Raw genomic sequence first — 111,973 nt, 5'->3', positions numbered from 1 at the left:
GGCCTCGATGCGGCCGTCGTCGAGGAGGATGGTGTCGCCGGACTCCGCGGCGGTGATGGAGTACGACAGCCCGACGGCCTCGGGGGTGGCGTCGTCGCCCTCGTAGAAGCGGACCTCGCTCCCGGTTTCGAGGTAGATGTCCTCGTCGATTTCGGCGGTTCGCACTTCGGGGCCCTGCAGGTCGAGCATGGCCGCGAGCGGTTCGTCGGTCGCGTCGTCGACGGCGCGGATGCTGTCGATGACGTCGGACCGGTGTTCGACGTTGCCGTGGCTCGCGTTCATCCGGGCGACGCTCATGCCGGCGTCGGCGAGCCCGCGAATCGTCTCCCGGTCGAAGGACGCGGGACCGAGGGTGCAGACGATTTTTGCGTTTCTCATGGCATCGCCTACGAGTGACTGATAAAAAAGCCCGATGATGAACTCGGTGCCGAGTAACGGGTTCGCATACGTACCCTCTATAGTTCGCCCGTCGAACTGACCGCTCGGTCGACCTCACGCAACTATAATGGTCGTTTGGTAAATTTTCCCGTCGTATCTGACGTAGCCGGGGTCGCGGAACTCGTTTCTGTCCGTTCCCGTCCGGAGCGTCACGGTCTCGCCCCCGAGCGCCTGCCGGAACGCCGACTGTTGGTCAGGCGCGAGGTTCTGATACGAGACGGCTCCCTCGCCCTGCGGGAGGTCGTCGACTCGGGTGACGCTCAGCCTCGCTGTCCCGCTTCCGCCGCCGAGACAGCCCGTCGAGAGGACGAGCGCCGCGGCGAGCAACACGCTGACTCGCATGGCCGGCGCTCCAGCGTCATCGTTCAAATCGGCTCCGGTCTCGGCGTGGGATTCGAGCGCCGAACGCCTGCTCAGGAGGAGACGGTCGTCCGGTAGATACCGCCGTCGTACCGGACGTAGCCGGGGTCGACGAACTCGTTTCGCGCCGCCTCGTTCGGTATCGCCACCGGCTCGTCGGTCGAGACCGCCTCCGCGAACGTCTCGCGCTGGTCGGGGTCGAGGTTGCCGAAGGCGACCGCACCCTGTCCCTGCGGGAGTTCGTCCACGCGTTCGACGGTCAGGGTGCCCGCGCCGCCGCCGGTGACCGCGGCGACGACGCCCGCGAACACCGCGAGCGCGACGACGATTCCGACCGCTTCCCGTCTTCCGATTCGCATGGGCGACGCTCGGGGGTCGGCGCAGTTAGGCGCTGTGGTCCGTCTCTGACACGGGGACGGCGTCGAGAAAAACAGCGCGTCGAAAAAATCGGGTTGTGGGTGGTCGCGTGTCGGTTCGGAGGCGGTCGCGTGTCGGTTCGGAGGCGGTCGCGTGTCGGTTCGGAGGCGGTCGCGTATCGGTCGGAGGCGGCCGTTTACTGGACTTTCGTGCCGGGGACGGCGTCGCCGTGGGTCGTCAGGATGTCGGCCTCGTCGCCCGCGGCCAACAGCATCCCGTTGGACTCGACGCCGAACAGCTCGGCCTTCTCGAGGTTGGCGACGATGATGACCTTCGTCCCGGAAAGCGCGTCGAGGTCGTGGAGCTGTTTGATGCCGGCGACGATTTGGCGCTCTTCGACGCCGATGTCGACGGTGAGCTTGGCGAGTTTGTCCGCGCCGTCGATGCCCTCGGCGGCGACGATTTCGCCCACGCGGATGTCGAGGTCCTGGAACTCCTCGAAGCTGATGCGGTCGTCGGCGATGGGTTCGAAGTCGATGTCGGCGTCGGTGTCAGCGTCCATATCCTCCTCCGCGTCCTCGTCGGACTCGTCGCTTTCGGATTCCGTCTCGGCCACGCGCGCTTCGAGCTTCTCGTTGAGCTCCTCGACGCGCTCGGCTTCGATTTTCTCGAACAGCGCCTCGGGCTCGCCGAAGGTCGCCGACGGGGCCTCGAAGGCGGCGTCGACGCGGGTGTCGGTCACCGAGCCGTCCTCGCCGAGCTGTTCCCAGAGCGCCTGCATCTTGCCCGGCGCGACGGGGAAGAACAGCACGGCGATGGCCTTCGCAATCTGGACGCAGTCGCGGATGACCCGCGCCGCGGCCTCGGGGTCCTCGTCGGTGAGCTTCCACGGCTCGTTGCGCTGGATGTACTCGTTGCCGAACTGCGCGAGGCGGACGGCGGCGTTGCCGGCCTGCCGGACCGAGTAGTCGTTGATGCCGGCTTCGAACTCGTCGATGGCCTCCTCGATGCGGGCTTCGACTTCTTCCGACACGTCGGCCTCGGGCGTCCCCTCGAAGTTGCGGTACGCGAAGAGCATCGACCGGTAGAGGAAGTTGCCGACCGTGCCGACGAGTTCGCTGTTCACGCGGTCTTTGAACTTCGACCACGAGAAGTCCACGTCCTGCTGGAAGCCGCCGTTGGTGGCGAGGTAGTACCGAAGCAGGTCGGGGTGGAAGCCCTCGTCGAGGTACTCGTCGGCCCAGACGGCGCGGTTGCGCGAGGTGGAAAAGCCCTTGCCGTTGAGCGTGATGAAGCCGGAGGCCATGACCGCGCGCGGCTCGACGTAGCCCGCGCCGCGGAGCATCGCCGGCCAGAACACGGTGTGGTGCTGGATGATGTCGCGGCCGATGATGTGAACGATGTCGCCCGCGTCCTTCCACGCCACCTCCCAGTCGAACGTGTCGGCGCCGACGCGCTCCGTGTACTGCTTGGTGGAGGAGACGTACTCGATGGGCGCGTCGACCCAGACGTACAGCACGAGGTCGTCGCCCTCCTCGCCGGGGTAGTCGATGCCCCAGTCCATGTCGCGGGTGATACACCAGTCCTGCAGTTCGCCTTCGATCCACTCGCGGGGCTGGTTCTGGGCGTTCGAGGTGCCTTCGAGGCGGTCGATGAACTCCTGAAGGTAGTCTTGGAGGTCGGAGACGGCGAAGAACTTGTGCTCGCGCTCGCGGTACTCCGCGGGATTGCCGGTGAGCGTCGAGGTCGGCTCTTCGATTTCGCCGGGTTCGAGGTGGCGGCCACAGCCCTCGTCACACTCGTCGCCGCGGGCGTGCGCGCCGCAGTACGGACAGGCGCCCTCGACGAAGCGGTCGGGGAGCCACTGGTCCGCCTCGGGGTCGTAGGCGACCGGAATCTCCTTTTCGTAGACGTAGCCCTCGTCCTCGAGCGTGCGGACGATTTCCTGGGTCAGTTCGGTGTTCGTCTCGTCGTGGGTGTGGCCGTAGTTGTCGAACTCGATGTTGAAGCGGGGGAACGTCGCCTCGTACTTCTCGTGGTGGCGGAGCGCGAACTCCTCGGGCGTGACGCCCTCCTTCTCGGCGTTGACGGCGACGGGCGTGCCGTGCATGTCCGACCCGCTGACGAAGGCCGTCTTTTGGCCGAGTGTTCGCAGCGAGCGACTGTAGATGTCGCCGCCGACGTACGTTCTGAGGTGGCCGATGTGGAGGTCGCCGTTCGCGTACGGCAGTCCACACGTCACCACCGCTGGGTTCTCCGTGGGGAAGTCCTCGTGACTCATCTGTGTCGTGTATCTCGGAAGCGGGCCTAAAGCCCGCCGCTTCGGACGCGTCTGTCTGGCGGTGCGGTATCGCCCCGAGGTTCGCCGGGTCCGACCGTCGTCTCACGTTACCGAGGCGACGGCCGAAGGCGGGTCCACCCGCGGCTAAAAGAAAGCGCGCATACGCATGTTGTCGGGGAGTCCCGTCGCGGTCACACCGGTACTGAAGCCGAGCGCGCGTATAAATTGTCGGGCGCTCGCGCCGCCCCTCGACCCGCTCAGAGGAACGCCAGCGCGGCCTCGATGCCGATGACCGTCACGACGAGCCGGCCGCAGGAGCCGACGAACGTCGCGGCGGCGAACCTGAGGTAGTCGTCTTCGAGGACCGAAAACGCGTAAATCGACAGCGTGTCCGGGAAGCCCGGCACGCAGAGCGCGGCCGCGAGGCCGGCGAAGCCCCAGTTCTGCGCGATTTCGACGGCCTTGCGTTCGGTCCAGCCCATCACGTCGACCGGGAGCCGTTCGAGCGCCCGCTCGACGTAGCCCGACTCCGTCGTCTGGCGGCCGATGTGGAACGCGAAGACGCTCCCGGCGGCCTTGCCCGCGCCGCTGACGAGGATGATGACCGCGAGTTTCGCGCCGTAGGGAAGCCCGAGGTCGAGCGGGGCGGCGAGAACGATTTCGCTCACGCCGGGGAGGGCGAAGGCGATGAGAAACGAGTAGGCGAAGATGATGACCAGCCCGACCCAGCCGGTGGCCGTCTCGACGAGCGACGAGAGCCACGAGAAGTCGGGGTACAGACTGACGGTCAGGTCTGCGAGCGATGCGAACGCGGTGAGAGACACACGAGAGGGTCGAAGCCGGTCGATTGTAAGCTTTCAGGTTCGGGCCGGCTCAGTTTCGCGCCGGCCCCGACCGGAGGTCGTCGAGGTCCGAGAGGAACGCCCGGAGCGACTCGCGGGAGACGTGCGGCATACAGACGATGCGGAGTTCGCCGCTCGCGGTCCGCGAGATGCGCCAGCCGAGGTCGCGGAGCGACTCGAACTGCCCGTCGGGGACGCTCGCGGCGACCAGCGGGAGTTCGGGCTCGACGGCGTCGTAGCCGCGGGCGCGGAGTTCGTCGTAGAGCCAGTCGGCGTTCGCCTGCTGGCGCTCGTAGACGTCGCGGTAGCCGTCGGGCCAGAGTTCGCGCATCGCGGCGGCCGCGGAGGCGACGCCCGCGCCGCTTCGCGTTCCGGTGAGGCTCGCCTGCGACGCGGATTCGAGGTACGGCGTGTCGACCGCCAGCGAGTCGACGACCGACTTGTCGCGGAACAGCAGGCCGCCGGCGGGGACGACCGCCTGCCCGTACTTGTGGGGGTCGATGGTCATCGAGTCGACCGGCGCGTGGGCGAACGACCACTCGTGGTCGGTAAAGGGGAGGATGAACCCGCCCCACGCGGCGTCGACGTGCATCAGCGCGCCGGCGTCGTGGGCGACCGCGGTCAGCTCGGGAATCGGGTCGACGCGGCCGAACTCGGTCGTGCCGGCGACGCCGGCGACGAGGACGGTGTGGTCGTCGACGGCCTCGCGGACCGCCGCGACGTTCGCGCGGTAGCCGTCGTCGACGGGGACGATTCGGAGCTCCACGTCGAGCACGTCGGCGGCCTTCTGGAAGCTGAAGTGGATGCTCTCGGGGGCGACGACGTTCGGGTCGCCGTCGCGGGCGTGGTTTCGCGCGGCCCGGATGGCCTGGATGTTGGCCTCGGTCCCGCCGCTCGTCACGTAGCCGTGGGGGGCCGAGAGGCCGGTAATCTCGCCGAGGTACGAGAGTGCGTCTTCTTCGAGTGCGGCGACGGCCTGATAGGTCGCCGGGTCGCCGGGGTTGGTTGCGAAGAACCGCTCTGCGGCCTTCCGGGCGGCCGGATGCGGTCGGGTGCACATCGAAGAGAGGACGCGGTCGAACTCCTGCGGTGCCGCGCGCTGCATGCATCCCACTATAACCACACCCAGTATATCGGTTCCGCTCCAGTACGACAGCGTATCTCAAGCGTGAATACCGCCGTGGTCTGCTGGTTTCTCACCCAAGAACGAACGACGAGAGGAATAGTGTCGCGTTGTACAGTCCGTGGACGGCGATGGGAACTGCGAGGTTCTCCGTTCGCTCGTAGATGTAGCCGAACACCGACCCGACGAGAAACAACGCCGTAAGTGGGACGAGAACGACGACGCCGCCGCCGACGAAGTTGAACGCGTGGAGCGACGCGAAGATGGCGCTGGCGAGAACGACCGCTCCGAGTGGGCCGAACGTCTTGCGCAAGCGGCCCTGAACGGCACCGCGGAACAGCAGCTCTTCGGCGGGTGCGATGACGAAGATAGAGAGAAGCGCGAGTGCGACGAGAACCTCTGGGTCGACGACGGCGGCCTCACCGACTACCGACTGGACCGGGGTGAGGTCGACGACGGTCGATGCGAGGACGAGCAGTGCGACGGCGGCGAAACTCCCGACGAGGCCGAGAGCCACCCATCTGAGGTCTGTTCGCGTCGGTAGACGAACCGGGACACCGTCGAGGACACCGATTGCGACGAGGATACCGACGGCCGCGAAGGCGAGTTGTGACGGTATCAGCGCGAGGATGAGGAACGTCGACCCCGCCGGATCGATGGCGACGTTCACCGCGAGCAGTGGGATGAACAACGCGAACGTGAGAACGACGCCGAGGACGATGGCGGCGGCGACGATGACGACGGCGACGACGACGGCGCGAAGGCGGTCGGTTACGTTCGGTTGATTGGTGGAGGGGGAATCGACAGCGGTGGACATGTCTTTCAGGGCCTCTCACCGTGAAGATACGTGAGCCGCAGAGAAAAAGACAGGTGGCAACGCGGCTACACGAGGCCGAACCCGTGAAAATCGGTGTGTCGTGTGATTCGACGTCGGCTGGCCTCAGCGGACCGAGTCGAGGAGGAGCCGCTGTTCGACGCGCTTGACCTCGTGTTGCACGTCGCGGACGGCGTCGATGTTGGCCGAGATGGAGCTGACGCCCTTGTCGACGAGGAACTGGACCATCTTGGGCTTCGAGCCGGCCTGCCCGCAGATGCTCGTCTTCACGCCGACCTCGCGGCACGTCTCGATGGTGTCGCCGATGAGCTTGAGCACCGCCGGGTGCAGTTCGTCGTAGATGTCGGCGACGTGCTCGTTGTTGCGGTCCACCGCGAGGGTGTACTGCGTCAGGTCGTTCGTGCCGAACGAGGCGAAGTCGATGCCGGCGTCGGCGAGTTCCTCGATGCAGAGCGCCGCCGCGGGCGTCTCTATCATGACGCCCCACTCGCGCTTTTCGGGGTCGATGCCGGCCTCGCGCATGTGCTCTTTCGCCCGGAGCACGTCCTCCGCGTCGTTGACGAGCGGGAACATGACTTCGAGGTTGTCGTAGCCCATGTCGAACAGGCGGCGGAACGCCTGCAGTTCGAGCCGGAAGACGCTCGGGTTGTCGAGCCCGCGGCGGATGCCGCGGTAGCCGAGCATCGGGTTGTGCTCGCGCGGCTCGTTCTCGCCGCCCTCCAGCTGTCGGAACTCGTCTGTCGGCGCGTCGAGGGTGCGGACGCGCACCGGCCGCGGGTAGAACTCCTCTGCGACCTCGCGGACGCCCGAGACGATTTCGTCCACGTAGGCGCGCTCGCCGTTCTGCTCGATGAACCGCTCTGGGGTCTTGCCGAGCGTCAGGACCATGTGCTCGATGCGGAGCAGGCCGACGCCGTCCGCGCCCGTGGCGGCGGCGCGCTCGCCCGCCTCGGGGATGGAGACGTTGACCTTGACCTCGGTCGCGGTCATCGGCTTGACGGGCGTCTTGGGGCGGGCCTCCTCGACGGGCTGGCGCTGTTTCTCCTCGGGTTCCTCGCCCTCGCGGATGGTGCCCTTGTCGCCGTCGATGGTGATGATCTCGCCGTCTTCGAGCGTCTTCGTCCCGTCGCCGGTGCCGACGACCGCGGGCACGCCGAGTTCGCGGGAGACGATGGCCGCGTGGGAGGTCATCCCGCCCTCGTCGGTGACGATGCCGGCGGCGCGCTTCATCGCGGGCACCATGTCCGGCATGGTCATCTCGGTGACGATGATGTCGCCCTCGGCGACCTGGTCGAGGTGGTCGAGCTTGGTGACGATGCGGGCGCGGCCGGAGGCGATGCCGGGGCTCGCGCCGAGACCGCGGATGAGCACGTCGTCGCCGGTCGCGGTCGCCCGCGAGCTCCCGCCGCTGTCGCTTTCGCCTTCCTCGCCGTCGCCCTCGGCGATGGTCGTAATCGGGCGCGACTGGAGCATGTACACTTCGCCCTCGTAGACGGCCCACTCCACGTCCTGCGGCGTCTCGTAGTGGTCTTCGACCAGTTCGCCGAGTTCGAGCAGGCGGGACACCTCGTCGTCGGTGAGCACGCGCTCGTGGCGGCGGTCGTTCGGCACGTCGCGCATGACGGTCTCGCCGCTTTCCTCGTCGCGGACGCACATCGTCTTCTTGTCCGCGATGGTCGCCGTTTCGACCTCGCCGGTCTCGCGGCTGACGACGTAGTTGTCGGGCGAGACGGTGCCGGAGACGACGGCCTCGCCGAGACCCCACGCCGCCTCGATGATAATCTCCTTTTTGCCGGTCGAGGGGTGGCGGGTGAACATCACGCCGGACTTCTCGGCGTCGACCATCTGCTGGACGACCACCGCGATGTCGACCTTGTCGTGGGGGAACCCCTTGCGGTTGCGGTAGTAGATGGCGCGCTCCGAGAACAGCGATGCCCAACACTCCTTGACGCGGTCGAGGAGGTCCTCCTCGGTGACGTTGAGGAACGTCTCCTGTTGGCCCGCGAAGGAGGCGTCGGGCAGGTCCTCGGCCGTCGCGGACGACCGGACCGCGACGAAGGCGTCGCCCTCGCCGACGCTCCGGTAGGCGTCGAGGATTTCCTCCCGCACGTCGTCCGGCATCGGCGTCTCCATGATGAGGTCGTGCGCCGCCTCGTGGGCCGCCTTCAGCGCCGCGGAGTCCTCGTGGTCGACCTCGACCGCGGCGAACAGCTCGTCGTCGATGCCCGCGTCCTCGATGAACGCGCGATACGTGCTCGCCGTGACGACGAATCCCGGCGGCACGGGGAGCCCCGCACCCGTGAGTTCACCCAGCGACGCGCCTTTCCCGCCGACCAGGTCGAGGTCGTCGGCCCGTACGTCGTCCAGCCAGACTACAGCCATGTGATGTTCGTATGGTCCCGTACCCCGATAAAGAAGTTTGCGAACGAAACAAGTATGAATGAAAACTCACTCGAAGCCGAGTATGAAATTGCGACCTCGGCGGGGAGACGGCCGCTCTCAGGATTCTCTGCGCTCCCGGCCGTGTTCCTCGCACAGGATTTCGCCGGCGTCGGGGTCGAGGTAGAACGGCGACCCGGCTTCGACCGGCCTCCCGCAGACCGCACAGCCGTCGTCGTGGCGGAGGAAGTACTTCCCCTCCGCGCGGCCCGTCTCCAGCCGTCCTGCGGCGACGGCCGGCCGCGTCAGTCCCTCGCCGATTTGGGTGCGCTCCGCGCTGTCGGCCTCCTCGAAGCGAATCGGTCGCATACCGTCACTTGGTTCGCCGGCGGCAAACCGTTACGGACAGCGAGGGGTTCATAATCGCTCGTCCCGTGACTTCTAGCGTGCTTCCGGAGTGGGTCTTTCTGCTCCCGCCGTGGCTCCTCGTCGGTCTCGTGGCGGGCGCGGTCGCCTCCGTCATCGTCGCCGGCGTCTTCGTCGTCGGCGGCCGTGTGTTCCCGGAGCGGCGGGTCTCCCGCGGCCCCCGCGTCGACGGGACGGGCCGCCGCCGCGTCGAAATCCGCGACTACCTCACATCCATCGGGGAGCGGTTCGTCGAGGACCGCCCGGTCCGCGGCGAGACGGTGGCGTTTTTCCTCCCCGACCGCGGCGTCGCCATCACGTTCGACGCGCAGGCGTTCTTCCGCCTCGAGCGCGCCGGCGTCTACGCCGTCCTCTGCGAACACGAGATGCCCGGCGGCCAACTCGGTCGCCGGCTCCCGTTCGACGTGCCGGACGTCGAGCCCGGACTGGCCGACCTCGACGACCCCGTGTCGGCCGCGTTCGACCGGCTCGACCTCCCCGCGAACGCGTCCACGGAGGCCGTTCAGGACGCCTATCGAGCGCGAGTGAAGGACGTGCATCCCGACCACGGCGGCGACCGAGAGCGGTTCCACGAGCTACGGGAGGCGTACACGATGGCGCGGGAACACGCCGAGGGCTGAGCGGCGAGTTCGACCTGAAAAATGAAACCGGCGCGGAGCTACGGCTCCGTCACTTCGAACAGCACGCCCGCGTCGCGGAGCGCGTCGGTCACGCGCCCGGCGGCGTCCGTGCTGGCGACGACCGCGGCGTCGAGGCCGCGGGCCGCGGCGTCGGCGGCGACCTCGCCCGGCGCGAACCACGTCCGCACGTCGACGCCCGCGTGGCGGCAGGCGACGACGGCCTCGACGCCCGCGGCGACGACGATGTCGGCCTCGTCGCACGCCGCCGCGAGCGCGTCCGAATCGACCGCCTCGGCCTCGCCGACCCGCGCGGGCGGTACCTGCAGGACGCGCACCGACCCGGGTTCCATCTCGATGACGCCCTCGAAGCCGGTGACGCTGGCCGCGTCGCCCGCCTCGGCGTCGGTGGTGGCGACGCCGATGGCCGGCCCGTCGTCGCCGGGCGTGGCGTGGAGCAGGCCGTCTCGGAGCGAGAGCGTCACCGTGTCGCCGGCCGCGACGTCGTCGGTGACGATTGCGGCGTCCTCGTTGACGCTCTCCAGCACGTCGTCGGTGACGTGTTCGGCGAACCGCTGGAGGGCGCGCGCCTCCTGAAACAGCCAGTCGACGCCCTCTTTCGTCACGCGGTAGCGCGACCGGCCCTGCTTTTCGACGAGCCCGTCTTCGACGAGGTCGCGGATGTACTCGGAGACCGCCTGACTCGTCACCCCGACCGCCTCGGCGATTTCGCCCTGACTCACCGCCGGCTGTCGGTCGGCTATCTCGGCGAGGATGCGAAAGCGGGTCGCGGTGCGCTTGTCCTCCAGTGCGCCGCTCATGTGCCGAACGTGGGACGCACCGATTAAAAAGGCCCCTGCTCCGACCCCGGCTTCGCCCCCGCTTCGCCGGCCTCTCGCGGGCGTTCGCCCCGGCGCGCGTCGCCGGTGGAGATTTGTCTTCGTCGCCCCTCGATTCGGTCGTGACACGCGTCTCCGTCCGCGAGCGCGCCGTCTTCCTCCCCGACGCCGACGCGCTCGTCATCGCGGACCTGCACGTCGGCCGAGCCGACGCGTCGGCGGTCGAGTTCCCGCTCGGCGAGGGGACCGACCTCGCGGCGCGCCTGCGAGCCTCCTGCGCCGAGTTCGCCCCCCACGAGGTCGTCTTCGCCGGCGACGTGCTCCACCGGTTCGACCGCGTCTCGGAGCGCCACGTCGCGGTCCTCGAAACCCTCGCGGAGACCTGCTCCGACGCCGGTGCCGACCCGGTGTTCGTCGCCGGCAACCACGACACGATGCTCGCCGAGGTCTGGCCCGACGAGGTGCACGACGAGTACCGACTCGCCGACGGGACGCTCGTCTGCCACGGCCACCGCGAGCCGGACGGCGACGCCGACCGCTACGTCGTCGGCCACGACCACCCGACGCTCTCCGTTGAGGGCCGGCGGCGGCCCTGCGTCCTCTACGGCCCCGACGCCTTCCGTGGCGGCGACGTGCTGATGCTCCCGGCGTTCACCCGCCTCGCCGCGGGCGTCGAAACCAACGGGATGCGGACGGCCGACTTCGACTCGCCGCTCGTCACCGACGCGGGCGTCTTCCGGCCGCTGGTGCGCGATGCGGAGGCGGACGAGACCCTCACGTTCCCGCCGCTGGGGAAGCTTCGACGGTTGCTCTGAGGAGTCGAGGCGGGCGGCGAGTCGACAACCGTCGGCGAAGCGCGCGACTACGACAGGTCGTCGCGGACGGCGTCGGCGGCCTCTTTCCCGCTTCGCATCGCGCCCTGAATCGACGACCACGCGGTGTAGTCGCCGGCGAGGTACGCCCGGCCGGGGGCGTCGCGGGCGTCAGGCAGGGACTCGTGGACGCCCGGCGGCTGGGCGAACTGCGCGAAGGAGATGTAGTCGGTGTGGAGCAGTTCGAGGTCGTCGAAGTAGCGTTCCGGGTACCACGCTTCGAGCGTCCGGCGGGTCTTCTCGAACAGTTCCTCCTCGGAGTCGTCCTGCGCGGCCGCGCCGAGGAACGTCGCGTTCAGGAGCTCCGCGCCCGGCGGGGCGTACTCCGGCGCGACGGTCGAAAGCGGGACGACCGTGTTGGGGTCGGGACTCGGCGCGTTGAGCATGATTCGCTTGCCCGCGTCGAGGTCGCTCCCGCTCGGGAGCGTGTAGTACTGGGTGACACAGCCGTGGGCCTCGGTCGGAATCGACCCGACGCCGGTCAGCCGGCGCGCCTCCTTGGGGTCGGTGGCGACGACGACCGCGTCGGCTTCGAGCGACTCGTCGCCCGTGGTGACGACCGCGCCGTCGCCGTCGGACTGGACCGACTCGACGCGCTCGCCGAGGCGGAGGGTCGCGCCCTCGTCGCGGGCGGCGTCGGCGAGTTGCTCGGGGACCGCCTGCATGCCCGACGCGGGGACCGCGGTGCTCCCCGTCGAGAGCATCTTGAACGTGTACTCGAACACCCGCTTCGACGACGAGAGCGAGCGGTCGAGCGTGATGCCGCCGTAGAAGGGCGCGACGAAGTGCTCGATGTAGTCCTCGGAGAAGCCCCAGTCGCGGAGGTACGACCGGATGCTCCGGTCCGCCGAGGCGAAGATGTCCGCCTCGTCGCGGGTGCTCACGTCCTGTCTGAGCGCCAGCGTCCGGAGCTTGTCGCTCGTCGTCACCTCGGGGTTGCGGACGGACTCGAACAGGCCGCCGATGTCGCGGAGGGGGTCCGACAGCACCGCGCGTCGGCTCGGTCGGCAGATGGTCGCGCCGGGCGTGAACCGCCGGAGGTCCAGCGCGTCGAGGTCGAGTTCCCGCCGGACTGCGGGGTAGTCGGTGAAGAGGACCTGAAACCCGCGGTCGAGTGTGAAGCCGTCTTTCGTCCGGGTGCGGACCCGCCCGCCGACGCCGTCGCGCCGCTCCACGACGGTCACGTCGGCCCCGTCGGCGGCGAGGTGTCGCGCGGCGACGAGGCCGGCGAGCCCCGCGCCGACGACCGCGATGTGGCTATCGTCCATACCCCGTCTCTCGGACGGGCGACACAAAGCCGCTACGGGTGGCGGCCATCGACCGACGGGAAGGGCTTAGTCCCTCCCCCCGTAAGCCCCGGCCATGCAGACGTCCGACAGCTTCTCCGGGCTGGTGTGTACCGAGACCGGCGACGAGTACGACGCGGACGCGACCGGCGCGAGCGACGCCGCCGCGCCGCTCGACCCCGCCTACGACCTCGACGCGGTCGAGTGGGACGCCGAGACGCTCGCCGAGCGCCCCTTCGACACGATGTGGCGCTACCGCGAACTGCTCCCCTTCGCCGAGCCGGTGACGGCCAACGAGGGCGCGACGCCGCTCGTCGCGGCCGACGCGCTCGGCGAGGAGGCCGGCGTCGGGTCGCTTCTCATCAAGGACGAGGGCCGCAACCCGACCGGGACGTTCCTCGACCGCGGCTTCTCGCTCGCCGTCACCGCGGCGCGCGAGGCCGACGCCGAGGTCGTCGCGCACGCCTCGCCCGGCAACGGCGCGCAGTCGGCGGCCTCCTACGCGGGCCTCGTGGACGCGCGCTCCTACGGCTTCGTCCCCTCGCGGACGCCGTTCCCGAACAAGGCCATGGTGAACGTCCACGGCGGCCAGATGAAAGTCGTCGGCGGGCGCTACCCCGACGCGCTCTCGGCGCTCCACGAACAGCTCAAAAGCGACTGGTACACGCTCCAGGAGTTCGACAACCCCTACCGCCACGACGGCGCGAAGACCATCGCCTACGAGGTCGCAGAGCGCCTCGACTGGTCGGTCCCCGACTGGGTCGTCGTCCCCGTCTCGACCGGCGAACTCGCCTACGGGGTCTACAAGGGCTTTACCGACCTCGTCGACCTCGGACTGGTCGAGTCGATTCCCAAGCTCGTCGCCGCGCAGTCGGTCGGTTGCTCCCCCGTCGCCACCGCGTGGGAGGCCGAAAGCGACACCCACGAGGCGTGGAACCACCCGGACACCATCGTCGGCGAACTGGAGATTCCGGACCCCGCGGGCGGGTCGCTCGCGCTCCGCGCCGTCCGCGAGTCCGGCGGCGCGGCCGTCGCCGTCAGCGACGACGACGCGCTCGAATCCGCCGTCACCGCCGCCCAGACCGCCGGCGTCGAGGTCGGTCCCGCGGGCGGCGTCGCGCTCGCCGGCGCGTGGGAGTTCGCGGACGAGTTCGCCGAGGACGACACGGTCGTCGTCGTCAACACCGAGTCCGGGACGAAGAACGCCGACATCCTCCGCAGTCACCTGATGGGTCAGGGCGTCTGAGAGGCCGCACGACCGGCTGGTTCCCCGCTCGAACCCTCCCGTTACCTCCATCAGACTTTTACTTTAGACGCGTCTAATCCGTGGTATGTTGAGCGACGTGATGGAGGACTATCTGAAGGCAATCTACACGCTCCAGATGGAGCAGGGACCACCGGTTTCGACCTCCGACATCGCCGAGTACCTCGGGAAGACGCCGCCGACCGTGACGAGCATGGTCGGCAAGCTCGAAGACCGCGGGCTGGTCGACCGCGAGAAGTACAAGGGCGTCGAACTGACCACGGAGGGCGAGACCGTCGCGCTCGAAGTGCTTCGACACCACCGCCTCCTCGAAGCGTACCTCACGGAACACCTCGACTACTCGTGGAGCGAGGTCCACGACGAGGCCGACGCGCTCGAACACCACATCAGCGAGGAGTTCGAAAAGCGGGTCGCCGCCGCCCTCGGCGAGCCGGAGGTCGACCCCCACGGCGACCCCATCCCGAGCGCCGACCTCACGCCGCCGGACTCCTCGGGGCTGTCGGTGCTGTCGGACTGCGAGGTCGGCGACCTGCTCGTCGTCGCCCGCGTCAGCGACCGCGACCCCGCGGAGTTGGAGTACCTCTCCGAGGCGGGCGTCACGCCCGGCACGACCATCGAGGTGACCGACATCGCCCCGTTCGGGATGGTGACGGTCCGCGTCGGCGACGGCGGGCGCGAGCAGAGCCTCCCGGAGTCGGTGGCCCGAACGATCCGCGTCCGACCGCCCGACGAGCCGAGTAGCGAGGAGGTGTCGCCTGCGTGACCGGCTGGTGGGAGATTCTCGTCATCGCCCTCGTCTCCCAACTTGCGGTCCTGCCGGGCGAGAAGGTCCAGTTCATCATCGCGGGCCTCTCGACCCGGTTCGACCCGAAGGTCGTCGTCGCGGCCGCGGGCTCGGCTTTCGCCATCTGGACGGCGCTCGAAATCATGCTCGGGCAGGCGCTCAAGAGCGCGCTCCCGCCGGTCGCGCTCGACGCCATCACCGCCGTCCTGTTCGCCACCTTCGCGGTGTTGCTCTACCGCTCCGCGCCCGACGCGTCCGCGGGAGGCGAGACCGCGACCACCGACGGCGGCGTCTCCGCGTTCGACGACGCGCCGACGGTGTTCGGCCGCGAGCTATCGACGCAGGGCTTCGGCGGTTTCCTGCCCATCTTCGCCATGATGGCCGCCGGCGAGTTCGGCGACAAGACCCAACTCGTCACCATCGGGCTGGCCGTGCAGTACGGCGCGACCTCGGCCATCTGGGCGGGCGAGATGCTCGCCATCATCCCGGTGAGCATCGCCAACGCGTACTTCTTTCACCGGTTTTCCCACCGGTTCGACACGCGCAAGGCGTACCTCGGCGCGGCCGCCCTGTTCGGCTTCTTCGCCGCCGACACCCTGCTCGCCATCGCCACCGGCTTCTCCGTCTGGGAGACGCTCGTCGGCACCGCCAGCGACGCCGTCCTCGCGCTGGTCTGAGGTCGCATCCGGTCGCGCCGTGACCGGTTCCAACCCCCAACGCCGTCGCTTCCGCGCCACTTTTCACGGAATCGCGCCCAAGAGAGAACCATGTCTACGCTCCTCCCGTCTCTGGGTGCCGGGCTGGTGTTCGGCCTGGCGCTCGCCGCGCCGCCCGGCCCGATGAACGCCGTCATCGCCGAGGAGAGCGTCGTCCGCGGGTGGACCGCGGGCGCTCGCGCTGGTCTCGGTGCGATGAGCGCCGACGCGCTGTTTTTCGTCCTCGCGGCGCTCGGCCTCGTCGCGTTCGTCGAGCAGTTCCCGACCGTGCGGGCCGTCATGGTCGGCGCCGGCGGCGTCCTCATGCTCTACTTCGCCTACGGCGCGGCACGGGAGATTGGAACCACGTTCCGCGAAGCCGCCGACACCGACGACGACAGCGCGGGCTTCACGAAGGCGTTCGTGCTCGCGCTGACGAACCCGTATCAGATTCTGTTCTGGCTCACCATCGGCGTCGGCCTCTTGGAGACCGGCACCGTGGACGTGCTCGCCCACACGCCGTATCTGGGCGCGTCGCTGTCGAACCTGCTCATCGTCGAGACGGGCAGTCCGGCGCTCATCCTCGGCTTCTTCGGCGGCATCGCGCTCTGGGTGACCGGCTTCCCCGCGGCGCTCGTCGCGGCCGAACAGCGCGTCGACTCCTTCGCGCCCGCCGTCGCCGCCGTCAGCGCCGTCGTCCTCGGCGGCTTCGGCGCCGTCTTCGTCTGGGACGCGGTGCGGGCGCTCGCGCTCTGACGCTCGGACGCGCGACTGCTCGAAACCGCGGCCGCTCTCTCGGCTCGGGGTCCCGCGATTCCCGTCGGGCGTTCGGCGCGCCCCCGTCTCCGAGACGAGAAACACTATGAACCGTGGTGGCCGATTTCCGCGTATGTTCGATAAATCGACGTGGATTAAGCTACCGAGGAACGTGCTCCAGGGCCACGGCGTGCTCGACGACCTCTCGGCCGCGGTCGACGAGCTGTACCTCTCTGGCGACCCGTTTCTCGTCACGAGCCCGTCGCCCGACCGCATCGCCGGCGACCGGGTCCGTGACCAGTTCGACGGCATCGCCTCTGTCTCCTTGGACCGCGCGAGCTTCGAGTCGGTCGAGCGCGTCGTCGACGCGGCGCGCGAGGCCGACGCGGGCTACCTCATCGCCCTCGGCGGGGGCAAGCCCATCGACGTGGCGAAGATGGCCTCCGACCGCCTCGACTGCGGGTTCATCTCCGTTCCGACGGCGGCGAGCCACGACGGCATCGTCTCGGGCCGGTCGTCGATTCCCGAGGGCGACACCCGCCACTCGGTCGCCGCCGACCCGCCGCTCGCGGTCGTCGCCGACACGGAACTGCTCGCGGAGGCCCCGTGGGAGCTCACGACCGCCGGCTGTGCCGACATCATCTCGAACTACACCGCGGTCAAAGACTGGGAGCTGGCCCACCGCCTGAAGAACGTCGAGTACTCCGAGTACGCGGGCGCGCTCTCGCAGATGACCGCCGAGATGCTCGTCGGGAGCGCCGACTCCATCAAGCCGGGCCTCGAAGAGTCCGCGTGGATAGTGACGAAGGCGCTCGTCTCCTCGGGCGTCGCCATGTCCATCGCCGGCTCCTCGCGGCCGGCGTCGGGCGCGGAACACCTCTTTTCGCACCAGCTCGACCGCATCGCGCCCGGCCGCGCCCTCCACGGCCACCAGGTCGGCGTCGGCTCCATCATGACCGAGTACTTCCACAGCGGCGCGCGCGGCGAGTGGACCGACATCCGCGACGCCCTCTCGACGATGGGCGCGCCGACGACCGCCGACGAACTCGGCATCGACGGCGAGACGATTATCGAGGCGCTCACGACCGCCCACGAGATACGCGACCGCTACACCATTCTCGGCAACGGCGTCAGCGAGGAGGCGGCCATCGAGGCCGCGACCATCACGGGCGTCATCTGACTCGGTCGGTCGCTCCGCGAGCGGGGGGGTCCGCCCCTCGAAGCCCGTCCGGAACCCGAAGACGGAATACGCCGTCTTCCCAACCCCCGGCCATGGCAACTGCGAGCGCAGACAACCCCCTGAAGGAACACCCCGCGGCCGCGACCGCCGTCCTCTCGGTCGTCGGGTACGCCCTCGTCATCGGGACCTTCCTCGGCGTCGTCCCCGGCAGGGTCTTCCCCGACCTGTCGCTCCCACAGGTGAACCTCCTCTCGGACGCCATCGCCGTCGTGAACACGGTGAACGTCCTCGTCATCGCGGCGGGCTGGCGCTGGATTCGCCGCAACGAGGTCCGCAAGCACGCGGCCGCGATGGTCACGTCGTTCGGCCTCATCCTCGTCTTTCTCGTGATGTACCTCGCGAAAATCGGCGGCGGCGGCACCAAGGAGTTCGTCGGCCCCGCGTTCGCGTACTACCCGTACCTGGCGATGCTGGCGATTCACATCATCCTCTCTATCGTCTCGGTGCCGGTCGTCCTCTACGCGCTCATCCTCGGGATAACCCACTCCGAGCGCGAACTGCGGACCGAGACGCCCCACCGGAAGGTCGGCCGCATCGCGGCGGGCGCGTGGCTCGTGTCCCTCGCGCTCGGCGTCGTAACGTACCTGCTTCTCAACCACGTCTATAGCTGGGAGTACACGGTCACCGCCGTCGAGTCCGTGGGCGCGCTCATCGCGCCCGTCGTCGGGCTCTGAGGCGCGTCGCCCCGGCGAACCCTTCCCGGGCGGCGCGTCGGCGTCCCCGCGTCGCGCCCTCGAAAACTGTGGATTTTTATTGCGCGGCGTAGTGGCGGCGAATATGCGAGTCGCGCTCGTCTCGATGTACACGACGCACCACGAGGAGACGGGAGCGACCAGACGGCTCCGGCGGACGGCCGAACTCCTCGCCGAGCGCGACCACGAGGTGACGGTGCTCTGTGCGAAGTGGTGGGACGGCGAGGTCGTCGAGTTCAAACAGGACGGGGTGACCTATCACCGCGTGACGGACTCGCCCGCCGTCGGCGGCTTCGCCTCCCGCGTCCCCTTCGCCCTCCGCGAGGTCTCCCCCGACGTGATTCAGGTCGCGAGCTACCCGCCGTCGCACGTCACGGCGGTCAAGACCGCGGCGCGGTTCCTTCGAACGCCGGTCGTCGCCGACTGGTGGACCCGCGACGAACGCGGCGGCTCGCGGGCTTACCGGCGTGCGGCGAAGGCCCCGAACGCCGTCTTGGTCCCCTCGGAGATGGTCCGCACGCAGGTCCGCGAACTCGGCGCGGCGGTCGACTCCACCCACCTCGTCCCCGAACCGATCAGCATGGACCTCGTCCGGAGCGCCGACGCCGAGGAGCGCGCGGACGTGGTGTACGCCCGCGACCTCGACGAGCACGCGAACGTCGAGAGCTTCCTCCTCGCGCTCGCGGAGCTCCGCGACAAGGACTGGTCCGCCGTCGTCATCGGCGACGGCCCCGAGCGCTCGACGGCCGAACAGACCGCCCGCGACCTCCGCATCGACGACCGCGTCGAGTTCCTCGGCGAACTCCCCGCGAACGAGGCGGTGCCCATCATGAAGGGCGCGCACGTCTTCGCGCAGACCGCGACGGTCGAACCCTTCGCCACGAATCTGCTGTGGGCGCTCGCCTGCGGCTGTGTCTCCATCGTCGAGTATCAGGCGCGGTCGTCGGCCCACGAACTCGTCGAGGGGCGCGAGCGCGGGTCGCTCGTCACGAGCCCCCAAGAGCTGGCGGACGAAATCGTCGCCGCCCGGCGGTTCGACCACGAGACGGTCGACGACGACTTCGCGGCCTACGACTTCCGGCGGGTCATCGAGCAGTACGAGTCGGTCTACGAGACCGAGCGCGACGACTACGGCTTCTTCTGAGTCGGCCGCCGCGCCCGCGGCTGTCGCGGCGGCGACCGAACCCGGGCGAGCGCGGCCGCTCGGAACTGGTGAAAATCGAGAGACGCGACGACCGCGTCAGTCCTGAACGTCGTAGTCGCCGCCGTACTTCATGAAGAAGTACGCGAGGCCGAGCGTCGCGACCATCGCGAACGTCGTCGCCACGCCGAGGGACTTCGCGCTGTCGGGGACCTGCGGGAGGTTCGACCCGCCGCCGCCCCCGGTGGTGACGGTCGGCACGTCGCCGCCGACGGCGACCGCGCCGAGCATGCCGAGCGCCTCGTGGGGCACGCAGTGGTACTTCGTGATGCCCGCGTCGCCCTCCTCGAAGGTGTACTCGTAAGTGCTCCCGGCCTCGGAGACGGCCGCGCCGGAGTCGAGCGACGCGCCCTCGCTGGCGACGACGTTGTGGCCGCCGCCCTCGCCGGTCCACTCCCACGTCACGGTCGTGCCGACGTCTATCCAGACGCCGGCGGGGGAGAACGCGAGGTTCCCGCCGTTACCTTCCGCGCCCACTTCGATGGTGACCTCGCTTTGGCCGCGGAGGTCTTCGTAGCCCCCGTCGATACCGTCGATGTGGCCGCCGAAATCTGGTTCTTCCGTCTGCGCCGCGGCCGTGCCGGAAGTGGCGGCGACCGCCGCGCCGCCAGCGGCCGCCCCGAGGAACGCCCGCCGAGACATATCCACGTTGCCGTCGGTCATGTCCGCCGCTTGGTGTGGGCCTGTAGTGAATACTTTGGTTCTCGTCCGCCGGTCGGGGGTGCCGCGCCTCGATATAGGGGGGTATTCCCCCGATGTCTCTCGCGCCGCCGTCGGCGTCGTTCGCGTCTGCGCCGGGAGGTCGCCGACAGGGACGGCCTACAGCGTGTAGTCGAACTCGCCCGTCTCGCTCTCCAAGAACGCCGTCAGGAGGTCGATGTAGGCGACGACGTCGTCCTCGTGGACGCTCTCGGTGACGGTGTGGAGATAGCGCGTCGGCATCGAAATCGCGCCGACGGGCTTCGCGCCGTAGGTGTTCTGGAAGCCGCCGGTGTCGGTGCCGCCCGCGGGGAGCAGTTCCATCTGGTAGGTGATGTCGTTGTCCTCGGCCACGGCGCGGAGCCGGCGGTGGACCTTCGGGTTGGCGATGGCGCTTGAGTCCTTGAGCTTGATGCCCGCGCCCTCGCCGAGTTTCGTGACGTGGTCGGCGGGGTCGAAGCCGGGCACGTCGTTGGCGACGGTGGTGTCGAGGCCGAGCGCGAGGTCGGGGTCGAGGTCGACGCCGAGCGCCTGCGCGCCGCGGAGGCCGACTTCCTCTTGGACCGTCGCGGCGAAGTGAATCGTCACCTCGGGGTTCTCGACCCGCCGGGCGGCCTCCAGCATGGCGAACAGGCAGACGCGGTCGTCGATGGCCTTGCCCGTCACGTGGTTGCCCATGCGGACGGTCGTCTGCTCCATCGTCACGAGGTCGCCGACGGAGACGGTCTCCTCGACGGTCTCGGCGGGCAGGCCGAGGTCGACGTACACGTCCTCGACTTTCGGCTCCTTCTGCTTCTGTTCTTCAGTCAGCGTGTGCGGAGGGACCGAGCCGATGACGCCGGTGAGGTCCTCGTCTTCGGCGTGGACGGTCACGCGCTGGGCCTTCAGGACGCGGGGATCCCAGCCGCCGAGAGCGTCGAGTTGCAGGAAGCCCTCGTCGTTGACGTGGCGGACCATGAAGCCGATTTCGTCCATGTGGGCGGCGACGGCGACCTCGTAGTCTCCCTCGCCCTCGATGGTGCCGACGACGTTGCCCATCGCGTCGACCCGGACGGAGTCGGTCGTCGCTTCGAGGTCCTCGCGGACGAGCGCGCGGATTCGGTCCTCGTAGCCGGGGACGCCGCTGGTCTCGGTGAGCTGTTTCAGGCGGTCGAAGTCGAAGTCCATGCGAGTGCATGAATTGCCGGTGTAGATAAGTCCATCAGTCCCGGGCGACCGTGCCGACACTCGACGGCCCGCCGCGCCGTCTCGTGAGAACTCTAAATATAGTCATTGTTTTTCCGGAACCCTTTTCCACTTCTCTCCGTAGGTACACCGTATGTCCGACACCGAATCTCAGCTCCGCGAGCAGTTCATGGACGCGTTCGAAAACGCGGACTTCCCCGTGAAGAACCAGATGTCGCTCGTCCCCGCGCTCCCGAACGGTCCGGGCACGAAGTTCAAGACGGACGAGGTGACGGTCACGGCGATGGAGCTGGCCGCGAAGCTCGGCAAGCATCAGGACTTCCCGTACGAGGACGCCGAGAGCCTCGTCGACGACATCATCGCCGGTCTCAAGGCCGAAGGCGTCATCTGAGTTCGGTCGCCGCGTGACCGAGACCAAACGCGCGCTCTGGGACCGCTTCGTCGACCGCTTCGTCGACACCGCGGACCCGATTTCACTTTTCGAGACGAGCGCCGACGGGACCGTCGACACCATCGCGTACGGTCGCTCCGGCCGGCGGACGCTCCGCCGCGGCGAACGCATGGAGCGCAAACTCCGCGAGGCCGGCGGCCGCGTCGTCGCCGACTACGACCGCCGCGAGGGCCGCTACGAGGGGCTCGTCTACATGATGTACACCCTCGACGGCGACGAGGTCGTCCCCCGGTACCTCGGCAAGTGCGGGAAGTTCGGCGCGTCCGGCACCGACCTCAACAGCAACCTGAAGAACGTCGACACCAACGACGGCAAGCTCGCGCGCTGGGGCTACGGGAACTACTACCACTTCGGCGACCTCTCGTCGGCCGCCTTCCGCGACGACGGGTCGGGGAAGTACGACCGCTGGGTAGAGGCGCTGTTCGCTTTGACCGACCCGCCGCGGCTCCGCGAGCCGGTGTACTTCTGGGTCGAGCCGTGGGCGGTCGGCACCGAGGGACCGTACCCCGACACGCGGCCGTACCTCGAAGAACTGGAGTACCAGCTCATCGGCATCGCCTTCGAACTGTACCCCGAGCGCCTGCTCAACACCGAGGGCGTGCCGACGAACCCGGCGGCCTACGCGGAGATGCGCGGGTGGACCGACCGCGAGGACGCGCGGCTTTCGGACTTCTGACACCCAAACCGATTTCTCGTCGCCGGGGCAATTCGAGGTATGCGAACATACGACATCGAGCGCTACCTGAACATCAGGAGCGCCTACGGCGCGTCCTTTTCGGCGGACGGCGAGCGCCTGTCGTTCCTCATGGACACGACGGGCGTCCCGCAGGTCTGGACGGTCGATTCGCCCGGCGCGTGGCCCGAACAGCGGACGTTCTACGAGGAGCGCGTCACCTTCGCCTCGTGGTCCCCCGAGCGTCCCGAAGTCGCCTTCGGCATGGACAACGGCGGCAACGAGCGCGCGCAGTTGTTCCGACTCGAACCCGACACCGGCGTCATCGAGAACCTGACCGAACACCCCGACGCCAAGCACCGCTGGGGCGGCTGGAGCCACGACGGCGAGCGGTTCGCGTTCACCTCGAACCGCCGCGACAACGCCGTTTTCGACGTCTACGTGCAGGCCCGAAACGGGACCGGCACCGACGCCGAACTCGTCCACGAGGGCGACGGCTGGCTCACCGTCGGCGGCTTCTCGCCCGACGACTCGAAGCTCATCGTCCAAGAGGCGTACTCGAACTTCGACCAGGACGTGTCGGTGCTCGACCTCGCCACCGGCGAGCTGACCCATCTCACGCCGCATCAGGGGACGGTTCGCTTCCAGAGCCCCGAGTGGGGCCCCGACGGCGAGAACGTCTACATGGTGACCGACCGCGGGAGCGACACGCTCGAACTCGTCCGCTACGAACTCGACTCCGGGGCGTTCACGACCGTCGAGGCCGGCGGCGACCACGAACTGGAGGGCATCAGCATCGACCACGACTCGCGCCGGCTCGTCTACTCGCGGAACGTCGAGGGCTACACGGAACTCACCTTCGGCGAACTCACCGCGCCCGACCGCATCGACGCGCTCCCCCAGCCCGACCTGCCGAACGGCGTCGCCGGTGGCGTCTCCTTTTCGCCGGACGGTGAGCGCGCCGCGGTCACCGTCACCGCCAGCGCCGACACCGCGAACGTCTACGTGGTCGAGTTGGCCACGGGCGACGCCGAGCGGTGGACGCTCGCGGCGACCGCGGGCATCCCACGGGACACGTTCGTCCCGCCCGAACTCGTCCGGTATCCGACGTTCGACGGCCGCGACATCCCGGCGTTCTTCACGCTCCCCGAGGAGTCGCCCGAGGGCGAGACGCCCGTCATCGTGGACATCCACGGCGGCCCCGAGTCCCAGCGCCGGCCGTCGTTCTCGGCGGTCAAGCAGTACTTCCTCTCGCGGGGCTACGCCTACTTCGAGCCGAACGTCCGCGGCTCCGCGGGCTACGGGAAGGCCTACGGCCACCTCGACGACGTCGAAAAGCGGATGGACTCCGTCGCCGACATCGAGGCCGCCGTCGAGTGGCTCCACGACCACCCGGCGGTCGACCCGGAGAAAATCGTCGCCATGGGCGGCTCGTACGGCGGGTTCATGGTGCTCGCGGCGCTGACCGAGTACCCCGACCTGTGGGCCGCCGGCGTCGACATCGTCGGCATCGCCAACTTCGTGACGTTCCTCGAAAACACCGGCGACTGGCGACGCGAACTCCGCGAGGCCGAGTACGGCTCGCTCGAAGACGACCGCGAGTTCCTCGAATCCATCTCGCCTATCAACAACGTCGAGAAGATTCGCGCGCCGCTTTTCGTCCTCCACGGCGAGAACGACCCGCGGGTGCCGGTCAGCGAGGCCCACCAGCTCGTCGAGGAGGCGAGGGAACACGCCCACGTCCGCGAACTCATCTTCGACGACGAGGGCCACGGCTTTTCCAAACTTGAGAACCGCATCGAGGCGTACTCCCAGATAGCCGACTTCCTCGACGAGTACGTCCGGAGCGCGCCCGCCGCCGCCGACTGAGCCGGACCTACCTTATTTTCCGTTAGAGTCAAAGCGCGGGACATCGAATCCCCGTCTATGAGCGCGGACTCCGAACAGCGAACGATCCGGTGTCTCATCGCCAAGGTGGGACTGGACGGCCACGACCGCGGTGCACACGTCATCTCTCGCGCCTTCCGCGACGCGGGATTCGAAGTCATCTACTCCGGACTGCATCGCGCCCCGGACGAGATTATCCAGGCGACGGTCCAAGAGGACGTGGACGTGCTGGGCATCTCCATCCTCTCCGGCGCGCACAACACGCTCGTCCCGAAGGTGATGGCGGGTCTCGAAGAGTACGGCGCGCTCGACGACACCCTCGTCATCGTCGGCGGCATCATCCCCGAAGAGGACCGACCCGCTCTCCTCGAACAGGGCGTCGACGCCATCTTCGGTCCCGGCACGCCGATGCAGGAGACCATCGACTTCGTGAAGGAACACGCGCCCGAGCGACCGTGACGATGAGTCGGGCGGTCGAATCCGACCTCGTCGAGCGCCTCCTCGACGGCGAGCACCGAGCGCTCGCACGCGCCATCACGAAAATCGAGTCGCAGTCGCCGGGCTATCGGGACATCGTCTCGGAGCTTCACGCGCACACGGGCGGGGCGTCCGTCGTCGGCATCACGGGCAGTCCGGGAGCCGGCAAGTCCACGCTCGTCGACAAGTTGGCGAAGCACTACCGCGACCAGGGCGAGACGGTCGGCGTCATCGCCGTGGACCCCTCCTCGCCGTACACCGGCGGGGCCGTCCTCGGCGACCGCATCCGCATGGCCTCGAACGTCGGCGACATGGACGTGTTCTTCCGGTCGATGAGCGCCCGCGGGCAACTCGGCGGCCTCTCGACCGCCACCGCGGACGCCGTGAAGGCGCTCGACGCCTTCGGGAAAGACCGCATCATCATCGAGACGGTCGGCGCGGGGCAAAACGAGGTGGACGTGGTGAAGACCGCCGACACGGTCGTCGTCCTCGTCCAGCCCGGGAGCGGCGACGACGTGCAGATGCTCAAGGCGGGCATCCTCGAAATCGGCGACGTGTTCGTCGTCAACAAGGCCGACATGGAGGGCGCGTCGCGCACCGTCGCGGAGCTACAGGAGATGATTCACCTCCGCGACGACCCGCGGGCGAACCTCGACACGGGCCACCACGGGGCCGCGGCGTTCGACGACGCCGGGCACGGACACGACGGCCATAGCGGGCACGCAGACACGGGCGATACCGCCGATGCCGAGACCGACGACGTCTCCGACGACCCGCCCGTCTGGACGCCGCAGGTCCTCGAAACCGTCGCCACGACCGGCGAGGGAATCGACGAGTTGGTCGAGACGCTGGACGACCACCGCGACTACCTCGACGCCTCCGGCGAGTTGGCCGAGAAGGCCCGCAAGCGCGCCGGCGAGGAGATACGACAGCTCCTCCGAAGCGACGTGAACCGGCTCCTCGAAGCCGAACTCGACCGACGCGGCGGGGTCGAGGAGTTCGCCGAGGCGGTCGTCGAAAAGGAGACGGACCCCTACGCGGTCGCCGAGGACGTGCTCGAACCGCTCCGGGAGTGTCTGGACGACCGGGACGACTGACGCCGAGACGACCCGGGTGCGGGCGGGACGCCCCTGCCCACCACCCCGCCACGGGCGGGCGAATTAAGGCCACCGCGCGCAATCTACGTGACATGAAACTCCGACGAGCCATCGGACTGGCCGCCGCCGGCGTCGGTCTCACCGCCGCGACCAACGCCGCCCTCTCGAAACGCGTTGGACCCCTCGAACCGCCGCTCTCCGGAAATCACGGGACGTACCGCTGGCGCGGCATGGACGTGTCGTACGCCGAGGCCGGAAACGAGGACGACCCGACGCTCGTGTTCCTCCACGGTATCAACGCCGCGGGGTCGTCCGGCGAGTTCCGCGAGGTGTTTTCGACCCTCGCCGAGGACTACCACGTCGTCGCGCCCGACCTCCCCGGGTTCGGCCTGTCGGACCGCCCGGCGTTGTACTACTCGCCCGCGCTCTACGAGGACTTCGTCGGCGACTTCCTCGCGGAGTACGACGACCCCGCGGTCCTCGCCTCGTCGCTCACCGCGGCCTACGCCGTCGCCGCCGCAGAGCGAGACGACGTGTCGGTCTCGCGGTTCGTCCTCGTCTGTCCCACGCCGCGCGGCGGCCCCGACCCCAAAGAGTGGCTCCGCGAGCTCGTCCGCGCGCCGGTCGTCGGCGAGGCGCTGTTCAACGTCGTCGCCTCCCGGCCGTCGATTCGCTACTTCAACGCCGACCACGGCTACTACGACCCCGAGAAGGCGGGCGAGGAGTGGCAGGAGTACGAGTGGCGCACGGCTCACCAGGAGGGCGCGCGCTTCGCGCCGGCGTCGTTCATCTCGGGCTACCTCAACACCGACATCGACCTCGCCGAGGCGCTGTCGGCCCTCGACGTGCCGACGACGCTCGTCTGGGGCCGCGAGAGCGACATCACGCCGCTGAAGCAGGGTCGGGACCTCGCGGACGCCGCGGACTGCCGGCTCGTCGTCTTCGATGACGCGATGTTGCTCCCGCACGTCGAGTTCCCGAACGCCTTCGTCGACACCGTCCGCAACGCCCTCGACTGACGCCGACGCGACCGCGGCTTCAATTCAATCCTTAGACCGATGCTCGACTCCCTGTCGCTGTTCTCGCTGTTCCTGTACGGAGCCATCGCGCTCCTCGCGGCCGGCTTCTGGGCGTGGCTCCTCGGCTCGTACGTCTTCGGCTGGCGCTCGCCGCTGGAGGCCATCGAGGCGAGCGACGAGTAATCGGCCGCGCGGCGCTACTCGCTCGCGGGCCGGAACACGAGCAGTTGCTCGTCGGTCGTCGCGTTCACGTCCACGTCGACCGAGACCGTCGCGCCGAGGTCGACCTCGTCGGCGGGCAGGTCGCGGACGACGCCCGTGAGTTTGACCGGGCCGAACGACGCGATAGCCGTCACGTAGGGCGCTTCGTCGGCGAAGTCCGGCGCGGGGACGTGCACCTCGGTGAAGGTGAGCACCTCGCCGGTCTCCGGGAGCGGTTCCGCGGTCAACTCGGCCGCGCCGCAGTGCGGACAGGAGCGCCGCGGCGGGAGCGAGCCGTGGCCGTCGGGACACGCGAGGTAGTAGCCCTCGCCGTCCGCGATTGCGGCCAGCCACTCGTCGTAGCCGGTGTCGGTCATCGGTCCACCTCCAGGACGTGGACGACCGCGCTGGCGACGGTCCCACCCGCGTTGTGGGTGACGCCGACGCGAGCGTCCGGGACGGCGTCGCTGTTACCGTGGTCGCCGCGCAGGAGCTTCGTCATCTCGACGACTTGGGCGGTCCCCGTCGCGCCGACGGGGTGGCCTTTCGCCTTGAGGCCGCCCGAGAGGTTCACCGGGAGGTCGCCGTCGCGGGTCGTCTCGCCGCGGGCGGCCGCGCCGACGCCCTCGCCGTGGTCGTAGAGGCCGAGCGATTCGAGCGCGAGCACCTCGGCGATGGTGAAGCAGTCGTGGACCTCGGCCACGTCCACGTCGTCGGGGCCGATGCCGGCGTCGGCGTAGGCGGAGTCGGCGGCTTTCGTCGCGGCGGGCGTCCGCGCGAGGTGTGGCCTGTCTTGGAGCGCGGCCTTGTCGCCGCCCTGTCCCGACCCGGTGACGGAGACGGGCGCGTCGAGGCCGTGGCGCTCGGCGTAGTCGTCGCTGACGAGGACGACCGCGCTCGCGCCGTCGGTGATGGGGCAGGCGTCGTAGAGGGAAAGCGGGTCGGCGACGACGGGGCTTTCGAGCGCGTCGTCGACCGTGATTTCGCGGTGGAACTGCGCGTAGTCGTTCTGCATCGCGTTGGCGTGGTTCTTCACCGCGATGTGCGCGAGGTCCTCGCTGTCGCCGCCGAAGGCGTCGAAGTACGCGCGGGCCATGAGCGCGTACGCGCCGGGGAACGTGACGCCCGCGCGGACCTCGAACAGCTCGTCCGCGGCGATGGCGAGCGACTGGGTCACCTCGGCGGTGCCGAGGTTGTTCATGCGCTCCATGCCGCCGGCGAGGACCACGTCGGCCGCGCCGCTCCGAATCGTCGCGACGGCCTGCCGGAAGGCGACGCCCGCGGAGGCGCAGGCCTGCTCGTAGCGGGTCGCGGGGCAGTCGAGGCCGGCGGCCTCGGCCATGACCGGCCCCTGATGGCCCTGTTTCTCGGCGAGTTCGCCCATGAAGTTGCCGTAGAAGAGTTCCTCGTAGTCGTCGCGGGAGACGCCGGCGTCCTCGCGGGCGGCGAGGGCGGCCTCCGCGAACAGGTCGCGGCCGGTTCGCTCGGGGTGACTGCCGAACTTCGTCAGTCCGACCCCGGCGATTCGCACGTCGGTCATGGATGAACGTACGTGATAGATGGTCCTTGAACCTGCCGCTCGCCCGCGGGCCGCGTCGCGGTTCGGCACTCGCTTCCCCGCGCTCGCGGCCGCGACGCGACGAGCCGCGGTTCCCGTCTAAGTCGGTCGGTTTTCGCCCTCGACCGACGCCCGGTTTCGACCCATCGCAACGGTTACCACGGCCCCGCGAGACGGTCCACTATGAGTGACTGGATAGGCGACACGTTCACCAGCGAGGTCGGCTGGAACCACTTGGAGCGACTCGTCGACATCGGCAACCGGATGACCGGCTCACCCGGCGAGCGCGAGGCGATGGAGGCGACCCGAGACGCCCTCGACCGCGTCGGCGCGCGGAACGTCCGCATCGACCCCTTCGAGATTCAGGGCTGGGAGCGCGGCGACAGCGCCGTCTACGCCGCCGACACCACCCAAGAATGCATCGCGCTCCCGCGAAGTCCCGCCGGCACCGCGAGCGGGGAACTGGTCGACCTCGGCTACGGCCTGCCCGAGGACTTCGACCGCGACCTCTCGGGGAAGGTCGTCGTCGTCTCCACGACGGTCCCCGACCACTACGACCGCTTCATCCACCGCCGCGAGAAGTACTACTACGCCGTCGAGGCCGGCGCGGCCGCGTTCGTCTTCGCCAACCACGTCCCCGGCCAACTCCCGCCCACGGGGAGCGTCGGCACCGCGGACGCGCCCATCGGTGACATCCCCGCGGTCGGCGTCAGCAAGGAAGTCGGCGCGCGCCTCCGCCGTCGGTTCGACGGCGACGAGGTGACCGTCGACGTGACCTGCGAGACGCCCGCGGCCGAAAGCGGGAACGTCCACGCCGAACTCGGCCCCGACACCGACGAGGAGGTGCTCGTCACGAGCCACCTCGACGCCCACGACATCGCCGAGGGCGCGATGGACAACGGCGCGGGCACCGCGATGGTGGTCGAGGTCGCCCGCGCGCTCGCCGCCCGCGAGGACGAACTCGACACGCGCGTCCGCTTCGTCTGCTTCGGCGCGGAGGAGGTCGGCCTCGTCGGCTCCGCGTACGAAGCCGATCGCCTCGGCGACGCCCGAAGCGACGTGAAAGCCGTCGTCAACAACGACGGCGTCGTCGCCGGGCGGACGCTCAAGCTCACGACCCACGGCTTCGACGAACTCGAAGCCGCCGCCGACGCCGTCGCCGAGCGGTTCGACCACGACGTCTCGACGCTCCCCGAACAGCTCCCCCACAGCGACCACTGGCCGTTCGTCGCCCGCGGCGTCCCGGCGTACATGGTCGGCAGTGAAAAGGAGGGCCGCGGCCGCGGCTGGGGCCACACCCACGCCGACACCATCGAGAAACTGGAGTCGCGGACGCTCCGCGAGCAGTCGATTCTCCTCACGGAACTGACCGTCGAACTCGCCGACGCCGACCGCGAGATTCCCCACGCCGACCCCGCGGACATCGCGGCGGCGCTCGAAGCCGAAGACCAAGCGGAAGGCATGAAGGTCACCGGCGACTGGCCGTTCTGAGGCGTCGGCGACGCGGACGGTCCGCGGAATCTCCTTTCCACCGCCGGACCGAACCACGAGGGCTTTTATTCGCGGCGGCGTAGCACGGGACGATGCTACGGGGGCTCGCCGCGGGTGGACGACGATGAGATTCGGTATCGTCGGTGACGACTCGGTCGCCACCGCCGTCAGAGCGGCCGATGCGTCGGTCGCATCGGAGCCGGCCGACGCGGACGCCGTCGTCGCGGTCGGCGAGTCGGCGCTCTCGGCGGTCGCGCTCGGCTCCGAGTGGTCGTGTCCGGTCGTTCCCGTCGACTGCGCCGCGCCGTGGTCGCCCCAGCGGGAAGAACTGGCGTCTCGACTGTCCGCGTTCGTCGCCGGCGGCGGCCGCGTCGTCGACCACCCGACGCTCTCGGTCGGCGAGGACTCGCCGGCGCGCGCGCTCTTCGACGCGATGCTCGTCACGAGCGAGCCGGCGCACATCTCCGAGTACGGCGTCGCCCACGCGGAGACGGCGGTCCCCTTCTCGGCGGACCCGACCGACGAGTCGCGCGCGGCGACGCGCTGGACGCCCGTCGACGAGTTCCGCGCCGACGGCGTCGTCGTCGCCACCCCGCTCGGGAGTTCCGGCTACGCGCGCGCCGCGGGCGGGGCGGTCGTCGGTCCGGCCGCCGGACTCGCCGTCGTCCCCGTCTCGCCCTACGCGACGCAGACGAACTCGTGGGTCCTCCAGCCCCCGATTAGACTGTCGGTCGAACGCGACGACGCCCGCGTCTCGCTCGTCGCCGACGACGAGGTCGTCCGGGAGATTCGTCCGTTCGAGTCGGTCGTCGTCGACCGCGACGGGAGCGTCCCGCTTCTCGTCGAGTGAGTGCGGGTCGATGAGACTTCGCCACCGAGCGGCGAGGCTCGACGCGCCGAAAATACGTGTTCCTCGCGAGCGATGCGAGCGCGACGACGCGGAGAAGAGCGCGTCGCGTGCTTAGACGATGAGGTTCCAGTAGTCCACGACGAGGAAAAACAGGCTCTGGAACGCGGCGTACAGGAGCACGAGCGTCGCGGCGACGAGCGACCCGTTCGGGCGTTCGAGCGGCTTGTCCGTCCGGGCTTCGACCTGGCGCGCTTCGAACTCGAAGAAGTCGGTGACGAACATCCCGACGACCAGCACGCTCAGCACCATGCCGCCGTGCGGCTCGACGAGCAGATAGAGGAACGAGGCCAGCACGAGCCCGCCCGACGTGAACGAGTGCGGGAGGTACCGGGAGATGGCCTCCGCACCACCCTCCTCGGCCTGCCGAACGTGCGACCGGTGCGCGAGAAAGCGCGTCACGAAGTTCGCAAGCACGAGCACGAGCGCCACGTGCGGGACGATGGGTTCGACCGCCGCCAACTGGTCGAGCGGGACGAGGAACTGTAGTGGGTGCATACAGGACCGTCGGGGCGATACTCATTAGAGTTTTTCCAATCCGACGCGGCGGGCCGCCCCGAGCGCGGCCGCTATGGTGGGGGGGTTTTTCCGCGACTCGAATCGAGATGAGAGGAGAACTGACCGCGCGCCCGGTCGGCTTACTGCGCGTTGCGGCGCTCTTCGAGCGCGGACATGATCTGGTGGCCCGCGGGGATGAGCACCCAGAAGGTGAGTGCGCCGAGGAGCGCGAACCAGAGGAACACGTCCATCAGGGTGACGCCGATGATGTTGAACAGCCCCTCGGTCGCGCCGGACGACAGCGGCTCGATGAGCTGTTTACTGCTCTCGAAACTGCTCGTCCGGTACCACGACGCGAGCACCAGCCACGCGAGTCCGGACCCGGTCAGGATACCCAGTCCCTTGATGAATTCGTCAGCCATTGTTCGAGTCTTCGCCGGAGTCCTCTTGAGACTTTCCCATTCCTTGGGCGCGGAATCGAGTTCCGAGCGTGTAGACGACCGCGCCGAAGGCGATGATGCTCAGTCCGACCACCGCCAGCGCCGTGCTGAGGAGTCCGTCTGCGACGCCGATGCCGAGCGCGCCGAGCGCGCCGGCGACGACCGCGCGGAGGGCGCTCACTTGGAGCGTCGCGGCGTCGAGGAAGACGAAGCCGAGGACCACGCTCACGACGGCGATGAGCGTCGAAAAGACGGTAATCGTCTTGTAGAGCCGCATGGGGACGACGATGTCGCGCCGGCCGCGACGTCCGCGTCGCGCCCCGTCGCTCTCGCCGGTTCGACCGGTTGCGTCGCTGTCTGTCATCAGTGGCGCTAAGAAGGGACGGGTGGTAGTGGTTCCGCTCTATCTCGGCGGGCGAAGCCGGTAGTAGCGGCGGTTGAGGTTGTACATGTACCCCTCGCGCATCGTCTTCAGCACCGCGTAGGTGATGGTCCCGAAGACGAACGGGAGCAGGAACGTCAGGTCGAACAGCAGGTCGACGTTCATGGGCATGAGGTTCTTGATGGCCAGAAGCGAGATGGTCAACGCGAACACCACGCCGAAGACGCCGACCGCGGACCAGAACGGCTGTTCGACGGGACGTCGGGCCGAGCCCTTGTTCAGGAAGGGCACGATGGCGATGAAGCCGACGACGACGCCGTTCGCCAGCACGCCGTACGTCCGGTCTGCCATCAGCATCTGATCGCCCAGAATGGCGATCTCCGGGTTGAGGGGGCCGAGTTTGAGCAGGCCGAACGACCAGTAGAGATACCAGTCGGGCAGGATGACCGCCGGCGTGGTCGACGGGTTCGCGGGGTTGCCGATGTGCGGCGGCATCGTCGCCGAGAGGAACAGAATCATCCCGACGAAGAACGACGCGATAGAGAGGTTGCGGACGGTCTCGTGGGGCCACGTGGGGAACGCGAGCACGTCGCGTTCGACGTAGTCGGACTCCGTGCGGAGGTCCTGGTCTTCGCGGCGCGCGCGCTCGAAGTACTCGTAAGTAAGCCGAGAGAGGCCGGTCTTGCGAGCCTTGCGCTCGCTCCACGTCGGCGTCTCGTCGTCCGGGGCCACGATGCCCGCGCCGTCGGATCGAATCTCCTCGTTTTCGGGTTCGTTGTCGCTCATAGTTGTCACCTCAGTGCGGCTCCGCGATGCCCTGCACCCACACGATGCCGATGTGGATCGCGATGAGCGTCGTCACGACGAACGGGAGCAGGAACACGTGAATGATGTACATGCGCTGTAGCGTCGACTGGCCCAGCGAGAAGCCGCCGAACAGGAGCTGTGCGACCCACTCGCCGGCGAGCGGGACCGACAGCGCCATCTCGACGCCGATCTGGCCGGCCCAGAACGCGAGCTGGTCCCACGGCAGGAGGTATCCGGTGTACCCGAACACCATCGTCAGGCTGATGAGGACGATGCCGAGGAGCCAGTTCAGCTCGCGGGGTTCCTTGTACGACCCCGTGAAGTAGACACGGAGCATGTGCAGGAACACGGCCGCGACCATGACCTGCGCCGCCCAGCGGTGGACGGAGCGGAGCATGAAGCCGAACTGCAGGTCGCGCATGATGAACTCGATACTGTTGTAGGCCGTGGTCGGGTCGCCGGTCGTCGCGGGCGAGTAGTAGAACCCGAGAAGGGCCCCGCTAATCGCCGCGACGACGTACGCGAGCGTCGAGAACAACCCGAGCGTGTACAGGGGGTACCAGTACCAGAACTTGTTGTCGAGGTTGTACTGCTCGGTGTGGCTCTTCGGCATCTGGAGGTTGACTCGGTAGTAGAGCGTCTCCAGAAGTTCCAGATAATCGACGATGCGGAGTCGCTTATCCAGCCAGATGAGCGTGGTGAGGAAGGTGGCCTCGACCGGGGTGAGGTCCTTCTTTTTCATCCAGGCCTTGTGGTCGTAGTCGTCTTTGCGTTCGAGACTCATGGTTTATCGCTTGTAGTAGGGGTACACCGCGCGCTTGACCTGTTCCCACGCGTCGTCGCTGCTGAACGTGACTCCGTCGACGTCCTCCTCGCGGACGTAGAGGTCTTCCCACTTGCGACGCCGCTTTTTGACGATCATCACGTCGGGGAGGAACTCCTTGCGGTACAGAGCGAGGATGAACGCGAGGTCAACGAAGATGACGGCGAGGACGCCGCCGAGGAACATGTTCCCCGTGTCGGTCAGTCCCCAGCCGGAGACGAAGCCGTAGGTAAAGAGGAACACGAACACGACCTCGATAATCGTCAGGAGGACGATTGCGATGGCCGCGGCGGTGCTCTCGCGCGCCGGTTCGTATCGGTGAATGTCGCCGTACGTGCTGCCGGTCGAGGACATTACTCGCCACCTCCGGTGTTACCCGTATTCGGGGACTCGCCGTACTTCAAGATGAAGAACGTGTAGATGACGGTGACGAGGATGCCGAGAATTGTCGCCGAACCGACCCAGTGTGCCTGAATCGGGACGCCGAGTTCGTGCAGTTCCTTCTCGCCGCCGCCGCCGGTGCTCACAGTCGCCACGTCGCCGCCGACGGCGACCGCGCCGAGCATGCCGAGCGCCTCGTGGGGCACGCAGTGGTACTTCGTGATACCACCGCTCTCGAAGGTGTACTCGTAGGTGCTTCCGGCCTCGGAGACGGCCGCGCCGGAGTCGAGCGACGCGCCCTCGCTCGAGACGACGTTGTGGCCGCCGCCCTCGCCGGTCCACTCCCACGTCACGGTCGTACCGGTGTCGATCCAGATGCCAGCCGGTGCGAACGCAAGGTTCCCGCCGTTGCCGGACGCGCCGACCTCGATGGTGACCTCGCTTTGGCCGCGGAGGTCTTCGTAGCCTCCGTCGACGCCGTCGAGGTGGCCACCGAAGTCGGGTTGAACCTGCGCTCCACCGCCGCCTTCCTGCGCAGCAGCGGTCCCGGCGGCAGCGGTCGCGGCGGCTGTCGCACCGCCAGCCGTTCGGAGAAACTCCCGCCTTTTCATACGGTCGTTCGTCAGGATGGGATGCGCTTAAACCCACCGACTATGCCGTCACGGAGGGTGTTTCCGAGGCGGGTTCGCGTCGGGCTCAGCCCTCAGAACTGGGGGCGTCTCGCTCGGGGGGCTCGATCAACGGCGCGGCGGTTTCGTCCCCGTCGAACTCGGGCACGAACTCGGGGCGCGACCCGCCTTCGAGGCCCATGACGCGGAGTCTGTCCCGGTACTCTTCGGCGCGGAAGCGGTCCGAGAGCCGGGCGTTGGCCACGACGACAAAGAGGAAAAAGCCGATGACGAGAAAACCCAGCCCGGCGAGCGGCGCGATAATCGAGTCGAGGTCGGGGAGAACGAGCCACGCCCCGATGAGCGCGACCCCGCCGAGCAGCTGGCCGAACGCGACGATTTGGAGCATCCGATTGCCGAAGTCGCCGGTCCCCTGTGCGACCTCCTCGGGTTCGGGGAGCCTGACGGTCTCGGGCGCGTCGTTCACCTCGAAGTCCTCCATCGAGCAGAGCGCGACGGTCGGTTTCACGTCGCGGACGACGGTTCCCTCGCCCTCGACGCTCCCGTCGGGGTAGACGACGGCGTAGCCCTCGTCGGAGTACGCGAGAATCCGGGGTTCGCCGTCTTCGGTCACGCGCTCGAGGACGGCGAACACCTCGCGAATCGCGACGCGGTAGCGGAGTTCCTGTTCGACGCGGTCGAGTAGCTCCTCGCCGACGATCCACGAGTCGGGGTCGAACGCGGCGTCCCACTCCTCGGGGGTCATCTTCGCCATGTCGGCCGGGCCGAAGTTCTCGAAGTCGTACTTGGCTTCGACCTCCTCGCGGAGGGCCGCGAGCTCCGCGTCGGACATCGCGGCGTCGGCGTCCGCGTCCGGCGACGAGCCGTCGTCGGCCGGGGCGGAAGACGAGTCTGACATCGGCCCGGAGTAGGGTCCACGCCGGTAAACGTGTTCCGACCCCGAACCACGCGCTCGTCGCGCGCGGCTCGTCATGGGATACTCCCGAAACGGGGTCCAGCTGGTCCGGCGCTCGAAAGTCGTGGTTCAAGCCTCGAATCCGGGGCGTCGCGGCCGGCGTTCGACCCCCGCTCCGTGGTCTAGCGCTCGAACGGGACGCCGCGCATCGGTCCCTTTAGGCCGGGCGGGTCCTAACGCCGTGCGATGGCAGACGAGACGACCCTCGCCACGCTCGCCGCGATTACCGTCACGGCCAGCTTTCCGTTTTACATCTACGGCGCGTGGATAATGATCGACGCCGAGACGGTGTCGTGGGACGTGCTCGTCTACCACCTCAAAATCATCTTCCCCGGCCTCGTGTTGAACACGGTCCCGGTCGTCACGTGGATGCTCCCGCGGCTCTTTCAGCAACTCAACGGCCTCAGCGCCCTCCACGCGATTCTCGGCCTGCAGGCGTACGCGATGCTCGTCTTCGCGCTCACGGGTATCGTCCGCATCTTCCAGGCCAAGTGGCGGGCGAACCTCTACCGCGACCCGGACCAGACCGTGTCGCTCGACGACCTCCACGAGAACATGGGCGCGTGGCGCGGCCGCCTCCGCGTCGGCGTCTTCGGCTACGTCGTCTTCTGGATTCTCGCGTGGTTGCTCGGTATCTACCGCTACCTGAGCGGCTACGTGTTGGGCTGAGCGCTCACCACGCCTCGCCGCTGGCGAGGTCGACGTCGTGGTCGCGCTTCGAGGAGGGACAGACGTCTTCGAGCACGCACGCGTCGCAGTCGGGGTTGCGCGCGTCGCAGACGGCCCGCCCGTGGCTGATGAACAGGTGGGTGAACTGTTGCCAGTCGCGCTCGGGGACGACCGGCATCAGGTCCTCCTCGATTCGCTCGGGGTACTCCTCTTCGGTCAGCCCGAGCCGGCGCGAGAGCCGCTGGACGTGGGTGTCGACGACGATGCCCTCCACGATGTCGTGGCCGTGCTGGAGGACGACGTTCGCGGTCTTCCGGCCGACGCCGGCGAGGTCGGTCAGCGCGGACATGGTGTCCGGGACCTCGCCGTCGTGCTTTTCGATGATGTCCGCGCACGCGGAGCGGATGTACTTCGCCTTGTTGTTGTAGTAGGTGATGGAGCTGATGTCGTCGGCCAGCTCCTCTTGGTCGGCGGCGGCGTACTCCGCGGCGTCGTCGTACTTCTCGAACAGCTCCGCGGTGACCTTGTTGACGCGCTCGTCGGTACACTGCGCGGAGAGCATGACGGCGATGAGCAGTTCGAGGCGGTTCGAGTAGGAAAGCGAGATGGTGGTGTCGGGGTACTCCTCGTACAGTCGGTCGAGGACCTCCTCGGCCTGCGCCTCGCGGCTTTCGAGTGGCGTGCCCATATCTGTGGGTGCGACCCGGTCGGTTTCAGTCGTTCGGGTTGGGGCGACGACTTCGGGTTCTCGACCCTCCGGATTCTCGCGGTTTAAGAGCCAGCGGTCGGTGTTATCGGCGTGTCAGACGTCTAGGCGAGCGGAGTGAGAACGATGACAGCAACCACCGACGCCCGACCGGACGGCAGTCCGTCGACCGAGACTCGGTCCGACCGAATCGCGGAGACGCCGAGCGCCCACAGTACCCACCGCGAGCGGTTCGTCGCCGGCGCGTTACTGTTCGCGTTCGGCCTGCTCGCGCTCATGGGAATTATCACCGCCGAGACGACCGACTCGACCGCCACCGTCCAATGATGTGTCCGACTCGACCGACTCCGCCCGGTGACGCGCCCGACTCGGTCGCGGAAATCCCGACGATTTATGATTCACGACAGCGACCGACCGAGTATGTCCGCGTTCGAACTCCCCGGCCGACGCGAATCGTGGCTGACCGCGGCCGCGACGCTCGGCGGGTACGGTCTCATCCTCGCCGCGATGTTCCTCGCGCTGTTCGTCCTGCCGTACTTCGCGTTCGCCGCGTAGCCACTCGGCGGTCGGCGTCGCGCGAAAAGCGAAGTAGAATCGAAACCGAAACGAAACGCGACTCGCGTCGGTTACGCGAACGCGCGGGAGACTTCCGTCTCGTCCGAGGCTTCCTGCTGAATCTTCTCCCAGGCGTCGAGGAAGTCCTGCATGTATATCTCCGTGCGGTCGTCGCGGATGGCGAACATCCCGGCTTCCGTACAGACGGCCTTGATGTCGGCACCGGAGGCGTTGTCGGCCATCTCGGCGAGTTCGACGAAGTCCACGTCGTCGGAGACGTTCATCTTCCGGGTGTGAATCTGGAAGATTATCTCGCGGCCGTCCTCGTTCGGCTTGGGCACCTCGATGAGGCGGTCGAACCGGCCGGGGCGGAGAATCGCGGGGTCGAGCATGTCGAAGCGGTTGGTCGCCGCGATGATGCGGATGTTGCCGCGCTCGTCGAAGCCGTCCATCTCGGCGAGGAGTTGCATCATCGTGCGCTGGACCTCGGCGTCGCCGGAGGTCTTCGAGTCCGTCCGCTTCGATGCGATGGCGTCGATCTCGTCGATGAAGATGACGGCGGGCTCGTTCTCGCGGGCGACCTCGAACAGGTCGCGGACGAGCTTCGCGCCCTCGCCGATGAACTTGTGCACCAGCTCGGAGCCGGCCATCTTGATGAACGAGGCGTTCGTCTGGTTGGCGACGGCCTTGGCGAGCATCGTCTTCCCGGTGCCCGGCGGGCCGTAGAGGAGCACGCCCGACGGCGGGTCGATGCCGACCTTCTCGAACATCTCGGGGCGGTCGAGCGGCATCTCGACCGTCTCGCGGACCTCCTGCATCTGCTCTTCGAGTCCGCCGATGTCCTCGTAGGTCACGTCGGGGCTGTGTTCGACCTGCATCACGCGCGCCCGGACGTCCGTCTCCTTGTCGAGTCGCTTGACGATGGAGAGAGAGTTGTTCACGGCGACGCGCGCGTCGGGTTCGAGCTCCTCGCGCATCTCGTCTGTCACTTCGGTGAGGGCCTCTTGGTTGTTACCGTGCTGCTTGATGATGACCCCCTCGTCGGTGATTTCCTGAACCGTCGCAACGAAGAGCGGCGACTGCTTGAGCTTCTTGTTCTCGTGGGTAAGGCGCTCGAGCTTCTGTTGATACTTGTTGTTCTCGGCGTTCGTGTCGAGGAGCTTGTCGCGCATCTCCTCGTTTTGCGTTTCGAGAACTTCGAGCCGCTCTTGAAGGGCGGTGATCTTCTCCTGCTGCGACGCCGAGTCCTTATCGTAGGGGAGATCGACGTCGTCCACAGTATCGGTCATCATCCGGCATAGGGTGCAGGTTCATAAGAGGCTTCGGGTGTGTGAGGGATTCGCCGCCTAGGGCGCGTCTGCCGCCCGGATGACGAGTCTGACGCGCGTCACATAAATTCCCTCTAGTAATATTCATGGATAGCAAATATTATCTAATAGCATCGCTTGGTGTCTCGTACGATGAGTACTACGGAAGCAGTCGAACGCGAGTCCGAACCCGACGCAGACGACCGCTGGGCGTCGGTTCGGGACATGCCCCCGAGCGCGAAGTTGGTCGCGAAGATTCTCGACTACGAGGACACGCTCACCCAGAGCCAGATCGCCGAGGAATCGCTTCTGCCCCCGCGCACAGTCCGCTACGCGCTCTCTCGGCTGGAAGACGAGGGCGCGGTCGACTCCCGGTTTTCGTTCTCCGACGCGCGCAAGCGGCTCTACACGCTCAACATTTAAATCCGAACGCGCGGCCACGACGGCACATGTCTTCGCCCACTCCCGACGACGTCGGCCGCGCGCTCTCCGCGCTCGCCGACGCCGACGCCGATATCGACGACCGACCCGAGTCGCGCCCGCCCGCCGAGGTCGTCGCCGACGCGCGTGACGCCTTCCAGTCGCTTTCTTCTGCCGCCCGCTTTCTCTCCGACGGCGGCGAACTGACGCTCCGCCGAGCGGTCGGTGAGGCCGCTCGACGCGGACACCACGACTGCGCGCGTCGTGGGCGGGCGCTCATCGCGGACCTCGACCGACTCCGCATCGCGCTCGCGGACGCCACCGACGAGTCGAACCGGACGTCTCGCGCCGCCGAGCGGCGACCGCGGGACGCCGACCACTTCCGCTCCGGTCGCACAACCGTTTTCAGCGGCGGTGGCGAACCGGGTGATAGATGACACGGGTGATACACACCGGCGACACCCACATCGGGTATCAGCAGTACCACTCGCCGGAGCGCCGACAGGACTTCCTCGACGCCTTCGAGCGGGTCGTCGCGGACGCGCTCGACGGCGACGTCGACGCGGTCGTCCACGCGGGCGACCTCTACCACGACCGCCGTCCCGAACTCCCCGACCTCCTCGGGACGCTCGCCGCGCTCCGCCGCCTCGACGACGCCGGGATTCCCTTCCTCGCCATCGTCGGCAACCACGAGTCGACCCGCGGGGGCCAGTGGCTCGACCTCTTCGAGCGCCTCGGACTGGCGACGAGGCTCGGACGCGACCCCCACGTCGTCGGCGACGTGGCCTTCTACGGGCTCGACCACGTCCCGCGCTCTCGCCGCGACGAACTCGACTACCAGTTCGACCCCGTCGACGCCGAGCGCGCGGTGCTCGTCGCTCACGGCCTCTTTACGCCCTTCGCGCACGCCGACTGGGAGACGGAAACCGTCCTCGCCGAGTCGAACGTCGACTTCGACGCGGTCCTCCTCGGCGACAACCACGTCCCCGACACCGCCGACCTCGACGGGACGTGGGTGACCTACTGCGGGTCGACCGAGCGCGCGAGCGCGAGCGAGCGCGACCCGCGCGGCTACAACCTCGTCGAGTTCGCGCCCGACGCGGTCGACATCCGCCGTCGCACCCTCGAAACGCGCCCGTTCGCCTTCGTCGAGGTCGACCTCGCCGGCGACGAGGGCATCGAGCGCGTCCGCCAGCGCGTCCGCGAGTTCGACGTCGAAGACGCGGTCGTCATCGTGGAACTGCGGGGCGAGGGCGACGCCGTCACGCCCGCGGCGGTCGAGTCGTTCGCCGTCGAGGAGGGCGCGCTCGTCGCCCGCGTCAACGACAAACGCGACATCGACGACGACGCCGACCTGGCGACCGACGTGACCTTCGCCGACCCCGACGACGCGGTGCGCGAGCGGGTCCGCGAGATGGGCCTGTCGAGCGCCGCCCTCGACGTGGACGAGACGGTCCGCGCGAGCAAGGTCGCCGACTCGAACGTCCGCGACGAGGTGCGCGAGCGCGTCGAATCGCTCCTCTCGGACGACCCCGACGCCTTCGTCGCCGCCGAGCGCGAGACCGAAGGTGAGGACGAAGGCGAGAATTCCGAAACCGTCGAAGACGTGGCAGTCGCTGAAGACGTTGAAGCCGCCGAAGACGCGACCGAGACCGACCCGGAGACGACCGCCGACACCGACTCGGAGGCCCCCGCGGACCCGGCGGCGAGTCGCGACAGTTTGCTGGGTGATTTCGCGTGAGGTTCACCCGCATCGCCATCCGGAACTTCAAGCCCTACGAGGACGCCGAACTCGACCTCAGAGACGGCGTCACGGTCATCCACGGCGTCAACGGCAGTGGCAAGTCGTCGCTCCTCGAAGCGTGTTTCTTCGCGCTCTACGGCTCGAAGGCGCTCGCGGGGACGCTCGAAGACGTGGTGACGACGGGCGCGGACGACGCCGAAATCGCGCTCGAATTCGTCCACGACGGCGGCGAGTACCGCATCGACCGCCGGATTCGCGTCTCCGGCGACCGCGCGACCACCGCGAAGTGCGTCCTCGAAGGTCCCGAGGGGACCGTCGAAGGCGCGCGCGACGTTCGCCGGCACGTCGCGTCGCTCCTGCGGATGGACGCCGAAGCGTTCGTGAACTGCGCGTACGTCCAGCAGGGCGAGGTCAACAAGCTCATCAACGCGACGCCGAGCCAGCGGCAGGACATGATAGACGACCTCCTCCAGCTCGGGAAGCTCGAAACGTACCGCGAGCGCGCCGGCAACGCCCGGCTCGGGGTCGAAGACGTGCTGACGAAAAAGCGGAGCGTCCTCGAAGACGTCGAGTCGCAAATCGAGGCCAAGGAGGACGCGGACCTCCACGCGACGCTCAACGCGCTCGAATCCGAACTCGACTCCCTCGACGAGGATATTTCGAACTACGAGGACCAGCGCGACAAGGCGAAGTCGGCGCTCGACGCCGCCGAGTCGACGCTCGACGAACACGCCGAAAAGCGGGATCGACTCGACGAAATCGAGGCGACAATCGAGGACCTGACCGCGAAGATCTCCGCGGACGAGACGAAGCGAGACGACCTCTCGGAGCGAATCCGCGAAATCGCCGCCGCCGCCGACGAACTCGAATCGGACATCGACGACGCCCTCGCTCGGGCCGACCTCGACGACGCGAGCGACGAGGCGATAGCCGACGCGCGCGAGGCGCTGTCGGAGCGCGAGGCGGAACTCCGCGACGACCTCTCGGAGGCGCGGACGCGGGCGCAGGCGTTCGAGACGCAGGCCGAGCGGCTCGCCGAGCGCGCCGACGACCTCGAATCGCGCGCCGCGGAGAAACGCGAGGCCGCCGACGCCGACGCGGAGACCGCCGCCGAGGCCGAGCGAGAGCTCGAATCGTTCCGCGAGACGCGCGCCGAGCTTCGGTCGTCGCTCGACGACGCCGAAGCGCGGTTCGAAGACGCACCCGTCGAACTCGGCGAGGCCGCCGACCTCCTCGAAGAACGACGGGAGGCGCGGTCCGACGCCCGCGAGTCGCTCGCGGAGACGGAGACCGAACTGAAGAACGCGCGCGAGCGGCTCGCCGAGGCCGAGCGCCTCCGCGACGCGGGCAAGTGCCCCGAGTGCGGACAGCCGGTCGAGGGGTCGCCCCACGTCGACGCCATCAGCGAGCGCGAGGCCGCGGTCGAGTCGCTGGAGGCCGACCGCGAATCGCTCGAATCGGCGGTCGAGTCGCGCTCGGCGGCCGTCGAGGCGGCCGAGGCGCTGGTCGAAGTCGAGAACCGCGCGAGTTCCCAGCGCGACAGACTCGACCTCGTGGACGAACGCATCGCCGACCGCGAGGAGACCGTCGAGAGCCGCCGCGAGGCCGCCGCCGAAAAGCGCGAGGCGGCCGCGGAACTCGAAGCCGAAGCCGAAGAGAAACGCGAGGCGGCGACGACGCAGGCCGAGCGGGCCGAGGAAGTCGCAGAGACGGTCGCATCGCTCGAATCCGACCTCGACGCCCTCGGCGACCGGCGCGACCGACTCGACCGCGTCGAGTCGCTGGTCGACGCGCGGGCCGAGAAAATCGACGCGCGGGACCGGCTCCGCGAGAAGCGCGAGACGCTCGCCGAGGTGAACCGCGAACGGCGCGAGCACCTCCGAGAGCGCCGCGAGCGCCGCGACGAACTCCGAGAGACGGTCGACGAGGAGGCGGTCGAGGGGGCGAGACAGCGCAAGCAGAAGGCCGCGGCGTACCTCGAACGGGTCGAAGACGAGGTGCTTCCCGAGTTGCGCGACGACCGCGACGAACTCCAGAGCCGCGTCGGCGGCGTCGAGGCCGAACTCGAACAGTTGGACGCCCTGCGGGAGCGCCGTGACCACCTCTCCGAGCGCGTGGACGCCCTCGAATCGGTCCACGAGGAGGTCTCGACGCTCGAATCGACCTACGGCGACCTCCGGGCGGAGCTTCGCCAGCGCAACGTCGAGGTGCTCGAACGGATGCTCAACGAGACGTTCGACCTCGTCTACGCCAACGACGCCTACTCGCGAATCCGGCTCGACGGCGAGTACGGGCTGACGGTGTTCCAGAAGGACGGCACCGCGCTCGAACCCGAACAGCTCTCGGGCGGCGAGCGCGCCCTGTTCAACCTCAGCCTCCGCTGTGCAATCTACCGGCTCCTCGCCGAGGGCATCGACGGCGCGGCTCCCCTGCCGCCGCTCATCCTCGACGAGCCGACGGTGTTCCTCGACGACGGCCACGTCTCGCGGTTGGTCGACCTCGTCGAGGATATGCAGAGCCGCGGCGTCAAGCAGATTCTCATCGTCAGCCACGACGACAAGCTGGTCGGCGCGGCCGACGACCTCGTCCGCGTGGAGAAGAACCCGACGACGAACCGTTCGACGGTCGAGCGGACCGACGCGCCGACCATCGAGGGCGCGCTCGCGGACGACTGAGGGCGGTCGCCCCTTCCTCGGCGCTTATTCGCTCGCCCGCAGGAGCTCGATTCCTTCTTTCGCGGCGTCGGTCGCCTCGTAGCCGCGCTCCCCGTAGACCGTGGCCTCGGCGACGAGGTCGGCGGCCCGGAACTCGGTCAAGAGGCCGTGGAGGTCGCTCTCGCAGAGGTCGTAGGCACCGAGGAGGTCGACCACGGGGAGCGGCCCGCGGTCGACGAGGTCGACGAGCAGGCCCAGACCGCGCTCGGTCGGGACCGCGACGAGGATTCGCCGGGCGGGTTCGGGGACGGCGCGCGCGGCGGTTTCGAGCGGGGACTCGCCGCTCACGGCTTCGAGGTCGTCGTTCGGTAGGTGTCGCTCCTCGCCGGTCTCCGGGTCGCGGACGCGGCTGGCGTCGCTCGACTGCTTGACGAGGAGGTACGTCCGGCCGTCCGGCCCGCGCACGGTTCGCATATGTGCCGGTGAAGGGCACAGTGACTGTTAGCGGTTGCGCTCGGGAGCGTCCGCGGCGGGGTCGTCCGCGTTGCCTGCGTCTTCGGTCGGTCCGCCGTCGTCCGCGTCATCTCCGTCGCTGTCGTCGCTGTCGTCGCCGTCCTCGTCCCGCCACTCGCCTCGCTTGAACTCCCGGTAGATGGAGTAGACGCGGACGAGCACGACCGCGCCGAACAGGAACAGGCCGCCGCCGAGGAGCGTGTCGCCGCGGAAGTAGACGAGCATCGGTCCCACCGTGAGTCCCGCGAGGCCGACGTTGGCGAGCACCACGCTCGCCCAGAACAGTCGGGCGACTTCGGGGTTCACGTCGGGGGAGAACTCCGGCGCATCGTCGCCCTCGCCGTTGGAGTCGTCGCCGTCGCCGGCGTCTTCGCCGGGGATGCGGACGCGGGGAATCGTCGGGAGGTCCTTTTCGGGGTTCCCCCAGCGGGTTTCCGGGTCCCAGCGGGCCTCGGGGTCGCCCCACCGTTTTTCCGGGTCGATTTTCGAGGCCATGTCCGCCGACGGACGCTCCGCGTCGTCGTCCACGTCGGCCGCGTCGGCGGCTGTTCCCTCGCGTCGCTCGTCGTCCGTCACGCTCGCGTCGAGACGCCGTGCCGAGAAAAAGTGTCCGTTTCGGCCGAGTCAGGCGCAGTCGTCGAGGCGCATCGAGCGCGAGGCCTCGACCCACGCGAGTGGGTTCTCCGCGTCGTAGAACACCACGCCACCGTCGATATCGTAGGATTCGACCGTCTCGGCTCCCGTCGGACCAGTCGGTCCGTCGCCGTCGATCGTGCCATCCCACCGCTCCGGAGTTGCGTGGTCGGTCATATCGTGTGACAAGGAATGTCATACATGGGTAAATGTCTTTCCGTGATTCGGGGTGCGGTTCGCGGAAACGCCGGGGTTTTTAGCCGCGCCGCCGAAGCGACTGCCATGACGCAGACGGGTCTGACCGACTTCGGGGGGAACGACGCCGACGGCGCGGGCGACGCGCGGCCTGACGAGGAGGCCGCCATCGTCGCCGGCGACGCCGGCCAGCACGTCTCCGACGTCATCGACACGGACGAGGTGCGGTTTCCCGACCCGGACGGGACGGTCGAACTGGCCGTCACGCAGGTCGACTACACCATCGAGGGCGCGGGCCGCGACGAGTACCCGGTGATTCACATCTTCGGTCGGACGGCGGACGACGAGACCGAGCACGTCCGCGTGCTCGGGTTCCGACCGTACTTCTACGCGCCCACTGACAGCCTCGACGACGACGCGCTCGACAAGGACGTAATCACCGGCACCGAGGACGGGTTCGAGAGTATTCGCGGCGAGGAACTGACGAAGATTTTCGGCCGCACCCCCCGCGACGTCGGCCAGATTCGCGACGAGTTCGACCACTACGAGGCGGACATCCTCTTTCCGAACCGCCTGCTTATCGACAAGGACATCAAAAGCGGCGTCCGCGTCCCCGCGCGCCGCCTCGACGACGGCGACGGGACGATTCAGATTCCCCACCAGGAGGTCGCGCCCGCGGAGGTCGACGCAAACCTCCGGGTGAACACCTTCGACATCGAGGTCAACGACCGGAACGGCTTCCCCGAGGAGGGCGAAGAGCCGATTATCTGTCTGACCAGCCACGACTCCCACCGCGACGAGTACGTCGTCTGGCACGCCGTCGCCGAAGACGGCCTCGGCAAGCGCCCCGACGCGTTGCCGAACTACGACTTTCTCGGCGAGGACGCGGACGTGGAGGTCCGGACGTTCGACGCGGAGGCCGAGATGCTCGACGCCTTCCTCGCGTACATCGAGGAGACCGACCCTGACATCCTCACCGGGTGGAACTTCGAGGATTTCGACGCGCCGTACTTCCTCGACCGGTTGGAGGAAGTCGACCCGACGACCGACCTGAACCTCGACTACAACCGCATGTCGCGGCTCGGCGAGGTCTGGCGCGGCGGCTGGGGCGGCCCGGACATCAAGGGACGCGTCGTCTTCGACCTGCTGTACGCCTACAAGCGCACTCAGTTCACCGAACTCGAATCCTACCGCCTCGACGCGGTCGGCGAACTCGAACTCGACGCGGGCAAGGAGCGCTACTCGGGCGACATCGGCGACCTCTGGGAGGAAGACCCCGAGCGCCTGCTCGAATACAACCTCCGCGACGTGGAGCTGTGCGTCGAAATCGACCGGAAACAGGACATCATCGCCTTCTGGGACGAGGTGCGGACGTTCGTCGGCTGTAAGCTCGAAGACGCGCCGACGCCCGGCGACACCGTCGACATCTACGTGCTCCACAAGGTCCACGGCGAGTTCGCGCTCCCCTCGAAGGGGAAACAGGAGTCGGAGGACTACGAGGGAGGGGCCGTGTTCGACCCCATCACCGGCGTCAAGGAGAACGTCACGGTGCTCGACCTGAAGTCGCTGTACCCGATGTGCATGGTGACCATCAACGCGTCGCCCGAGACGAAAGTCGACCCCGAACACTACGACGGGGAGATGTTCCGCGCGCCCAACGGGACGCACTTCCAACAGGAGCCTGACGGCATGATTCGGGAGATGGTCGACGAACTCCTCACCGAGCGGGAGGAGAAGAAGTCGCTACGGAACTCCCACGACCCCGGCTCGTCGGAGTACGAGCAGTTCGACCGCCAGCAGGCCGCGGTGAAGGTCATCATGAACTCGCTGTACGGCGTGCTGGGCTGGGACCGCTTCCGCCTCTATGACAAGGAGATGGGCGCGGCGGTGACGGCGACCGGCCGGAAGGTCATCGAGTTCACGGAGCAGGCGGCGAACCAAATCGGCTACGACGTGGCCTACGGCGACAGTGTGACGGGAGATCGCCCGGTCGTCGCCAGAGATCCCGGTGGGACTGTTCGAATCCTTCCTATCGAGGACTTGTTTGCTCGCGGAACGACTGAATCTGAGGTACTCATCGCTGCCGACGGGGACGTCGTCGCAAGTGCCACTCCCGGGAAGACTCGCCGAGCGCTCGACGGGTGGGACGCCCTCTCTGTGAACGAAGATGGAGAGGCGGAGTGGCAACCGATTGCGCAGGCGATTCGCCATAAAACGGACAAACCGGTGGTGAACCTCCAACACAAGTTCGGTGAGTCGACGACGACGAGAGACCACTCGTACGTCGTCCCCGGTGAAGACGGCCTCACAACTGTCTCTCCGGACGACGTGGCGGAGCCGTATCGCGTCTCCGGGGTGCCCGACGTCGAGCCTGTCGAGCAGGTCGACGTCTACGAGGTCCTTCGTGGGTACGAACGCGAGTACGAGGACGGACGGAGCGTCGGGAGCGATAATTCGATAACGAAGCGGAAACAAATCCACGCGGACGACGAGTATGTCTGGTTCGGCCACGAGCACCACCGAGACGTCGACTCGACCGTCAAAGTCAAACGATTCGTCGATATCGACAGCGAAGATGGTGCAGCACTCATTCGGCTCCTCGGTGCGTACGTCCCTGAAGGAAGCGCATCCACTGGCGAGACGGCGACGTCGAAATTCGGGGCAAGTATCGCTGAATCCGACCGTGAGTGGCTAGCGCAACTCCAGCGAGATTACTCTCGACTGTTCGAGAACACGACCGCCGGTATCATTACGAGCGACCGACAAGCGGAGCGAACCGTCGAGTATCAAACGGACACAGGCGGTGCGTCGGTCACGTACAATGACGAGACGCTGAAACTGCAGATGATGAACGAACTCGCGGCTGTGTTCTTCCGCGAGTTCGCAGGACAGACGTCGCGTGGTAAACGGATTCCTTCATTCGTCTTCCACCTTCCTGAGGAGAAGCAAGACCTGTTTCTGACGTTGCTCGTCGAAGGCGACGGGTCCCGCGAATTCCCACGATACACCGAAGCGTACGCACAGCGGAACTTCGACTTCGAGACGACGAGCCGAGAACTTGCTGCCGGTCTCTCGATGTTGCTCACGCAACGGGGGCAAAAACACTCGATCAAGTATCGCAACAGCAAAGACTCGTACACTATTCGGACGTGTGGCACCTACCGGAAAGGCCGAGACCCCGTGCTGACCGAAGTCGACCACGACGGCTACGTGTACGACCTGAGCGTCGAAGAAAACGAAAACTTCGTCGACGGTGTTGGAGGTATTGTCCTTCACAACACCGACAGCGTCATGCTCGAACTCGGTCCCGGCGTGTCGAAACAGGAGGCCATCGAGCAGTCGTTCGACATCGAGGAGCACATCAACGCCGCCTACGACGACTTCGCGCGCGACGAGTTGGGCGCGGACGAACACCGCTTCCAAATCGAGTTCGAGAAGCTCTACCGGCGGTTCTTCCAGGCGGGGAAGAAAAAGCGCTACGCGGGCCACATCGTCTGGAAGGAGGGCAAGGACGTCGACGACATCGATATCACGGGCTTCGAGTACAAACGGTCGGACATCGCGCAGATAACCAAAGAGGTCCAGAAGGACGTCATCGACATGATCGTCCACGGCGAGGACACCGAGGTCATCAAAGACTACCTCCACGACATCATCACCGACTTCGAGGCGGGGAACCTGCCGCTCGAACAGGCCGGCATCCCCGGCGGCATCGGCAAGCGCCTCTCGGCGTACGAGACGCCGACCGCACACGTCCGCGGGGCGCAGTACGCCAACGCGTTCCTCGGCACGAACTTCGGTCGGGGGTCGAAGCCGAAGCGGGTCTACCTCAAGAAGGTCCACCCGTCGTGGTTCCGCGAGATGGAGGCCGGCGAGTTCGACCCGCAGGTCGACGACCTCTACCGGGAGTTCAAGCGCGACCCCGACGTCATCTGCTTCGAGTACGCCGACCAGATTCCCGAGGAGTTCGAAGTCGACTGGGAGACGATGCTCACAAAGACGCTCGAAGGGCCCATCTCCCGCGTCATCGAGGCGCTCGGGATGTCGTGGGACGAGGTGAAAAGCGGGCAGGAACAGACCGGCCTCGGCAGTTTCATGTGAGCGTTCGCAACGGGGACTCACGAAACCACATTTGGTTACATAGTCGGCGGGACCGTAACGGTGTTCGGCTGTCCGAAACCCGGACGCGTGTCGCGAATCGCTCCGATTCTTTGCGGATTTGAAAACAAATTTTCTTTCTGCAAAAGGTGGCGGGGGTGAATGCGCAAGCATTATGGGCGATACTCCCCACCCTTCGAGTACGAGGCAACGAACCAACGATGGCAACTCTCGAGATCAAGAACCTCCACGCACGAGTCGCGGAGGAAGACGGTGAGCAGATTCTGCGAGGTGTCGACCTGGAAGTCAAATCCGGTGAGATCCACGCGCTGATGGGTCCCAACGGCTCCGGCAAGTCTACGACTTCTAAAATCATCGCCGGACACCCCGCCTACGAAGTAACCGACGGAGAAATCCTCCTTCACCTGGAGGACGACGACTTCGGCGACGTCGAAATCCCGGACGACGCCCGCACGTGGAACCTTCTGGAACTGGAGCCGAACGAGCGCGCCGCGCTCGGTATCTTCCTCGGCTTCCAGTACCCCGCGGAAATCGAGGGCGTCACCATGACGAACTTCCTCCGCACCGCGCTCAACGCGAAAATCGACGAGCGCGAGGAGCTCCTCTTCGGCGAGGACGACGAGGAAGAAGAAGCGGAAGCCGGCTACGACACCTCCCCGATGGAGGGTAACGTCGACGACGGCGAAGTCGGCGTCGCCGAGTTCCAGAAGCTCCTCAAGGAGAAGATGGACCTCCTCGACATGGACGAGAAGTTCATGCAACGCTACCTCAACGCCGGCTTCTCCGGCGGCGAGAAGAAACAAAACGAGGTCCTTCAGGCCGCGATTCTCGAGCCCTCGATTGCGGTGCTCGACGAGATCGACTCCGGTCTCGACATCGACCGCCTGCAGGACGTCTCGAAGGGTATCAACGCACTGCGCGACGAGCAGGGCACGGGTATCCTCCAGATCACTCACTACCAGCGTATCCTCGAATACGTCGAGCCGGACCACGTCCACATCATGCTGGACGGCAAGGTCGTCAAGAGCGGCGACGCCTCGCTCGCGTCCGAACTCGAAGACAAGGGCTACGACTGGGTCCGTGAGGAAGTGTACGAAGCCGCGTAATCCCCCAACATCATGAGTTCCGACCAAGACCACCTCAAAGAGACAGACACGGAAGCTCGCTTCGAGTTCAAGAAGGAGCAGAAGGCCGCGTTCGTGGCCGAGAAGGGTCTCACCGAAGAGACCATCCGCGTCATCTCGGAGGACAAAGACGAGCCCGAATGGATGCTCGAGCGCCGCCTTCGCGCGCTCAAGCAGTACCAGAAAATGCCGATGCCGACCGACTGGCCCGGCCAGCCGGACCTCTCCGAGGTCAACGTGGACGAAATCGTCCCGTACATCCGACCCGACGTGGAAGTCCGCGGCGGCGTCGACGACTGGCGCGACCTGCCGGACGACATCAAGGACACCTTCGACAAGCTGGGCATCCCGGAAGCCGAGAAGAACGCCCTCTCGGGCGTCGGCGCCCAGTACGAGTCCGAAGTCGTCTACCAGAACATGCAGGAGCGCTGGGAGGAGAAAGGCGTCGTCTTCATGAACATGGACCAGGCGGTCCAGGAGCACGAAGACATCGTCAAGGAGTACTTCATGACGAAGTGCGTCCCCCCGAGCGACAACAAGTTCGCGGCGCTTCACGGCGCTATCTGGTCCGGCGGCTCGTTCGTCTACGTCCCCGAGGACGTGACGGTCGAGATGCCGGTGCAGGCGTACTTCCGCATGAACTCCGAGGGCATGGGCCAGTTCGAGCACACGCTCATCGTCGCGGAGAAGGGCTCCGAAGTCCACTACATCGAGGGCTGTTCGGCTCCCAAGTACTCCGCGTTCAACCTCCACTCCGGCGGCGTCGAAGTGTTCGTCGGCGAGGACGCCCACGTCCAGTATTCGACCGTGCAGAACTGGTCGAAGAACACCTACAACCTCAACACCAAGCGCGCCATCGTCGAGAAGGGCGGCCGCATGGAGTGGATTTCGGGCTCGATGGGCTCGAAGGCCACCATGCTGTACCCGGCGTCGATTCTGAAGGGCCGCGGCGCCTCCGACAACCACATCACCATCGCCTTCGCGGGCGAGGGCCAGAACATCGACACCGGCGCGAAGGTGTACCACAACGCCCCCGAGACGAAGTCGACCATCGAGTCGAAGTCCATCTCGAAGGACGGCGGCCGCACGAACTACCGCGGTCTCGTCCACATCGCCAACGGCGCGAAGAACTCCTCGACCGCGGTCGAGTGTGACGCGCTCATGTTCGACAACGAGTCCACCTCGGACACGATGCCGTACATGGAGATCAACGAGTCGCAGGTCGACGTCGCCCACGAGGCGACCGTCGGCAAGATCGGCGACGAGGACATCTTCTACCTCCAGTCGCGCGGCCTCGACGACGACGACGCGAAGCAGATGATCGTCTCCGGGTTCATCGAACCCATCACGGAGGAACTGCCCATCGAGTACGCGGTCGAACTCAACCGACTCGTCGAACTCGAGATGGAGGGTAGCCTCGGATAACCAATGAGTGCGCAACTTCCCGCGAACCTGTCCGCAGAGACGGTACGAGAGATTTCGGACGCACGGGACGAGCCGGAGTGGCTCCTCGAGGCCCGCCTCGAAGCCCTCGAAGCACTCGACGAGCTCGAACTGCCGGACGTCATCCAGACGCCCGGTCGCCGCTGGACGAACCTCGAAGCGCTCGACTTCGAGTCGCTCGTCGACCCGCTGAACCAGGCCGACGAGACGACCCGCGAGTCGCCCGAGGGCGTCGTGGTCCTCCCCTTCACGGAGGCGCTCGACGAGTACGGCGACCTCATCGAGGAGCGCTTCGGCTCGGTCGTCAACCCCGAGACGAACTACCTCACGGCTCTCTCGGCGGCGCTTTTCACCACGGGCACGTTCATCTACGTCCCCGAGGGCGTCGACGCCGAGGACGTGAAGATTCGCGCCGAGATGAACTCTCGGTCGCTGTTCAGCCACACGCTCGTCGTCACCGAGAAATCCTCGTCGGTCACCATCCTCGAAGCCATCGAGTCCGGCGACAGCGTCGACGACGCGCGGTACTTCTCGAACCTCGTCGAAATCGACGCGGGCGAGAACTCGTACGTCCAGTACGGCTCCCTGCAGAACCTCGACGAGGAGACGTACACGTACTCGCTCAAGCGCGCCGACGCCGACACCTACTCGACGGTCAACTGGATCGAGGGGAACCTCGGCTCGCGGCTCACCCGGAGCGACGTCGAGACCGAACTCAACGGCGAGGCGTCGGAGACGAAAATCGTCGGCGCGTTCTTCGGTCACGACGACCAGCACCTCGACGTGAACGCCCGCGTCTGGCACAAAGCCGAGAACACGACGGCCGACCTCGTGACCCGCGGCGTCCTCGACGACGAGGCGCGCTCGGTGTACGAGGGCGTCCAGGACGTCGGCCGCGACGCGTGGAGCACGAACTCCTACCAGCGCGAGAACACGCTGATGCTCTCGGACCAGTCCGAGGCCGACGCGTCGCCGAAGCTCATCATCAACAACCACGACACCGAGGCGTCGCACGCCGCCTCCGTCGGGCAGGTCGACGCCGAGGACCTCTTCTACATGGTCTCTCGGTCCATCCCCGAAGAACAGGCCCGTAACATGCTCGTGGAGGGCTTTTTCGTCCCCGTCCTCGAAGAGATTGCCGTCGACGAGTTCCGCGACGATCTCGAGGAACTCATCGCGGCCCGCCTGCGGTAGTCCGACCGCTCCGCGGCGCGGCTTCGCCGACCGTTTTTTCGCCGTTTCGCCGACCGATTCTTCCCGCCTCGCCGACCCGCGAGGGAACCGCTTAAGTCGGTTACTCTCGGAGAGGTGTGTATGTACGTCGCGGGACCGTGTCTTCGAACGGTGAGGGGGACGAGTCCGTGAGCGTCGGGTATCAGGTCAGCTCGGACCACCAGCTCGCACGACTCCTCCAGATCGGTATCGTCCTCGAAGAGGTCGTGGAGGCGCGCGCCTACCACCACCACGAGGAACTCGACGAAGACGCGCTCGACGAGGAGATTCGGGCCCTGCTTTCGCACGCCGCCGAGGAGTCCGCGGACCACCGCGAACGCCTCGAAGCCGTCGTCGACCGGCTGGAGGTCGACAGCGTCCCCTTCGAGGAGATTGAGGCGCTGGTCGAGGCCCAGTACGGCCAGACGAAGCCCGAGGACTTCGACGGCGTTCTGTACGACCAGCTCTGTAACGAGGAGACCGCCTACAAGTTCTACGACGACGTCATCGAGGCCATCGAGGCGAGCGAGGCACAGTTCTCTATCGACCGCGAGGAACTCGTCGCGACGCTGTCGGCGATTCGCGACGAGGAGGCCGAGGGCGTAGAAGAAGTGACGCGAATCATGGAAGACCGCGAGTGAAACGATGAACACGGCAGACCAATACGTCAAGGCGATTTACCTGCTGCAGGAGATGGACAACGGCCCGGCGGCCACCGGCGCGCTCGCGGACATGATGGAGGTGAGTCCGGCGAGTGCGAACGAGATGATCGGCAAGCTCGAATCCCGTGGCCTCGCCGAACACGAGAAGTACAAGGGCGTCACGCTCACGGACGACGGCATCGTCCGCGCCCGCGACGCGCTCCAGACCTACTGCATCATCGAGCGCTTCCTCTCGAACGTCCTCGACGTCGAGGAGTTCCGCGCGGAGGCCCGCGAGCTCGAACCCGTCATCGACGGGATGATCGCGGAGCGACTCGACACCATCATCGACCGCAACTCCGACTGTCCCGACTGTTTCGACCCCGAGACCGACGCCTGCGAGTATCTCGACGTGTGCGGCGCGGAACCCGAGACGGAGACGGAAGCCGCCGATTAGTCGCCGACGCGACCGACCGGAACCGAAGCGTTTTCATTTACCAGCGGACAACCGACGAGTGGACGACATCACCGAAGTCCCGTGGTGTAGTGGCCAATCATAGCGGCCTTTGGATTGGTACGGTTCAATGCGTGCCGAGAAGACAGCCGCTGACGGCGGTTCGAATCCGCCCGGGACTACTAATTCTGTGGCGAACCGAACGGTGAGCCACGAATTTGTCACGGAAGGCGATTCGACACCCAGAAGACGAGAGGATTCGAGTCTTCGTGGTTCGAATCCGCCCGGGACTACTAATTCTGTGGCGAACCGAACGGTGAGCCACGAATTTGTCACGGAAGGCGATTCGACACCCAGAAGACGAGAGGATTCGAGTCTTCGTGGTTCGAATCCGCCCGGGACTACTCGACACTTCTCCGACGACCTACCGCGAAGAGCGTGGCGCTTCGCCGCCGAGCGATTTTTATCGGCACACAATGACAATACACTAACGTGTCTCTCCTGCACCCGGTGTCGGCCGCTCGCCACCTCGCGTACTCCCTCCACTACGCGCTCGTCCGGGCGAACTACGAGCGACGGCTCGTCGCCACGAAGAAACACGTCGGGCGGACGAGTTTCAGGAGCTACGAACTGTACAACCGCCACGGCAACGACGTGCTCTTACAGGCGCTGTTGCTCGGTCTCGACGACGGCGACGTGGTCGTCGACGTGGGCGCGAACACGGGAACCTACACCCTCGCGGTCGCGGCCAGCGAGCCCTCGGCGCGGGTGGTCGCCGTCGAGCCGCATCCCGAGGTCGTCGACCAGTTGTGGGCGAACGTCGAGGTCAACGACTTCGACGACCGGGTGGACCTGCTCGACTGCGGCCTCGGTGAAGCCGACGAATCGCGGGCGTTCCACCTGTCGAGCTACGACGAACTGGGGTCGTTCTCGCGGGACCACGCGAGCGCGTGGGCGGCGCGGGTCGTCGACACGGCGTCGGTGTCGATGCGGCGGCTCGACTCGCTCGTCGATTCTGGGACGGTCCCGCCGCCGGACCACCTGAAAGTCGACGTCGAAGGGTTCGGGCTGAACGTGCTCCGAGGGGCGGAAGCGGTCCTCGGTGAGCACCGGCCGACGGTGTATTTCGAACTGCACGACGCCCGCGGGAGCCACGACGAGGCGGCGGCGAAAGCGTTGCTCCGGGAGGCGGGCTACGAGCTGGTCCCGGTCCGCGAGGGCTGGGTGTGCGAGCCGCGGGCGCGGGCAGAAGCGTCCCGGTCCGCGTAGTCGCGGTCGAGGAGTCGATTCGACCGGCGACCGGCTATTCGAGGGCGAAGTTCACGCGCTCGTGCGCCGAGCCTTGGGTCGTCCGTCCGGTGACGGAGACCGCGCCGATGTCGCCCGTCGATGCGACGTGCGTCCCCGCGCAGGCGGTCCGGTCGAAGGGGTCCTCGGCGTCGCCGATTTCGACGATTCGGACCTCGCGAATCGAGTCCGGAAGCAGGTGCAGGCGGGTCCGCTCGGGGTCGAGCGTCGCCTCGGCCTCCTCGCGGTCGAGGCTGTACCACCGGACGGGGAGGTCGGACGCGACGAGGTCGTTCAGTCGCGTCTCGATAGTCCGGAGGTCGTCGTCGTCGAAGCGGTCGTAGGCGCAGTCGAGGCGCGCGCGGTCGGCGTACAGTTGGTTGCCCGTCGTCTCGGCGTCGAACTCGTCGAGGAGGACCACAGAGAGGAGGTGCTGAGCCGTGTGGTAGCGACTGTGCGCGCGCCGCCGCGCCGCGTCGACCCGCCCGGTGACGGTCGTTCCCGGTTCGGGCGCGTCGCCCGCGACGACGTGTTCGATTCGGTCGCGTTTCCGGACGTCGGTCACGTCCCAGCGCTCGCCGCCGGTCGAGAGCGTCCCCGTGTCGTGTGGTTGGCCGCCGCCGGTCGGATAGAAGTAGGTTCGGTCGAGGACGACGCGGTCGCTCCCGCGGACCGTCTCGACGGTCGCCTCGAACTCGTCTGTCGCCGCGTCGTCGAGGTATCGTGCGTCGGTCACGGCGGATACGATGCGGCTGGGCGAGTTAACTCTCTCCGATGTGGCACGGGTTCACACCACCGGCCACGAGACCCGGTCTGTTCGCCCGAGAGCACGGTTCCCGCGACTCAGGGTGTCGTAACGCCTAAGAGTGGAACGACCCTCATTCTGTGTAATGAGAATACGCACGTGCCAACACCGACGGAGGTTCTGCCGTGGGCGTTGAAATCAAAGAGTCGGCCGTCTCCGACGCGGAGTTCGAAGACATGAAGCGCTTCGTCTCGGATTATCTCTCTGCGAGCGTCGAAAACGAAGACGACGGCGGGCGGATGCGCTGGTACCCGTGGCACTCCGCGGAGTACCGGTTCAACCACATCCTCAACGTCGTCGACCTCGCGACGCGCATCGCCGACCGCGAGGGCGCGGACGTGAACGTCGTTCGCGTGGCCGCCCTCTTTCACGATATCTCGAAACTCGAAGCCGACCAGGACGTCCACGCCGAGGAGGGCGCTCGCGTCGCCCGCGAGTTCCTCAGTAGCCACGGCGACTACCCCGAGTCGTTCGTCGACCAGGTGTGTCAGGTCGTCTCCGACCACTCGTATCAGGGGTCGCTGACGGACGTGTCGCTGGAGACGCGCTGTCTCATCGAGGCCGACATCCTCGACAAAATCGGCGCGAACGGTACCGCGCTGATGCTCCTGCGGATGGGCTACGAGGCCCGGACCCACATGGACGCCGCCGAGATGGTCGAGCGCGTCTTCGAACGCGGCCGCGACGCCTCCGCGCGACTCGAAACCGACACGGCCCAGAGCTTCGCCCACCAGCGGCTCAAACGCGTCAAGTGGTTCCGCGAGTGGCTCGAAGACGAGGTCCCCGAGATGGACCACGACGGCCAGTTCGGCGGCTGAGTTCGTCTGGTTCGCCGCCTCGCCGCCTCGGTTCTTCGAGCGAATCACCTCGCCTCAGAGCGTATCGAGAATCGAGAGCACGCGCTGTTCGGCGTCGCGGCCGGGGTCGTGTTCGGAGCCGTCGCGGTCGCTCTCGCGGTGGTCGGCGACCGACCGGCGCATCGCCTCCTCGACGGGAGTGGACCCCCAGCCGAGGCTGGCGAGTTTGTCCGTCGAGAGGACGTGCGGGTAGTCGCGGTAGAGGATGAAGTCGTCCATCGAGAGGTCGGCCGCGGCGAGTTCGCGCTCGCCCGCGTGGACGACCTCGACGTCGGTGCCCGCGGCGTCGGCGATGACTTCGACCATCTCTTCGAGCGTGACGAGCCGTCTGTCGCCGACGTTGTAGGCCTCGCCGGCCTCGCCCTCCTCGGCGACGACGCGCATCGCGCTCGCCACGTCCTCGACGTAGGCGCGGTGCCAGACGTTCGTCCCGTCGCCGGGGACGACGACGCGGTCGTAGTTCAGCACGCGGTCGATCCAGTAGTCGAGGCGCTCGGTGTAGTCTTCGGGGCCGTAGACGATACACGGGCGGACGGACATCGCGTTGATGTCCCGCGAGGCCGCCTCGAAGACGACCCGGTCGCCCTCGGCCTTTCGCGGGCCGTAGCTCGCGCCCGAGTCGTCCGCCGCCTGCTCGTCGGTGCAGTCGCAGAGCGCGGTCTCGTTTTCGCGCTTCGGGATGACCTCGCTTCCGTAGGCCGCGCCGCTGGAGATGTAGACGTAGGCGTCCACGTCGGCGAAGATATCGACCGCCGAAGCGACCTCGGCGGGCTTGTACGCCACGCAGTCGAACACCGCGTCGGGTTCGACGGTTAGCTTCGCGGTTCGGAGCGCCTCGTCGTCCGTTCGGTCGCCCTGCACGTGCTGGACGCGCGGGTCGTCCTCGAAGGGGTTGTCGTGGTTCCCGCGGTTGAAGATGGTCACCGCGTAGCCGTTATCGAGGAGTTCCGAGACGAGGTGGCGACCGATGAACCGGGTGCCGCCGATGACGAGTGCGTTGTCCATGTCTCGGTCGAAGGCGCGCGCGGTGAAAAACGTGAGAGAATCGGTTGCGGGTGCCGGGACCCGCTCGCCGGTCGCGGTTCGAGACGGACGGTCTCCGTTTCAGTCGTCGCTGGTCGTCGCCGCGCCGACCCTGTCGGCTCCGGCGTCGACGATTGCGCCCGCCTTGGCGGGGAGTTCGTTCCGAACGTCCTCGCGGCCGTCTTCGGCGATGACCTCGGCGTACGCGTCGGGCATCACCTTCACGAAGTCGCCGAGGACCGACTGCCAGTCGTCGAGCAGTTCGGCCGCGCGGTCGGAGTCGGTGTACGTGAGGTGGTTCTCGACGAGTCGGGTGAGCATCGCCTCGTCCTTGTCGTCGAGGTGGTCTTCGAGCGTCACCATCTCGGTGTTCGCCTTCGCGGCGAACTCGTCGTCGGGGTCGTAGACGTAGGCCACGCCGCCGGACATGCCCGCGGCGAAGTTGCGGCCCGTCTCGCCGAGGACGGCGACGACGCCGCCGGTCATGTACTCACAGCCGTGGTCGCCGACGCCTTCGACGACCGCCTTCACGCCGGAGTTGCGGACGCCGAAGCGCTCGCCGGCGAGGCCGTTGACGTAGCACTCGCCCTGCGTCGCGCCGTAGAGGGCGACGTTGCCGATGAGGATGTTTTCGGCGGCCTCGTAGTTGGCCTCGGCGGGCGTGTCGACGATGACGCGGCCGCCCGAAAGGCCCTTGCCGACGTAGTCGTTCGCGGCCCCGGTGAGACGCATCGTGACGCCGCGAGCGAGGAAGCCGCCGAACGTCTGGCCGGCGATGCCGTCGAACTCACAGCGGATGGTGTCGTCCGGCAGGCCCTCGCCGCCGTGGGCGTTGGAGATGCGGTTCGAGAGCATCGCGCCGACCGCGCGGTCGACGTTCGAGAGGTCGCGGCGAATGACGACCGGCTCGCGGTTCTCGATGGCCTCGGCGGCCTCGTCGATGAGCTTGTGGTCGACGTGGGTTTCGATGTCCGCGTGGACCTGGTCTTCGGTCTTGCGGCGCGCGCCCGTCTTGGGTTCGGCCAGTACCGACGAGAGGTCGAGGTGCTTCGCCTTCTCGTGGTTCGTCTCGACCTGCCGGAGGAGCGACGGACGGCCGATCATCTCGTCGAGCGAGGTGAAGCCGAGGTCGGCCATGATCTCGCGGAGCTCCTGTGCGATGAACGTCATGTAGTTGATGACGTGGTCGGGCTCGCCGGGGAAGCGGCGACGCAGGTTCTCGTCCTGCGTGGCGACGCCGACCGGGCAGGTGTTCTCGTGACACTGACGGGCCATGACACAGCCGGAGGTGACGAGCGACGCGGTCCCGAAGACGTACTCCTCGCCGCCGAGGAGGGCGGCGACGGCCACGTCGCGGCCGGTCTTCATGCCGCCGTCGACGGAGACGCGGATGCGGGAGCGAAGCCCCGTCGCGCGGAGCATCTGGTTGGCCTCGGCGAGGCCGAGTTCCCACGGGAGCCCCGCGTTCTTGATGGAAGTCTTCGGCGACGCGCCGGTGCCGCCGTCGTAGCCCGAAATGTGGACCACGTCGGCTTTCGCCTTCGAGACGCCGGCGGCGATAGTGCCGATGCCGGCCTCGGAGACGAGCTTGACGTTGATGTCGGCGTCGGGGTTGGCCGACTTCAGGTCGAAGATGAGCTGTTTGAGGTCCTCGATGGAGTAGATGTCGTGGAGCGGCGGCGGCGAGATGAGGCCGACGCCCGGCGTCGCATAGCGGACGTGGGCGATCATCTCGTTTACCTTCTTGCCGGGGAGGTGGCCGCCCTCGCCGGGCTTCGACCCCTGGGCCATCTTAATCTGAATCTCGTCGGCCGACGAGAGGTACTGCGAGGTGACACCGAATCGGCCGGAGGCGACCTGCTTGACGTTACACTCCTTTTCGGTGCCGAAGCGCTCCGGCGGCTCGCCGCCCTCGCCGGAGTTGGACTTGCCGCCGATGCGGTTCATCGCGATGGAGTTGTTCTCGTGGGCCTCCGGCGAGAGACTGCCCAGCGACATCGCGGCCGTCGAGAAGCGCTTGACGATGTCCTCGACGGATTCGACCTCGTCGATGTCCACGGGCTCGCGGTCGGAGTCGAATTCGAGCAGGCCGCGGAGCGCCTTCAGCTGTTTCGACTGGTCGTTGACCAGTTCGGCGAACTCCTGGTACTTCTCGTAGTCGCCGGTGCGGACGGACTGCTGGAGCGTGCCGACGGTCTGGGGGTTCCAGCCGTGGTGGATGCCGGCCGAGCGGTTCTCGTACTCGCCCTGCCGTTCGAGCTTCGGATCCGCGCCGAAGGCGGCGGCGTGGCGGGTCAACAGGTCCTCCTCGATGACGTCGAGGCCGATACCCTCGGTGCGGATTTCGGTGCCCTCGAAGTACTCGGCGACGAAGTCGGAGTCGAGGCCGACGGCTTCGAAAATCTGCGCGCCGCGGTAGCTCTCGACCGTCGAGATGCCCATCTTCGCCATCGTCTTGAGCAGGCCGTCTTCGAGCGCGTGGACGTACGCGTCGATGGCCTCGCCCTCGTCGGCCCCGTCGGGGCCGGCGACGATGTCCTCGATGGTCTGGTAGGCGAGGTAGGGGTTCACCGCGCCCGCGCCGTAGCCGACGAGCGTGGCGAGGTGGTGGACCTCGCGGGGGTCGCCGGACTCGACGACGAGGCCGGCGTGGTTCCGCAGGCCGTTGCGGACGAGGCTGTGGTGGACCGCGCCCGTCGCGAGCAGGCTCGGGATGGCGACGCGGTCGGGGCCGACCGCGCGGTCGGAGAGGACGACGATGTCCGCGCCGTCTTCGATGACCTCCTTGGCCTCCTCGCGGACGGCCTCGATGGCCTCCCGGATGTCGCCGCCTTTCTCGTAGGTGGTGTCGACGACGGCGCTCCGCATGTCGTCGTCGAGGTCCTTGATGGCCGCCGTCTCGGCGTCCGTGAGGACCGGCGAGTCGAGGACGAGCTGGCGCGCGTGGTCGGCCGACTCGTCGAGCAGATTCCGCTGGAAGCCGAGACGCGACTCCAGACTCGTCACGAGCTTCTCGCGGATGTAGTCGATAGGCGGGTTCGACACCTGCGCGAACAGCTGTTTGAAGTAGGTGAAAAGCGGGCGGTTGAGGTCAGACAGCACCGAAAGCGGCGTGTCGTCGCCCATCGAGCCGACGGGGTCCTTGCCGTCGCGGGCCATCGGCTCTATCATGTGGTTGAGCTGGTCGTGCGTGTAGCCGAACGCGGCCTGCGTCGCGCGGAGCGACTCGACCTGTCCGCGCGAGGTGGAGTCCACCTCGCCGGCGATGTCGTCGAGGTGGCGCTGTTGTTCGTCGACCCACTCGCCGTACTTCTCGTCGGTGAGGGAGTCGAACACCTCGGCGTCGGGGATGACGCGACCCTCCTTGGGGTCGGCCATGAAAATCTCGCCGGGCTGGAGCCGACCGCGGGATTCGAGCTCCGCGGGGTCGGTGTCGAGCGCGCCGACCTCGCTGGCGACGATGAGGCGGCCGTCGGTCGTCACCTCGTAGCGGCACGGACGAAGGCCGTTGCGGTCGAGGACGGCGGCGATGCGGTCGCCGTCGGTCGCGGCGACGAGCGCGGGGCCGTCCCACGGCTCGACCAGCGAGGCGTGGAAGTCGTACCAGTCGCGGCGCGCTTTGTCCATCGCGTCGTCGTTGCGGTACGCCTCGGGGATGAGCATCCGCAGGACGTGCGGGAGTTCGCGGTCGCTCTTGAGGAGCAGTTCGACCACGTTGTCCACGCTCGCGGTGTCGGACTGGTCGGCCTTCGTGATGGGCATGAGCGTCTCGATGTCGTCGCCGAAGGCCTCGTGCTGGAGGTCCGTCTCGCGGGCGCGCATCCAGTTGACGTTGCCGCGGATGGTGTTTATCTCGCCGTTGTGGATGACCTGACGGTACGGATGGGCGAGGTGCCACGCGCCGAGCGTGTTAGTGGAGAACCGCGCGTGAACGAGCGCGAGTTCGGTCGTCATCCGCTCGTCGCCGAGGTCGGGGTAGTAGTTCGGGAGCTGTTCGGCCGTGAGCAGTCCCTTGTAGACGATGGTCTTCCGGTCGAGCGAGCAGACGTAGAATCGTCCCGCGCCCTCGATGGCGAGGTCGTCGACCGCCTTCTCGGCGGCTCGACGCCCGAGGTACAGCGCGCGGTCGAACTCGTCTTCGGTCATCTCGTCGGCCGGCTCGACGAACAGTTGCCAGACGTCGGGCTCCGATTCGAGCGCGGTCGCGCCGAGCTCTGCGTTGTCGGTCGGCACGTCGCGCCAGTCGAACACGGACAGTCCGCGGTCGGCCAGCGACTCCTCGACAACCGCCGAAACGCGCTCGCGGACTTCGTCGTCGGTCGGCATGAACACCGAACCGGCCGCGTAGAGGTCCGGAAGCTCGGATTCGAGAACGGAGTCGAAGAACTCGTCGGGTCGTTGGAACAGGATACCCGCCCCGTCCCCGGTGTTTTCCTCAGCGCCCGTGGTGCCGCGGTGCTCGAGGTTCTCCAGGAGTTCGAGGCTGTCTGCAACGACTCGGTGCGAGGCGCCGTTTTCGAGGTCTACGACGGCCCCAACGCCGCAGTTCGACCGCTCGTCGGTCGGGTCGGCTAACCCGCCCTGAGCGGAGGGTGCGTCTATGTGTGGCTTGGTCATACGCCAATGATGCGGCTACCACCATAAGCAACTTTTCCTGAAACCATAAGGGTGTTACAATGTCATATAAGGATGTATGCAGACATAGTATGTCGACTAATGGTGATTCGACGGACGACGAAAAATATGAACAACCGTGTGGAACTCGGCGGGAGTCGTTTCAGTAGGACTTCGCGAAGTACGCGGTCTCCTCGGCGTCGTCGCCGCAGACCGCGCAGTCCTCGCCGTCGTGAATCTCCGCGTCCTCGTCGTTCAGGGGAACCATGACGATTTCGGCGGCGATCTGGTCTTTAATCTCGTCCTCGCAGTCCTCGTCGCCGCACCACGGCGCTTTCACGTAGCCGCCGTGCTGGCCGATGGTGCCGAGAATCTCGTTGCGGGCGGACGCCTCGCGGACGTTCTCTTCGAGGTTCTCCTCGGCGGCGGCGTAGAGCTTCGCGTACACCTCGTCGAACTGCTCTTGGACGGCCTCGGCGATGTTCTCGCGGTCGAGTTCGACCGACTCGCCGTCGGGTCGGTGGACGGCGGTGACGACGTCGTCGTCGACCTCGTTCGGGCCGATTTCGAAGCGGACGGGGACGCCCTTGAGCTCCCACTCGTTGAACTTGAACCCGGGGTTGCGCTCGTCGCGGGCGTCGAGTTCGACGCGGACGCCGGCGTCTTCGAGCTCGTCGGCGATGTCCTCGGCGTACTCGAGGACCTTCTCCTGCGTGTCGGCCTGCCAGATGGGGACGATGACGACCTGCTCGGGCGCGATGGTCGGAGGCAGGACGAGTCCCTGGTCGTCCGAGTGCGTCATGATGAGCGCACCGAGCGAACGCCACGAGAGTCCCCACGAGGTCGTGTGGGCGGGCTCTTCGTCCTCGTCTTCGGTCGTGTAGGTGAGGTCGAACGCCTCGGCGAAGGAGGTTCCGAGGTAGTGGGAGGTGCCGGCCTGCACGGACTTGCCGTCGGGCATGAGCGCCTCGACGGTCGTCGTCGTGTCCGCGCCGGGGAACTTGTCGTGTTCCGGCTTCGCGCCGCGGAGCACGGGGATTGCGAGCACGTCCTCGTAGAGCGACTGGTACTGCGAGAGGCGAGTCATCGTCTCGTCCCACGCGCCGTCGCGGGTCTCGTGGGCCGTGTGACCCTCCTGCCAGAGGAACTCCTTGGTGCGGAAGAACGGCTTCGTCTCGGTGGCCTCCCAGCGCACGACGGAGGCCCACTGGTTCACGCGAAGCGGGAGGTCGCGGTGACTGCGGACCCACCGGGCCATGTAGGGCGCGATGATAGACTCAGAGGTCGGGCGGACGGCGAGGCGCTCTTCGAGTTCCTCGTGGCCGCCGTGGGTGACCCACGCGACTTCCGGGTCGAACCCCTCGACGATGTCCTTCTCGCGTTCGAGGTAGCTCTCGGGGATAAACAGCGGGAAGTACGCGTTCTGGACGCCCGTCTTCTTGAACTCGCCGTCGAGGTAGTTCTGGATGGACTCCCACAGCGCGTAGCCGCGCGGGCGAGTCACGATGAAGCCGCTCATGCCCTCCGGGCCGTAGTTCGCGAGGCCCGCCTTCTGGACGACCTCGGCGTACCACTCGCCGGTGTTGTACTGCTTCGACTCGGTGATACCGAGTTCCTGCTCGTCGCTCATTGCCCATCGGTAGCCGTAGCGAACCCTTAAACGCCCCGAAGGTGCCGGCGCGTCGCCCCGCCCCGCGGACCGTCTCTCGCCGGCGACGGTCGGCGGTTCCGGCGGACGCATAGATACATATCGCCGGCTGTCCTACCAGAACGTGGTGGTTGGCGTGCTAACAATGGACACAATTGTGGGTAGAACGCGGCCGACTCCCCGTGAGGAGGAGGTCCGAATCGAACTGTGGGTTCCGAGCGGGCGGCGCGCGGAGTTCACACCGGTCATCGAGCGACTGGACGAAACCGTCGAGCGCGGCCTCGTCTCGGAGTACACGGTCGAGACGTGGGACCGGTTCGTAGACTTCAGCGGGGAGTTGAGCCCGCGCGAGCGTCGCGCCCGCGACCGGCTCGCGTCGTACGCGCGGTGGGCGGCGACGCGCGGCGAACGGCTGACGGGGTTAGGCGACCTGGGCGTGCGCGGCGTCGGTCGGATGGGCCCGGAGCGACTGACGCGGCGGGTCCCGCGAGCGGTCATGGCCGAGTACGAAGACGGCGTGCTCGCGCACGTGACCGCGTGCGAGGAGTGCGTCGGCGCGTTCCGCGAACGGCTCCGCGACCTCGATTCGGCAACCGAACGCGAGCGGTCGTCGGAACCCGTTCGAATCGAGTGGTAAGCGGTCCGAACCTCGTTTTTCCGTGATACTGTTTCACCGTCAGCGCCGGCTGTCGAACGGTGAGTCTCCCTCGCGCCACGACCAGCCCGGCAGGCGCGTCTGAAAGCCGGCGGCGAGCGCGGCGTCGAGGTCGTCGCGCCCGGCGGGACCGTCGGTGTGGACGGCCACGTCCGCGAAGTGGAACGTGGCCTGCGCGAGGAGTCGGAGCGGCTCGCCGCCGGCGATGGTCGCCGCGAGTTCGCGGCCGAGCACCTCGTCGACGACGAACCCCGGATAGTCGTCCTGCACGTCTAACTGCTTGAGGATGCGGACGTAGGCCGCGACGTTGACGCCGACCTCGCCGTCGGCGAACACCGCGTCGACCGCCTCGCGGTAGGCCGCGTCGTCGACTTCGCCGACGCGGGTGTCGAACTGCTCGCCCAGTCGCCGCCGCGTCTCGTTGATGAGCGGGACGACCACGTCGGCGCGCTCTCGAACCCAGTCGTGTTCCGCCGAGACGGCCGCCGGTGTGAGGTCCATAGTCGTCGAACGACCCCGAGACGCTTCGGCTTTGCGAAGGGTTTTATACTGGCGACATGGTACTGTCGGGTAAGCGGGTTTTCCCTGCCTCTTCCCGCAGTCGAGATACAACCGTATTCAGTTCACTATGCTCTCTCCGCAGTCGGCCGAGACTGGCACTCGTACACGTGGACCGGCTCGCGTCGACGCTCCTGAGGTAGGGGTTCCCGAGACCTGCCGGCGCAGGACCGGACGGGTCGCTCGTAACTATGAGCTCCGTAGATAAACAACTCGAGAATCTGAAGGCAGAGATTACGAACGAACTCCCCCGCGACATCTCGGTTTCCGACGTCAAGTACGAGGGTCCCGAACTCGTCGTCTACACGCGCGACCCGAAGAAGTTCGCTCAGAACGGCGACCTCATCCGAAAACTCGCGAGTAAGCTCCGAAAGCGAATCACGGTTCGGCCGGACCCGGACGTGCTGTCCGACCCCCGAGAGGCCGAGCCAAAGATTCTGAGCGTCATCCCCGAGGACGCCGGCGTCACCGACCTCGACTTCCACATCGACACCGGCGAAGTCGTCATCGAGGCCGAGAAACCGGGCATGGTCATCGGCCGTCACGGCTCGACGCTCCGCGAAATCACGCAGAAAGTCGGCTGGACGCCCGAAGTCGTCCGCACCCCGCCCATCGAGTCCTCGACGGTCTCGAACGTCCGCAACTTCCTCAAGCAGGAACGCGAGGACCGCCGTCGCATCCTCGAACGCACCGGCCGACAGATTCACCGCGAACAGCTCTCGGACGACGAGTGGGTCCGCATCACGACCCTCGGTTGTTGCCGCGAGGTCGGCCGCGCCTCCTTTATCGTCTCGACGCCCGAGACCCGCATCCTCGTCGACTGCGGCGACAAGCCCGGCTCCGACGACGTGCCGTATCTGCAGGTCCCCGAGGCGCTCGGGTCGGGCGCGAACTCGCTCGACGCGGTCGTCCTCACCCACGCTCACCTCGACCACTCGGCGCTCATCCCGCTTCTGTTCAAGTACGGCTACGACGGCCCCATCTACACGACCGAGCCGACCCGCGACCTCATGGGCCTGCTCACGCTCGACTACCTCGACGTCGCCTCGAAGGAGGGTCGCACCCCGCCGTACGAGTCCGAGATGGTCCGCGAGGCCATCAAGCACACCATCCCGCTGGAGTACGGCGACGTGACCGACATCGCGCCCGACGTGAAGCTCACCTTCCACAACGCGGGTCACATCCTCGGCTCCGCCGTCTCGCACTTCCACATCGGCGACGGCCTCTACAACGTCGCGTTCTCCGGCGACATCCACTACGAGGACACCCGCCTGTTCAACGGCGCGGTCAACGACTTCCCGCGCGTGGAGACGCTCGTCCTCGAATCGACCTACGGTGGCCGAAACGACTACCAGACCGACCAGCAGGACTCCGAAAAGCGGCTCATCGAGGTCATAAACGAGACGTACGACCGCGGCGGCAAGGTCGTCATCCCAGCGTTCGCCGTCGGTCGCTCGCAGGAGATTATGCTCGTCCTCGAAGAGGCGATGCGCTCGGGCAAGATTCCGGAGATGCCCGTCCACCTCGACGGGATGATTTGGGAGGCGACGGCCATCCACACGACCTACCCCGAGTACCTCCGCGACGACCTCCGCGACCGCATCTTCCACGAGGACGAAAACCCGTTCCTCGCCGAGGAGTTCAACCACATCGACGGCGGCGAAGAGGAGCGACAGGACGTCGCCGACGGCGAGCAGGCCATCATCCTCTCGACCTCCGGGATGGTCACCGGCGGCCCCATCATGTCGTGGCTCCGCCACGTCGGCCCCGATCCGAAGTCCCGGCTGGTCTTCGTCGGCTACCAGGCACAGGGGACGCTCGGCCGCCGCATCCAGAACGGCTGGGACGAGATTCCGGTCAACGGCCGCGACGGCATGGGCCGGTCGGACACGCTGAAGCTCAAGATGGACGTCGAGACGGTCGACGGCTTCTCCGGTCACGCCGACCGGCAGGGCCTCGAAAACTTCGTCAAGACGATGAACCCGCGCCCGGAGAAGGTGCTGTGCGTCCACGGTGACGAGCGCTCCGTGCAGGACCTCTCGTCGGCGCTCTACCACGACTACAACATGCGGACGTTCGCGCCGAAGAACCTCGAAACGTTCCGCTTCAAGTAACGGACTGCGGTTCCCGTTCGGCACCCACCCTGTCAGTCTAGTATGAGTTCTAGCGAGTCGATAGAACCTCGATGACCAGTTTCAATCGCAAACCCGAGGAGAAAGGCGTCCCCGTTATCATCGCTATCGTCCTCGTCGGAGTTATCTTCGTCATCGTCGGAGCGGTGGTACTCGCGGGGATGTTGGGAACCTTCGTACTCAGCACGGGCGAACAGGTGAGTCCCACCCCGTCTGTGTCATTTCAGTTCGGCGTCAGCGACGGAACGGCGACGATAGCACACGCCGGCGGCGACTCGTTTTCGGCAGGTGAGATGCTTGTGGTCGCCGGTGACACCGAACAGTCGTGGGCGTCGCTGTCGGGAGCAGACGGACCCGTCGAACGGGGCGATTCGATTTCGTTCGACGTCGCGAGCGGCGACCCCGTCGAACTCGTCTACGTGGGTGGCGACGGACGCGAACTCGTCGGTCGGTTTAGCGCGTAGTCAGCCCCACGAGCGAACTTCGATTGGCGAACATTAATCAGGACTCTCGAACGAGTGGTTGCCATGCGTCTCGCACTTATTGCGCACGACGAGAAGAAGCCGGACCTCATCTCCTTCGCCGAGGAGCGGCAGGCCGACCTCGAACGCTTCGAACTCATGGCGACGGGTACGACCGGCCAGCGACTCATCGACGCCACGGGCCTCGACATCGAGCGCAAGCAGTCCGGGCCGCTCGGCGGCGACATGCAAATCGGCGCGGAGATCGCCAGCGAGACCTGCGACGGCGTCATCTTCCTCCGCGACCCGCTGACCGCCCAGCCGCACGAGCCGGACATCAGCGCCCTGCTCCGCATCTGCGACGTCCACCAGACGCCGCTGGCGACCAACCTCGCCAGCGCGGACGCCGTCCTCGACGAACTCATCAGACAGCTCGACGGCGAGGAGTAACACCGGGACCGGGCCGCGACGCGCGCGTCCATCGCTTCGCTTCGAGATACGGTATCACGCCTGAGAATCGCGGCGTATCCTTAATTATCAGCGCGCCGGAGGCGACGGTATGCACGCCGCGACTCGCGCGTCCCTGACGCTCGCCGTGATTCTCACTGTCGCGACCGCCCCGGTCGTCGCCGCGACCGCCGCGACTTCGCCGTGTTTCCCCGGCGAAGGCCACCAGTTCGACATCGGCGGCGAGGGCGCGGGTATCGACCTCGTGGTCTTCCTCTCCGTGTTCGAGAATCTCGGCGGCGAGGGCGGGTTCGGGATGGAAGCCAGCGGCTCCATCGGTAACGACTCCATCGTCCAACTCCGGGCGGGCGTCGCGTTCGACGGCGTCGGCCCCGCCGCGGCGTTCCTCTCGAACCCCTTCTCGCGGTTCAGCGTCGTCTACGACTACTCGATGAATCTCCCGATGTTCGCGGACTCGGGCGTCGAATCGAGCTACGAGGACGACGGCTCGCCGGTGAGCGGGCTCGAAACGAAGTCCTGTTAGTCAGTCACCCATCTGCGGTGAGACACGATCGGAAAACACCCCGAACAGACGACGTGCGGGGGTTTTCAAGGCTTCACGGGTTCTGCGTAAACCGATAAATAATCGGCACGAACACCAGTGCGGTATAGATCGCGAACCAGACGTTCGCACTGATGTTGGAGATCACCGCTAGCTCGCCGACGTTTCCGAGGAGGATGACGATAGCTGTGACACCGATGAAGAGATAGTATATCGGCTCTGAGAGTGGCTCCAGATTCGTATTCAACCATCGTCTCCTCGGCGACCTCCGCCCTGCACTCGCTCTGAGATAGTCTTCAAATTGGTCTCCCCGGCTAACTTTCCCACGGTGCTTGTCGAAATCGATTACATCCGCGTCGTCTAACTTCGGTAGGTGAGCCTGATACAGTGCCGTGTAGACCCTCTTTCGCTCCGACGAGGTCAACTGTCCAATCGCTTTATTGGTCTCGTTGGATGCGATTCGTTCCGCGAGGTCGCCGATGGAGACCGGAGATTCAACGTCTTCGAGGGTCTCGATGACCATTCTACGCCGTCCGTTCTGTAGAATGTGGAACCGGTTGTCCAGTTCCCGCTGTCCGACGTCGCTTTCCGGGACGTATTCGCGAAGCGAGTGGAGATACGCGTCAAATCGTTCCCCGCGGCGCACGACCCCGTTCTCTTCGTCAAACTCTATTACTCCCCTCTCGGACAACTTCTTCAGATGCGACTGATAGAGAGCGATATACACCCTTTGGCGCTCATCAGACGTCAGTCGAGACGGAGCTTTATCGTTCTCTTGAGCGGCGATTCGCTCGGCGATCTCTTTGATGGTCAGTGGTGGATCCGACTGAGACACCATCCGTATGGTCGAGCGTCGTCTCGAACTTCTCAGGATGTCAAATAGCTCATCAGTTGAGACTTCACTGGACGTTCGGTGATGGATATCGGGTTCCCGCTGGTACGCCTGCCGCCTGATCGCCTGATACTCGATTTCGTTTCCGAGCAGTGCGCCGAGTAACCCACCGATCACCGTTGCATCGAGAGAATATAACAACCCAAGCGGGATTCCGACGACTATCCCGACTAACATCCCTCGCCCCGTGGTCGTTAGCCGGCTCAATGATTCCGTCTCTGACCGGGGTTCCTCTTCGTCATCAGCCGTGTTTTGCTGACTGGCTTCCGGATCGCTGTTCGGCTTTTCGACGTGAGTGTCGAGCGGCTGGGACCCGCCGTCTGTGGCTATCTCTTCGGGTTGCTCTTCCGCGTCGTCGTCGTCTCCGTCTTGGAGCGTCTCTAAGAACTCCTCGTTGATCGAATCCAAATTTGAGATGTAATAGTTCACGCTCTGGTCGATGTTGTCTTCGATCTCCTTTTGAACTTCGTTCAGATGGGAGATAATATACAAAATAGAGAATACAATGACGACTAAGAGTCCAAACTGGAGTGATATCAGATACCCTATATAGGTCGGAGAGTTCAGAAGTTCCGCAATTCTGCTCGGTGCCCACTGAACATATCCAATTATGAACGCCCCGACTGCAACAGATTTAGTTCCAAGACCGATCAGTCGGTCTGTCGATTCCATGCCGGATGATACTATCCGTTTCACATATTGTTTTCTCTGTAATACCACACGTCGAGACTGTCTGACCTACGAGGATATTCTTGAGATAGTCCAGACCGCGTCTCTTACTCCGAGTTGTCGGTTACGCCGACCATCTCGCACACGTCGGCCATCGGGCACGCCCCGGGCCCGTCGAGACACGCGGGCGTCCGTGCCTTGCAGAACTCGCGGCCGAACTGAATCATCGCGGTGTGACCGAAGCCGCATTTCTCGTCGGGGATATCGCGTTCGAGCGCCGCCCGAACGCCCTCGTGGTCGGCGTCGGCGGGCGCGAGTCCGATTCGCCGAGCGATGCGGTGGACGTGCGTATCGACGGGGAAGACGCCGCCGCGGCCGCCCGCGAAGAGGAGGACGCAGTCGGCGGTCTTGGGGCCGACGCCCTTCATCTCCAAGAGGCGGTCGCGGACCGTCGCGGGGTCTTCCTCGCGGACGTAGCGGTCGAAGTCGGCCTCGCTCCCGAAGTCGGCCAGCACCTCCTCCGCGACGCCTTGGATGAGATTCGACTTCTGGTTGTAGAGCCCGCCGGAGCGGATGGCGTCGACGATGCCCTCGCGGTCGGCCGCCGCCAGCGACTCGGCGAGGTCGCCGCCGCCGTACTGCGCCATGAGTTCGTCGTGGGCCGGCTGGCTCGCCTTGTCGCTCGTGTTCTGGCTCAGGATGGTTCGGACGAGACACTCGAAGCCGCCCTGCCCGCCGTAGGCCTTCCGCCAGTAGCGTTCGCCGAGTCGGTCGACGACGACCTCGGCGCGCGTCGCGGTCTCGGGGTCGGCGGGGTCGAACGCCGTCTCTCGGCCGCCGCCGCTCGCGCCGCCGCTGATGTTCTCTGCGGGTTCGTCGGGCATGTCCGGAGGTTACGACCGCGCGGTGAAAAGCCCACGTCGTCAATCGGCTCGCGTCGGTCCGTCGCCGCGGGACTATTCGACGTCGATGGTGACGGTCAGTTCCGCGCCGTCGGCGAGCGCCGAGACGAGGTCGCGGTCGAAACCGGCCGCGGCGTGGGCCGCGTCGACCGCGCCGGTTCGGTCGTCCACGTAGTCGCTCGTGCGGAAGACGATACTGCGGTCGCCCTCGAACGTGAGGTCCGGGTGCCCGCGTGCGCGGACGGTCTGTTCATGGGCGTCGTCGCCCGCGTCCACGCGGACGTGCACGTCGATAGTCGCGTCGCCGGACTGGCAGGCCTCGACGAACGCCGGGTCGAAGTCGTCGGGCGTGCGGTCGGCTTCGACGCCGATGATGCAGTCGCCCGCGGGGGTGAGCCAGTCGTCCGTCGTCACCTCGAAGGTGCTCGCGTGTTCGGCGCGCACGTGTTCGTGGCCGCGTGCGCGAATGACTTCTCTCATGGCGTGGCATCCGACCCGACTCGGTTTAGCCCCCACGATTCACATCCCATTTATATACGACTGTGACACCATCTAACATGGTGAATACGGTCGATACGAGCGGTGTGGTAACTGTTTTCACCCGAATTTTCACCGAAGTATTTATTAACTGGTCGCCTGTATGTGTATGTACCTGAGCGCCTCCGGCGTTCCGGCGGCATCGCACGCAGAATGATCGGGAATTCTTATCCACGGTCGGTCGCACTCCCACGAGCAGCCGCCACGCACGGAGTGGTGATGGTATCGAGGATTGATTACGCATGGTAACGAAGCAGGAAGTACTTAGCGAGTTCGACGTGCAGGAACTCGACGAGGCACGAAACATCGATCTCCCAGACGAAAAGCTCGAGAGCGGCTCGAAAGGCGAACTCATCAAACTCGCCGGTCAACTCCGTGACCGCCGCAATGAACTAAACCAGATGGCTTCTGAGCGCGCGTCCAAGCGCGACGACCTCAACGCGAAGACTCGCGAGAAGGTCGACGAAGCCCAGAAGCACCGCGAGAAGCGCGACGAGATGAACTCGCAGGTGCAGGAACACAAGCAGAGCCGCAACGAGCTCAACGCGAAGGCCAACGAGCTCTTCGACGAGGTCGACGAGATGAAAAGCGACCTCGAGCTCGACGACGGCAAGGACATCGACGAGCTCAAAGAGGAGATCGAGCAACTCGAGTTCCGCCAGCAGACCGAAGTCCTCTCGACAGAAGACGAGCGCGAGCTCATCGAGAAAATCGAGAACAAGCGCGAAGAGCTTCGCCAAAAGAAGGACAAGGTCGAAGAGAGCGGTGACCTCGAAGAGCTCATCGAAGAGGCAGAAGAGGTCCGCTCCGAGGCGTCCCAGCACCACCAGAAGGTGACCGAGCTGGCCGACGACGCCCAGGAGCACCACAACCAGATGATCGAGGCCTACCGCGAGGCCGACGACATCCGCGACAAGGCCGACGAGATGCACGAGCTCTTCGTCGAAGCCCAGGAAGCGGCCGACCGTCACCACGAGGACTTCGTCCGCGTCCAGAAGCGCCTCCGCGAGCTGGACAAGAAGGAAGAGCGCCAGCGCAAGGACTCCCGCGCCGAGGAGCGCGAGGCCGCCAAGGCCGAGGCCGAGGAGATCTACCAGAAGTTCAAGGAAGGCGAGACCCTCGAGACCGAGGACCTGATGAAGCTCCAGAAGTCCGGTCTGCTCTAAACTCCGGTCACTTTCTCTCTCTTCGTCGCGCTTGCGACGTGTCATTTTTATCCCGTTCGAAGCCCCAGCGACAGCCATGAGTGATTCACCGTGACCGACAGCTTCACGCGCGTCTACCGGCTGGCTATCGTGGTCGTCCTCGCCGTCGTCGGGGCGGCGGTCGGCTGGATTCTGTTCTACCGCGTCCCCGACACGCTCGCCGACCTCGCGGGGCTCCTCTTGGTCATCGGCACCGTCGTCGCCGCGCTCCGCGTCGGCGGCAGGCTCGCCGCCTCGGCGTTCCCCGACTACGACGTGGCCGAGGTCGCCGTCGAAGGGCCGATTTCCCGCGACGGCGGGGGCGGTCCGGTTCCGGGCCGCGGCGGCGGCACGCCCGCCGACGACATCGTCGAGCAGATAGACGCCGCGGCCGACGACGAGAACGTCGACGCGCTCCTCGTCAGACTGAACACGCCCGGCGGGGAGGTACTGCCGAGCGACGACATCCGTCGGGCCGTCGCCGACTTCGACGGGCCGACGGTCGCCTACGCCACCGACACCTGCGCCTCGGGCGGCTACTGGATTGCCAGCGGCTGTGACGAGCTGTGGTCCCACGACGTGAGCGTCGTCGGCTCCATCGGCGTCATCGGCTCGTCGGTCAACGCCTCGGAGTTGGCCGACAAACTCGGCCTCTCCTACGAGCGGTTCGCCGCGGGCAAGTACAAGGACGCGGGGATGGCACTCAAGGAGCCGACCGACGACGAACGCGAGTACCTGCAGGGTCTCATCGACGACTACTACGACGACTTCGTCGAGCGCGTGGCCGAGGGTCGCGACATGGACCCGGAGGTCGTCCGCGACACGGAAGCCCGCGTCTACCTCGGCGAGGAGGCCCGCGAACTCGGGCTGGTCGACTCGCTGGGCACCCGCGACGACGTGGAGGACCGACTCGCCGAACTCCTCGGCCGCGACGAAGTCTCGGTCCGGGAGTTCACCCCCGAAGTCGGACTCACCGACAGGCTCCGCGGCGGCGTCGAGGGGGCGGCGTACGCCTTCGGCGCGGGCCTCGCCTCGTCGGTCGAAGCGGACGACGGCTTCTCGCTTCGGTTCTGACGACTGGGAGGCTTTTTAGCCCGCGCCCGCGTTCGTCCGCCACGTGACAACGCTCGTCCTCTGTGTCGACCGGGCGAACGACATCGGCCGAAAGACCGGGCTCTCGACGCCCGTCGTCGGCTGGGAAGCGGTCAGGTCGCTCGTTACGGACGTGGGGCTCGCGGACCCCGAGGATTCGAGCGTCAACTGCCTTCTCGCGGCGTTGCGGACGACGCGCGAACTCAGAGACGAGCGCGAGGACGCCGAAATCGCGGTCGTCTCGGGGACGAGCGACAGCGCCGTCGGGGCCGACCGCGCCGTCGCGCGACAGCTCGACGACCTCGTCGAGCGGTACGACGTCGAGTCCGCGGTCGTCGTCATCGACAGCGCGGAAGACGAGCGGCTCGTCCCCGTCGTCGAGAGCAGGCTCCGGGTCGACGCGGTCGACCGCGTGGTCGTCCGACAGGCCCACGACATCGAGTCGACGTACTACCTGCTCAAGCAGTTCCTCGGCGACGAGGAGCTTCGCTCGACGATACTCGTCCCGCTCGGCGTCGGGCTACTGCTCGTCCCGTTGCTTCTCGTCCAGTTCACCCCCGCGGTCGCGCTGGCCGGCCTCGCCGCCCTGATGGGTGCGGTGCTCCTCTACAAGGGGCTGGCCATCGACGAGTTCCTCTCGGACGCTCCGGACCAGGTTCGTGACGCCCTCTACTCGGGGCAGGTGTCGGTCGTCACCTACGCGGTCGCCGCGGGACTGGCCATCGTCGGGCTGTTCCTCGGCGCGCTCGCCATTCGGTCGCCCGGCGTCGGCGGCGGGAGCGAGGAGGTGCTCGTCCCGTCGCTCCTGTTCGTCTACCACAGCGTCCCGTGGCTGGCGCTCGCCGCGTTGACCGCGAGCGCGGGTCGCCTCTTGGACGAACTCATCGGGAGCGAGCGCGTCTCCACGTCGTACATGAACCTCCCGTTCGGCGTCGTCGCCATCGGCCTCGTCGTCCGCGGCTTCGCCGGCTTCCTCCTCGAACGACAGGGCGAGCTAGCGAACCTCGAACTGCTCGGGCGACTCGCGCTCACGCCGGTCCAGCGGCTGGTGATTTTCATCGTCGCCGGCGTCGTCGTGAGCGTCGTGGGCGTCCGCATCTCGGCGAGCGTCTCCGACGAGACGCTGGACGACGTGGTCGACGCGCCGCGAGAAAACGAGAGCTGAGCGGCGTCCGTTCCGCGTTTTCGCTTCGTTCCGCGTCGTTAGTTCGACGCCCGGTACTCGCCGTGTTTGACGCCGATGGCGAGACAGACGGCCCCGAAGACGAGCATCGCGGGGGTCACCATCATCAGGACCGTACTGGTGGCCATCGCGCCCATGCCGATGAGGGCCGCGGTTCCGACGACGACGAGCGCGACGAGCAACGCGACTGTCTTGGGGAGGTCGAACTCCATGAAATTCTGTCGGGACTCGTTCGACAAATCCGTTGCGGCTCCGAACTGCGAATCGAGCGTCGAACCGGAAACCGTGGGATCGGCCGCTTACCAGGGCGCGAAGCCGGGGTCGACGCGGCGGTCTTCGACGTCGATGGCGTCGATGGCGGCCACGTCCTCGTCGTCGAGTTCGAGCGCGAGCGACTCCCAGTTGTCGCGGATGTGGCCCTCGCTCGTCGCCTTCGGAATCGCGGTGACGCCCTTCTCGCGGAGCCACGCCAAGGACACCTGCGCCTCGCTCGCGTCGTGCTTCTCGGCGATATCGGATAGCACGTCCACGTCGAACACCGCTCCGCGGGCCAGCGGGGAGTACGCGACGATTTCGATGTCCTCTTCGGCGCAGACCTCGCGGAGTTCCTCCTGTTGGAGAAGCGGGTGCATCTCGATTTGGTTGGCGAAGATTCCAGATTCGGACAGTTCGACGGCCTCACGGACCTGTTCGGGTTCGAAGTTGGAGATGCCGACGCGCTCGGTCAGCCCCCGGTCGACGAGTTCGTCGAAGGCCGCGAGCGTCTCTTCGGCATCGTACTCGCGGGACGGCCAGTGGACGTACAGGAGGTCGACGTAGTCGACGCCGAGCTTTTCGAGGCTCACTTCGGTGCTCTCGATGACGTCGTCGTAGGACAGCTCGTCGATCCACACCTTCGTCGCGAGGAACACGTCGTCGCGGTCGACGTCGGCGGCGGCGATGCCCGCGCCGACCTCGGACTCGTTCCCGTACGCTTGGGCGGTGTCGATGTGGCGGTAGCCCATCTCCAGCGCCGTCTGCACCGCGTTGCGACACTCGTCGGCGTCCGTGTTCTGCCACGTTCCGAGGCCGAGCATCGGCATCCCGTTCGCTCGCGGTGTGTCGTCTACTGAGGCGGGGTTCTCCGTCATGGGTGAGCAGTGGGCCGCGAGTTGAAAAGGCGTTCCGAAAGGGCGGACGAATTTCCGGCTTTCACGGCCTGAGTGTATGTCACACGGAGGCTCGGACGTTCGTCATTCGACGCCAACCGACGCTCGGCGGCGGATAGTTTATGTGTCACGTGGTAGCATATCTGTACGGTGGTCAGGAATGTCGTCCGCATCAGAGCCGTTGACAGAAGAGAACACGAACGCGTTCGCACACCGCATCGCGGGTGACTCGCTCGTCTACGAGTGTCCGAACTGCGAGTTCGGCGAGGTGTTGGTGACGGAGCTCATCGAGTCCGACGACGCGCGGTGTCTCGACTGCGGGACGCGCTACCAGCTCCGCATCGAGACGGTGGAGTAACGAGCGAGTCGCCGGGAGACCCGCCGGGAGACTCGACGGCGGTTCGGTCACCTCGGTCGCCCGGCTCCGCTTGGTCCCACTCGGACCGACTCGGCCGGTCGCTCGGCTCTTTTTCGCGGCGGCGAGACTGTCATGCTCTCTGCGCGCCTCTAGGTCGCATGCCTCAACTACGCACAGCCCTCGCGCTCGCGCTCGTCGTCGCCCTCGCCGGTTGCCTCGGTGGGCTCGGCGATTCGACCACGTTCGCGGCCCAGCCCGCGACGATTCCCGCGTCGGCCTACGAGGCGCACGGCTACGTCCACGGCAACAGCACGGTCGTCCCGCTTTCGTACGACGTGGGCGTCGGGCCCGCCTCTCGCTCCGTCGGCGCGGAGGTCTGGGTGTCCGGCTACTCGAAGACGACCGACGACGACGATATCACGGCCCTCGCGGTCGTCTCGTCGCCGAACGCCGAGGTCGCCGGGCAGTCGGTCAACCCGCTTTCGAACCTCGGCAACCGCGAACTCGTCGCGGCCGGTCTCGACGTGCTGGCCGACGCGCAGGCGCTCGGAAACGTCCCCGAGGTCAACGGCGTCCGCGAGGTCGGCGCGCGGAACGTCACGATGCTCGGGTCGGAGACGGAACTCGTCACCTACGCGGGGACGGTCGAGGTCGAGGCCGGCGAGACCGCCGTCGACGGCGAGATGGTCGCCTACGAGGGCGGGTCGGCCGAGGTGCGACTCCACCTCGCGACGGTCGAACACGACGGGGACGTGGTGGTCGTCCTCGCGGTCCACGGGGCCGACGTGGACGAGACCGACGCGGTCGCGGCGCTCGCGGGCGCTGTCGAGCATCCGGGAACGGTCGAAAGAACGGTCGAAGTTCGGTGAGCGGTCGGCGCGGCGTCGTCGGCGAGTTCGGCGTTAGTAGAACTCGCGGACGAGATCCATCGCGTCGTCGGGCGCGCCCGACGGGATGTCCGACATGTCCTTGTCGACGCCGAACTTCTCCTCGTAGGAGACGGAGCTTTCGTCCTTGTAGATGATACCCTCGTACTCCTTCGACGAGTCGAGAATCTTCTCTTTGGCCGCGTCGTAGTCGGTCGGGTCGTGGTCGGTGTCCGCGAGGTCCACGAGGTTGTCGCGGAAGTAGTCGTAGGTGTCAACGTCGTTGAACGTGACACACGGACTGAACACGTTCACGAAGCCGAAGCCGTCGTGTTCGATGGCCTCCTGGACGATTTCCGCGTGACGCTTGTGGTCCGTCGCGAACGACTGCGCGATGAACGTGCCGCCGGCCGCGAGCGACAGCGCGAGCGGGTTGACCGGGGGCTGTTGGGGCCCTTCGGGCGTCGTTGAGGTCTCGAAGTCCTCGCGCGAGGTCGGCGAGGCCTGTCCCTTGGTGAGGCCGTAGATGCGGTTGTCCATGACGGTGTAGGCCATGTCCACGTTGCGGCGGACGGCGTGGATGAAGTGGCCCGCGCCGATGGAGTAGCCGTCACCGTCGCCGCCGGCGGCGACGACGGTCAGGTCGGGGTTCGCCAGCTTGACGCCGGCGGCGACCGGGAGCGAGCGCCCGTGGACGCCGTGGATGGCGTACGAGTGCATGTACGTCCCGATTTTCCCGGAACAGCCGATACCGGCGACCATGAACGTGTTGTCGGGGTCGGTGCCGGAGTTGGCGAGGGCTTTCATGATGCCGTTCATCGTCCCGAAGTCCCCACAGCCGGGACACCAGGTCGGTTGTTTGTCTGACTTGAAGTCGGTGAAGCGGACGTTTGAGCTCATGCTGAGACCTCCTCTGCGTCGAGGGTGGCTTTGATTTCGTCTGCGAGTTCGTCCGCCTTGAAGCGGACGCCGTCGTACTTGTTGATGCGCTTGACACGGGTCAATGTGTCGTGCTCGACGACGTTGGCGAACTGCCCCGTCGCGTTACACTCGACGACGATGACCTCGTCCGCCGCCTCGATTTCCTCGGTGAGGTCCGGCCGCGGGAACATGTACGGAACCGACAGGAACCGCACGTCGATGCCGTCCTCTTCGAGGAAGTCGAGCGCCTCGACGAGCGCGCCCTCGTTGGAGCCCCACGAGAGGATGAGCGTGTCCGAGTCGGCGTCGCCGAACTCGCGCGGCGAGAAGTCCTCGGTCTGCTTTGCGGTCTCGACCTTCCGGTCGCGCTTGTCGACCTGCTCGACGCGCATCGACCGGTCTTCGGTCCGTCGACCGAGTTCGTCGTGTTCGAGACCCGTCGACATGTGCGCGCCCTGTTCCGTGCCGGGGAACGCGCGCGGGCTGACGCCGTCGTCGGTGAGCGCGTGCGGCTGGAAGCGACCTTCCTCGTCGAGCCACTCGTCGATGGAGTCGTCGTCGACGACCTTGCCGCGGTCGATTTCGACTTCGTCCATGTCGAACGTCTCGGGGGAGAACGTCTGTTCCGTGACCGCCATTGCGAGGTCGGCCGCGACGTACACCGGAACCTGGTACTTTTCGGCGAAGTTGAACGCCTCGACGGTCTTCCAGAAGCACTCGTCGATGCTCGTCGGCGCGACGACGAAGCGCGGAATCTCGCCGTGGCCGCCGTACAGCATCATGTTGAGGTCGCCCTGTTCCTGCTTGGTCGGCATCCCCGTCGAGGGACCCGAGCGCATCACGTCGACGATGACGAGCGGCGTCTCGGAGGTGGCGACGAGACCGAACGTCTCGGTCATCAGGTCGATACCCGGCCCGGACGTGGCGGTCATCGACCGCGCGCCGGCGCGCGCCGCACCGAGCGCGAGGTTGATGGCCGCGAGCTCGTCTTCCGCCTGCACGACGTGGCCGCCGTAGCGTTCGATGCGGCCGGTGAGGTACTCCATCACGTCGGTCGCGGGCGTGATGGGGTAGCCGGCGTAGAAGCGACAGCCGGCGGCGATGGCGCCCATGCCGATGGCCTGGTCGCCGTTGATGAGCACGTAGTCCTCGTCGGTCGTTTCGAGGTCGTAGTCGAACTCGTGGTCGTACTCGTCGTGGACGTATTCGAGGCCCGCGCGAGCCGCCTTCTTGTTGTTCTCGACGATGGCCTCGCCCTTCCCGCCGAAGCGCTTCTGGAGCGCGCTGTCGAGGTTCTCGATGGGGAAGTCCGCGACGGCGCACGCCGCGCCGAGCGCGACGACGTTGCGCATGATTGCGCCGCCCGCCTCCTCGGCGAGCGCCTTGAGGGGGATGTCCAGCCCGACCATTCCCTCGGGGATTTCGACGTCCGCCATGGTGGAGCGGTCGCCGTCGTAGATGATGACGGAGCCCTCGTGTAGTTCGTCGAGGTTCTCGTCGATTGTTCGTTGTGTGAGCGCGATGAGCACGTCGAGTCTGTCGACGACGCTCTGCACGGGGTCGATGGCAGTCCGAACCTTGTACGCGGTGTATCCGCCCCGGATTCGCGAAGCGAAGTCCTTAGAGGTGAACACGTGGCGTCCAGCCCGGGAGAGTGCCTGAGCGAAAATCTTCCCCGTGGAGTCGATGCCATCGCCAGCCTCGCCGCCGATGGCCCAGTTGAAGTCCGCAGGCATGCTGGGTGAAATCTACCCATAGCCGGGTCAAAAGCCTTCTGAAAATTGGTGTTAAACGTCGGTACTGATAATCGATAGAAATCGCACGAACAAATTCATATATCGCTATTGAATTGAAGTTGTCTATCCAAACGGTGTGTAGACGGCATTTTACTGAACGTACGTCCAATCATGGTGTGTTTCGACCTCTCGTGACAATTATTTCCGGTTTACACCGTGCGGGAGACTCGCACGATTCGCGTCCGGTCTCCGGCGCGCGCGTCCGGGAAGGCAAGGCCCTTGTGAGCCTGCGACCAACCCGGTCGCATGGACGCAATCGTCACCGTCGCCGCGGCCCGCGACGTCGGCCCCGGCACGGTCGCCATCGAGTTCGAGACGCCCGACGGCTTCGAGGCCGAACCGGGCCAGTTCGTCAAGCTCTCCGCCGAGGTCGACGGCGAGTCGTACGCGCGGTTCTACACGCTCTCGTCGCCCGGCGTCGGCGACACGTTCGAGGTGACCGTCGGCATCGATCCCGAGGAGGCCGGCCCGTTCAGCCAGCACCTCGACTCGCTCGCCGCCGGCGACGACGTCGAGGTCTCCGGGCCGTTCGGTCGGAGCTACTACGACGGCGAGTCGCGCGTGGTCGTCCTCGCGGGCGGTCCCGGCGTCGGCCCCGCGGTCGGCATCGCCGAGGCCGCGGTCGCCGACGGCAACGAGGCCGCCGTGGTCTATCTCGACGACGCACCCGCGCACGAAGACCGGCTCTCCGCGCTCCGCGACGACGGCGCGAGCGTCGTCGTCACCGGTGAGGACGCCGACCTCGCAGACGCCGTCGCCGACGCGCTTACCGGCGACGACGGCGAACAGGTGTTCGTCTACGGCTTCGCCGACTTCGTCTCGCGCGCGACCGACGCCGTCGAGGCCGCCGGCGGCGACGCCGACGCGGCGAAAGTCGAGAACTTCGGGTAACCGCTTCGCGCGCGCGCCGCCTGCGCCGCCCGGAACACTATTCTACCGGTCGCCACGCCGTCAGCACCGCGACCGCGAGCGCGACGACCACCCAGCCGACGAGCCCCGCGAGCGCCGCGGTCGGCGACCCCGCCCCGCCGGTCTCGACGGCGACGCCGAGGACGAGCGACCGGAACGCCCCGTTCGGACTCGCCGCGAGCGCGAGCGGCACCGCGTCGATACCGAGGGTTCCCGAGGCCAGCCCGGCGATGGCGGCGGCGTCGATGCCGACGACGAAGGCGACGACCAGGCCGACGGCGAGCGCAATCGCCTGCCGGGCGGTCCGCGCGGCGGCCGAGACGGCGAGCGCGACGGCCGCGACCGCGAGGGCGAAAAGCACCGCGAGGACGGCAAAGCGGAGGAACGCGACCGGCGAGTCGGCGGCCTCGTTCAGCGCGAGGAACGTCGGGTCCGGCGGCGAGAGCACCGGGACGGTCGCCCCTGCGGCGAGGAGCGACCCGAAGACGACGAACACGACCGCGAGTCCGCGGCCGAGGTAGACGCCGCCGACGTAGGCCGACCGGGACACGTCGAAGGTGCGGAGCACGTCGAGTTCGCCCGACTCGCGGTCCGAGAGCACCGCGCGGTAACAGAGCGCGACGGCGAGAAGCGGGACGAGCGCCTCCACGAACGGGAGCAAGTCGAGCACCAGTGGGACGTAGCCGCCGCGCGCGCCGGACCCCGCGGCCGCGACCGCGACGACGGTCAGCCCGAAGACGACCGAGAGCGCGACGACCGCCGGCGTTCTGACGACCGTCCGAAGCTCGCGCGCCGCGATGGCGAACAGGTCACCGACGCCGTCGAGGTCGCCGCCGCTCATCTGCCCGTCACCCCCTCGGTCGCCACGAGGTCGCCGAAGGCGGTCTGGAGGTCCGCCGCGCCGACGGATTCGACCACCGCCCGCGGGTCGTCGTCGGCGACGAACCGCCCGCCGTCGAGGACGACCACGCGGTCTGCGGTCCGCTCGACGGGACCGAGGTTGTGCGACGAGAGGACGACCGCGACGCCCGCGTCGGCGAGGGCGGAGACGATGTCGAACAGCCGCTCGACCATGCCGGGGTCGAGGCCGCTTGCCGGCTCGTCGAGGACGACCACGGCCGGGTCGCCGACGAGCGCCCGCCCGAGACCGAGCAGGCGCGTCATCCCGCCGGAGAGCGCGCCCACCCGGCGGTCCGCGGCGTCCGCGAGGCCGACGCGCTCCAACACCTCGGCCACGTTCACGTCTTCGTCGACGAACTGCGCGTAGAATTCGAGCGCGTCGGCCGCGGAGAAGCCGGCGCGGAAGCCGGGCTGTTGCGGGAGATAGCCCACGCGGGCGCGTCCGCCGGCATCTGTCGAGGCCACCGTGACGGTTCCCTCGTCGGGCGCGCGAACGCGCGCGAGAAACCGCAGAAGGGTGGACTTCCCCGACCCGTTGGGGCCGACGAGCGCGACGATTTCGCCGGACGCGACCGACAGTGAGACGCCGTCGAGGACGTCCACGTCGCCGAAGGCGTGGCTGAGGTCGGCCGCGGCGATGGCCGGCCGGTCGCCCTCGACGTTCGGGTCTGGTTCAGGGTGAGGGTCCGCACTGGCGTCGGCATCGGTGTTCTCGCCCGTCGATTCGTCGGAAGCCGTCTCGGCGGTCGTCGCGGGTTCGCGGTTCGGCATCGTGATGGATTCGTCAGTCGCTGGCTCCGTCGGTTCGTGGTCAGTCATCGGTCTCCTCCGTCGCGTTCAGGCTGGCGAGCGTCTCCGGTCGGACCGGCTCGGTCCGGGGCGCGGCGTCGACCACGCCGGACCCGCGGAGGCCGGACACCGCGTCGCGGGCGCGGCGGAGCGCGCGCATCGCGGGCGACTCCGAGAGCGCGAGCGCGCCGGGTTCGCGGCCGAGTTCGGCGTCGACCGCCCCGGAGGGCTGGTACGCCCGGTCGTAGACCCCGTCGGCGTCGGCGTCTTCGAGCGGGAGGTCGCCCCAGTAGTTGCCCTCGCCGCCGGCGGTCCACGTCCGCATCGGGCCGAGCGACGACTCGACGCGCACGCCGTTGTCGACGATGTCGTTCCGGACGACGACGTTCGTCGGGAACGTCGAACTCCCGCGGACGCCGACCCCGTTTCCGGCGACGACGTTTCGGACGTACACCTGTCGGTCGCCGCTCACGTCCATGCCGTAGTCGTTGTCGGCGAACACGTTGTCCGCGACGTAGGTGTCGCTCCCGGCGGGCATGAAGCCGAAGTCCGACTCGCGCACGTCGTTTCCGACCACGAGGTTGCCGACGGGCCGGGTCATGAGGACGACGCCGATGCGGTCCCCGCGGACGACGTTGTCGGCGACGAGCGCGTCGGAGGTGTACATCAGGTGGACGCCGTAGCGGCCGTCTTCCATGCGGTTGTCGCGGACGACGCTCCCGTCGGCGCGGTGGGTGTAGACGCCGTCGCGGCCGTCGATGAACGTCGAGTCCTGCACGACCGACCGCGAGCCGATGAGGACGACGCCCATGAAGCCGTCGGCGGGCTCGTCGCCCCCGCGGACGGTCACGCCGTCGACGACGCTGTCGGCGCTCTCGCGGGCGATGACGCCGCTCGCGGGCGTGTCGATTTCCACGCCGCGGACCGCCGACCCGTTCGCGCCGTCGAGGACGACGCCGGCGTCGCCGCGGCCGTAGGCGAGTTCGACGCGGGTGTCCCAGTCGACGGACTCGTTTTCGGCGCGGACCCGTCGCGTCCCCACCTCGCCGACGCCGGAGACCGAGAGGTCACCGACCGCGCTCCGGTCGGCGCGGAGGTGGACGACGCTCCCGTTTCCGTCGCCGACGAGTCGCGTGTCGCTCCCGGCACCGCGGAGCGTCACCGAGCGGTTCAGCTCGACCGCGTCGACCGAGTAAGTGCCTGCGGGGACGTAGACCGTCGTGTTCGCGGGGGCCGATTCGACGGCGGCTCCGACGGTCGGCGCGTCCTCGCCGACGACGGTCGAGACGGGCCTGTCGAACAGCGCGTCGCTCGCGGCGGCGGTCCGGTTCGCCCACTCGTGGTGGGCCGCGACCGACGACTCGAAGGCGGCGAGCCGGGACGAAAGCGGGTCGCCGGCGCGGTCGCGGAGCGTCGCCCAGTCGACGACGTCGCCGCCGTGGGCGTCCGCGAACGAGCGGGCCGCGTCGGCGTCGGAAAACGGGACGGCGATGGGGCCGGACGGGACTCGCGCGCCGGAGTCGACGACGAACGACGCCTCGGACGCCCTCGCCCAGCCGGGGGTGCGGTTGTGTTCGGTCCGGAGGTAGCCGTCGCCGTCGAGGTCGGGCGAGACGGTCGCGTAGTCGGTGACGAAGACCGCGAGCGGGTCGCCGAACTGGCGGGCGCTCTCGGGCGTGGACACGTCGGCGGCGGCCGTGCGAACGTCGTAGTAGCCGATGATGTAGCGGTACCGCGAGAAGTGGACCTGTGCGAGCGGCACCTCGAACCCCTCGACCTCGGCCGTGCGAACGTCGACCGACGTGCCGCCGGTCTTGACCGTGTCGTCGAAGGGGACCGGCGAGACGGACCCGGACGCGGGGACGACGAAGGAGACGCTGGCGAGGACGAACACGAGCGCCGTCGCGGCGGCGACCCAGCGGGTCGTCTCGGGCGTGAGAAGCGCCATCGGTCAGCGCTCGGCTCCGACGGGTTCGGGGCCTGCGGCGGGCTGAGCCGCCGCGTCGAGGCGCGCCGTGGCTGTCGCGCGGTCGTACATAGCGAGAGCTAGGTGAGCCGGGGATGATATGCGCGATGGTCTGCCCGTCGAAGTCTCGTGGCCGGTGGCGAACCGACCGCGGGCCCACCGTCCTCGTCGACCCGAATCCTTAATCATCATCCATACGGATTGAGGGACATGTACGACGAGGACGATTTGGCGTCTATCCGCGAGGCGCGCGACGAGTGGGAGTCGGAGACCCGCGACCCGTTCGTGGAGAAGGGCGGCGAGCGCAAAGACCGGTTCGCCACCGTCTCCAACCACGAGGTAGGCGACCTCTACACCCCCGCCGACGTGGCCGACCTCGACTACGAGTCGGACCTCGGCTTCCCCGGCGAGTCCCCGTACACGCGCGGGGTGTATCCCACGATGTTCCGCGGGCGGACGTGGACCATGCGGCAGTTCGCCGGCTTCGGCACGGCCACGGAGACCAACGAGCGCTTCCACTACCTCATCGAGAACGGCCAGACCGGCCTCTCGACGGCGTTCGATATGCCCTCGCTCATGGGCAAGGACTCCGACGACCCGCTTTCGGACGGCGAGGTCGGAAAGGAGGGCGTCGCGGTCGACACCCTCCGCGACATGGAGGTGCTGTTCGACGGCATCGACATCGGCGAGGTGACGACCTCCTTTACCATCAACCCCTCCGCGCCGGTCGTCTTCGCCATGTACGTCGCGCTCGCGGACAACCGCGGCGTCCCCCGCGACCGAATCGGCGGCACCTTCCAGAACGACATGCTCAAGGAGTTCATCGCGCAGAAGGAGTGGGTCATCCCGCCGGAGCCGTCGCTCAAACTCGTCACCGACACCGTCGAGTTCGCCGCCGAGGAGACCCCGCGCATCCGGCCCATCTCGGTGTCGGGCTACCACATCCGCGAGGCCGGGTCGACGGCAGTACAGGAGCTCGCCTTCACCCTCGCCGACGGCTTCGCCTACGTCGAAGACGCGGTGGACCGCGGCCTCGACGTGGACGAATTCGCCCCGCAACTGTCGTTTTTCTTCAACTCCCACAACTCCATCTTCGAGGAGGTGGCGAAGTTCCGCGCCGCCCGCCGCATCTACCACGACGTGATGTCGGAGTGGTACGACGCCGGGGACGAGCGCTCGACGCAGTTGAAGTTCCACACCCAGACCGCGGGGCAGTCGCTGACGGCCCAACAGCCGCTCAACAACATCGTCCGCGTGACGATTCAGGCGCTCGCGGGCGTCCTCGGCGGCACGCAGTCGCTTCACACCAACAGCTTCGACGAGGCGCTGGCGCTCCCCTCGGAGGAGGCCGTCACCGTCGCGCTCCGCACCCAGCAGATAATCGCCGAGGAGTCGGGCGCGGCCGACGTCATCGACCCCCTCGGCGGGAGCTTCTTCGTGGAGACGCTGACCGACGAAATCGAGGCCGAGGCGATGGCCTACATCGAGGAGATTCGAGAGATGGGCGACGGCTCGGTCCGCGACGGCGTCCTCGCCGGCATCGACGAGGGCTACTACCACCGCGAGATTGGCGAGGCGTCCTACGAGTACCAGTCGCGGGTCGAAGACGGCGAGGAGGTCGTCGTCGGCGTCAACAAGTACGACACCGAGGGGGACACCCGCCCCGACCTGCTCCACGTCGAAGACGAGGTGCAGGACCGACAGCTCGCGCGGCTCGAATCGGTCAAGGACGACCGCGACGACGCGGCGGTCGAAGCCGCGCTTTCCGACCTCCGCGAGACGGTCCGCGACGGCGACAACGTCATGCCGGTGCTCGTCGACGCCGTCAAGGAGTACGTCACGATGGGCGAAATCATGGACGTGTTCGCCGAGGAGTACGGTACCTACCGCGAGAGCATCGGCGTGATGTGAGGGGTCGTCGCCGCGACGAGCCCCCCGAAGCACTGGGGATGACATGACTTTTCGCTGATGAATACGCGCGTCGATGGGGGTTCGTAACCGACCGACAGCCCGGCGACCGCCCGGGGCGGTCTCGTCCGTCCGGACTGTGTGACTACATAGATTTATCATGGAGGATTGGTGTAGGTAACACGTACTATGGCAGACGGAGACACCGAACTGGAGGCACGGCTGGTCGAGCAAGAGGAGTTCGAACCCTCCGAGGAGTTCGTCGCGCAAGCGAACGTCTCCGACCCGGCCGTTTACGACGAGTTCGAGGAGAACTGGCCCGACTGCTGGGAGCGGGCCGCCGAGATGCTCGACTGGGACGAAGAGTACGACGAGGTGCTGGACGACTCGAACCCGCCGTTCTACAAGTGGTTCACGGGCGGCAAGCTCAACGTCTCGTACAACTGCGTGGACCGCCACGTCGAAAACGGGGACAAGAACCGCGTCGCCATCAAGTGGGAGGGTGAACACGGCGAGACGCGGACCTACACCTATCAGGACCTCTACCGCGAGGTCAACGAGTTCGCGGCGGCCCTGCGCGACCTCGGCGTCGAGGAAGACGACGTGGTGACGCTCTACATGCCGATGATTCCGGAGCTCCCCATCGCCATGCTGGCCTGCGCCCGCATCGGCGCGCCGCACTCGGTCGTCTTCGGCGGCTTCTCCGCCGACGCGCTGGCGACCCGGATGAACTCCGCTGACTCCCGATTCCTCGTCACTTGCGACGGCTACTACCGCCGCGGCGACCCGCTCGACCACCTCGACAAGGCCAACGAAGGCCTCGACGGCGTCGACCACGGCGTCGACGCGACGGTCGTCGTCGACCGCCTCGGCGACGACGGCTTCGGTCACGACCTCAAGGGTAACCAGCACGACTGGGACGACCTCCTCGACGAGCACGCCGGCGAGCGCATCGACCCGGTCGAGCGCGACGCCGAGGACATGCTGTTCCTCATGTACACCTCGGGGACGACGGGCCAGCCGAAAGGCGTCAAACACACCACCGGCGGCTACCTCGCGTACGCCGCGTGGACCTCTCACGCCGTCCTCGACATCGAGAAGGAAGACACCTACTGGTGTTCGGCCGACATCGGCTGGATTACGGGTCACTCGTACATCGTCTACGGCCCGATGGCGCTCGGGACGACGACGGTGATGTACGAGGGGACGCCCGACTTCCCCAACCGCGACCGCCTGTGGGACATCATCGAGAAGTACGCGGTCGACATCTTCTACACCGCGCCGACGGCGATTCGCGCGTTCATGAAGTGGGGAAGCCGATTCCCCGAACAGCACGACCTGTCGAGCCTCCGTCTACTCGGGACGGTCGGCGAGCCCATCAACCCGCGCGCGTGGAAGTGGTACTACAAGCACATCGGTAACGAGGACTGTCCGGTCGTGGACACGTGGTGGCAGACCGAGACCGGCGGGATGATGATAACGACCCTGCCGGGCGTCAAGAAGATGAAACCCGGCTCCGCCGGGCCGCCGCTCCCGGGCATCGACGCCCAAATCGTCGACACGAGCGGGAAGCAGGTCGACGCCGGTCGGGCGGGCTATCTCACCGTGAACAGGCCGTGGCCGGGGATGCTCCGGACGCTCTACAAGAACGACGAGCGCTTCATCCAGGAGTACTGGCAGGAGTACTCCGACGTGGACAGCGACGACCCCGACGACTGGGTCTACTTCCCCGAAGACGGCGCGAAGATCGACGGCGACGACTACATCACCATCCTCGGGCGCGTCGACGACGTCATCAACGTCTCGGGCCACCGCCTCGGGACGATGGAGATAGAGTCGGCCATCGTCGGCGTCGAGGGCGTCGCCGAGGCCGCCGTCGTCGGCGGCAACCACGAGGTGAAAGGCGAGGCCGTCTACGCCTACGTCATCACCGAGGAGGGACAGGACGAAGACGACGAGATGCGGGCGCGCATCATCGAGGGCGTCGAGGACGCCATCGGTCCCATCGCTCGCCCCGAGATGGTCGTGTTCACGCCCGAACTGCCGAAGACGCGGTCTGGCAAGATTATGCGTCGGCTCCTCGAAGAGATAGCGAACGGCGAGGAGCTCGGCGACACGACGACGCTTCGGAACCCCGAAGTCGTCGAGTCGATTCAGCGGCAGGTCGAAGGCGAGTAACCACCGCTTCCGCCGCCGTCGGCCCGCTCCTATCGCGGATTCTCTTTCATCCACGCCGACAGCGACTGCTCGTCGCGGAAGTAGCGCCGCTCGCGGACGCCGTCGCGTTCGACCACGGCGAGGAGATGCTTCTCGGAGAGCCGAATCTGCTCGCCGCTGTAGGTACACGGTTCGATTCGCTCGTCGCCCGGCCGCCACAGCCGATGGGGAACGACGCGGACGATGGTCTCGTCCCGGCCCGTCGGCGAGCGTCCGGTGTAGTCTGAAAGCGCCATACGCGCGCTACGAACCCCACGACCAAGGTATTTTCCTGCATAGTTTGTGTAGTAATATAGTATCTCGCGGCGCGAGTCGTGGGCTATTGTGCCCCCGTGTGGCAATTATTCTCAATCTCGGCTCGACCGAGACCGGCCCGCACATTTATTTTGAACGTTAGTGAAGGATACCGCGTATGAAGAAACCACTCCTGGTGACGGAGTTCCTCGACCGCGCGCGGCGGTACTACGGGGACGAGGAGGCGGTCGTGGCCACGACCGGCGAGCGCTTTACGTACGACGAACTCGGGGAGCGCGCCGACGGCTTCTCGGCGGCGCTCCAGTCCCGCGGCGTCGAGAAGGGCGACCGGGTCGCGGTGCTCGACCCCAACACGCACTACCACCTCGAAGCCGCCTACGGGTCGATGCAGTTGGGGGCCGTCCACATGCCGCTGAACTACCGGCTCGTCCCGGCCGACTTCGAGTACATGCTGAACGACGCGGACGTGACGGCCGTCTACGCCGACTACGCCTTCGCCGAGAAGATAGACGAGGTCCGCGACGAGATTCCGACCGAGATTTTCATCACGAACGACCCGGAGAAGGCCGCAGAATCGACCGACGGCGAGTGGCTCGACTTCGACGAGTTGGTCGCGGAGTCGACCGACTACGAGCGCCCCGAGATGGACGAAGACGACATCGTTACCATCAACTACACCTCGGGGACGACCGGCGACCCGAAGGGCGTCTGCCGTACCCACCGCGCCGAGACGATTCACGCCTATCTCATCTCGATGCACCAGGACATCGCCGACGACGACGTGTATCTCTGGACGCTCCCGATGTTCCACGTCAACGGCTGGGGCCACATCTACGCCGTCACCGGCCACGGCGCGAAGCACGTCTGCACCCGCGGGGTGGAGGCGAAGGCCGTGTTGGACGCCATCCGCGACGAGGACGTGTCGTATCTCTGCGCCGCGCCGACGGTGCTGAACATCCTGATGAAACACTACCGCGAGGAGGGGGGCATCGAGACGACGGGCGCGAGTCCCGTCCGGGCGGCGACCGCGGGCGCGGCCCCGCCGGAGGCGACGATTCGGACCGTCGAAGACGAGTTCGGCTGGCGGCTCATGCACGTCTACGGGGCCACCGAGACCGGCCCGCTCATCACGACCTCGGAGGCCGGGCGCTACCTGACGGACGGCGACGACCGCTTCGGCGTGAAGAAGAAACAGGGCATCGGCTACCTCGGCACCGACGTCCGCGTCGTCGACGAGGACGGCGACGACGTGCCGAGAGACGACCAGTCCGTCGGCGAAATCGTCGTCGCGGGCAATCAGGTGATGGAGAAGTACTGGAACAAACCCGAGGAGACGGAAGAGGCCTTCTCGGCGCGGCTGGAGGGCTACTACCACATGGGCGACCTCGCGGTCGTCGACGAGAACGGCTTCATCAGCATCCAGGACCGCAAGAAGGACATCATCATCTCCGGTGGCGAGAACATCTCCAGCATCGAACTGGAGGACACGCTGTTCGACCACGACGCGGTCGCCGACGTGGCGGTCATCCCCGTACCCTCCGACGAGTGGGGCGAGTCGCCGAAGGCGTTCGTCGTGCCGACGAGCGGCGACCCCGACGCGCCGGGCGTCACCGCCGAGGCGCTCATCGCGTTCTGTCGGGAGCGCATCGCGACGTACAAGGTGCCGAAGGAAGTCGAGTTCGTCGCCGAACTCCCGAAGACCGCGACCGGGAAGATTCAGAAGTACGAACTGCGCGAGCGCGAGTGGGAAGACGAAGGGCGGATGGTCGGGGAAGGATAGGAACGACCGCGTTAAGCTCGCGTTTCGGCGGATAGCGGGCGCTTAACCGCGGCCGCGGCCTCTCGTTTCGAGGAGGACGCGGTTCAGCGGTCGTTGCAGGGGCAGTCGAGGCCGAGCGACCCGGGGTTGTTGTTGAACGCGTCGAGGGCGTCTTTGAGCGGTTCGCCGTCGACCATGTCGCCGCCGACGCTGACGTACCAACTCGTCTGCTTTCCGCCGTTCGACCACGCGGAGTTACCGAGCCACGCGCCGGCCATGTCTTTGACTTCCTCGATGGTGTAGCCCGCGTAGTCGCCGTACTGAATGGTCGCGCCGTCGCTCGTACAGCCCGGGTCGTCCCCCGGTCTGTTCCGGAGGTTGAGGACGATGGCGAGGTAGTGTTTCCCCATGATGTTCGCCTTGTCGCCCTTCGTGGGCGCGACGAGGAACTCGCGCCACTCGTCGTGGGTCATGGTGACGCCCCGGAGGGTGTAGTTTGTGTCGCCATCCGGGCCGAGGACCGCCCAGTTGTCGGTGGGACTGCTGTAGTCCGGGTTGTTCGCCCAGTAGCCGGGCGTCTTGGGACACATGGTCGCGGCTACGGAGCCGGAAACCGCGGGGATGCCGATACCGATGCCGAGCGCCGACATCGCGCCGAGTCGGAGCACGGAGCGTCTCGTCGGTCTGAATCCGTCGTTCGTGTCGTTTGTCATAGTGGTGCCACGGGCGTGGCTGACGCGTTATTTGCGCTTTGCCGGGTTAGTTATAAATCCGACATTCACGACGGCACGAGATTAACTGGTCAGCCGACGCGCTGAAAGCGCGTTGAAACGGCGGTATCCGGGGATATATATCTAGTATTCTGATAGTTGTCCGCCGGCCGTTCGGCCCGCTCGCGCGGTCGCTGACGCGGTGAGACTGGTGCGACGTGTTTCGAGACGAGACGGACTGCACGGTGGACTCGTCGCTCTCGACGGTCGTACCGCTCGGACGACTGCGGCGAGCTAGTCCGACACCGGCCCGTATTTTGCGACGGTGGCACGTCCCGCGACGCGGAGGGGCCACTGCGGGTGTCGGTCGGCGGTCGCCGTTCGATGTACCCCTTATATTGTACCGTATACGACACTATTTTATAATGATTGATTATACGGATATTAGGGAATCAATACATAACTATTATTAACGATGTATCCGCCGATGTGTTTATGGCACGGGATAGCAAGCCGCTCAATCGACGAGACGTGTTGAAGGCGACTGGTGCTGTTGGAACCGCTGGCTTGGCAGGGCTGGCGGGGTGTACTGGTGGTGGTGACGGCGACGATGGCGGCGGTGACGACGGCGGCGACGGTGGCGATGGCGGCGGCGGCGACGGCGGTGGCGGCGACGGCGGTGACGAGTATCCGGCGCTGGGCAACTTCCCAATCGAGGGCGACACGGCCACGTTCGGATTCAACGTCCCGCAGTCGGGACCGTACGCCTCGGAGGGCGAAGACGAGCTTCGAGCCTATCAGCTCGCGGTGAAGCACCTCAACGAGGGCGGCGGCTGGGTCGACTCGCAGTTCGACGACCTCTCCGGCGACGGCGTCCTCGGCTACACCATCGACCACGTGGACGGCGACACGGCCACGGACGCGGACCAGGCGCGGCAGTCCGCCTCGGGGATGATTCAGCGCGACGACGCCATCATGATTTCGGGCGGGTCGTCCTCCGCGGTCGCCATCGCGGTCCAGGGGCTGTGTCAAAACGAGAAGGTCATGTTCATGTGCTGTCTGACGCACTCGAACGACACCACCGGGTCGGACTGCGTCCGCTACTCCTTCCGGGAGATGTTCAACGCCTACATGACGGGACAGGCGCTCGCGCCGGTCGTCCGCGACGCCTACGGCGAGGACCTGAAGTTCTACCAGCTCTACGCCGACTACAGCTGGGGTCAGACCCAGCAGGCGTCGATGGAGCAGTTCATGACGGACGTCGCCGGCTGGGAGCAGGTGGACTCCGTTGCGACCCCGCTGGGCACGTCCGACTACTCGACGTACCTCTCGGGCGCACAGAACTCGGACGCGGACGTCCTCATCTTGAACCACTACGGGCTCGACGGCGCGAACTCCATGCAACAGGCCATCGACGCCGGTATCGACGAGGAGATGGAGATCATCGTCCCGCTGTACAACCGCCCGATGGCGGAGGCGGCGGGCGGCGCGATAGAGGGCATCTACGGCACCGTCGCGTGGGACTCTCAGATAGACAACACGCCGTCGCAGGAGTTCACGCAGGCGTTCAGCGACGAGTACGACCGGACGCCCTCGGGTCCCGCCCAGTTGGCGTACGCCCAGACGCTCCAGTACGCCGCCGCCGTCGAGCGCGCGGGGACGTTCTACCCGCCGGAGGTCATCAGACAGCTCGAAGACTACGAGTACGACAACATCGGCATGGGCGCGGAGACGATGCGCGGCTGTGACCACCAAGCACAGCGCGACGTGCCGGTCGTCCAGGGCCTTTCCGCCTCCGAGCAGAGCGAGGGGACGTACTTCAACATCGTCAACGTCACCAGCCGCGACGACCTCGGCTACGCGTGCGACGCCGGCCCGGCCGCCGAGTGCGAACTCGGGTCCTACGAGTAGCCACTCTCCCACCGTTATCTTAATGAAAGTTAATCGCAGACAACTACGCACACGTAAATGAGTAAGATTAGCATACCCATGGTAGTTCACTCCTCGAATAGCCGGTGGAGGGGTGGTGGTCGATGAGCCTCCTGTCGGACGTGCTCGTCATCCTGCTCAACGGACTACAGCAGGGGGCCATCTACGTCCTCTTGGCGGTCGGTCTCTCAATCATCCTCGGCACGCTCAAGTTCGTCAACTTCGCGCACGGCGCGCTGTATCTCGTCGGCACCTACGCGGGGCTGTTCGTCGCGCTGAACGTGCCGCTTTCGAACGGGAAGCTGGCGGAGTGGGGCTTTTCGAGCTTCGGGCTCGACATCGGCTTTTTCGCCGCCCTGCTTTTCGTGCCGCTTTTCGTCTTCGGCGTCGGCCTGCTGATGGAGCGGTACCTCGCGCGGGCGTTCTACGACCGCCCCGACACCGACCAGATTCTCGTCACGTTCGGCCTCGCAATCGTCGTCCAGGAGCTGTTCCGCGTCCTGTTCGGGAGCAACAGCCTGCCGTTCGAACAGCCCGAGCGAATCCTCTCTGTCGGCTCGTTCGCCGGCATTCCAGTCTCGGGGCCGATTGCACTGCCCATCGTCGGTAACTTCCCGCAGTGGCGGCTCTGGGTCATCGGCATCACGGCCGTCCTCGTGGCGCTCGTGTACCTGCTCGTCGAGTACACCGACTTCGGTCTCGTCGTCCGCGCCGGCACCCGCGACGCCGAGATGGTCCGACTCCTCGGCATCAAAATCACGCGGCCGTACATCGTCGTCTTCGGTATCGGCGCGGCGCTCGCCGGGGTGGCGGGCGTCGTCGGCGGCCCGCTGAACGTCGTCAACCCGACCATCGGGACGAACATCCTCGTCCCGGCGTTCCTGACCGTCGTCATCGGCGGGGTCGGAAGCATCGCCGGCGCGGTCGTCGGCGGCATCGTCTTCGGCCTCACGACCGCCGCGCTCGTCGCCTTCGCGCCCGCGTGGTCGCAGGTCGGCCTGTACGCCATCGCGGCCATCGTCCTCCTGGCGCGGCCGCAGGGTCTGCTCGGGGACGAGGAGGTTGTGCCATGAGCGAAAAAGACGCCAACCCGAGCGCGAAGGACGCGCTCGTCGGCGGCTCGCTCTTCGGCCGCTGGGAGAAGCTCCGTGGCCGCGAGGGGACGGTCGTCGGTATCACGGCCGTCCTCGTCGCGGTGTTCCCGTACCTCTTCGCCCGCGCGCCCGTCGTCTCGGGGATTCTACAGGGCTACCAGAGCCTCGCGACGCTCATCCTCATCTGGGGCATCTTCGCCATCGGCTTCGACCTGCTTCTCGGCTACACCGGACTGCTCTCGTTCGGCCACGCCGCCTTCTGGGGCGGCGCGGCGTACGCCGCGGGTATCGTCGCCAAGAACGTCAGCGGCGACCCAATCGTGATGGTCGTCTCGGGGACGCTTTTCGCCGTGTTACTCGCGTGGGTGCTCGGCTTCCTGTCGCTTCGCCGCGGCGGCATCTACTTCTCCATCCTGACGCTGGCGTTCGCCCAGATGTTCTACTACATGGCCGCGTCGCCGCTGGCGTTCCTGACCAACGGCGAAAACGGCCTGACCGGCGTCGATGTCGGCAGTTTCCTCGGCGTCATCCACCTCGAAGCGGACGTGCCCTCTGTCGGCGGGATGCTCCTCGGGACGTGGCTGTACGCCTTCGTCGGCGTCTTCTTCGTCGGCGCGGTCGCGGTCGCCTACCGCATCCTCAACTCGCCGTACGGGATGGTGTTCCGCGCCATCCGCGAGAACGAACAGCGCGCCGAGTTCGTCGGCCTCAACGTCTGGCGCTACAAGCTCATGGCGTTCATCATCTCGGGGGCGTTCGCGGGCGTCGCCGGGAGCCTCTTTACCATCCACGGGGCGTACGTCCCGCTCCAGTCGCTGTTCTGGACGGAGTCCGGCGACATCGTCGTCATGACGGTGCTCGGCGGCGCGGGCTCGATGTTCGGGCCGGTTCTCGGCGTGGGGCTGTACCTCTACATCGAGAACATCGTCAGCACTATCCAGGCCCTGACGATTCCCTTCACGGATATCGTGCTCATCAGGGACTTCGGGTTCTACTGGCACCTCCTCTTGGGCCTCGTCTTCGTCGTGGTCGTCTGGGTCGTCCCCGACGGCCTGTGGGGCATCCTGACCCGCCTCCGCGAACTCGCGGTCGACCTCGGTTCGGAGGCGGCGAAGCGACTCCGCTCGCGCTCCGGAAACGGGGGTGACGGTCGATGACGCTCCTCGAAACCGAGAACCTCGTCAAGGAGTTCGGCGGCCTCGTCGCCACCGACGACGTGAATCTCACCGTCGAGGAGGACGAACGCGTCTCCATCATCGGGCCGAACGGCGCGGGGAAGTCCACGCTCATCAACCTCATCACGCGACGGCTCGACCCGACCAGCGGCGACATCAGGTTCAAAGGCGAGTCAATCGTCGGCCTCGAACCGCACGAGGTGGTCCAACGCGGCGTCTCGAAGTCGTTCCAGACCGCCTCCATCTTCCCCGACCTGACCGTCCGGGAGAACGCGGAAATCGCGGCGCTCGCATCCGAACGCGGCGCGTTCGGCTTCGAGTTCCTGAAACACCGCGACAGCCTCACCGACGTCCACGACGTCGCCCGCGACACGCTGGACTCGGTCGGCCTGTTGGACCGCGCGAATACCGTCGCCACCGACCTCCCGTACGGCGACAAGCGCCGCCTCGAAATCGGCATCGCGCTCGCGAGCGACCCCGACCTGCTTCTCATGGACGAACCGACCGCCGGCATGTCTCCCGAGGAGACGAAGTCGACGGTCGAACTCATCGAGCAGGTCAAACGCGACCTCGGGCTCACGTTCGTCCTCGTCGAACACGACATGGAAATCGTCTTCAGCATCTCTGACCGCATCGTCGTCCTCAGCCGCGGCGGCATCATCGCCGAGGGCACCCCCGACGAGATTCGGGGCAACGAAGCCGTCCAAGAGGCGTACCTCGGAGGTGTCGAGCTGTGAGCCTCCTCGAAATCGACGCCATCGACGCCTACTACGGCGAGAGCCACATCATTCGGAACCTCTCGATGAGCGTCGAGGAGGGCGAGATATGCGCGCTCCTCGGCCGCAACGGCGCGGGCAAGACCACCACGCTCCGGTGTATCGCCGGCGCGACGCCGCCCGACGTGCGGAAGGGCAACATCCGGTTCAAGGACGACGACATCACCGGCGTCCCCGCCGAAGACGTGTCGGTCCGGGGCATCTCGCTGGTGCCCGAGGAGCGGCGCATCTTCCCGAACCTCTCTGTCGCCGAGAACCTCCACCTCGCGGAGGTCGTCAACAACAAGTCGAACACGTGGGGTCGGTCGCTGTCGTTCGGCCACAAGGGGATGTCGACCGAGGAGGTCTACAACCAGTTCCCCCGTCTCGACGAGCGGCGAGACCAGCGCGCGGGGACGCTCTCCGGCGGCGAACAGCAGATGCTCGCCATCGCGCGCGCCCTGAAGCAGAACACGGACCTGCTCCTCCTCGACGAGCCCTACGAGGGGCTCGCGCCGAAGATTATCGAGGACGTGGAGGACGCGGTCGAACGCATCAGCGAGGCGGGCACGACCATCCTCCTCGTCGAGCAGAACGCCGCGGCGGCCATCAAGCTCGCCGACCGCGCGTACGTCATCGACCAGGGGGGCATCGTCTTCGACGGGAGCGCCGAGGAGCTCCGCGAGGACGACGAGACGCGCGAGCGGTATCTGGGGGTCTGACGATGGCCGCAACCGACATCGACGCCGACCCCGAGACGGCGCTCGAAACGCTCATCGAAGCCGGCGCGGTCGACGAAGCGCCCGACGGGACGCTCTCGACCACGGAGGACTTCGAGAAGACGCTCGCCGTCTACCACGACATCTACGGCGCGGTCTCGACCGAAGAGTTCCACCAGACCGTCTCGGACCTCTTCGGCGTCGCGCCCGAGAACGTCGAGGCGCGACTCGACGAGTTCGACGTCACCAGAGCCGACGTGGTCGCCTATCTCGCGGCGAAGTCGTTCCTCGACGTGCCGGTCGAGCGTGACCTGCTTTTCGTCATGGCGGGTCTGCTCGTCGAGATGACCTCGTCGTCGCCGGTGCCGAGCGCGCTCGACGAACTCGACGACGACTCCTTCGAGTCGTACCTCGCCGCGAACCCGGACGCCGTCGTCCTCGTGTGGCGGCGCTTCTGTGACCCTTGCGACGCGATGAAAGCGGACCTTGACGCCATCCTCGACCGCGTTCCCGACGGAGTCGCGACCGCGGGCGTCGACGGCGAAGCGGCCGACGAGTTCTGTCGGCGATTCGAGGTCGACGCGGCGCCGACGCTCCTGTGTGTCCGTGACGGCGAACTGCGAGAACGAGCGTCCGGCCGTCAGACCCCCGACGAGGTCGCGGCCGTCGTCGACCGGGTGTACTAACGTTTCCGCTTCGTCGAGCCCGTCACCATGACGGGCCGGTCAGAGTTCAGAATCACCGTCTGCGTGACGCTTCCGAACAGCGCCTTGCCCGCGGGCGAGCGCTTCCGCCCGGCGGTGACGATGAGGTCCGCGTCCTCCTCTTCGGCGAATTCGAGGATGACCTCCGCGGGGTCGCCCGACGACTCGTTGACGTCGTACTCGACACCGCGGTCTTCGAGGAACTCGGACGCCTCCCGCACCGACTGAATCTGCGTCGCCGACGCCCCGGTCGGGTTGTCGGTGAAGCTGTGAATGAGCGTCACCTCCTTTTCGCCGGGTTCGCCGGGGAGTTTCGCGACCTCTTCGACGCACGCGAGCGCGTGCTCCGTGTCGTCATCGATACCGATTACCACGTGGTACATACTACCACGTCCCGGTCACCGGTCTTAGTATTTGTGCTGAACGATGATGCTGAATCAGGCGTCGTCGTCGAGTCCCGCCGAGACGTAGACGACGAGCCCGAGCGGGACGCCGAGGACGAGCGCGATAGTCAGCGCGCCGTAGGCCGCAAAGCCGAGGGGCGTCGGCGGGAACGGCACCAAAAAGAGGAACCGGGGTGCGCTGAGCTCTGAGACGAAGGTACCCGTGAGGTAGCCCGCGGCCCCACCGACGGCGACGAGGGCGGCGTACAGTCCGAGGACGAAGCGGTGACCGCCGACGTTCGAACTCACGGTTTGCGGTCGGATGCGGACGCTGTTAGGAGTTTCCGTTCGCCTCGTAGCTCGGGGAGTCGGCGTCCGCGTACCGATGCACCTTTGACCGCACGCACCAAGCTTCGAGTATGTCGGATACCGATATCCTCGGACTCGTGCTCGGGGCCATCGCGATACTGATGTTCGCGACGGGCATCCTCCTCGTCGTCTGAGCGCTCCCGTTTTTCGGCGTCGCCACCACTGACAGCGTCCGCTTCGATTCGCCGTGACCTCCGTTACTCGTGAGCGGCGGCGCTGACGAGCGGACACCACGACACGCGCCACGCGACGCCGGCGGCGCGGACGGACAGTCACCGGCGTCGGGCGCGTTCGCTCTCGAAGACCAGCGTCCGAAAAATGAATCGCGACCGCACCGCGAGCGAGCGGCGTCGGTTACGCGTCGTCAGCGGAGTCCGCGTCCGCGTCCGCGTCGTCGACCGCCTGCCCGCCGTCGGTGGCGAGTTCGGTCTCGTCTTCGCCGCCGTCGGTGACGGCCGTCTCCAGTTTGCGCTCGAACCAGGTCCACTCGGCGGTGGTGAGATCGTCGTCGGCGAGGTCCCACGGGTCGCCGTCTTCGACCTCGCGGCCTTCGAGCCACGACTGGGCGAAGTTCCAGACGAAGATTATCTGGCCGACGAGCAGGATGAGCGCACCGACCGTGGCGACCTGGTGGAGCGTCGCGAACTGCGGCAGGTAGGTCGCGTAGCGACGCGGCATGCCGCCGTAGCCGAGCAGAATCATCGCGAAGAACGTCAGGTTCGTCCCGACCATCGAGAGCCAGAAGTGCCACTTACCGAGCGTGACCTGGTACATCCGGCCGGTGTAGATGGGGAACCAGTAGTAGAGCCCGGCGAAGCCGGCGAAGGCGATGGCACCCATAACGATGTAGTGGAAGTGCCCGACGACGTAGTAGGTGTCGTGGAGCACGAGGTCCACCGGAATCGACGCGAGGAAGACGCCCGTCACGCCGCCGATGATGAAGTTCGAGACGAAGCCGATACAGAACAGCATCGGCGTCGTGAGGCGAATCTTCCCGTTCCACATCGTCGTGATCCAGTTGAACGTCTTGACCGCGCTCGGTATCGCGATGGCCAGCGAGACGGCCATGAACGAGGCGCGGAGCCGTGGGTCGATACCCGTCGCGAACATGTGGTGCGCCCAGACGCCGAACGAGAGGACGCCGATGGCGAGCGTGGAGTAGACGACGAACTTGAACCCGAAGAGCCGCCGGCCCGCGAAGCGCGGGAGCACGAGGCTCACGATACCCATCGGGGGCAACACGAGGATGTACACTTCGGGGTGGCCGAAGAACCAAAACAGGTGTTGCCACAGAATCGCGCCGCCGTCGACCGAGAAGAACATCGTGCCGAAGTTCCGGTCGAGAAGCAGCATCGCGATGGCGCTCCCGAGAAGCGGGAATGCGAAGAGGATGAGTCCGGACTGGGTCAGAATCGTCCACGAGAAGATGTCGAGGTTCGCCCACGACACCTTCTCGTCACGCTCCGTGAAGATGGTCGCGATGAAGTTGATCGCGCCCATCGTGGCCGAGACACCCGAGAGGTGCAGGCCGAGGAGCATCAGGTCGACGCCGGCGTTCACCTGGTTGCCGGACCCGACACCGGCCGAAAGCGGCGTGTACATCGTCCAAGCCGTCTGCGCCGGGATGACGTCCGGGATGGGGAAGAACCCGGCCCAGATGAGGAGCGCCGCCGGCGGCAGGAGCCAGAACGCGATGGCGTTGATACGCGGGAACGCCATGTCGTCCGCGCCGATGAGAAGCGGGATAAAGTAGTTCGAGAACGCGGCGATGATGGGCGTCCCGAACAGGAACAGCATCGTAATCCCGTGGCTTGTGAGCAACGAGTTGTAGAACGTGTTCGAGATAAGCGTCATCGACGGGTCCGCCAGTTCAATCCGCATCAGGACGACCATGAGACCCCCCACGGCGAACGCGATGAGCGCGTACGCGCCGTAGAGCATCCCGATGTCCTTGTGGTCGACCGTCGTCAACCAACGGATGACCCCGGATGGTTTCTCCTCCGAGACGTACTGCTCTGCGGTACCACCGACCGTGCCTCCGCCCGCGAGCGGGGTGTACGACCGCCAGTCTTCGACCCGCGCGAGCCACGCGGCGACGGCGATGAGGAAGACCCCCATGAGCACCGTCAGTGCTAACTGTCCGTTAACCTCCATGGAAGTGCCTGAGTAGTGCAGGGTAATGAAAGATTCGGGACCGCCCTGCGATTCGAGGTGCTTTAAGCCGTCTCGTCCGCGGCCTCGACGGCGTCGTCATCCGGCGATTCTTCGAGTTCGGCCGCCTCCTCGCCTTCTTCTTCGTGAAGCGGCTTCGCGCCGGGGACCGTCGCCTGTCCGGGCGCGTAGACGGTGCCTTCCTTCTCGGAGCCCGCGATGGCCTTCCCCGAGAGGTAGGTGAGCGCCGCGAGGAGCACGAACGGCGCGATGAGGAGCGTGTACTGGAGCCCCGAAGTGAGCGATTCGAACCCAAACGGATTGACAAAGGTGAACGCCACCACGAAAAACAGGATGATGGCCAGCGGGACCATGTTGACCGTGAGGTCGAGGATGGTGTCCTTGTCGAACGTCTTGGTTGCCATATCGGGACAGTCGGGGACGCCGTTCAAATAGATTGTTGGTTTCTCGTCCGGTCGGGGCGAGTGGGAGCGGCCGCGGGGTCGTCAGCGGCGTCCGCGGCGGTCAGAACGTCTGTCGCTGTTCGCGGACGAACAGTTCGAAGACGACGCCGCCGACCGCCAGCAGAATCGCGGCGGCGATGACCGCGTAGCCCCGGGTCACGAGGGCGATGTCGGTGAACGCGAGCCCCGCACCGAACGCGAGGAAGATGACCGCAAGCGCGGTGACTGCGCGAATCGTCGAGGTGACGTATCCGGACTCCTTGAGGATGCCGACGACGCTCCCGCCGAACAGGAGCAGTCCGCCGACGGCGAGGGGAAACAGGTCGAACAACAGGCCCAACTCGGAGATGGGGATTCCGAGCGCGATGAACACGGGCCACGGACTGGCCGTGCGGTACTGGTCGGAGAGTCCCGGCGCTTCGTCCATACGCGTCCGTTGGACTGTGTGGTAACAAGCCCTTCGGAACCGCGACTAGCGGAGGGAGATGCCCTGTCGGGCGAGGAAGTCGCTGACCGCGCGAATCTCGACCGGACTGCCGATGATCCGGCACGTCTCGCCGTTCGCTCGGTGGACCGAGACGACGAACTCCGATTCGAGGTCGTCGCGCACGCTCTCCAAGAGGTCGCAGGGGAGCACGATTTGCGTGCTGTCGCGGAGCGTTCGGGGGTCGGGCATCGGTGTTCATCGGGCGGTCGAAGGGGTCGTGTATAACCGTGCCGAAACTCGTCTCTTCGCGCACGCGAGACGACCACAATATCCGACGCGTCGGTGCGGCTGACCCGCCGCGCGGAAGGAAAGGGTTTTTCGACGGACGCGGCGGAACTGTTGACGATGGGACTGGAGGAGGAGATCGAAGATATCCGCGAGGAGATATCTAACACGCCGTACAACAAGTCGACCGAGGCGCACATCGGCCGGCTGAAGGCGAAACTCGCGGAACTGAAAGAGAAACTCGAAAACCAGAGTTCGGCCGGCGGCGGCCAAGGGTACGCCGTCGAGAAGACCGGCGACGCCACGGTCGCGCTCGTCGGCTTCCCGAGCGTCGGCAAATCGACGCTCATCAACGCGCTCACCAACGCCGACAGCGAGACGGGCGAGTACGAGTTCACGACGCTCAACGTCAACCCGGGGATGCTGAAGTACAAGGGCGCGAACATCCAGATACTCGACGTGCCCGGCCTCATCGAAGGGGCCGCGGGCGGTCGCGGCGGCGGCAAGGAGGTCCTTTCTGTCGTCCGCACCGCCGACCTCGTCGTGTTCATGCTCTCGGTGTTCGAGATAGAGCGCTACGAGCGACTGCAACGGGAGCTCTACAACAACAAGATTCGGCTCGACACGTCGCCGCCGAACCTCTCTATCAACAAGAAGGGCAAAGGCGGCATCAACGTGACCAAAAGCGACAGCGTCGACCTCGAAGAGGAGACCATCAAGGGCATCCTCCGCGAGCACGGCTTCGTCAACGCCGAGGTGACGCTCCGCGGCGAGACGACCATCGACGAACTCGTCGACGGCATCATGAAAAACCGGGTGTACCTGCCGTCTATCGTCGCCGTCAACAAGGCCGACCTCATCGACAAGGACTACCTCCCGACGGTCGAAGAGAACCTCCGCGAGGTCGGTCTCGACCCCGACGAGGTGACGTTCATCAGCGCCGAGGCCGAGAAGGGCCTCGACGCGCTCAAAGAGGAGATTTGGGACGCCCTCGGGCTCATCCGCATCTACATGGACAAACCCGGCCGCGGCGTCGACTACGACGAGCCGCTCGTCCTCCGCGAGGGCGACACCATCGACGACGCCATCCACGAACTCGGTGCCAAGCTCGACGAGCGGTTCCGGTTCGCCCGCGTCTCCGGCCCGAGCGCGAAACACGACGACCAGCAGGTCGGCCGCGACCACGTCCTCGCCGACGAGGACGTGCTCCGCATCATCGCCCAGCGGTGACGACCGACCCGGCGGCCCGGTCGGCTCCGCGGTCGTCCGCGCGCCGCCGCAACCTACTCCTCGTCTCCGTCCTCGCTCTCGTTCCGTGGTCCGTCCAGACGTTCACCGCCGGGAGCGCCACGCTCCTGTTCCCGTGGGGACTCGTCGGTCCCGCGACCGGGAGCGTGACGACCATCACCGACTTCTTCCTGCGCTTTACGATGGGACTGCCGGACTACATCCTCGTCTGGCCGGTCGGCGTCGCCTGTTACCTCGTCGCGCTCGGAAGCGCGCTCTCGGGCGTCCTGTTCGGCCGCGAGGACGTTCGACTCACCGCGGCCGGACTCCTCCTCGCCGGCGTGACCCAGTTGGAGGTCGCCCGCGGCTTTTCGGTCCAACCCGGTCGAACCGCGTGGCCGGTCGGGACCGTCCTCTTGTGGGCCGTGGCGGGGTTCCTGTATTGGTCACGCGCGGGCGAGCGCGACGCCCGGTGACTCCGGCTCAGTCGTCCGCGGCCGCCTTCGGCCGGTAGTTCCGACTCACCGCCTTCCACGTCCCGGTCTTGAAGCGGTAGTAGTTCAGCACCGCCGGGATGGTCGTCTCGGCGAGGAACGCCAGGTAGAGCCCGGTGAGGCCGAGCGAGGTGACGGAGCCGATGTAGGTGAGCGGAATCGACCCGAGGAACATCCCGACGAACTGGCTTCCGAACGTCCAACGCGTGTCGCCGCTGGCGTCGAGCGGCCCCGCGGAGCCGCCGGAGACGCCCTGTAAGATGACGGCGAGACAGGCGACGTAGACGAGGTTGACGGCGATAGGGACCGCCGGGTCCGCCGGGTTATCGACGAACCCGAGGACGATTGGGCGGGCGAATATCGCCACGAGCGCCGCCGAGACGATGTACGTGGCGACGGCGAACCGAATGACCTCGTTGCCGTAGGCCTCGGCGGTTCGCTCGTCGTCCTTGCCGAGCGCCTGCCCGACGAGGCTCGACGACGCCAGCCCGAAGCCCCAGCCGGGGGTGTTCATCAGCCCCCAGATTCGGCGGGCGATGACGAACGCCGCGACCACGTCGGGGCCGAAGCTGTCGAGGATGGCGAGCATCGGGAACTCCGCGACCGTCCAGACGAGCCCGCGACCCATCACGGGCAGGCCGATTTTAACGAGGTCGACGAGCGTCCCGGGGTCGACGAACGACCCGAAGGGGTCGATGGTGACGGGGAACGCGCCGACGCCGGGGAGCGACCCCCGCGCGAGGCCGACCGCGAACGCGCCGGTGACGACGACGTTCGAGAGGACGGTCCCGAGCGCCGCGCCCTCGACGCCGAGGTCGAGCCCGAAGATGAGCACCGCGTTGAGGACGATGTTGATGACCGCCCCGGTCGCGCGGAGAATCATCGCGGTGTACGCGTCGTCGGTGCCGACGAGGACGCGACTCCCGATGAGGTTCAGCCCGGCGAACGGGACGCCGAGCCCGACGATTCGGAGGTAGGCCGCCCCGAGTTCGATTGCGCCTTGGTCGCTACTCAGCACGGAGATGAGTTCGGTGGGGAACAGCCAGAAGACGGCCGTGACCGGGAGCGTGGCGACGACGGTCAAGAGCGCGCTCGACCGGACCGCGAGCCCCAGTTCGTCCATCGCGTCCGCGCCGAAGCGCTGTGAGACGAGCGCGATGGTCCCGCCCGCGATGCCGCCGCCGAGCGCGAAGGCGAGTCCCCAGTACGGCCCGGCGAACCCGACGCCGGTGATTGCGACGGTCCCGGAGGCGAGACCCACCATCGCCACGTCGACGGCGTTTTTCGACATCCGGGCGATGCCGGTGACGACGCGGGGCCACGAGAGGTCGGCGATGCGGACGGCGCGCTCGCGGTCGAGGAGACCGAGCCGGGCGAGCGCCAGCCCGATACCGAGGATGAGGAGGCGGACGGGGTTGGGGACCGGAAACACTGCTGAATCGTACCTTCGGGGAGTACTTATGCACCACGCAACGGACCGAAAACACCGGTAGACGGCGTGTGATAACCATCGACGGTCGGTTCCGCGTTCGGTACGTTTTTCGCCGGCGCGACACATCACTCGGGTATGTCCGGAACCCTCGACCACGTGATGATTCGCGTCGAAGACCTCGAGGAGTCGCTCGACTGGTACACGACCCACCTCGGCTACGAGGAGAAGGGTCGCTGGGAGGCCGACACGTTCACCAACGTCTACCTCGGTCCCGAGGACCTCCACGAGGAGGGCGCGGTCCTCGAACTCACCTACAACCACGGCGACAACACCTACGAGATGGGCGACGCGTGGGGCCACATCGCGGTCCGCGTCCCCGAGGACGAACTCGAATCCTCCTACCAACAGCTCATGGACGAGGGCGTCGAGGACTACCGCGACCCCGAGTCCTGCGGCGGCCGCTATGCGTTCGTCAAGGACCCCGACGGCCACGAGGTCGAAATCGTCAAGCGCGACCACGGCGCGAAGTGGAGCCTCGACCACACCATGATTCGCGTCGAGGACGCCGACGAGGCGCTCGGCTTCTGGACTCGCAAGTTCGGCTACGAGCACACCGGCCGCTGGGAGTCCGACACGTTCGCGAACTACTTCATGAAGCCCGAGGGCGCGGCCGAAGAGGCGATGGCCGTCGAACTCACCTACAACTACGACGGCCGGAGCTACGAGATGGGCGACGCGTGGGGCCACCTCGCCGTCAGCGCCGACGACCTCCACGACTACTGGGAGACGCTCATGGAGCGCGAGGCCGAAGACTACCGCGACCCCGAGTCCTGCGACGACATGTTCGCGTTCACGAAAGACCCCGACGGTCACGAAATCGAGGTCATCCCGGCCGACTTCGAGTCGCCGGAATAGCCGGCCTCGGTTCCGACGCCCCGACGTCTCGGTTTCTTATCGCCGTCGACTGACCCCACAGCCGCGGTGCCGCGAGTTCAGGCCGCCGGCACGCACCGGAAGTCGGCGTACGGAACGACAAGGGATTTAATCGGTCCACCACATCCAATACGTATGCCCGGTCTCCTCTCCGACGCCCTCGCGTGGGTGGCCATCGGAACCTTCGTCGCCGGCGCGGTCGCACACGGGCGGGACCGCGAGCTCGGGCGACGGGTGATGACTGCCGCGTGGGTGTTGTTTGCGGTCTTCTGGCTCCAGCTCATCCCGCACTTCACGCTCGTCCACAAGAGCTACATCGAGGGCCTATTGACCATCGCGGCCGTCCCGGCGTCGCTGTACGCCGGCTGGCTCCTCTACAACGGCCGCGACACGCTGTTCGTCCTCTCGCGCGCCGTCGCCGCCATGGGCGTGGTCTATCTCCCGTTCGAGACGATTCCCGCGTTTACGCTCCTCGGGGCGACCGTCCCCGCGCCTCGCGGCGTCCTCATGGAGACCGTCGCGGCGCAGACGCGCTTTCTCATCGAGTCGCTCGGCTACGCGCCGCAGATGATTGTCGGTGACCAGGGGTACCTGAACACGTTCCTCTGGATGCAGGGCTCCCACCGAATCGAAATCTCGGTCGTCCTCGCCTGCACCGGCCTCGGGAGCATCGCCATCTTCGCCGGCCTCATCGCCGCCGTCGACGCCCCGATGCGCCGGAAGCTCCGCGGGCTCGCCATCGCCGTCCCCATCATCTACGCGCTGAACCTGCTTCGGACGACGTTCATCGCCATCTCGGTCGGCAACCAGTACTTCCACCTGTTCGTCGACGAGATTCTGTTCCTCTTCGGGTCGTCCGACCCGTACATGGTGTCGTTTTTCATCTCCGACCGCATCATCAGCCAGGGGCTCGCGGTCGTCGCGCTCGTGGGAATCACCTACCTCGTCGTCCACGAGGTGCCGGAGCTCCTCACCGTCATCGAGGACGTGCTCTACATGGTGACCGGCGACGAGTACGACCTCAGAAGCGAGTTAGGGCTCGACTGAGACCGCCGTCGGAGTCGCGTTCAGTTTTCGTCGTCGAACAGTTCCTCGGGCGCGCCGCCGAGCGCCGAGAGCGCGTCGGCCTCGACGTGGTGGACCTCGCCGGGGATGACGAGCATGTGGAGCGGGTCGCCGAAGTCGCGCTCGGCGAGCGCCGAGAGGCGGTCCGCGGCGACGACGGGGTCCGGACTCCCCGCCCGGCAGACGGCCACGCCGAGGGCGTCGCCGTCCCAGTGTTCGGCGAACAACTCGGCCGCGTAGTCGGCGGTCATGTACTGGTCGCCGTCGACCTCGACGCCGCGGCGGCCCTCCCAGTCGACCTTGATGTCGAGGTAGACGAGCGTGTGCAGTCCGAGGTCGCGGTTCGCTTCGAGCGAGTCGACGACGCTTTTCGGCACCGGGTCGCCGCCGTGGACGTACGGAAACGGGAGCGTGACGGCCTTTCCGAAGCGGTAGTTCTGGAGTCCGGTCAGGCCGCTGGCGGCGGACTGGGCGGTCACGCCGTGAACGAGTCGCGTCTCGATGCCGCGGTCTTCCGCGCGGAGGCGGAGGTCGACGTGGGTGGTCGAAATCATCGTGTCGCCGGCGGTGAGAAACGCGACGTGTTCGTCTTCCGCGGCGTCGAGTATCGGCCCGGGGTCCTGTTCGACGCCGGCGCGGTCGCGGACCTCGATGTCGATGTCGTGGTAGGCTTCGAGTTCCTCGACGGTCGCGCCGACGAGGTGACTCGTGTAGAACTCCACGAACGCGCGGTCGGCGTCCGCGAGCGCCTCGCGCCCCTCGACGGTGACGGAGCGCTCGTCGTACAGGCCGAGTCCGATGAACGTGAGCATGCCCGTGTTCTGTCGCGGGCGGTGATAAGCGGCGTGACCTCCGGTGAGACGGCCGACCCCATTGCGTGAGATTACCCAACACACTATTGTAGTTTGACGGAAAATATTACCTCCGTATGTCAACCGATAGCCGTACACTAGAGACGGAACTGTTCGGGCGGCCGGTGCGGTTCGACTACTCGGAGCGCTGGGTCGGCTACTCGCTGTTCCTGCTCAGAGTGGTGATGGGGTGGACGCTGTTCCAAGGCGGCGTCACGAAGCTCGTAACCTACCTGGATGCGGACCCCTCGAACAACTGGACCGCGGCGGGTTTTCTCGCCAACGGAATCCCCGAGGGGAACCCCCTGATGGGCCTGTGGGGCTCGATGGCCGGCAGTCCCCTCATCGACATGCTGAACATGTGGGGTCTGACGCTGGCCGGGCTGGCGATTATCCTCGGCGCGTTCGTCCGATTCAGCGCCTTCTGGGGCGCGATTATGATGCTGTTCTACTGGGCGGCGGCGCTCGAAGGCGGGATCCTCGCCGGACTGCCGCTGGCCCACGGCTGGGTCGTCGACGACCACATCGTCTACGCGGTACTGTTGTTCGGCCTCGGCGCGTTCGGCGCGGGCCGTATCCTCGGTGTCGACGCCTACCTCGAAAACATGGAGTTCGTGCGGCGCAACCGGTGGATGGGCCTCGTCATGGGCTGACCACCGCGCGCCAGCGACCGCTTTTTTTACTCGTCCTCGGCGGACGGACCCGACGGAACTATCTCGACTGCCGTGTTCGGTTCGACTGATGTCGACTCCTCGTGCGACGGTTTCCTGTCCGACGTGCGGACTCGAAGAGCGCTTTTCGAAGCTCGCGGACGCGCGCCTCCGAATCGAAGACCACCGTGCCGAGACCGGCCACGACCCCGTCTGGGAGCTCGGACGGTTCCCGTCCGGCGTAGAGCAGATGGGCGACGAGGCGGGCGTCTGCGGCGTGGACCTCGACGAGAACCGCTGAACCGGCCGCCCGCCGGTTCGGGTCGGGCTGTCGCTCCGAGTCGCGTCGAGCGTCGAGTCAGCGACTATGAGCTTCATAACAATACGACAGTCTCCCGAACGAGTGGGTATGTGGTGTGAACGGTGCGGACGAGACACGACGGTCCGAAGGCACGCGATAGACGAGTTCACTGGGTTCCTCTGTAGCGACTGTCGCGCGGTGTGGAATCGGTTTACCTCGGCGTAATCGGCGGCCTCGGCTCGGGGTTCGCTCCTCGACGCGGGGCCAGCCGCGGCGTCGCCGGTAGCTACTTTTCCGCTCGGTCGGTAACTGTGTCCGATGGTCGACGGAACCCGAGTCGCGGCCGTGGACGAGGTCCCCGAAAACGGGTCGTATCTGTTCACCGCGGAGGACGCGTATTCGCGGCCGGAGGAGCTCATTCTCGTTCGGTGCGACGACGAGCCGGGTATCGAAGCGTGGCCGAACACCTGCACCCACGAGAACCAGCGGTTCGACCGGGGGACCGGCGCGGCGATGCGCGACGGCGAGATTATCTGTCCGAAACACGGGTCGATGTTCGACGCCTGTTCCGGCGCGTGCGAAAACGGCGAGGCGGCGGGCACCAGCCTGCCGGACGTGGACATCACGGTCGCCGACGGCGGCGTCTTCCTGACCGACGACGAGTACACCTATCTCTCCGCGGGCGCGGCGCGCGAGGACGACGAGGACGATGACGACGACGATATCCCGAGTTCGACGTCGCACATCGGGTTTTGAGCGCCCCTGCGGCGGCCCGGTCGCCGCCGCGTCGTCGCCACCGGCGGTATACTGGTCGCCTACTGGTCAGCGCCGTCCTCGTCGAGGAACCCGTGATACGGGCAGACGAACTCGTCGCGGATGAGCTGTTCGTCGACGATGACCAGTCCGACTCGGTCGAGTTCCTCGCTGATGCGATTGAGGTCGTCGTGGTCCTTGCCGATGGCGTTCACGTACACGTTCCGCTCGCCGGTCATTATCTCTCGAACCGCGGTCACGCCGTGGACGTCGCGCGCCCGGTTCGCCAACGCGGAGCGCTCGGGCACGGGCGCGGTACAGATTATCTTCGTGTACAGCGGGTACCCCGCGAGGTCGTAGTCGATGTCGACGTGATAGCCGCGAACGATGCCGGTGTCTTCGAGTCTGTTGAGCCGCGTTCTGACGGTGCTCGACGAGAGGCCGAGTTTCTCCGCGATGTCGCTGGACGACGTTCCCCGGGCGTCCTGCTGGAGATAGTAGAGGATGCGCCTGTCTGTCGAGTCTAACTCACCGTCTTTCATACGTGACCTACTCTGGACTCGGCGTGATTATCAGTCTGTTCCATACCCGCGCTCTGTGCGGTCGTCGCCGTTATCGCCGTCATCGACGACGGCGACGAGGCACCCGAACTGAAATGACGAATTAATTTTTATAGGCTGTTTATTTGACGACCCGTCAAAATAGTGCGCTAGTTTAAGGTCTTTCGTCACCGAGGAGCTGATACACACGGCCGGACGAACGCCGACTCCACAATCAGCACACACATGACGTCGAATCCATCCGTCGTAGACGAGCGGCTCACGGACTGTAAACAGAGTATCTACTACGTCTTGGGCGGCAGACACCTCGGCTCTGCCATCGCCCGACATCTCCAGGCGGCCGGTCGCGCCGTCTACGTGATCGACGAATTCCACGAGCGGTCAGAAATCGACGGCGTGCGAGGCGACCCGGCGGACGTTCGGACGCTGGAGGCGGCCGGCGTCGCGGCCGCGTCGACGGTGGTCGTCGCCACGGCGTCCGACAGCCGCAACCTGCTTATCGCACAGCTCGTCCGCGCCCGCTTCGACGTCGAACGCGTCGTCGTGTTGGTCAACACGCCGGACCGCTTCGAGATGTTCGCCGACGCCGGCCACAAGCCGGTCTGTGCGACGTCCGTCCTGTCGGGCACGCTCGCGGGGGCCGTATGAAGGAGTTGGAACGCGACCTCGGTCTGCCGTCCGTCTTCGCGATAAGCATCGGTGCGATGATTGGCAGTGGCATCTTCATTCTGCCCGCGCTGGCGCTCGAAGTCGCCGGCCCGGCGGTGATAGTCGCCTACGCCCTCGCGGGCCTGCTCGTCGTGCCGGCCGCGCTGTCGAAGTCCGAGATGGCGACCGCCATGCCGAAAGCCGGCGGGACGTACATCTACATCGAGCGGGGGATGGGTCCGTTGCTCGGGACCGTCGCCGGCGTCGGCACGTGGTTTTCCCTGTCGTTCAAAGGCGCGCTCGCGCTGGTCGGCGGCGTCCCGTATCTGCTTCTCCTGTTCGACCTCCCGCTTCGGCC

General features: G+C 66.8%; 116 protein-coding genes and 1 tRNA gene (2 of these 117 only partly in view). 63 read left to right on the top strand and 54 right to left on the bottom strand.

The features are described 5' to 3' along the window. The 9 genes from pyk to IEV64_RS12885 all read right to left on the bottom strand — a co-directional run. Positions 1-378 carry the beginning of a pyruvate kinase gene (pyk, locus tag IEV64_RS12925; protein ID WP_188424038.1) on the bottom strand. 1,380 nt of this gene lie to the left of the window's left edge, so only the first 378 of its 1,758 coding nucleotides appear in the window; the start codon lies at positions 376-378; its stop codon lies off the left edge, out of view. Positions 379-492: 114 nt separating this feature from the next. Continuing rightward, on the bottom strand, positions 493-780 hold the full coding sequence (locus tag IEV64_RS12920) for a DUF7979 domain-containing protein (protein WP_004971209.1): 288 nt from the start codon (positions 778-780) through the stop codon (positions 493-495). 71 nt (positions 781-851) lie between these two features. After that, on the bottom strand, positions 852-1,157 hold the full coding sequence (locus IEV64_RS12915) for a DUF7979 domain-containing protein (RefSeq protein WP_007275121.1): 306 nt from the start codon (positions 1,155-1,157) through the stop codon (positions 852-854). Between the two features lie 194 nt (positions 1,158-1,351). Next, positions 1,352-3,436 (bottom strand): methionine--tRNA ligase, encoded by a 2,085-nt coding sequence (gene metG, locus IEV64_RS12910; RefSeq protein ID WP_007275120.1) that lies wholly within the window; start codon positions 3,434-3,436, stop codon positions 1,352-1,354. Positions 3,437-3,693: 257 nt separating this feature from the next. Further along, a complete protein-coding gene (locus IEV64_RS12905; RefSeq protein WP_004971206.1) occupies positions 3,694-4,260 on the bottom strand; it encodes a YqaA family protein in 567 nt (188 codons plus the stop codon). 49 nt (positions 4,261-4,309) lie between these two features. Beyond that, positions 4,310-5,383 carry a tyrosine decarboxylase MfnA gene (gene mfnA, locus IEV64_RS12900; RefSeq protein WP_007275119.1) on the bottom strand — a complete coding sequence of 358 codons (1,074 nt, stop codon included), beginning with the start codon at positions 5,381-5,383 and terminating at the stop codon, positions 4,310-4,312. A gap of 91 nt (positions 5,384-5,474) precedes the next feature. Then, on the bottom strand, positions 5,475-6,218 hold the full coding sequence (locus tag IEV64_RS12895; protein WP_007275118.1) for a CPBP family intramembrane glutamic endopeptidase: 744 nt from the start codon (positions 6,216-6,218) through the stop codon (positions 5,475-5,477). A 123-nt stretch (positions 6,219-6,341) separates the two neighbouring features. Beyond that, complete coding sequence (gene ppsA, locus IEV64_RS12890; RefSeq protein WP_007275117.1) at positions 6,342-8,618, bottom strand: phosphoenolpyruvate synthase; 2,277 nt, start codon at positions 8,616-8,618, stop codon at positions 6,342-6,344. Between the two features lie 117 nt (positions 8,619-8,735). Next, positions 8,736-8,984, bottom strand: coding sequence for a DUF8075 family protein (locus IEV64_RS12885; RefSeq protein ID WP_007275116.1), 249 nt, complete (start codon positions 8,982-8,984; stop codon positions 8,736-8,738). A gap of 77 nt (positions 8,985-9,061) precedes the next feature. Here IEV64_RS12885 and IEV64_RS12880 point away from each other — a divergent pair, with 77 nt between their 5' ends. Then, on the top strand, positions 9,062-9,661 hold the full coding sequence (locus tag IEV64_RS12880; protein ID WP_007275115.1) for a J domain-containing protein: 600 nt from the start codon (positions 9,062-9,064) through the stop codon (positions 9,659-9,661). 38 nt (positions 9,662-9,699) lie between these two features. Here the strand turns inward: IEV64_RS12880 and IEV64_RS12875 are convergent, their stop codons facing one another. Continuing rightward, entirely contained in the window at positions 9,700-10,479 is a 780-nt protein-coding gene (locus tag IEV64_RS12875; protein ID WP_188424037.1) for a DUF7839 domain-containing protein, read from the bottom strand. Between the two features lie 140 nt (positions 10,480-10,619). On the opposite strand from IEV64_RS12875, the gene IEV64_RS12870 reads away from it, so the two are divergent. Next, positions 10,620-11,312 carry a metallophosphoesterase gene (locus IEV64_RS12870; protein WP_188424036.1) on the top strand — a complete coding sequence of 231 codons (693 nt, stop codon included), beginning with the start codon at positions 10,620-10,622 and terminating at the stop codon, positions 11,310-11,312. A 47-nt stretch (positions 11,313-11,359) separates the two neighbouring features. On the opposite strand, the gene IEV64_RS12865 is transcribed toward IEV64_RS12870, so the two are convergent. After that, complete coding sequence (locus IEV64_RS12865) at positions 11,360-12,637, bottom strand: NAD(P)/FAD-dependent oxidoreductase (RefSeq protein ID WP_188424035.1); 1,278 nt, start codon at positions 12,635-12,637, stop codon at positions 11,360-11,362. 94 nt (positions 12,638-12,731) lie between these two features. Between IEV64_RS12865 and IEV64_RS12860 the strand changes: the two genes are divergently transcribed. The 7 genes from IEV64_RS12860 (at position 12,732) to IEV64_RS12830 (ending at position 19,230) form a co-directional block, all read left to right on the top strand. Continuing rightward, complete coding sequence (locus IEV64_RS12860; protein ID WP_188424034.1) at positions 12,732-13,901, top strand: threonine synthase; 1,170 nt, start codon at positions 12,732-12,734, stop codon at positions 13,899-13,901. An 85-nt stretch (positions 13,902-13,986) separates the two neighbouring features. Beyond that, complete coding sequence (locus IEV64_RS12855) at positions 13,987-14,682, top strand: metal-dependent transcriptional regulator (protein ID WP_049918235.1); 696 nt, start codon at positions 13,987-13,989, stop codon at positions 14,680-14,682. Next, positions 14,679-15,380, top strand: coding sequence for a TMEM165/GDT1 family protein (locus IEV64_RS12850; protein ID WP_188424033.1), 702 nt, complete (start codon positions 14,679-14,681; stop codon positions 15,378-15,380). The genes IEV64_RS12855 and IEV64_RS12850 overlap by 4 nt, the downstream gene beginning before the upstream one ends. A gap of 126 nt (positions 15,381-15,506) precedes the next feature. Next, positions 15,507-16,154, top strand: coding sequence for a LysE family translocator (locus IEV64_RS12845; RefSeq protein ID WP_007275109.1), 648 nt, complete (start codon positions 15,507-15,509; stop codon positions 16,152-16,154). Between the two features lie 133 nt (positions 16,155-16,287). Further along, entirely contained in the window at positions 16,288-17,334 is a 1,047-nt protein-coding gene (locus tag IEV64_RS12840; RefSeq protein WP_007275108.1) for an NAD(P)-dependent glycerol-1-phosphate dehydrogenase, read from the top strand. A gap of 92 nt (positions 17,335-17,426) precedes the next feature. Further along, positions 17,427-18,068 carry a DUF420 domain-containing protein gene (locus IEV64_RS12835; RefSeq protein ID WP_188424032.1) on the top strand — a complete coding sequence of 214 codons (642 nt, stop codon included), beginning with the start codon at positions 17,427-17,429 and terminating at the stop codon, positions 18,066-18,068. A gap of 103 nt (positions 18,069-18,171) precedes the next feature. Next, positions 18,172-19,230 (top strand): glycosyltransferase family 4 protein, encoded by a 1,059-nt coding sequence (locus tag IEV64_RS12830; protein WP_007275106.1) that lies wholly within the window; start codon positions 18,172-18,174, stop codon positions 19,228-19,230. A gap of 96 nt (positions 19,231-19,326) precedes the next feature. Here IEV64_RS12830 and IEV64_RS12825 read toward each other — a convergent pair whose 3' ends face one another. Next, positions 19,327-19,950 carry a halocyanin domain-containing protein gene (locus IEV64_RS12825; RefSeq protein ID WP_007275105.1) on the bottom strand — a complete coding sequence of 208 codons (624 nt, stop codon included), beginning with the start codon at positions 19,948-19,950 and terminating at the stop codon, positions 19,327-19,329. Between the two features lie 156 nt (positions 19,951-20,106). Further along, a complete protein-coding gene (locus IEV64_RS12820) occupies positions 20,107-21,153 on the bottom strand; it encodes a M42 family metallopeptidase (protein ID WP_007275104.1) in 1,047 nt (348 codons plus the stop codon). Positions 21,154-21,304: 151 nt separating this feature from the next. Between IEV64_RS12820 and IEV64_RS12815 the strand changes: the two genes are divergently transcribed. The 7 genes from IEV64_RS12815 (at position 21,305) to IEV64_RS12785 (ending at position 26,958) form a co-directional block, all read left to right on the top strand. Then, complete coding sequence (locus IEV64_RS12815) at positions 21,305-21,562, top strand: MTH865 family protein (protein WP_004971185.1); 258 nt, start codon at positions 21,305-21,307, stop codon at positions 21,560-21,562. A gap of 13 nt (positions 21,563-21,575) precedes the next feature. Next, positions 21,576-22,298 (top strand): hypothetical protein, encoded by a 723-nt coding sequence (locus tag IEV64_RS12810; protein WP_188424031.1) that lies wholly within the window; start codon positions 21,576-21,578, stop codon positions 22,296-22,298. Positions 22,299-22,337: 39 nt separating this feature from the next. After that, positions 22,338-24,164, top strand: a complete 1,827-nt coding sequence (locus tag IEV64_RS12805; RefSeq protein ID WP_007275102.1) for a S9 family peptidase — start codon at positions 22,338-22,340, stop codon at positions 24,162-24,164. Positions 24,165-24,221: 57 nt separating this feature from the next. Next, positions 24,222-24,641: a cobalamin B12-binding domain-containing protein gene (locus IEV64_RS12800; RefSeq protein ID WP_007275101.1), complete on the top strand. Its 420-nt coding sequence runs from the start codon at positions 24,222-24,224 to the stop codon at positions 24,639-24,641. A gap of 2 nt (positions 24,642-24,643) precedes the next feature. Next, positions 24,644-25,756 (top strand): methylmalonyl Co-A mutase-associated GTPase MeaB, encoded by a 1,113-nt coding sequence (meaB, locus tag IEV64_RS12795; RefSeq protein WP_007275100.1) that lies wholly within the window; start codon positions 24,644-24,646, stop codon positions 25,754-25,756. Positions 25,757-25,848: 92 nt separating this feature from the next. Further along, positions 25,849-26,775, top strand: coding sequence for an alpha/beta fold hydrolase (locus IEV64_RS12790; protein ID WP_188424030.1), 927 nt, complete (start codon positions 25,849-25,851; stop codon positions 26,773-26,775). 39 nt (positions 26,776-26,814) lie between these two features. Then, entirely contained in the window at positions 26,815-26,958 is a 144-nt protein-coding gene (locus IEV64_RS12785) for a hypothetical protein (RefSeq protein WP_007275098.1), read from the top strand. A 14-nt stretch (positions 26,959-26,972) separates the two neighbouring features. Here IEV64_RS12785 and IEV64_RS12780 read toward each other — a convergent pair whose 3' ends face one another. Then, positions 26,973-27,353 (bottom strand): Zn-ribbon domain-containing OB-fold protein, encoded by a 381-nt coding sequence (locus IEV64_RS12780; RefSeq protein ID WP_007275097.1) that lies wholly within the window; start codon positions 27,351-27,353, stop codon positions 26,973-26,975. After that, positions 27,350-28,516 (bottom strand): thiolase domain-containing protein, encoded by a 1,167-nt coding sequence (locus IEV64_RS12775; RefSeq protein ID WP_188424029.1) that lies wholly within the window; start codon positions 28,514-28,516, stop codon positions 27,350-27,352. The genes IEV64_RS12780 and IEV64_RS12775 overlap by 4 nt, the downstream gene beginning before the upstream one ends. A gap of 201 nt (positions 28,517-28,717) precedes the next feature. Here IEV64_RS12775 and IEV64_RS12770 point away from each other — a divergent pair, with 201 nt between their 5' ends. Both IEV64_RS12770 and IEV64_RS12765 read left to right on the top strand, forming a co-directional pair. Further along, entirely contained in the window at positions 28,718-30,025 is a 1,308-nt protein-coding gene (locus IEV64_RS12770) for a M28 family peptidase (RefSeq protein WP_188424028.1), read from the top strand. Positions 30,026-30,149: 124 nt separating this feature from the next. Beyond that, positions 30,150-30,875 carry an NAD(+)/NADH kinase gene (locus IEV64_RS12765; protein ID WP_188424027.1) on the top strand — a complete coding sequence of 242 codons (726 nt, stop codon included), beginning with the start codon at positions 30,150-30,152 and terminating at the stop codon, positions 30,873-30,875. A gap of 111 nt (positions 30,876-30,986) precedes the next feature. On the opposite strand, the gene IEV64_RS12760 is transcribed toward IEV64_RS12765, so the two are convergent. From IEV64_RS12760 to IEV64_RS12725, 8 genes are all read right to left on the bottom strand, one after another. Continuing rightward, on the bottom strand, positions 30,987-31,430 hold the full coding sequence (locus IEV64_RS12760; RefSeq protein WP_007275093.1) for a DUF7313 family protein: 444 nt from the start codon (positions 31,428-31,430) through the stop codon (positions 30,987-30,989). A 140-nt stretch (positions 31,431-31,570) separates the two neighbouring features. Further along, complete coding sequence (locus IEV64_RS12755; RefSeq protein WP_004971174.1) at positions 31,571-31,852, bottom strand: DUF7314 family protein; 282 nt, start codon at positions 31,850-31,852, stop codon at positions 31,571-31,573. Further along, the gene (locus IEV64_RS12750; RefSeq protein ID WP_004971173.1) at positions 31,845-32,234 is read right to left on the bottom strand and encodes a DUF7315 family membrane protein; all 390 of its coding nucleotides are present in this window, start codon (positions 32,232-32,234) and stop codon (positions 31,845-31,847) included. Before IEV64_RS12750 ends, IEV64_RS12755 begins: the two co-directional genes overlap by 8 nt. A 39-nt stretch (positions 32,235-32,273) precedes the next feature. Continuing rightward, entirely contained in the window at positions 32,274-33,038 is a 765-nt protein-coding gene (locus IEV64_RS12745) for a cytochrome b family protein (RefSeq protein ID WP_004971172.1), read from the bottom strand. Between the two features lie 10 nt (positions 33,039-33,048). After that, the gene (locus IEV64_RS12740; RefSeq protein WP_004044094.1) at positions 33,049-33,843 is read right to left on the bottom strand and encodes a cytochrome b; all 795 of its coding nucleotides are present in this window, start codon (positions 33,841-33,843) and stop codon (positions 33,049-33,051) included. A gap of 3 nt (positions 33,844-33,846) precedes the next feature. Beyond that, the gene (locus IEV64_RS12735; RefSeq protein WP_004971171.1) at positions 33,847-34,236 is read right to left on the bottom strand and encodes a DUF7318 family protein; all 390 of its coding nucleotides are present in this window, start codon (positions 34,234-34,236) and stop codon (positions 33,847-33,849) included. Beyond that, positions 34,236-34,874, bottom strand: coding sequence for a halocyanin domain-containing protein (locus tag IEV64_RS12730; RefSeq protein WP_007275090.1), 639 nt, complete (start codon positions 34,872-34,874; stop codon positions 34,236-34,238). Before IEV64_RS12730 ends, IEV64_RS12735 begins: the two co-directional genes overlap by 1 nt. An 85-nt stretch (positions 34,875-34,959) precedes the next feature. Beyond that, positions 34,960-35,790: a DUF7319 domain-containing protein gene (locus IEV64_RS12725; RefSeq protein WP_188424026.1), complete on the bottom strand. Its 831-nt coding sequence runs from the start codon at positions 35,788-35,790 to the stop codon at positions 34,960-34,962. Between the two features lie 243 nt (positions 35,791-36,033). On the opposite strand from IEV64_RS12725, the gene IEV64_RS12720 reads away from it, so the two are divergent. Beyond that, the gene (locus IEV64_RS12720; RefSeq protein WP_004971168.1) at positions 36,034-36,516 is read left to right on the top strand and encodes a DUF7321 family protein; all 483 of its coding nucleotides are present in this window, start codon (positions 36,034-36,036) and stop codon (positions 36,514-36,516) included. 4 nt (positions 36,517-36,520) lie between these two features. Here IEV64_RS12720 and nth read toward each other — a convergent pair whose 3' ends face one another. Beyond that, positions 36,521-37,204, bottom strand: coding sequence for an endonuclease III (gene nth / locus IEV64_RS12715; RefSeq protein WP_188424025.1), 684 nt, complete (start codon positions 37,202-37,204; stop codon positions 36,521-36,523). 144 nt (positions 37,205-37,348) lie between these two features. On the opposite strand from nth, the gene IEV64_RS12710 reads away from it, so the two are divergent. Both IEV64_RS12710 and IEV64_RS19985 read left to right on the top strand, forming a co-directional pair. Continuing rightward, positions 37,349-37,549 (top strand): hypothetical protein, encoded by a 201-nt coding sequence (locus IEV64_RS12710; RefSeq protein ID WP_229722618.1) that lies wholly within the window; start codon positions 37,349-37,351, stop codon positions 37,547-37,549. A gap of 93 nt (positions 37,550-37,642) precedes the next feature. Continuing rightward, entirely contained in the window at positions 37,643-37,777 is a 135-nt protein-coding gene (locus IEV64_RS19985) for a hypothetical protein (RefSeq protein WP_268237540.1), read from the top strand. A gap of 71 nt (positions 37,778-37,848) precedes the next feature. Here the strand turns inward: IEV64_RS19985 and pan1 are convergent, their stop codons facing one another. Further along, complete coding sequence (pan1, locus tag IEV64_RS12705; RefSeq protein WP_004971162.1) at positions 37,849-39,066, bottom strand: proteasome-activating nucleotidase Pan1; 1,218 nt, start codon at positions 39,064-39,066, stop codon at positions 37,849-37,851. A 171-nt stretch (positions 39,067-39,237) separates the two neighbouring features. On the opposite strand from pan1, the gene IEV64_RS12700 reads away from it, so the two are divergent. The 4 genes from IEV64_RS12700 to rad50 are packed head-to-tail and all read left to right on the top strand — an operon-like array spanning position 39,238 to position 43,923. Beyond that, the gene (locus tag IEV64_RS12700) at positions 39,238-39,507 is read left to right on the top strand and encodes a helix-turn-helix domain-containing protein (protein ID WP_004044086.1); all 270 of its coding nucleotides are present in this window, start codon (positions 39,238-39,240) and stop codon (positions 39,505-39,507) included. A gap of 26 nt (positions 39,508-39,533) precedes the next feature. Continuing rightward, on the top strand, positions 39,534-39,941 hold the full coding sequence (locus IEV64_RS12695; RefSeq protein WP_188424024.1) for a DUF7966 family protein: 408 nt from the start codon (positions 39,534-39,536) through the stop codon (positions 39,939-39,941). After that, complete coding sequence (gene mre11, locus IEV64_RS12690) at positions 39,938-41,245, top strand: DNA double-strand break repair protein Mre11 (RefSeq protein WP_229722617.1); 1,308 nt, start codon at positions 39,938-39,940, stop codon at positions 41,243-41,245. Before IEV64_RS12695 ends, mre11 begins: the two co-directional genes overlap by 4 nt. Further along, positions 41,242-43,923, top strand: a complete 2,682-nt coding sequence (rad50, locus tag IEV64_RS12685) for a DNA double-strand break repair ATPase Rad50 (protein ID WP_188424023.1) — start codon at positions 41,242-41,244, stop codon at positions 43,921-43,923. The genes mre11 and rad50 overlap by 4 nt, the downstream gene beginning before the upstream one ends. 24 nt (positions 43,924-43,947) lie before the next feature. Here the strand turns inward: rad50 and IEV64_RS12680 are convergent, their stop codons facing one another. The 3 genes from IEV64_RS12680 to IEV64_RS12670 are packed head-to-tail and all read right to left on the bottom strand — an operon-like array spanning position 43,948 to position 45,225. Continuing rightward, complete coding sequence (locus IEV64_RS12680; RefSeq protein WP_007275083.1) at positions 43,948-44,376, bottom strand: DUF7346 family protein; 429 nt, start codon at positions 44,374-44,376, stop codon at positions 43,948-43,950. Positions 44,377-44,403: 27 nt separating this feature from the next. After that, on the bottom strand, positions 44,404-44,991 hold the full coding sequence (locus IEV64_RS12675) for a DUF7322 domain-containing protein (RefSeq protein WP_188424022.1): 588 nt from the start codon (positions 44,989-44,991) through the stop codon (positions 44,404-44,406). A gap of 48 nt (positions 44,992-45,039) precedes the next feature. Further along, positions 45,040-45,225 (bottom strand): DUF7331 family protein, encoded by a 186-nt coding sequence (locus IEV64_RS12670; protein ID WP_004971156.1) that lies wholly within the window; start codon positions 45,223-45,225, stop codon positions 45,040-45,042. Positions 45,226-45,330: 105 nt separating this feature from the next. On the opposite strand from IEV64_RS12670, the gene IEV64_RS12665 reads away from it, so the two are divergent. The 8 genes from IEV64_RS12665 (at position 45,331) to IEV64_RS12630 (ending at position 55,505) form a co-directional block, all read left to right on the top strand. After that, positions 45,331-49,344, top strand: a complete 4,014-nt coding sequence (locus IEV64_RS12665; RefSeq protein WP_188424021.1) for a DNA polymerase domain-containing protein — start codon at positions 45,331-45,333, stop codon at positions 49,342-49,344. A gap of 218 nt (positions 49,345-49,562) precedes the next feature. Then, positions 49,563-50,468, top strand: a complete 906-nt coding sequence (locus tag IEV64_RS12660) for an ABC transporter ATP-binding protein (RefSeq protein ID WP_007275080.1) — start codon at positions 49,563-49,565, stop codon at positions 50,466-50,468. A 12-nt stretch (positions 50,469-50,480) separates the two neighbouring features. Next, on the top strand, positions 50,481-51,911 hold the full coding sequence (gene sufB, locus IEV64_RS12655) for a Fe-S cluster assembly protein SufB (RefSeq protein WP_007275079.1): 1,431 nt from the start codon (positions 50,481-50,483) through the stop codon (positions 51,909-51,911). A gap of 3 nt (positions 51,912-51,914) precedes the next feature. After that, entirely contained in the window at positions 51,915-53,123 is a 1,209-nt protein-coding gene (gene sufD / locus IEV64_RS12650; RefSeq protein WP_188424020.1) for a Fe-S cluster assembly protein SufD, read from the top strand. Between the two features lie 167 nt (positions 53,124-53,290). Next, positions 53,291-53,782, top strand: a complete 492-nt coding sequence (locus IEV64_RS12645; RefSeq protein ID WP_007275077.1) for a hypothetical protein — start codon at positions 53,291-53,293, stop codon at positions 53,780-53,782. A 4-nt stretch (positions 53,783-53,786) separates the two neighbouring features. Then, positions 53,787-54,239: a metal-dependent transcriptional regulator gene (locus IEV64_RS12640; protein WP_007275076.1), complete on the top strand. Its 453-nt coding sequence runs from the start codon at positions 53,787-53,789 to the stop codon at positions 54,237-54,239. A gap of 75 nt (positions 54,240-54,314) precedes the next feature. Next, positions 54,315-54,418 (top strand) — tRNA-Gln (locus IEV64_RS12635). A gap of 328 nt (positions 54,419-54,746) precedes the next feature. After that, complete coding sequence (locus IEV64_RS12630) at positions 54,747-55,505, top strand: FkbM family methyltransferase (RefSeq protein ID WP_188424109.1); 759 nt, start codon at positions 54,747-54,749, stop codon at positions 55,503-55,505. 34 nt (positions 55,506-55,539) lie between these two features. Here the strand turns inward: IEV64_RS12630 and IEV64_RS12625 are convergent, their stop codons facing one another. Then, positions 55,540-56,259, bottom strand: a complete 720-nt coding sequence (locus IEV64_RS12625) for an alanyl-tRNA editing protein (RefSeq protein ID WP_188424019.1) — start codon at positions 56,257-56,259, stop codon at positions 55,540-55,542. A 194-nt stretch (positions 56,260-56,453) separates the two neighbouring features. Between IEV64_RS12625 and IEV64_RS12620 the strand changes: the two genes are divergently transcribed. After that, positions 56,454-57,146, top strand: coding sequence for an HD domain-containing protein (locus IEV64_RS12620; protein WP_188424018.1), 693 nt, complete (start codon positions 56,454-56,456; stop codon positions 57,144-57,146). Positions 57,147-57,200: 54 nt separating this feature from the next. Here IEV64_RS12620 and IEV64_RS12615 read toward each other — a convergent pair whose 3' ends face one another. The 3 genes from IEV64_RS12615 to proS all read right to left on the bottom strand — a co-directional run bounded on the left by IEV64_RS12615 (position 57,201) and on the right by proS (position 64,452). Further along, positions 57,201-58,190: an NAD-dependent epimerase/dehydratase family protein gene (locus IEV64_RS12615; RefSeq protein ID WP_007275072.1), complete on the bottom strand. Its 990-nt coding sequence runs from the start codon at positions 58,188-58,190 to the stop codon at positions 57,201-57,203. A 99-nt stretch (positions 58,191-58,289) separates the two neighbouring features. Continuing rightward, positions 58,290-62,825 (bottom strand): glutamate synthase large subunit, encoded by a 4,536-nt coding sequence (gene gltB / locus IEV64_RS12610; protein ID WP_188424017.1) that lies wholly within the window; start codon positions 62,823-62,825, stop codon positions 58,290-58,292. A 160-nt stretch (positions 62,826-62,985) separates the two neighbouring features. After that, positions 62,986-64,452: a proline--tRNA ligase gene (proS, locus tag IEV64_RS12605; protein ID WP_007275070.1), complete on the bottom strand. Its 1,467-nt coding sequence runs from the start codon at positions 64,450-64,452 to the stop codon at positions 62,986-62,988. A 163-nt stretch (positions 64,453-64,615) separates the two neighbouring features. Here proS and IEV64_RS12600 point away from each other — a divergent pair, with 163 nt between their 5' ends. After that, positions 64,616-65,107 carry an HTH domain-containing protein gene (locus IEV64_RS12600; protein WP_049920545.1) on the top strand — a complete coding sequence of 164 codons (492 nt, stop codon included), beginning with the start codon at positions 64,616-64,618 and terminating at the stop codon, positions 65,105-65,107. 39 nt (positions 65,108-65,146) lie between these two features. Here the strand turns inward: IEV64_RS12600 and IEV64_RS12595 are convergent, their stop codons facing one another. Beyond that, a complete protein-coding gene (locus IEV64_RS12595) occupies positions 65,147-65,626 on the bottom strand; it encodes a DUF7984 family protein (RefSeq protein ID WP_004971142.1) in 480 nt (159 codons plus the stop codon). A gap of 248 nt (positions 65,627-65,874) precedes the next feature. Here IEV64_RS12595 and IEV64_RS12590 point away from each other — a divergent pair, with 248 nt between their 5' ends. From IEV64_RS12590 to IEV64_RS12575, 4 genes are all read left to right on the top strand, one after another. Continuing rightward, a complete protein-coding gene (locus IEV64_RS12590; RefSeq protein WP_004971141.1) occupies positions 65,875-67,797 on the top strand; it encodes a beta-CASP ribonuclease aCPSF1 in 1,923 nt (640 codons plus the stop codon). A 71-nt stretch (positions 67,798-67,868) separates the two neighbouring features. Then, positions 67,869-68,279 (top strand): type IV pilin N-terminal domain-containing protein, encoded by a 411-nt coding sequence (locus IEV64_RS12585; RefSeq protein WP_007275068.1) that lies wholly within the window; start codon positions 67,869-67,871, stop codon positions 68,277-68,279. A 63-nt stretch (positions 68,280-68,342) separates the two neighbouring features. Further along, a complete protein-coding gene (locus IEV64_RS12580) occupies positions 68,343-68,726 on the top strand; it encodes a methylglyoxal synthase (protein ID WP_004971138.1) in 384 nt (127 codons plus the stop codon). Between the two features lie 109 nt (positions 68,727-68,835). Continuing rightward, positions 68,836-69,267, top strand: a complete 432-nt coding sequence (locus IEV64_RS12575) for a DUF7332 family protein (RefSeq protein ID WP_007275067.1) — start codon at positions 68,836-68,838, stop codon at positions 69,265-69,267. Between the two features lie 73 nt (positions 69,268-69,340). On the opposite strand, the gene IEV64_RS12570 is transcribed toward IEV64_RS12575, so the two are convergent. From IEV64_RS12570 to IEV64_RS12560, 3 genes are all read right to left on the bottom strand, one after another. Continuing rightward, positions 69,341-70,849 (bottom strand): DUF7344 domain-containing protein, encoded by a 1,509-nt coding sequence (locus IEV64_RS12570; protein ID WP_188424016.1) that lies wholly within the window; start codon positions 70,847-70,849, stop codon positions 69,341-69,343. A gap of 104 nt (positions 70,850-70,953) precedes the next feature. After that, entirely contained in the window at positions 70,954-71,730 is a 777-nt protein-coding gene (locus IEV64_RS12565) for an endonuclease III domain-containing protein (RefSeq protein ID WP_188424015.1), read from the bottom strand. 72 nt (positions 71,731-71,802) lie between these two features. Next, positions 71,803-72,228, bottom strand: coding sequence for a DUF371 domain-containing protein (locus IEV64_RS12560; protein WP_007275065.1), 426 nt, complete (start codon positions 72,226-72,228; stop codon positions 71,803-71,805). 299 nt (positions 72,229-72,527) lie between these two features. On the opposite strand from IEV64_RS12560, the gene IEV64_RS12555 reads away from it, so the two are divergent. From IEV64_RS12555 to IEV64_RS12545, 3 genes are all read left to right on the top strand, one after another. Then, positions 72,528-73,451: a coiled-coil protein gene (locus IEV64_RS12555; protein ID WP_004064289.1), complete on the top strand. Its 924-nt coding sequence runs from the start codon at positions 72,528-72,530 to the stop codon at positions 73,449-73,451. A 90-nt stretch (positions 73,452-73,541) separates the two neighbouring features. Next, positions 73,542-74,543 (top strand): signal peptide peptidase SppA, encoded by a 1,002-nt coding sequence (sppA, locus tag IEV64_RS12550; RefSeq protein ID WP_188424014.1) that lies wholly within the window; start codon positions 73,542-73,544, stop codon positions 74,541-74,543. 43 nt (positions 74,544-74,586) lie between these two features. Then, positions 74,587-75,726, top strand: coding sequence for a DUF373 family protein (locus IEV64_RS12545; protein WP_004971132.1), 1,140 nt, complete (start codon positions 74,587-74,589; stop codon positions 75,724-75,726). A gap of 38 nt (positions 75,727-75,764) precedes the next feature. Here the strand turns inward: IEV64_RS12545 and IEV64_RS12540 are convergent, their stop codons facing one another. Together IEV64_RS12540 and IEV64_RS12535 are read right to left on the bottom strand one after the other, a co-directional pair. Next, positions 75,765-75,956 carry a DUF7333 family protein gene (locus IEV64_RS12540; protein WP_188424013.1) on the bottom strand — a complete coding sequence of 64 codons (192 nt, stop codon included), beginning with the start codon at positions 75,954-75,956 and terminating at the stop codon, positions 75,765-75,767. 87 nt (positions 75,957-76,043) lie between these two features. After that, positions 76,044-76,826: an aldo/keto reductase gene (locus tag IEV64_RS12535; protein ID WP_007275062.1), complete on the bottom strand. Its 783-nt coding sequence runs from the start codon at positions 76,824-76,826 to the stop codon at positions 76,044-76,046. Between the two features lie 226 nt (positions 76,827-77,052). Between IEV64_RS12535 and IEV64_RS12530 the strand changes: the two genes are divergently transcribed. Further along, positions 77,053-77,250, top strand: a complete 198-nt coding sequence (locus IEV64_RS12530) for a hypothetical protein (protein WP_049920544.1) — start codon at positions 77,053-77,055, stop codon at positions 77,248-77,250. Between the two features lie 158 nt (positions 77,251-77,408). Further along, complete coding sequence (locus tag IEV64_RS12525) at positions 77,409-78,119, top strand: DUF6517 family protein (protein WP_007275060.1); 711 nt, start codon at positions 77,409-77,411, stop codon at positions 78,117-78,119. 33 nt (positions 78,120-78,152) lie between these two features. Here the strand turns inward: IEV64_RS12525 and IEV64_RS12520 are convergent, their stop codons facing one another. Both IEV64_RS12520 and IEV64_RS12515 read right to left on the bottom strand, forming a co-directional pair. Next, positions 78,153-79,016, bottom strand: a complete 864-nt coding sequence (locus IEV64_RS12520; RefSeq protein WP_007275059.1) for a 2-oxoacid:ferredoxin oxidoreductase subunit beta — start codon at positions 79,014-79,016, stop codon at positions 78,153-78,155. Beyond that, positions 79,013-80,773, bottom strand: coding sequence for a 2-oxoacid:acceptor oxidoreductase subunit alpha (locus IEV64_RS12515; RefSeq protein ID WP_004044050.1), 1,761 nt, complete (start codon positions 80,771-80,773; stop codon positions 79,013-79,015). The genes IEV64_RS12520 and IEV64_RS12515 overlap by 4 nt, the downstream gene beginning before the upstream one ends. A 306-nt stretch (positions 80,774-81,079) precedes the next feature. On the opposite strand from IEV64_RS12515, the gene IEV64_RS12510 reads away from it, so the two are divergent. Beyond that, the gene (locus IEV64_RS12510) at positions 81,080-81,724 is read left to right on the top strand and encodes an FAD-dependent oxidoreductase (RefSeq protein ID WP_007275058.1); all 645 of its coding nucleotides are present in this window, start codon (positions 81,080-81,082) and stop codon (positions 81,722-81,724) included. Between the two features lie 37 nt (positions 81,725-81,761). Here the strand turns inward: IEV64_RS12510 and IEV64_RS12505 are convergent, their stop codons facing one another. The 3 genes from IEV64_RS12505 to IEV64_RS12495 are packed head-to-tail and all read right to left on the bottom strand — an operon-like array spanning position 81,762 to position 85,379. After that, the gene (locus IEV64_RS12505) at positions 81,762-82,583 is read right to left on the bottom strand and encodes an ABC transporter permease (protein ID WP_188424012.1); all 822 of its coding nucleotides are present in this window, start codon (positions 82,581-82,583) and stop codon (positions 81,762-81,764) included. Then, on the bottom strand, positions 82,580-83,461 hold the full coding sequence (locus IEV64_RS12500; RefSeq protein ID WP_188424011.1) for an ABC transporter ATP-binding protein: 882 nt from the start codon (positions 83,459-83,461) through the stop codon (positions 82,580-82,582). The genes IEV64_RS12505 and IEV64_RS12500 overlap by 4 nt, the downstream gene beginning before the upstream one ends. Continuing rightward, positions 83,454-85,379, bottom strand: coding sequence for a NosD domain-containing protein (locus tag IEV64_RS12495; RefSeq protein WP_188424010.1), 1,926 nt, complete (start codon positions 85,377-85,379; stop codon positions 83,454-83,456). Before IEV64_RS12495 ends, IEV64_RS12500 begins: the two co-directional genes overlap by 8 nt. A 228-nt stretch (positions 85,380-85,607) precedes the next feature. Here IEV64_RS12495 and IEV64_RS12490 point away from each other — a divergent pair, with 228 nt between their 5' ends. Both IEV64_RS12490 and acs read left to right on the top strand, forming a co-directional pair. Next, positions 85,608-87,308: a methylmalonyl-CoA mutase family protein gene (locus tag IEV64_RS12490; RefSeq protein ID WP_007275054.1), complete on the top strand. Its 1,701-nt coding sequence runs from the start codon at positions 85,608-85,610 to the stop codon at positions 87,306-87,308. Between the two features lie 186 nt (positions 87,309-87,494). Then, the gene (acs, locus tag IEV64_RS12485) at positions 87,495-89,483 is read left to right on the top strand and encodes an acetate--CoA ligase (protein WP_188424009.1); all 1,989 of its coding nucleotides are present in this window, start codon (positions 87,495-87,497) and stop codon (positions 89,481-89,483) included. 29 nt (positions 89,484-89,512) lie between these two features. Here acs and IEV64_RS12480 read toward each other — a convergent pair whose 3' ends face one another. Further along, entirely contained in the window at positions 89,513-89,758 is a 246-nt protein-coding gene (locus IEV64_RS12480; protein ID WP_004971120.1) for a hypothetical protein, read from the bottom strand. A 176-nt stretch (positions 89,759-89,934) separates the two neighbouring features. Here IEV64_RS12480 and IEV64_RS12475 point away from each other — a divergent pair, with 176 nt between their 5' ends. Further along, a complete protein-coding gene (locus IEV64_RS12475) occupies positions 89,935-91,557 on the top strand; it encodes a long-chain-fatty-acid--CoA ligase (protein ID WP_188424008.1) in 1,623 nt (540 codons plus the stop codon). 83 nt (positions 91,558-91,640) lie between these two features. Here IEV64_RS12475 and IEV64_RS12470 read toward each other — a convergent pair whose 3' ends face one another. Further along, positions 91,641-92,249, bottom strand: coding sequence for a hypothetical protein (locus IEV64_RS12470; protein ID WP_007275051.1), 609 nt, complete (start codon positions 92,247-92,249; stop codon positions 91,641-91,643). A 564-nt stretch (positions 92,250-92,813) separates the two neighbouring features. Here IEV64_RS12470 and IEV64_RS12465 point away from each other — a divergent pair. The 6 genes from IEV64_RS12465 (at position 92,814) to IEV64_RS12440 (ending at position 98,604) form a co-directional block, all read left to right on the top strand. Continuing rightward, positions 92,814-94,157: a substrate-binding protein gene (locus IEV64_RS12465; RefSeq protein ID WP_188424108.1), complete on the top strand. Its 1,344-nt coding sequence runs from the start codon at positions 92,814-92,816 to the stop codon at positions 94,155-94,157. A 122-nt stretch (positions 94,158-94,279) separates the two neighbouring features. Next, positions 94,280-95,248 carry a branched-chain amino acid ABC transporter permease gene (locus tag IEV64_RS12460; protein ID WP_049918225.1) on the top strand — a complete coding sequence of 323 codons (969 nt, stop codon included), beginning with the start codon at positions 94,280-94,282 and terminating at the stop codon, positions 95,246-95,248. Further along, a complete protein-coding gene (locus IEV64_RS12455) occupies positions 95,245-96,426 on the top strand; it encodes a branched-chain amino acid ABC transporter permease (RefSeq protein WP_004971115.1) in 1,182 nt (393 codons plus the stop codon). The genes IEV64_RS12460 and IEV64_RS12455 overlap by 4 nt, the downstream gene beginning before the upstream one ends. Beyond that, positions 96,423-97,181: an ABC transporter ATP-binding protein gene (locus IEV64_RS12450; protein ID WP_007275048.1), complete on the top strand. Its 759-nt coding sequence runs from the start codon at positions 96,423-96,425 to the stop codon at positions 97,179-97,181. The genes IEV64_RS12455 and IEV64_RS12450 overlap by 4 nt, the downstream gene beginning before the upstream one ends. Then, a complete protein-coding gene (locus tag IEV64_RS12445) occupies positions 97,178-97,921 on the top strand; it encodes an ABC transporter ATP-binding protein (RefSeq protein ID WP_007275047.1) in 744 nt (247 codons plus the stop codon). Before IEV64_RS12450 ends, IEV64_RS12445 begins: the two co-directional genes overlap by 4 nt. Before the next feature lie 2 nt (positions 97,922-97,923). Next, positions 97,924-98,604, top strand: a complete 681-nt coding sequence (locus tag IEV64_RS12440; RefSeq protein WP_007275046.1) for a thioredoxin family protein — start codon at positions 97,924-97,926, stop codon at positions 98,602-98,604. Here the strand turns inward: IEV64_RS12440 and IEV64_RS12435 are convergent. From IEV64_RS12435 to IEV64_RS12410, 6 genes are all read right to left on the bottom strand, one after another. Further along, entirely contained in the window at positions 98,601-99,005 is a 405-nt protein-coding gene (locus IEV64_RS12435) for a universal stress protein (RefSeq protein ID WP_007275045.1), read from the bottom strand. The two genes, IEV64_RS12440 and IEV64_RS12435, sit on opposite strands and share 4 nt — an antisense overlap. A 54-nt stretch (positions 99,006-99,059) precedes the next feature. Then, a complete protein-coding gene (locus tag IEV64_RS12430) occupies positions 99,060-99,314 on the bottom strand; it encodes a DUF7520 family protein (RefSeq protein ID WP_007275044.1) in 255 nt (84 codons plus the stop codon). A 414-nt stretch (positions 99,315-99,728) separates the two neighbouring features. Continuing rightward, a complete protein-coding gene (locus IEV64_RS12425; protein WP_007275043.1) occupies positions 99,729-101,492 on the bottom strand; it encodes a cbb3-type cytochrome c oxidase subunit I in 1,764 nt (587 codons plus the stop codon). 98 nt (positions 101,493-101,590) lie between these two features. Then, positions 101,591-101,950 carry a DUF6684 family protein gene (locus IEV64_RS12420; protein WP_007275042.1) on the bottom strand — a complete coding sequence of 120 codons (360 nt, stop codon included), beginning with the start codon at positions 101,948-101,950 and terminating at the stop codon, positions 101,591-101,593. Between the two features lie 100 nt (positions 101,951-102,050). Then, a complete protein-coding gene (locus IEV64_RS12415; RefSeq protein WP_007275041.1) occupies positions 102,051-102,416 on the bottom strand; it encodes a DUF7541 family protein in 366 nt (121 codons plus the stop codon). A 45-nt stretch (positions 102,417-102,461) separates the two neighbouring features. Next, positions 102,462-102,665 (bottom strand): VNG_1110C family protein, encoded by a 204-nt coding sequence (locus IEV64_RS12410; RefSeq protein ID WP_007275040.1) that lies wholly within the window; start codon positions 102,663-102,665, stop codon positions 102,462-102,464. A 156-nt stretch (positions 102,666-102,821) separates the two neighbouring features. On the opposite strand from IEV64_RS12410, the gene IEV64_RS12405 reads away from it, so the two are divergent. Together IEV64_RS12405 and IEV64_RS12400 are read left to right on the top strand one after the other, a co-directional pair. Beyond that, positions 102,822-103,931 carry an OBG GTPase family GTP-binding protein gene (locus IEV64_RS12405; protein WP_004971103.1) on the top strand — a complete coding sequence of 370 codons (1,110 nt, stop codon included), beginning with the start codon at positions 102,822-102,824 and terminating at the stop codon, positions 103,929-103,931. After that, entirely contained in the window at positions 103,928-104,404 is a 477-nt protein-coding gene (locus IEV64_RS12400; RefSeq protein ID WP_007275039.1) for a TIGR04206 family protein, read from the top strand. The genes IEV64_RS12405 and IEV64_RS12400 overlap by 4 nt, the downstream gene beginning before the upstream one ends. Positions 104,405-104,411: 7 nt before the next feature. Here IEV64_RS12400 and IEV64_RS12395 read toward each other — a convergent pair whose 3' ends face one another. Next, positions 104,412-105,854 carry an MATE family efflux transporter gene (locus tag IEV64_RS12395; protein WP_007275038.1) on the bottom strand — a complete coding sequence of 481 codons (1,443 nt, stop codon included), beginning with the start codon at positions 105,852-105,854 and terminating at the stop codon, positions 104,412-104,414. A gap of 135 nt (positions 105,855-105,989) precedes the next feature. On the opposite strand from IEV64_RS12395, the gene IEV64_RS12390 reads away from it, so the two are divergent. Together IEV64_RS12390 and artA are read left to right on the top strand one after the other, a co-directional pair. After that, positions 105,990-106,769, top strand: coding sequence for a VOC family protein (locus tag IEV64_RS12390; protein ID WP_004064251.1), 780 nt, complete (start codon positions 105,990-105,992; stop codon positions 106,767-106,769). A 153-nt stretch (positions 106,770-106,922) separates the two neighbouring features. After that, entirely contained in the window at positions 106,923-107,834 is a 912-nt protein-coding gene (gene artA / locus IEV64_RS12385) for an archaeosortase A (protein ID WP_188424007.1), read from the top strand. A 20-nt stretch (positions 107,835-107,854) separates the two neighbouring features. Here the strand turns inward: artA and dph5 are convergent, their stop codons facing one another. Next, entirely contained in the window at positions 107,855-108,664 is an 810-nt protein-coding gene (gene dph5, locus IEV64_RS12380; protein ID WP_188424006.1) for a diphthine synthase, read from the bottom strand. 116 nt (positions 108,665-108,780) lie between these two features. Between dph5 and IEV64_RS12375 the strand changes: the two genes are divergently transcribed. The 3 genes from IEV64_RS12375 (at position 108,781) to IEV64_RS12365 (ending at position 110,410) form a co-directional block, all read left to right on the top strand. Continuing rightward, positions 108,781-109,356: a DoxX family protein gene (locus tag IEV64_RS12375; protein WP_049920543.1), complete on the top strand. Its 576-nt coding sequence runs from the start codon at positions 108,781-108,783 to the stop codon at positions 109,354-109,356. Between the two features lie 88 nt (positions 109,357-109,444). After that, positions 109,445-109,654, top strand: a complete 210-nt coding sequence (locus IEV64_RS12370) for a DUF7542 family protein (protein WP_007275034.1) — start codon at positions 109,445-109,447, stop codon at positions 109,652-109,654. 318 nt (positions 109,655-109,972) lie between these two features. Continuing rightward, positions 109,973-110,410 (top strand): Rieske (2Fe-2S) protein, encoded by a 438-nt coding sequence (locus IEV64_RS12365; protein WP_188424005.1) that lies wholly within the window; start codon positions 109,973-109,975, stop codon positions 110,408-110,410. A gap of 59 nt (positions 110,411-110,469) precedes the next feature. Here the strand turns inward: IEV64_RS12365 and IEV64_RS12360 are convergent, their stop codons facing one another. After that, positions 110,470-110,949, bottom strand: a complete 480-nt coding sequence (locus tag IEV64_RS12360) for an Lrp/AsnC family transcriptional regulator (RefSeq protein ID WP_188424004.1) — start codon at positions 110,947-110,949, stop codon at positions 110,470-110,472. A 243-nt stretch (positions 110,950-111,192) separates the two neighbouring features. On the opposite strand from IEV64_RS12360, the gene IEV64_RS12355 reads away from it, so the two are divergent. After that, positions 111,193-111,615 carry an NAD-binding protein gene (locus IEV64_RS12355; RefSeq protein WP_007275031.1) on the top strand — a complete coding sequence of 141 codons (423 nt, stop codon included), beginning with the start codon at positions 111,193-111,195 and terminating at the stop codon, positions 111,613-111,615. Then, positions 111,612-111,973 carry the beginning of an amino acid permease gene (locus IEV64_RS12350; protein WP_007275030.1) on the top strand. Its footprint extends 1,816 nt past the window's final position, so 362 of the gene's 2,178 nt are visible here — the first part of the coding sequence; it begins with the start codon at positions 111,612-111,614; its stop codon lies off the right edge, out of view. Before IEV64_RS12355 ends, IEV64_RS12350 begins: the two co-directional genes overlap by 4 nt.

This window comes from Haloferax sulfurifontis (assembly GCF_014635105.1).
Lineage (GTDB): Archaea > Halobacteriota > Halobacteria > Halobacteriales > Haloferacaceae > Haloferax > Haloferax denitrificans.
Note: the sequence above shows the minus strand (reverse complement) of the source record. Positions and strands in the feature narration are given on the sequence as shown.

Coding starts and splice junctions, on each gene's coding strand:
- IEV64_RS12745 (WP_004971172.1), bottom strand. CDS start 33,038: ATGAGCGACAACGAACCCGAAAACGAGGAGATTCGATCCGACGGCGCG.
- IEV64_RS12640 (WP_007275076.1), top strand. CDS start 53,787: ATGAACACGGCAGACCAATACGTCAAGGCGATTTACCTGCTGCAGGAG.
- IEV64_RS12410 (WP_007275040.1), bottom strand. CDS start 102,665: ATGCCCGACCCCCGAACGCTCCGCGACAGCACGCAAATCGTGCTCCCC.
- mre11 (WP_229722617.1), top strand. CDS start 39,938: ATGACACGGGTGATACACACCGGCGACACCCACATCGGGTATCAGCAG.
- IEV64_RS12800 (WP_007275101.1), top strand. CDS start 24,222: ATGAGCGCGGACTCCGAACAGCGAACGATCCGGTGTCTCATCGCCAAG.
- IEV64_RS12450 (WP_007275048.1), top strand. CDS start 96,423: ATGACGCTCCTCGAAACCGAGAACCTCGTCAAGGAGTTCGGCGGCCTC.
- IEV64_RS12540 (WP_188424013.1), bottom strand. CDS start 75,956: ATGGAGTTCGACCTCCCCAAGACAGTCGCGTTGCTCGTCGCGCTCGTC.
- IEV64_RS19985 (WP_268237540.1), top strand. CDS start 37,643: ATGTCCGCGTTCGAACTCCCCGGCCGACGCGAATCGTGGCTGACCGCG.
- IEV64_RS12510 (WP_007275058.1), top strand. CDS start 81,080: ATGGACGCAATCGTCACCGTCGCCGCGGCCCGCGACGTCGGCCCCGGC.
- IEV64_RS12770 (WP_188424028.1), top strand. CDS start 28,718: ATGAGTGACTGGATAGGCGACACGTTCACCAGCGAGGTCGGCTGGAAC.
- IEV64_RS12525 (WP_007275060.1), top strand. CDS start 77,409: ATGCCTCAACTACGCACAGCCCTCGCGCTCGCGCTCGTCGTCGCCCTC.
- IEV64_RS12415 (WP_007275041.1), bottom strand. CDS start 102,416: ATGGACGAAGCGCCGGGACTCTCCGACCAGTACCGCACGGCCAGTCCG.
- acs (WP_188424009.1), top strand. CDS start 87,495: ATGGCAGACGGAGACACCGAACTGGAGGCACGGCTGGTCGAGCAAGAG.
- IEV64_RS12915 (WP_007275121.1), bottom strand. CDS start 1,157: ATGCGAATCGGAAGACGGGAAGCGGTCGGAATCGTCGTCGCGCTCGCG.
- IEV64_RS12370 (WP_007275034.1), top strand. CDS start 109,445: ATGTCGACTCCTCGTGCGACGGTTTCCTGTCCGACGTGCGGACTCGAA.
- IEV64_RS12355 (WP_007275031.1), top strand. CDS start 111,193: ATGACGTCGAATCCATCCGTCGTAGACGAGCGGCTCACGGACTGTAAA.
- IEV64_RS12835 (WP_188424032.1), top strand. CDS start 17,427: ATGGCAACTGCGAGCGCAGACAACCCCCTGAAGGAACACCCCGCGGCC.
- IEV64_RS12560 (WP_007275065.1), bottom strand. CDS start 72,228: ATGAGAGAAGTCATTCGCGCACGCGGCCACGAACACGTGCGCGCCGAA.
- IEV64_RS12565 (WP_188424015.1), bottom strand. CDS start 71,730: ATGCCCGACGAACCCGCAGAGAACATCAGCGGCGGCGCGAGCGGCGGC.
- IEV64_RS12505 (WP_188424012.1), bottom strand. CDS start 82,583: ATGAGCGGCGGCGACCTCGACGGCGTCGGTGACCTGTTCGCCATCGCG.
- IEV64_RS12495 (WP_188424010.1), bottom strand. CDS start 85,379: ATGGCGCTTCTCACGCCCGAGACGACCCGCTGGGTCGCCGCCGCGACG.
- IEV64_RS12515 (WP_004044050.1), bottom strand. CDS start 80,773: ATGCCTGCGGACTTCAACTGGGCCATCGGCGGCGAGGCTGGCGATGGC.
- IEV64_RS12440 (WP_007275046.1), top strand. CDS start 97,924: ATGGCCGCAACCGACATCGACGCCGACCCCGAGACGGCGCTCGAAACG.
- IEV64_RS12585 (WP_007275068.1), top strand. CDS start 67,869: ATGACCAGTTTCAATCGCAAACCCGAGGAGAAAGGCGTCCCCGTTATC.
- IEV64_RS12760 (WP_007275093.1), bottom strand. CDS start 31,430: ATGCACCCACTACAGTTCCTCGTCCCGCTCGACCAGTTGGCGGCGGTC.
- sufB (WP_007275079.1), top strand. CDS start 50,481: ATGAGTTCCGACCAAGACCACCTCAAAGAGACAGACACGGAAGCTCGC.
- IEV64_RS12805 (WP_007275102.1), top strand. CDS start 22,338: ATGCGAACATACGACATCGAGCGCTACCTGAACATCAGGAGCGCCTAC.
- IEV64_RS12725 (WP_188424026.1), bottom strand. CDS start 35,790: ATGTCAGACTCGTCTTCCGCCCCGGCCGACGACGGCTCGTCGCCGGAC.
- mfnA (WP_007275119.1), bottom strand. CDS start 5,383: ATGCAGCGCGCGGCACCGCAGGAGTTCGACCGCGTCCTCTCTTCGATG.
- IEV64_RS12555 (WP_004064289.1), top strand. CDS start 72,528: ATGGTAACGAAGCAGGAAGTACTTAGCGAGTTCGACGTGCAGGAACTC.
- artA (WP_188424007.1), top strand. CDS start 106,923: ATGCCCGGTCTCCTCTCCGACGCCCTCGCGTGGGTGGCCATCGGAACC.
- IEV64_RS12680 (WP_007275083.1), bottom strand. CDS start 44,376: ATGCGAACCGTGCGCGGGCCGGACGGCCGGACGTACCTCCTCGTCAAG.
- IEV64_RS12875 (WP_188424037.1), bottom strand. CDS start 10,479: ATGAGCGGCGCACTGGAGGACAAGCGCACCGCGACCCGCTTTCGCATC.
- IEV64_RS12600 (WP_049920545.1), top strand. CDS start 64,616: ATGGACACAATTGTGGGTAGAACGCGGCCGACTCCCCGTGAGGAGGAG.
- IEV64_RS12820 (WP_007275104.1), bottom strand. CDS start 21,153: ATGGACTTCGACTTCGACCGCCTGAAACAGCTCACCGAGACCAGCGGC.
- IEV64_RS12765 (WP_188424027.1), top strand. CDS start 30,150: ATGAGATTCGGTATCGTCGGTGACGACTCGGTCGCCACCGCCGTCAGA.
- IEV64_RS12865 (WP_188424035.1), bottom strand. CDS start 12,637: ATGGACGATAGCCACATCGCGGTCGTCGGCGCGGGGCTCGCCGGCCTC.
- IEV64_RS12710 (WP_229722618.1), top strand. CDS start 37,349: ATGACAGCAACCACCGACGCCCGACCGGACGGCAGTCCGTCGACCGAG.
- IEV64_RS12695 (WP_188424024.1), top strand. CDS start 39,534: ATGTCTTCGCCCACTCCCGACGACGTCGGCCGCGCGCTCTCCGCGCTC.
- IEV64_RS12500 (WP_188424011.1), bottom strand. CDS start 83,461: ATGACTGACCACGAACCGACGGAGCCAGCGACTGACGAATCCATCACG.
- IEV64_RS12700 (WP_004044086.1), top strand. CDS start 39,238: ATGAGTACTACGGAAGCAGTCGAACGCGAGTCCGAACCCGACGCAGAC.
- IEV64_RS12575 (WP_007275067.1), top strand. CDS start 68,836: ATGCACGCCGCGACTCGCGCGTCCCTGACGCTCGCCGTGATTCTCACT.
- dph5 (WP_188424006.1), bottom strand. CDS start 108,664: ATGCTCACGTTCATCGGACTCGGCCTGTACGACGAGCGCTCCGTCACC.
- IEV64_RS12455 (WP_004971115.1), top strand. CDS start 95,245: ATGAGCGAAAAAGACGCCAACCCGAGCGCGAAGGACGCGCTCGTCGGC.
- IEV64_RS12790 (WP_188424030.1), top strand. CDS start 25,849: ATGAAACTCCGACGAGCCATCGGACTGGCCGCCGCCGGCGTCGGTCTC.
- IEV64_RS12660 (WP_007275080.1), top strand. CDS start 49,563: ATGGCAACTCTCGAGATCAAGAACCTCCACGCACGAGTCGCGGAGGAA.
- IEV64_RS12360 (WP_188424004.1), bottom strand. CDS start 110,949: ATGAAAGACGGTGAGTTAGACTCGACAGACAGGCGCATCCTCTACTAT.
- gltB (WP_188424017.1), bottom strand. CDS start 62,825: ATGACCAAGCCACACATAGACGCACCCTCCGCTCAGGGCGGGTTAGCC.
- IEV64_RS12730 (WP_007275090.1), bottom strand. CDS start 34,874: ATGAAAAGGCGGGAGTTTCTCCGAACGGCTGGCGGTGCGACAGCCGCC.
- IEV64_RS12390 (WP_004064251.1), top strand. CDS start 105,990: ATGTCCGGAACCCTCGACCACGTGATGATTCGCGTCGAAGACCTCGAG.
- IEV64_RS12825 (WP_007275105.1), bottom strand. CDS start 19,950: ATGACCGACGGCAACGTGGATATGTCTCGGCGGGCGTTCCTCGGGGCG.
- IEV64_RS12755 (WP_004971174.1), bottom strand. CDS start 31,852: ATGGCTGACGAATTCATCAAGGGACTGGGTATCCTGACCGGGTCCGGA.
- IEV64_RS12480 (WP_004971120.1), bottom strand. CDS start 89,758: ATGGCGCTTTCAGACTACACCGGACGCTCGCCGACGGGCCGGGACGAG.
- IEV64_RS12840 (WP_007275108.1), top strand. CDS start 16,288: ATGTTCGATAAATCGACGTGGATTAAGCTACCGAGGAACGTGCTCCAG.
- IEV64_RS12720 (WP_004971168.1), top strand. CDS start 36,034: ATGGCAGACGAGACGACCCTCGCCACGCTCGCCGCGATTACCGTCACG.
- proS (WP_007275070.1), bottom strand. CDS start 64,452: ATGAGCGACGAGCAGGAACTCGGTATCACCGAGTCGAAGCAGTACAAC.
- IEV64_RS12815 (WP_004971185.1), top strand. CDS start 21,305: ATGTCCGACACCGAATCTCAGCTCCGCGAGCAGTTCATGGACGCGTTC.
- IEV64_RS12470 (WP_007275051.1), bottom strand. CDS start 92,249: ATGACAAACGACACGAACGACGGATTCAGACCGACGAGACGCTCCGTG.
- ppsA (WP_007275117.1), bottom strand. CDS start 8,618: ATGGCTGTAGTCTGGCTGGACGACGTACGGGCCGACGACCTCGACCTG.
- IEV64_RS12665 (WP_188424021.1), top strand. CDS start 45,331: ATGACGCAGACGGGTCTGACCGACTTCGGGGGGAACGACGCCGACGGC.
- IEV64_RS12920 (WP_004971209.1), bottom strand. CDS start 780: ATGCGAGTCAGCGTGTTGCTCGCCGCGGCGCTCGTCCTCTCGACGGGC.
- IEV64_RS12775 (WP_188424029.1), bottom strand. CDS start 28,516: ATGACCGACGTGCGAATCGCCGGGGTCGGACTGACGAAGTTCGGCAGT.
- IEV64_RS12855 (WP_049918235.1), top strand. CDS start 13,987: ATGTTGAGCGACGTGATGGAGGACTATCTGAAGGCAATCTACACGCTC.
- IEV64_RS12750 (WP_004971173.1), bottom strand. CDS start 32,234: ATGACAGACAGCGACGCAACCGGTCGAACCGGCGAGAGCGACGGGGCG.
- IEV64_RS12740 (WP_004044094.1), bottom strand. CDS start 33,843: ATGAGTCTCGAACGCAAAGACGACTACGACCACAAGGCCTGGATGAAA.
- metG (WP_007275120.1), bottom strand. CDS start 3,436: ATGAGTCACGAGGACTTCCCCACGGAGAACCCAGCGGTGGTGACGTGT.
- IEV64_RS12425 (WP_007275043.1), bottom strand. CDS start 101,492: ATGGGGGTCTTCCTCATCGCCGTCGCCGCGTGGCTCGCGCGGGTCGAA.
- IEV64_RS12580 (WP_004971138.1), top strand. CDS start 68,343: ATGCGTCTCGCACTTATTGCGCACGACGAGAAGAAGCCGGACCTCATC.
- IEV64_RS12490 (WP_007275054.1), top strand. CDS start 85,608: ATGTACGACGAGGACGATTTGGCGTCTATCCGCGAGGCGCGCGACGAG.
- IEV64_RS12895 (WP_007275118.1), bottom strand. CDS start 6,218: ATGTCCACCGCTGTCGATTCCCCCTCCACCAATCAACCGAACGTAACC.
- IEV64_RS12830 (WP_007275106.1), top strand. CDS start 18,172: ATGCGAGTCGCGCTCGTCTCGATGTACACGACGCACCACGAGGAGACG.
- IEV64_RS12785 (WP_007275098.1), top strand. CDS start 26,815: ATGCTCGACTCCCTGTCGCTGTTCTCGCTGTTCCTGTACGGAGCCATC.
- IEV64_RS12365 (WP_188424005.1), top strand. CDS start 109,973: ATGGTCGACGGAACCCGAGTCGCGGCCGTGGACGAGGTCCCCGAAAAC.
- IEV64_RS12885 (WP_007275116.1), bottom strand. CDS start 8,984: ATGCGACCGATTCGCTTCGAGGAGGCCGACAGCGCGGAGCGCACCCAA.
- IEV64_RS12860 (WP_188424034.1), top strand. CDS start 12,732: ATGCAGACGTCCGACAGCTTCTCCGGGCTGGTGTGTACCGAGACCGGC.
- IEV64_RS12780 (WP_007275097.1), bottom strand. CDS start 27,353: ATGACCGACACCGGCTACGACGAGTGGCTGGCCGCAATCGCGGACGGC.
- IEV64_RS12475 (WP_188424008.1), top strand. CDS start 89,935: ATGAAGAAACCACTCCTGGTGACGGAGTTCCTCGACCGCGCGCGGCGG.
- IEV64_RS12535 (WP_007275062.1), bottom strand. CDS start 76,826: ATGCCGATGCTCGGCCTCGGAACGTGGCAGAACACGGACGCCGACGAG.
- IEV64_RS12520 (WP_007275059.1), bottom strand. CDS start 79,016: ATGAGCTCAAACGTCCGCTTCACCGACTTCAAGTCAGACAAACAACCG.
- nth (WP_188424025.1), bottom strand. CDS start 37,204: ATGGGCACGCCACTCGAAAGCCGCGAGGCGCAGGCCGAGGAGGTCCTC.
- IEV64_RS12595 (WP_004971142.1), bottom strand. CDS start 65,626: ATGGACCTCACACCGGCGGCCGTCTCGGCGGAACACGACTGGGTTCGA.
- IEV64_RS12375 (WP_049920543.1), top strand. CDS start 108,781: ATGTCAACCGATAGCCGTACACTAGAGACGGAACTGTTCGGGCGGCCG.
- pan1 (WP_004971162.1), bottom strand. CDS start 39,066: ATGACCGATACTGTGGACGACGTCGATCTCCCCTACGATAAGGACTCG.
- sufD (WP_188424020.1), top strand. CDS start 51,915: ATGAGTGCGCAACTTCCCGCGAACCTGTCCGCAGAGACGGTACGAGAG.
- meaB (WP_007275100.1), top strand. CDS start 24,644: ATGAGTCGGGCGGTCGAATCCGACCTCGTCGAGCGCCTCCTCGACGGC.
- IEV64_RS12735 (WP_004971171.1), bottom strand. CDS start 34,236: ATGTCCTCGACCGGCAGCACGTACGGCGACATTCACCGATACGAACCG.
- IEV64_RS12570 (WP_188424016.1), bottom strand. CDS start 70,849: ATGGAATCGACAGACCGACTGATCGGTCTTGGAACTAAATCTGTTGCA.
- IEV64_RS12670 (WP_004971156.1), bottom strand. CDS start 45,225: ATGACCGACCACGCAACTCCGGAGCGGTGGGATGGCACGATCGACGGC.
- IEV64_RS12615 (WP_007275072.1), bottom strand. CDS start 58,190: ATGGACAACGCACTCGTCATCGGCGGCACCCGGTTCATCGGTCGCCAC.
- IEV64_RS12420 (WP_007275042.1), bottom strand. CDS start 101,950: ATGGCAACCAAGACGTTCGACAAGGACACCATCCTCGACCTCACGGTC.
- IEV64_RS12460 (WP_049918225.1), top strand. CDS start 94,280: ATGAGCCTCCTGTCGGACGTGCTCGTCATCCTGCTCAACGGACTACAG.
- IEV64_RS12405 (WP_004971103.1), top strand. CDS start 102,822: ATGGGACTGGAGGAGGAGATCGAAGATATCCGCGAGGAGATATCTAAC.
- IEV64_RS12530 (WP_049920544.1), top strand. CDS start 77,053: ATGTCGTCCGCATCAGAGCCGTTGACAGAAGAGAACACGAACGCGTTC.
- IEV64_RS12435 (WP_007275045.1), bottom strand. CDS start 99,005: ATGTACCACGTGGTAATCGGTATCGATGACGACACGGAGCACGCGCTC.
- IEV64_RS12590 (WP_004971141.1), top strand. CDS start 65,875: ATGAGCTCCGTAGATAAACAACTCGAGAATCTGAAGGCAGAGATTACG.